We start from the raw sequence: 115,343 nt of genomic DNA on the forward strand, positions 1-115,343 counted from the left end.
GAACGATCGCCCGTTATCAGTGATCGGCGAGCGTTTCTTAGCAAAATTACGGCATCATCTTACAGCATTTCCTAGTGATATATAAGCGAAGGCCTCCTCTTCCAACTCCCCATAGATGATTGGCTGCTCCTTCGCATTATATAAAAAATCCTTGAGCCACTTCCCATGCAGGAGGCTCAAGGATTTTCTTTTACGGTTAACATTGTCGGCAATCACCGCTGATTACAGCTGCTCTGCCTGCATTTGATACATTTGCTGATAGATTCCTTGCCCTTGGACAAGACTCGAATGGGTTCCCCGTTCCACGATCTTCCCTTGATCCAAGACCAAGATTTGATCTGCTTGTTTGATCGTTGACAAACGGTGAGCGATCATAAAGGTCGTCCGTCCTTTTTGCAAGATGGTCATCGCCTTTTGAATGATGGATTCTGTTTCAGTGTCCACATGGCTCGTCGCTTCATCCAGAATCAAGATTTTCGGATCAAACACCAATGCACGGGCAAAACTGATCAGCTGGCGTTCTCCACTAGAAAACTCATTGCCTTTTTCAACGACTGGATGATGGATGCCTTTTTCGTAGCGGCTCAAAAGGTAGTCAGCGCCGACTTGTTTCAAGGCATCGATAATCATCGCTTCGGTGATCGTTGGATCGTTCATTCCGATGTTGCTGGCGATCGTTCCAGTAAATAGATAGGGATCTTGCATGACGATCGCCATTGAATCTCTTAAACTATGACGATCAAAATCAGCGATCACTTGTCCATCCACAACGATTTTTCCGTGCTGCGGATCATAAAAACGGAACAACAGGTTCAAAATACTCGATTTTCCAGAACCAGTATGACCGACTAGAGCAATGGTCTCTCCTGCGGCAACGTCAAAGTTGATATCGTGCAAGATCGCTTGCTCAGGATCGTAGCCAAAGGTCACTTGTTGGAAAGAAACATCGCCATTCGTGACAGTCAGCTGCTCACTTTGTTGTTTTTCAACCGGCTGATCAGCAAACTCAAAGACCCGCTGTCCGGCAGCCAATGATTGCTGCACATTGGTGATGGTTTGGACAAGCCCCTCGATTGGATCATACAGACGGTTGATGTAATCAATAAAAGCATACAGCAAGCCTGCTGAGATCGCCAAGCGGCCATCAAGGAAAAAGGCAGCCAAGGTCGTGATCAAAATCAAGATCGTTGAATTTCGCAACAAATTGCCTAATCCCCAAGCGATACTTGAATCGAGTAAGAGGTATTTACGTCCGGTTTTGAACCATTTCTCTACTGTCTCATTAAATTCTTTCTGCAACTGATTTTCTCGTTGGAAGGCTTGGATGATCGCCATTCCTTGGACAAATTCATTTAACTGCCCACTGATTTGTGAGATGTATTCCCGCATTGCTAAATTGTAACGAGAGGCATATTTGGTATAAAAATGCTGCCAGATTCCTAAAATCGGGATCAAAATCAGCATCGCTGCTCCTAAGGTGCGGTTCAAAAGAAACAATGCAATAAACGCACCAATGATTTGGATGATGTTGCTTAACAAATTACTGATCACGATCACGTAGAAATTCGACCGCAAGACTTCGGTGTCATTCGTGATTCGTGCAACGACTTTACCTGCTGGGATTTGGTCAAAGTAAGAAACGGGTAATTTGTGCATATGGTCAAAAAGCTGATCCCGCATTTTTTTGACGATACTGTTGGACATTTTTCGCAATTGCAGCAAGCTGATATAACGAAAGAGGGAACCAATCAAATTGACCAGCAAATACCCAGCGAGCAATTGGATCAAAAGCATCGTGTTTAGGTTTCTGCTTTCAACCGCCGGTGTCATCACTCGGTCGATCAGCTGTTTGGCAATCAGTGGTGAAGTCAGTTCGAGCGCTGCTGCCAACAACAGCAAGATTGCGCCCACGGTAAATTGTTTTTTATAATAGCTCAAAAACGTGAGCAAACGCTTAATCGTTGAGAACACTTGTATCGTCCTCCTTTAACTGTTGATGGTAATACTGTTCTTGGTACCAGCCTGGCGTTTCGATCAACTCCTGATGGGTACCACGCTGTGTGATCCGTCCGTCTTCTAAGACGATGATTTGATCCGCTTCGGTGATGGCGGACAATCGATGGGTCACGATGATGGAGGTCGGTGCCTGCTTCATCGTTTTCAAATTCGTGATGATGGCTTGTTCCGTTTTGGCATCAACTGCCGAAAGGGCATCATCCAGTAAGAGGACTTCACTGTTTCGTAAAAACGCCCGTGCTAAGGACAAGCGTTGTTTTTGTCCACCAGAAAGGGAAACGCCTTTCTCACCGACGACCGTTTCGAGCCCTTCTGGCATCCGCTTGATGTCTTCGCTAAAGCAAGCAGCTTCCAGTGCTTCCCACAATACTTCTTCGGAAGCGTCTGGCTGTCCGAATAACAAGTTCTCGCGAATCGTTCGTGAAAACAAGGTATGTTCTTGCGGTACTTCTGCAAAGTGGTTGCGCACTGCTGTTGTTTGATAGGCCGTCAACGGCTGCTCGTTGATCAAGGGGACTTGATCAGAGTATGGATAGCGGTGACCGAATTGTCTTAGCAGCGTCGTTTTTCCGCTGCCGGTCTTCCCAACGATCCCTAAGACTTCTCCACGAGTGATCGTCAAATCCAGTCCTTCTAACACATAACGAGCTGCTTGCGGGTATTGGAAATGGTATGCTTCAAAACGGATCGTATTGATGGCTTGCAGGTCGGCTTCGCCTGGCGTTTCTAATTCATCTCCCGTCTGCAGCACTTCATTGATCCGACGCCAGGATGCGGCACCTTGCTGCATCACATTCACAAGATCTCCTGCTGAGATCATCGGCCAAACGACCATTGTCAAGTACACTTGGAAAGAGACCATCGCACCGATGGTGATCGTTTGGTTGGCAACAAGAAACGCCCCCACACCAAAGCTCATCACGAAACTGATTGCTAAGATGATGGTAATCAGCGGCCCAAAACGGGAATCGATCTCAGAAACGATATTGTTTTTCGCTCGTGTTTCCAGTGTTTTCTTTTGAAACTGTTCCGTGGTGGCTCCTTCTAGTCCATAAGCTCGGACGACCCGAATGCCATCAATGATCTCCAGCACTTCACTGTTCATCTCAGAAACAGAATTCTGCGCTTCCGTAAACGCCTTATCGACTTGCGAGCCCCATTTGAAAATGTAATAGGCTAAAAGCGGCATTGGAATCAAGGCAATCAAGGTCAGTAGCCAAGAAACCGTCCCAGCCATCATCGCTACGATAAAACTTAGATACAAACTAGTATTTAAGAAAACCATCAGACCATACCCAACGGTCATCCCCATCACTTGGACATCGTCACTGGAACGAGTCATTAAATCACCTGTTCGGAAACGATGGTAAAACGGCGCCCCCATTTTGAGAAAGTGGCTCATCAATTGTTCCCGTAATTGTTTTTGCAAATCGTAAGAACCAATAAATAAATTAAACGTCCAAACAAATTCGGCCAGATATCCTAACAAGATAGCTCCGGCAAAGAGGGTCACGTATTGGACCAGTACCGAATAATCAAAATTATCTTGGATCAGCGCATCAATGAATAAGCGCAAGATATAGATTGGTGCGACATACATCGCACTAGCAATCACCATAAAGACGAATACGAAGGTATAGCGCACCTTATGTTCTTTAAAATACGTTGTTAATTGTTTTAATACATACTTCATGTTTTATCCCTCACATTCTAAAAAAGCACACAAAAAAGCTCTGTCCCTTCGGAAAAAGGACAGAGCATAAACGTCGTTATTATAGACATTATCTGTACACTAATGGTTACCGAATGAGGGATTCACTTTATTCAATTTGGTTGTTTTTTTATCAAATACTTTTTGCATCGTAATCCCTCCTTCTCTTTTTATTTTGCTGACTACACCTAACACTTTACAGATAAGTTTCTGAGAATGCAACAACTTTTATTAATTTTCTTTAAAAAAGATTGACTTTTCTAAAAACACAGATGTGAAAACAGCCCTTTTTAACAACCTTTTTTTGAAAACGAATTTCTGTTTTACCCCAAGAGTTGCAACGATTTTGGCTAAAATAAAAAAACAGATGCCCTTCTCTTCAACAAACGCTGTTTGATCAGCACACTTGGTTGAAAAAAAGTTCCTCTGTTTTCTTACTACCTGTTTATTCTGTGACAGATGCTAGGCGATAGGATACTGTTCGTCCAAAAGGAAACACTTGCACCCCTTGCAAACGATCTGTTTTCAAATACGCCACCACCCCTTGATATAACGGCAAAACGGCTGTATCTTCAACGATCAATTGTTTTTCCAGTTCTTTCAATAAGTCCCAACGGGCAGCTGGGTCGTTTGCTAAAGTCGTCCGTGCTTCTGCTAACCCTTGATCGTAACTTTCACTAGCATACCCAGACGTATTCAAGCCACCTGTTGAATCATAAAATTCTAAGAAGTTGATCGGGTCCGCGTAATCTGGTGTCCAAGTCCCAAAAACGAGATCAAATTCACCTTGGGATTGCAAGTCCAAACGGTTTTGTAAAGGAATCGACTTGGCATCGATGGTTAATCCCGGCAAATTGGTTTCTAACTGCCCTTGGACAAACTCGATGGTTTTCTTGGCTGCTGCTGTATCTGCTGACAACAGTTCCAAAGTGATTTCCTCTTGTCCCAACTCTTCTTTGGCTTGTGCCCAAAGCTCTTGTGCGGCTGTTAAATCGTACGGCAGTAAATCGCCATTTTCTTCACGAAAATCTTGGTCTGTTTCAGGATCTTTGGCAAAGTTGCTTGGCACAAAGCCGTTCAATGCAGTGGACCCATCACCTAAGATATTTTCGGCAAATGCCTCTTTGTCGATGGCTTGTAAAATTGCTTGACGTACTTTGACATTGCCTGTGACTTCTCGTTTTTGGTTGGCACTTAAATACCCCACCAGCGCCTTTGGCACATAGTTGGCTTGAGCTGAGTTTTGGTATTGCTGCGCGTAAGTATCCGTTAAGGTGGTGTAGTCCAGTTCTCCTGTTTCAAAAAGGCTGACACCAGTCGCCGTTTCCTTCACTACTTGCACGTCGATCTTGGTCAATTGGACATTCTCAGCATCCCAATAATCAGGATTTTTCGTTAACGTCCATGATTCGTTGGTCCCGTTCCACCCTTCGATCAAGAATGGGCCATTGCCGACAAAATTTTCCGCTGATAACCCATAATCGGCACCTTTTTCTTCAGCAAACGCTTGGTTTTTTGGCATAAAAGGTGTCCCGACCAAAATTTGATCCAGATACGAGATTGGACTTGCCAATGTCAGCTCTAACGTCTGCTGGTCCAATGCTTTTGCACCTAACTCACTCACCTCAGCGTCCCCTTGACGCACTTGACTGCCATTTTTCAACACATCCATTTGATTACTGCTACTAGAACCATTCTCTGGATTAGCAACATATTGAAAGGCGTAGACAAAATCATCCGCAGTAACAGGATCGCCATTGCTCCATTTTGCATCACGAATGGTGAAGGTATAAACCAGTCCGTCTTCTGATACCGTAGGCTCTTCAGCGGCCATCGCAAGCTCAGGATCCCCCTCTTGATCCAGACGGTATAACCCTTCTGCCACTTGTCCGATCATATCGGAACTATTGACATCCGTGTATTGTCCGCTATCAAGGGTTGATAAGGCGCCAGCGGTTGACACTTGAATTTCTTGCGCAACGGCTCCTTGCTCCTCTTGCTGTCCAGAATCCGTCGTGGGGCTCGTGGTACTGCAGGCACTTAAAACCAATAATGTGAAAGCAGTGATACCCATCATTTTCTTTTTCATTTTTCTCCTCCTTGCGTGATCCTCTTTCTTACAATACGTCAACGACATACTTGAAAACCGCTTGTTCTTGTATAAGCGCATCATAGGCAAAATCAGGATGCCATTGAACCGCCAACAAGCGCTGACCCACGTGTTCAATGCCTTCAATGATGCCATCAGGACTCCAAGCTGTCTTTTGCAATGGACGAGCCAATCGATCCACCGCTTGATGATGAAAGGAATTAACCTTTGTTTTTTGACCGTAAACACGAGCCAACATGCTTTTTTCAGCCGTCACGGTGGCATGGGTCGGCACTTCTTTCGGAATCGGCGCCTGCATATGAATGATCTCACTGAAGGTACTGATGTCTTGCTGCAGCGTGCCACCGAATGCCACGTTGACCAGCTGCATTCCCCGACAAACCGCAAAAATTGGTTTCTTTTGCAGCAGCGCTTCATCGATCAGCGCTAGTTCAAACTCATCCCGTGCCAACAAACCGCTTCCAGTTGCCTGATGGGCCTCCTGCCCATAAAACTTGGGTGAAACATCTTGTCCACCAGCTAATACCAGTTTATCGATCTGTGAAACATAGTCCTTGGCTGCAGCTGGCTCACTGATTGGCACGAGCAATGGCAGTCCGCCCGCTTGCTGGATCGCTCGCACATACCCTAATGGTGTGTAGGCGATCGGCAAATGATGCAGCACATCGCCAGCATCTTGCACTTCATTCGCAGCGATCCCTATAATTGATTTGCCCATCGACTTCCCTCCCTGATTAACGATTTTTTCAGAAAAAAGCGGTATCTAGCAGTTGAACAAGGCAAGCGCCGCTCTTTTTCTCAAGATATGTTTCAACTATTCTAAACCAATCCGCACTTTTTGTGAAACACTATTTTCACTTTCGCGATCATTTATTACAATCACCATTCTATTTAACCCCCTCTTTGATAAGCAATAAAGAACACCGCTAGTCAGATATAGTTGAATTTTACCAATACTTTCTCTACGTAAAAAAACATGCGAGAAGCCGTTGCTTTCCGCATGTTTCGTCATTAAAATAATCGATTGTCTTTTAAAAACTCCAGCATCTGTGTTTTTAGGGGATCTTTTTCATTACGGATCGACTTTGTTTGCGTTGTTTCATCAAGTGTCGATAGCCGCTTTTTAGGAAAAGGCGCCGCTGGTTCTTCTGCCAACTCTAAGATTTGGAAGCTATCCACCACCACTTCTGCCGCACAAAGTCTCTGACCTTCTGGTGTTTCATAAGGACAGCCTTGCAAGTGTCCATTGATTTTGATACTTGCCCCTTTTTGAGTATACCGTAAAAAGGTCTCTGCCTGTTTTCCATGAATGACGCAAGCAAACCATTCATGGTGCACTTCTTCACTGTTTTGCCATTGAGACACAATGACAAGATCAAAACGTACGCCCTGATCGTCCGCCGCATCAAACGCTTCTTTACTAGGCATCTCTGCGATTTTCCCAGTAAGAACCACTTTATTCATTGCCACGTTGCATCCTCGCTTTTCTCTCATTTCTTGAGTGATCTTAACTTATGCGACCTATTCTACCACATTCCAAAAAACAAGCAATCAAAGGTCGAATGGCTTAAGAAATGCTTTGAACAAAATGAACCAACTCAAAGAATTCGTCTAATCTTTCCAATAATGTGCGATTTTCTGACTGAAAACTTCTCTTTGCTCCAGACAGCAAAAAAACAGTTGGTTCAATCCCCCTCTGAACCAACTGCCTTTTGCGGATTTTTATTTAGCAAAGGAATCTTGACTACCATAGCGATCAAAATGGAGGGTTTCGCTTTCGAGATAATCGATGATCGCTTTGGGGATCATGACCCCTTCTTGCTGGGCTTTTTCAAAGTGTATTTGGCTGATCTCTCCAGGATAGTAGACTTGTGATTGCCCTTCTACTGGCGGGATTGCATGCAGCTCAGTCACCATCTGATCGATGCTTTGCTTGAAGGTTTCGGTGTTGGTAAAACGAGATGGATCGATCACAAGAAGGAATTGTCCTAAGCGGCGTTTTTCCGTCAAGTCCGCATACATGGAGGTGACCTGTTTACCAAAAGCCAAGCCTAGCATCGAGCCAGCTAAAATATCCACCATCATCATCAAGCCATATCCTTTAGCACCAGCGATTGGCAATAATCCTTGGACTGCATAGGGGTCGGTGGTAGGCAAGCCTTGCTCGTCTACGGCCCAAGTATCGGGGATCTGCTGCTTCTTCGAGCGAGCGTCCAAAATTTTGCCCCACGCTTGAACCGTCGTCGCCATATCAAAAACTACCGGCGGATGATTGGCTCGTGGTGCTGCAAACGCGATTGGATTGGTGCCAAAATAGTTTTCGATCCCACCAAAAGGCACCGCCATCGGATCCGATTGACACATGGCGATCGCCACTAAGTCGGCTTCAGCAGCCTGTTTGACGTAATACGCCATCGTCCCGCTATGGCTGGTCTGCTCGATTCCTACTGCAGCGATCCCGACTTCTTTCGCCAGATGAATGGCGATCGCCATCGCTTCATTGCACACATAATGCCCCATGCCGTTATCTCCGTGGAAAATTCCGGTAGCGGCGCCTGTTTTTTCAAAAGACATGTTTGGTTCCAGCGTGATGCCACCTTTTACTAAACGCTCGGCATAGTAGTCCATCCGCACGGCACCATGAGAATGGATCCCGCAAGCATCCGCAAAGGTCAAATGCGCCGCTGTTTCACTGGCAGCGGCTTCTGGCAAACCAGCAGCCAATAGTTTCTTTTTCATCAATGCTTCTAATTCCAGCAGAGAACGTCTGCTCATTTCTTCCATCTTTTCTCCTCCTTAGAAAAAGAGAAGCACGCTTGGCAACGGCTTCTCTTATTGATTAAACACGCGATAATCCAGTTCATCGGCTGACTTAGCGATCAGCAGCGCTGAATAGACGTCTGAGTTCACGTTCAAAATTGTCCGCAGCATGCCAACAAACCATTCGACACCAGCAAATAGCGCAATGCTTTCGATTGGTAAACCAAGCTGGGGAACGATGATTGCCAAGGAAACTAACCCCGCTCCGGGAACAACTGCATTGGCTAAAGAAACGAAAGTCGCAGTTACAGCTACCGTCACCATTTGGATCCCGTCAAAGTTGATTTGATACATTTGGGCGATTGTCATGACGGTAATCGCCATATGCATCGCTGACCCATTGCTGTTCAAAGACATGCCCAATGGCAATACCAAATTGGTGATGCGGCTACTGAGTCCTAATTTGTTCTGGGATTCTTCCATAGCGATCGGCAGCGTGATGGCAGAGGAGGTCGTCGCCAATGCCATGACCGACATATTCTTCATATTTTTGATCAATCGTAACGGATTGATCCGACAATAAACGGTCAATAAGACTAGCCACAGCCCAAGGAACGTGACGGTGGCTAGACCGTAGACGAGCAAATAGCTGCCTAATGGCAAAATGATCTGCAAGCCCAGGGAGCTGATCGTTGAAGCGATCAAAGCAAAAATACCGATTGGTGCCACGATCATCACGTAACGAATGATAGCGATGACAACCTCATTTAGATCCACGATCAGCCCATAAAGAGATGACTCAGGTTTCTTTTGCATAAAGCGATTGAGAGCAACACCAAAGAACAACCCAAAAACGATGATTTGAATAATTGACCCTTTACTCAACGCATCGAAAATATTCGTGGGAATAAAGTTGATCACAGTCTCTGATATAGAAATTTCTTGTGCTTGCAGAGGTTCGCCGGCAGCTTGTGAAAAGTCGATCCCTTTGCCTGGAGCAAAGAAGAGCGCCATCAGCACGCCCCATGCAGCAGCGAATAAGGAGGAAATCCCAAAGACAGCGATCGTTTTTCCACCCAAACGAGTGAGTTCTTTCGGGGCAATCCCCCCAACTGCTTGAATGATTTGTCCAACGATCAATAACGGGATCGCCATTTGCATCAGACGCAAGAAAAGATCGCCCAAGATTTTTAGGAATGAAGCGGCTTGCCCAAAGAACAAACCGCAAAGAATCCCTAGAAGAACGGCAATAACGATCTGCGTCACCATCGGTAGTTTTTTTGCTTTCACTTTGATCCCCTCTTTATTTTCGAAGTATGGTTCCTGTATGCTGATCTAGTTCAGCTAACTTTTCGATTGAGGTAATAATCGCGGTTCTGGCTGCATCTTCTTCAACAAAATCAATCGCAGCTTCTATTTTTGGCAACATACTTCCCGCTGCAAAATGGCCTTCCTCGATGTAGCCCTTGGCTTGTGCCACACTGATTTCCCCTAAGGCTTGCTGATTCGGCTGATTGTAATTGATGTAGATATTGTCGACACCGGTCAAAATGATCAGGCGATCGGCCTGCACGTCTTTTGCTAAGACACTGGCGGTAAAGTCTTTGTCGTTGACGGCTTCCACGCCAGTAAACCCATTATCGTTGCGAACGACAGGTACGCCACCGCCACCGGCACAAATCGTGATCACACCTGCATCGACCAATGTTTTGATGGCTTCTTTTTCAACAATTTCTTGCGGTTTCGGCGATGGAACCACTTTGCGGTAACCACGCCCAGCATCTTCTTGATATACCCCGCCATTGGCTGCCATCGCAGCATTGGCTTCCTCTTCACTATAAAAAGGTCCGACTGGTTTGGAAGGTCTCTCAAACGATGGATCTGCTGGATCGACACGAACTTGGGTGACTAATGAGATTACCGATGGATGTGCTTGACGTGTGGCAAACTCATTGATCAAGGCATTTTGCAGCCAATAACCGATACTTCCTTGGGTCATCGCTACGCAGCTGTCTAATTTCAATTGGGGATTTTTTTCACTTTCCCCGGCTTTTTGCTGCAACAGCAAGTTGCCGACTTGTGGTCCATTGCCGTGACAAACAATGACTTTTTCCCCTTTTTCGACAAAATCGGCAATATAACGTGCTGCTTGCGCAACGACTGCTTTTTGTCCTTCATCACTGGGGTCTTTATCTAAAATAGCATTGCCGCCTAACGCGATCACATTCAAACTCATTTTATGCTCTCCTTCTGATTTTCCTTTGCTAATACGGCAAAAACACCTAATCCGATCAGCAGTAATAGACAAGACAGGTAAAACCCGACCTGCATCGATCCTAAAGAATCGGCTAAAAAGCCAGTAACATAAGGCGCTAAGATCGACCCCGACATCCCGATAAAGTTATAGGCACTCAAGGTCGTTCCTAAGGCGCCTTTTGGTGCGTTTTTCGTCACAAAGGTTACGACGATTGGATCAAGCGCCAGCTTGCCAGTCAATCCATACAAAATCAAAACAGTGATCAGTAAGGTACGATCCGTTACAAAGGCAATGGCAAATACGGAAAGGGTCGCCAATGGGACCAATAAATAGACTAATTTTTTCGTTGCGCCTGTTTTATCATTCAATCGAGCAAAAATCAACGCACCTGGAATCGATGCCCATGGGACTAAGGAAGCAATAAAGCCGACACTCGCCCCTTCAAAGCCACGCTCGGCAATCAAGAATTGCGGCAACCAAGTAATGATTACAAAGTTTGCATAAATGCTGGTAAAGCAAAGAACAAAGGCTGCCACGAGATTGCGGTTTGAAAAAATCTGCTTCAAGGAAATCTTTTCTTTTGGCCCTTCTTCTTTTATTTCTTGTCCTTCATCTTCTGGACGAATCACTTTTTCTTTCAAAACAAAATAGAACAATACACCGACGATCAAGGTCGGAATTGCCATTAGGAAGAAGGGTTGACTCCAATGGCCCCCATTATCCAAGACCAATTTACTAGAAAGCAAGTATCCGCCAGACGTTCCAAACGCCATCCCACTGTTGATAATGGCATTTCCGACGGTCCGTTTGTTGTCGGGAATCGCTTCGGTAGACAATGCGTATTGCGGACCGTAATAGGCACCTTGACCAATCCCTGCAATGGCACGAATCACTAAGAACAAAACGAAGCTTGTGGCTAGCCCACTGAAGTACGTAGTCACCGCCAATAAAACAAAACCTAGGGCGATCACCAATTTGCGACCGATTTTGTCGCCGATGATGCCAAAAGGAATTTGCGCAACGGCATATGTCAAAAAGAAAATACTATTGGCAAGTCCTAGTTGTGTGTTGCTTAAATTGAATTCTTCTCCGATCACACCCATGATTGGATTGAAGATCGTCCGTGTGGCGTACATTAAAATCCAGCCGACAAAGAAAATAGCAACGACTTTTTTCCAGTAAGAATTGCTTACTTTGACCGCATCTTTCTGGTTACTGATTTCCATGATTTCTCCCCATTTCTATTCTTTTTCCTCAAGTGACAATGACTCCAACGCTAACAACAACCCAAAACTAAGATCTTTGCCTGACGAATGACCAACGGACATCAACTGCTGCACATCTTTTTCAATCACTTGTGGGTTTTGCTTTTTTAAGTCTTTGAATAATTGCAGCATCAGAGAATTGACATACCCTTGACTGGCACTTTGAATATAAGCAAGGCTGACATCCGTCGTAGACAGCGGTTTTGCCAATGCTTGCGCTAACGCGTCAGCTTCCGGCTGCTGCAAGGCATAGAGCATCGCTTGATAGGCAACTAAAAGATCATCGCCGCTAGGTGTCAATCCTTTGCCGCGGCCAATCAGGTGAGCAATGATTGGTTCCCAATCTGAGACAGGCTGCCGCAATGCCGCAAACACTGCTTGGGTTTTCTCATCTTCGGGCAACCCAATCTTGGTTTCTAGTTTTTGTTGAAGCAGGATTTCTTTCAAAAGCTGCAATTCCGCAGAGGTGAAGGATAGCTCCTTCACCTGCAGCGAAACCAATTCTTTTTCCTCTAATGAAAGAGAAAATGTTCCTTTTGTGCTGTAAAAGGTCAGACCATGCTCTCGGACTTGCACGCGATTGCCGACCTCGATCAAAGGCAGGACTTGCTCAAACAATGCATCTGGTAAAAAGACTCCGAAGCCAGTCAAATAGTTGCGATAGTTGTTGATATTGACCAGCTGCTGCCCGATCATCACATTGAATGAACGATCAAACACGCTATGCACCCGACCGGTACGACCGAATCGTTGCAATGGGTCTAGATAATCACTGATTTTGATTTTCTCAGTCAACATCGATCCCCAGATCCTTCGCATAAGCCGTCAAGGCATTTTCAAAACAGCCTAACGGTGCACGCACCGTCCCTGCACCGACTTGACCGACACCTGCTTCTTTATGGGCGATCCCAGTATTGATGATTGGGGTGATGCCTGTTTCAACGACTTTCCGGATGTCGATCCCCAAACAAGTCCCCTGGAAGTCCCATGTTGGGATCGAGAAGGTCGGATTATGACCGAAACAGATTTTTGCCATTTCATTGGAAGTTTCTAGCGCATCTTCAAAGCCACCAGCGCCGACAAAGCGTGTTACACCTGGTGCGGCTACCATCGCCATTGCTCCGACACCGACGGTTTCAGTAATGGCACTGTCCCCAATATCAGGATTGCCATCTGCTTCGGTAAACCCAGTAAAGTACAAACCTTTCGGCGTATTGACTGGTGCAGTATGCCATTGGTCTTCTGTTTGGGCGACACGAACCCCAAAATTGACGCCGTTTCTCGTCATGGTGGTCACGATCGTTCCTTTGGCATCGACACGGGCACCGTCAACGATGGCTTTGCCGGTTGCCATCATGATATTCAAGAAGAACTGATCGGTATCTGCTAAGAACTTGATCACTTCATATTTTTGCTTTTCATCGATTTCTGTTTGGATGATCAACGGCGCGATCTCTTTCAAGAAGTTCAATGATGCTGCAATATTTCTTTGATGGAATTCATCCCCCATTGTGATCGACCGGGCAATCAATACATTCAAATTGATGCCTTCTTCAGTTAGTTTTAATGCCTTGGCAATGGTTGGTCCTAAGACGTCTTTGATCCAATCCAAACGATCGATGACTTCTTGTGAATAAGCACCGAATCGCAAGACTTTACCGATCCCTTCGTTCAAAATACAGTAGGCTTTGTTGCCGACAAGGCGGTTTTCAACCACAAAGACAGGCATATTCCCTGAAGTGATCCCGCCCATTGGACCGACTGCCTGGACATGGTGACATGGCATAAAGCGGACTTCCCCACTTTCTAGTAGGCGGCGGGCTTCGTCTTCATCCTTCGCCCAGCGTTCAAACAAGGCAGCGCCGATACAAGATCCTTGCATCGGTCCCGTCATTTCCGACCATTGGATCGGCGGTCCTGCATGCAGCAAGGTTTTCTGACTTTCGTTTAATTCAGCGATCACTGATTTAGCCGGAACGACATCGATCAAGAATGGTTGGGCATTTTTGATTTTATCCGTCACTGCTTGGTTTTCAGCTGTGATTTTTTCGTCAAATTCTTCTAACGCGTCTAAAATACGGATCATTTTCTTGTTGCCGTTAGCACGAGGACGCCAGTTGAATTGTTCTGTTTTCCCGCCATATTGCAGGATCGATTCATTGAAGCTTTGCAAGCCAACATTGATGATCCGTGGTTTGGTGGTCAACAGCTCCATTACTTTCTCGCTGACTGTCGGCACCTCAACCTTGCTACCAGTATAGTCATTGACTGTTTTGTCTGCTTCAGAAAGAGTCGCCCCTTTTAAAGCTAGGGCTAATTGCACTGCTTGAGCATTGCTTGGTGCCACATAGACGCCAGCTGCTTTCAAACGGTTGACTGCTTCTTGGTAGTTTTGCGGATCTTTTCCAGTTCCGCAGACGGTAGCAACAAAGTATAGCGCGCGATCAGCTGCTTGGGCTGTTTGCTGTGCAGCTTCGATAGCTGGTAACAAAGCTCCTACCATATCTGTATGCGCGCCGTAACCTAGCACCACATCAAATAAAATGACCCCGGTTTGCTCATCTTGCGCATAGTCTTCGATTTTTTTGATACGCACTTCAGGATCGATCATTGGATGCGGTTTGCCTTGGGTATAGATATCATCACCAAGGTCGATCACATCGTAGCCGTGGGAATGTAAGATATAGCCTTCTTGTTTTACAAGGCCTTCTAAATTCAAGGCTTCGGAGATCAGCATTCCTGCTTCGGCAGCTAATGTTCCGCCAGAATAAAGACCTTTAACCACTTTGTCGGCAGCGAGCTTGGGCACATCTGGGGTTTCCACGCGTTCAAAATAGTTCGCCTTGACTGGTTCTTCATTGGCAAGATCAACAGCAATGCGCGCTGTTTCTTCCAGAGTATGTGCCAAATAGACTTTTCCTTCATGGGCTTCTGGTTTTTCTCCTAAGAAAATCGCTACTACAGGTTTGCTGATACTTTGTAGCAATTGAACGACTTCATCCCGCACTTCTTTTGCAGGTGGTTTCGAGATCACGCAAATCACATCTGTCGGTTCATGATTTTCTAAAGCAACGATGGCATCTTTGACAGTGATCGCCCCAACTTTGTCGCTTAAGTCACGTCCGCCGGTCCCGATGGCATGAACGACACCACCGCCTAATCGGTCAATGATCGTCGTCACTTCTTGAATCCCCGTACCAGAGGCACCAACAACACCGATGTTTCCTGGTGCCACGACATTCGTGAAGGCAATCGGAATGCTGGAAATAATACCGGTCCCACAGTCTGGCCCCATCATCAATAAGCCTTTTTCATGAGCCAGCTGTTTCAAACGCACTTCATCTTCGATAGCAACATTGTCTGTAAACGAGAATACATGCAAGTCATTTTTCAAGGCTTTTTCCATCTCGGCAGCACCATATTCCCCAGGAATACTAAATAGTGCAACATTGGCATCCGGCATTGCGCTCAAGGCTTCTTGCCATGAAGCCGCCGCTGGCGTTTCTTTGCTTTGATCTTTTGCTGAAAGATCAGCTAAAAATGAATCGATCGCTGGCATTACTTGATCCATGATCTGTTCGTTTTGGCTATCGACCACGATCATCATATCGTTGGGTGAAGCACCTTCCGCCTCTTTAGAAAGCAAGCCAGTGTTATTTAATATGTCTTTGTTTGCATCCGTCCCCATCATGATTTGACTCATTTCGACATCGCCTAGATCATTGATCGTATTCGTCAGCAGCATTAAGTTAATGGAATCTTGGTAGTTATTCTTTAAGATTACTGTGTGCAGCATTTGTTCTCCTCCTTTTCTTACACTCTCATTCTAACGATCCTTGTTTGCGTTTTCATTGGATAAAGTTCTAAAAAAATGCTATACTTTTTATCCAAAAGAGAAAAAAGGAGCATTTTATGAAATTAAAAGAATTGGTTGAACTGCCGCTTTTTGAAAAAAGTAAAGTCCTGACTGGCTCCATTGGTTTAACAAATTCCGTCGGTTCCGTCATGGTGCTGGAAGCGATGGACATCGAGAAATGGAGCAAAGCCCATCAATTGATTTTGACTTCTTTTTATGCCTTTAAAGACCAATCCCCTGAGGAACTGCGTGTTTTTTTTGAAAAAATGCAGCAAATCGGTGTCAGCGGTTTAGTGATCAAAGTGGATCGCTTGATCCCTATGATCCCAGATTGGGTGATCGAGCTTAGCTTTGCTTATAAGATCCCTTTGATCAAAGTGCAGCAAGAAGTCAGCTATGAAGCCATCATGCTAGCGGTTTACGAACCATTGCTAAATCACCAAACCCAGCTGCTGCGTACCTATTACGAAGTTCGCCAGCGCTTCATGAAAGTTGAGCGCAACCACTCTTCTTTCGATCAGATCATGCAGGAGTTCTATCAATTGATCGAAAAGCCTTGTTCGTTGCGCATCCCCCATTTAGATGTGCATGTGTCCGTCGGTCAATCCTTTAAGAATTTCGTGGTGACCAAACAAGAACCCATGAAAACCATCGAGTTTACCAAGAACCACTACGAATATTTGGAATTATTTTCTCATGAGAACAATCAATATGTGACTGCCATAAAAGTAGAGATCATCAATCCTTACAATGATCTGTGTACCTTGATCGTTTATCAGAAAGATTCGCAGATCCCTGAGGCAAAAGTCATGATCATTGAAAATGTGATCGACGTCATTTATGAACGCCTCCAAATGGCGTATTTGTTGAAGAAAGAGCGCTACAATCGCATGAACAATCTTGCCGATGCGATCTTACAAAACACTCCTAGTAATTTGGCTGAGCTGGATCTTTTGTTAGAAGAAGCGCAACTGGATCGCTACGATTTCTACCAAGGCATTGCCTTTGCTTCCAACAGCTTTAAAGATAAGGAGCGTAAGTCCGTCGTTTTGCACAAGCTACGGGCGTTGAAAACACCCCACGTCTTTTTTGAACACCACAATTATTTGGTGATCCTCTATAATTTCCAATCGATCGCCCATCAGGTGACGAAACAGATGCTGCAGACACATTTTGATGATGCCCTGTTAGCCGATGAACATGGCTGCTTGGTGGTCAGCGAAGTCTTGCGCAAGGATCAGATCAAAGAGATCCTGCCAGAGTGTTTGGATGCGATCCGCTTCAATCGGCAGTTTTATTTGGCGCCGATCATTGCCTATAGCGACTTAGGTATCTTTAGTTCCTTTATCAAGGAGAACCAACTGGAAAAGCTGCAGCAAAGCATTCCCCCGAAGCTGTATCAACTCTCGGAAGAAAATGAAGAGCTGTTCAAAACGCTGTATACCTTTTTTATCACGAATCGCAATTACAAAAATACGGCTGAAACCTTGTTTCTTCATGCCAAAACGATTCGTTATCGGCTAAGCAAAATCGAACAGCTACTAGAGATCGATCTGACAAGTCCGATCCAATTAGTCAATTACGAGATCGGCACCTATTTATTAGAGCTTCAGAAAAGGAGTCAAGCAAAATGAAAAAAGAATGGCAATTGACCACCGGTGCTTCGGTGTCCCTTTATCCTGCTTCGGAGAAATACGTGATTTACTTTCACGGCGGCGGTTTTGTTTATGGAACCCGTCAAGACATTCCCGCATCACTGATCACACTATTTCAAGAGCAGCAATACAGCGTCCTCACAGTCGATTATTTACTGGCGCCCAATTCCTCGTTAGCGGAGATTTTGGCGCTGAACTGGCAAAATTTTCAAGAATTGCAAGCAACTGTGCTTAAAGATAACCCGTTTTGTTTCTGCGGACGCTCAGCTGGCGGTTATTTGATGCTGGCGCTGACCCAGCAATTACTGAAGGAACAACAGAGATTGCCTGAAAAACTGGTCAATTTTTATGGGTATACCGATCTTTCTTTTATTGAAAACAAACGAGTCTTGCAGCAGCCGCTCTTAAGCAAAGAGCAAGTCCCTTCTTTGGATCAAACCGAGATCGTTTGGGATGATCCGCAGTTTCAGCGCTATTTGCCTTATGTTTATTGGGTTCAACAGCAAGAACTCACCACGATCTATGGTCTAACAGCTGAAGCTCTTTCTGACTATGCCATTGATCCTGAGCTGCTTGCTCAATTTCCTCCAATTTTCAGCAGTGCCAGCAGTACCGATGAGGAAGTTCCTTTTCGTTACAGCAAAGGCTTGAAGAAAGTGCCTAAAAGCAAATTTGTCCCTGTCTATGATTTGCCCCACGACTTTTTGAAAAACGTCGAGGAGCCGCAAGTCCAAATGGTGTTTCAGCAGCTCGCCCGTTGGCTCAAACAATAATTTGATACAAGTAAAGTGAAAATAATGTTTTTTTATTTCGACGAGTGCACAGAAAAACTCTGATTGCCTTCGCTTCCTCCTTATCTCAAAAAACGTGTGGTTTAATGAAACTCTTTTAATAAAAAAAGGCTTGATACAGGCTCAATTCAAGAGAGAATGCTATACTAAAGGGGAGTATGTTATAGGAAAGAAGGATGAGGTTTTATGCATTTTGTCGGGATTTTGTGTTTGATCCTAATCACGACGACCCTCTTCTCGCATCTGGCGAGACGGATGGGCGTTCCTGCTGTTATCGGGCAGTTGTTAGCGGGGGTTTTATTAGGAGGCGCAGGACTCAATTGGGTCCATCCAGATATTCTGGTTCATGATTTTTCAGAGATTGGTGTTATTTTGCTGATGTTTTTAGCGGGATTGGAAAGTGATATTTCTTTATTGAAACGCTATTTTCGTCCAGGGATGCTCGTTGCCCTTTTGGGGATCGTGTTCCCTATGCTCTTCGGGTATGCCACGGGGGTCGGTTTTCAAAGCAGTCCCACAGAAGCGTTCTTTTTCGGGATCGTATTAGCTGCCACCTCAGTCAGTATTTCTGTCGAAGTATTGAAAGAGTTGAATGTGGTGAATACGAAAGAAGGGTCGACGATTCTTGGTGCTTCCGTCGTGGATGATATTTTGGTCGTGTTGGTTTTGAGTCTCAGCCTTTCCTTTTTAGGAGGCGAAAGCAGCCAAGCAACACCACTGCCGGTCACCTTATTGGTAGAATTGATTTATTTTGTGTTGATTTTTCTATTAGTGAAATGGATTGCTCCGTTCTTATTGGCACTTGCAGAAAAGCTATTTGCAAATTCCGCGGTGATCATCATGTCACTGATCATCTGCTTAGGAATGGCGTATCTTGCTGACCTCGTTGGGTTAAGCTCGGTCATTGGTGCCTTCTTCGCAGGGATCGCTGTCAGTCAAACGAAGGTTCGTGAGGAAGTGGAACACAGTGTCGAAGCATTAGGTTACGCCGTCTTCATTCCGGTGTTCTTTGTCAGCGTTGGCTTAGAAGTTGATTTTTCCCGCTTAAATGAGCAATTATTCTTTATTCTTGCCTTTACCGTGGTCGCGATCATGACCAAATTGGTCGGCGGCTATGTCGGGGCGAAAATCGCGAAATTCTCAAACAACAGTGCTTGGATGGTGGGAGCTGGAATGATTTCCCGAGGTGAAATGGCATTGATCATTTTGCAGATTGGTCAACAAAACCAATTGATCTCATCCGCATTGTATTCCCCTTTGGTGATCGTTGTCTTGTTGAGTACCTTGATCTCTCCCCTGATCTTAAAATACTTTACGAAAAAGATTTATTAAGCGATGTAGCAACAGCGAGGCGATACCGATGATTGCAAAAAAAAACAGCGCGGGTTTTGTAGTGACCGCTCAACGGCCGATTGTTGATCGAACGTTGGGCGGTCGCTTCCTTTCCCGCGCTGTTTTTCTCTATACAGGTATAAAAGCGACAATGCTGCTAGTTACTGGAAACCAATGTTAATTTTCCATGATCGATTTGATACACATCATCCGCGACGGCATCGATAAACGCTTGATCGTGAGATGTGAACAAAACGATGCCTCGATAGCTGCGAATCAATTGTTCCAAGACGGTGATTGTCGGTAGATCAATAAAGTTCGTCGGTTCATCAAGTATCAAGACATTGGCAGATTGAGTAAAGATGCGTGCGAGCTCGACCCGTGTCGCTTCCCCGCCGCTTAGCACATTGACTGGCTTCATCACTTCAATCTGGCTAAATCCCAGATTGTGTAAAATACTGCGGACCAGTGGTTCCTGATAGTCTGTTTGAGCCATCAATTCCGTCAAAAGCGGTGTGGTGCTGTTTTTTCGATAGCCCATTTGCTCGTAGACCGCAAAGACGATTTTCGGTGATACATAGATTCCCTCTCCACCTGCGATGATTTCTTTTAGTAAAGTCGACTTCCCCGAACCGTTCGGACCCACGATAGCGATTTTCTTCCCGGCAGCAAACTGGAAACTGCTGCTGTCTAGCAAACGTTTCGCCCCTCTTTGAATGGTTACTTGCTCCCCACGAATCGGTCGTTTATTATGCAGCTCCACTGCAGGGACTACTGGAAAACGAATCACCTGCTGCCGGGCAACACCCTTCACTTCTTCCAACTGATCCAAGCGGCTTTCCATGGCTTTGACTGTTTTTTGCAATGACTTTTGCACCGTGTCTTTTTGTTTTGATGACGACAAACGGTCTGGTCGGATGTTCTGCTGCCGCTTTTTTTCAGAAATACGACTGCTCTTGATCGCTTGTTCTTTTTTCTTTTGGATTGCTTGGGTCAACTGCTGTTTTTGTTGCTGATACTGCGCAGCCTCCCAGGCAACACGCTGTGCCGCTTGCTCTTTTTGCTGTCGGTAACTGTCATAATTGCCAGAATACTCGGTGACTTTGCCTTGATCGACTTCCCAGATTTTCGTTGCCAGCTGATTCAATAGATACCGATCATGACTGACCACGATCAGGGTACCATAATAATACTGCAATTCCTCAATCAAGACTTGAATTCCTTGCTGGTCTAAATGGGTCGTTGGCTCATCGAGCAAAAGTCCTAACTGATAGGAAGATAACGTTTGTGCCAACCGGTATTTGGTCTCCTCCCCGCCGCTTAGTGTCGCCAATTCATTTGTTGGGATCGAAAAACGACCAAACAGCGCCCAGTCAAGGGCCTCCGTCTTTTCAGTCACCTCAGCGATTTGTGGGAAATAGTGAAACGAATTTTCTCTTTGGATCGTTCCTGAATCAGGATCGATCACTCCCGCAATCAATTTTAGCAAGGTAGACTTGCCTTGCCCGTTTGCGCCCACGATCCCGATACGATCCGTTTGATAGGCACTCAGTTCTTCAATGTTCAGTACTTCTTTGGCCCCATAATTTTTGATTAGATTGTTTATTTTTACACTTAATTGTTCCATCAGTCTGTCCTTCCCGTCTAGGAAAACGCAAGCACAAAAAAAGGGCATAGCCTACCGCTATACCCTGATTTTAATAAGAAATTGGAAAAAAGAGGACACTCATCCCTTGAAATCACGATTGCCTAGACTTTTGAAATAGATTTAAGTTAGCTATTCAAAAGGTCAATCCACAATTTCATCGATGCTGTCATGTTTTTTCCTCCTCTTTTTGTCGTAGTTGTCTGTTGAATGACAAGCGGAAAATCAGCCGCTACTGTTTACCGTTTACGGTATTTCAGGAAGCTTCTTTAGTCTATCAACGAATCAATCGTAGCACGTTTTCAAAAAAGAGTAAAGTTTCATCACAAGAATGATTGGTCTTATACGCCATCGGTGATTTTTTCTGCTAATTTGACCTGGGCTTTTTCACCATTGAAGACTGCACGATCCAGTTCTCCTTCATCATGAGCAACGATCAACGCCACCGTGACGTCAGGGTCAACATTCAAGAGGGTCCGAAACATCCCAGAAAACCAATCGATCCCTGCCAGTAAGGCGATGCTTTCATTAGGTAGTCCTAACATAGGTAAAACCGTAGCCAGTGTGACTAATCCGCCGCCTGGAACGACGATCGTTCCCAAGCATGCCAACGAGGACAACAAGACCACTTGCAAAAGATCCCCCCAGCTCAATTGGATCTGGTACGCCTGAGCAACGGTTACGATTGCCAGGGCTAAAAATAAGGAGAGCCCATTGCTATTTAAGGTCATGCCTAAAGGCATCACGAGCTTATTGATTCGATCACTGATCCCAAATCGTTCTTTGCCATCTTCGATTTGAAACGGCAATGAAACAGCAGAAGAGGTGGTCGTAAAGGAAACCACCGATAGACGCCACATATTCTTTATCAAACGAAACAAGGAAACTTTGCAATAGAGCGACGTCAAGAGAAACCAAAGAAACAAAAAGAGCAAAGATGCCGCTGCTAACGTCAATAAAAAACTGGCTAACATTCCCAACACACGAATGCCGGTATCTTCTACCAAGGAAGCAACAAGGCCGAAAATCCCGATCGGCGCCAACTTCATGATCATGCTGACCATTTTTAACAAAATATGATTAAAACTACCGATCATATCTAGAAACAGCTGATTCTTTTTTTCATGCTTGATTAAGCTCAAGGCAAGGCCAAAGAAGAGCGAAAAAATAATCACTTGGATCATATTCTGCTCCACCATGGCTTGAATAATGTTCAGTGGAACAAAGTTCAAGATGACTTCTTCTATGCTGCTGGTACTTAATGCAGTTTCTGTACTTTGCAGCAGCGACTGGTCAAGGCCTGCGCCGGGCTTGAGGATCAAGGCGAACAAGAGACCGAAAATAGCGGCGACGAGGGTCGAACCGGTAAACCAGAGGAAGACTTTCCCGCCGATCCCACCTAATTCTTTTGGATCAAGTCCCCCCACCGCTTCAATCACCGAGCCCATGACCAACACGACCACAGACATTTGAATCAGTCGCAAGAAGAAGTCCCCGACTAGCTGCATTTGATCACCTAAACCGGGAAAGGAAACGCCCCAAAAAATCCCCAATACCGTTGCAATCATGATTTGGTTGGTCAAACTGATTTTTAAGGATCGTTTTTTCATCTGTTGGTCCTCACTTTTCTACTTTGCTGTTTTCTTAGAGTTTACAGTCAAGAATAAGAATGTACCACCGATCAACAAAATAATTGCGATATAAAAGCCCATTACTTTTGACCCTGTTGCATCCGAGATCGATCCGGTCAATGTTGGTGCGATAACGGAAGACATCATGCCGAAAAAGTTGAAGACCCCTAATGTCGTACCGACCCCAACTTTTGGTGCATTTTCCCCTAGCCAAGAAATGATGATTGGTTCAACCGCTAGTTTTCCAAGGAACCCGTACAAGATCAACGCGATCATTAAGAAGGTCGAATTTGTTGCTTGCACCGTTACTAATAACATCAACGCCGCTAATACTTCTAAAATAACGATAAAGGTAACTTTTTTATGCATGTATTTGTCTGCCAAGCGGCTAAAGAACAAGGCCCCAGGAATCGAAGCAAATGCCACCAATGAAGAAGAGAAGCCGATCGCGACTCCTTGGAAGCCTCGTTCTGTTCCTAAGAAGTTTGGTAACCAAGTAACCGTCATATAGTAGGCATAACACGTCGCAAAATATAACACATACGTAAAGAGCATCCGCAGGGAGAACAAGGTTGAAAGGGAAACTTTTTCTTTCGGCTGATCCGTTGTTTCTTCTTCAGCTGCTGCTTGACTCTCCAAGAAAGCTACGTCTTCTTTGTTGCTGCGGATCACCAATGCGAAAGCGATCGTCATACAAACGATCAAGAAAGCGGATAAATACATCATTGTTTGCCAAGGCATGTTCATCTGAATAACGATAAAGCTTGATAAGATCATCCCAAACCCTGAACCAACGGCAGAACCACTATTGACGATCGCTGTTGAGAAGCTCTTCTTTTCTTTCGGAATGTTCTGTGAGGTCAAAGAATACGCGGAACCATAAAATGATCCACAGCCGATCCCTGCTAAAAAGCTACCGGTATAGATCATGGAGATTGAAGAGGCTTGTGAAATCAGTAAAGCTGCCAGTGCAAATACCACAAATCCCGGAAGCAGAACTGTTTTCTTCCCAATCTTATCCACTAAAAAGCCGGCAGGGATCTGCATGATCACATAGCCGAAAAAGTAAAAGCTGGCAATCGATCCTAATGCTGTATCAGAAATATTGCCGCCAAGTGACTCATTGATTTGCGGATAGACCGGTGATAACGCAGCGCGATAAATCCAGATAGTGACCCAGCCTGAACACATTAAGATAATAATTTGTTTCCAGTAGGCAAGCCCACCACGTTCTTTATTGATTTCCATTTTTTTCCCTCCATCAGTTACACAAGTAAAGTTTGTGAAGCACGCCAACGAAAGCGCTTTAAGATAGTCTTAGTGTACGTTTTTTTGCCGACGATTGCATTTGTCATTTTTCACAAAGCGCTTTCAGTCGTTGTGCATTTGTGCTAAAAATTTAAGTCGTTTTTTGGTAGTAATTTAACGCAGCGATGAGCGCTTTGCCAGCAGAAATTGGTGCTTGCTGGTACAATAGTGCCCCTTCTAACGCGGCTAGGACATGTAAAATATTTTCTTTGCGGCTGCTGTAGCCCATATTTCCAATCCGCCAGATTTTTCCTTTTAGATCACCAAATGAACTAGCAATCTCTACACCAAAGGAGTGAAGCATCTCTTCTCGGACAGCTTCGCCATCAACACCTTCTGGAATAAAGATAGGGGTAACTGTCGGCATTTTGGTTGCTTTTTCGCCATAAATCGACAGCCCCATTGCCTCCAGTCCAGCGACCAACGCGCCTTCATTCGTCAAATGACGTTGATAGGCTGCATCAAGGCCTTCGTTTAGCAGCATCCGTAATCCTTCATGAAGCGCATAGATCATACTCGTCGCTTCTGTGTGATGGTTGATTCGCTCTTTGTTCCAGTAGCGTTGCAGTTGACTCAAATCCAAGTAATTGCTCATAATGTGCCGCTTGTTTCGATCCGTTTTACTCAAGCCTAATTCTTTTTGGTAACGGGCATTAAGGACGGCTTCGACGCGATCGTTGTAGGTCACTAATGAAAGACCAGACGGCACACTTAAACACTTCTGAGTGCCGGCAATCGCTAAATCGACACACCAATCATCGACTGACAGGGCCACGCCACCATAAGTCGCCACCATGTCAACGACAAAGAAAATATCTTTTGCGCGACAATACTGCCCGATTTCTGCTAACGGCTGCATTTGCCCGTTGGCGGTTTCCCCGTGGACCATCGCCACGATCTTGGGTTGAAATGCGTCGATTTCTTTGATGACCTCTGGGGGTGCAAAAGGAGCTGTCCACTCTTTTTCTACATATTTGACTTGTGCTTGGGCACGTTCACAGATTTCTCCCAGTAAGAAAGCAAAGCGCCCATAGGCTGGGATCAAGACTTTGTCCCCTGGTTCGATCAAAGCGATCAGCGCCGCTTCTAAACCAGCTCGGGAAGTCCCGTCAATGGCAAATGCCTCTTTATTTTTGGTTCCAAACGGTTGTTTGATCATTTCTTTGACCTCATCCATGATCGCCAAAAAATTCGGATCAAACTGCCCCAAAATGCGATTGGTCATTGCTTGTAGAACAGCTGGATGGGCTTCTACAGGCCCAGGTGTCATGATCGTACGTTGTGCGATCGTTAACTCTTTATACATCTTTTTCCCTCATTTCTCTTTTTGATTTCACTGTCCAACGCCTTGTCAACGTTTCCAAGTTTGTTGTACAATAAAGCTAAAAAAGGACATGTTTTTGTTTGTTTTGTTCAATTCCAAAAGGAGTTTCTCTATGAAGTTAGTTGCTGAATTGCTTGCTATACCACGCTTTTCCAATTTGCGTTTATTGACAGATCCCCTGACTGCGGAAATTCCCGTCGACAGTATCGAAATCACCGAGACCCCCGATATCGCCCACTATATTCCTGAGCATACCTTTATCTTAAGCACGGCGATGGTTTATAAAGATAATCAAGGAGCGCTTCTAGAGCTGATCGATTCTCTCGTAGCCAAAAATGCCGCTGGATTAGGCATCAAGATTGGTCGTTTTTTGGATGTCATCGATCCTGAAGTCATCGCCTACGCCGATAGCTTGGGTTTCCCCATCGTAGAAGTACCTGCCACGATGCCGCTGGGGCGTTTGATGCACCAGCTTTTGAATTTGCTATGGAACACCAAAACCGAGCAGCTGAGTTATGCATTAGACATTCAAAAACGGTTCTCTGCTTCCTTGATGAAGGATGTCAGCATCGCTCGCTTTATCGCTGATTTTGGCCAAATGGTCAACACACCGATCATTTTGTTGAATCCTTTTAAACAAGTGATTGCCCACTCCAAGCATTTCACCCGCATGTCAAAACCCGCGGAGTATTACATCCATCAATTAGGACAAACGAAAGGGGTTTTTACTGGTGAAAAAAGCGGGGCAATCCCTATCAAAGATCTTCATGAAAAAACGTCACAAATTTCTTATTATGCCATTGAAACCTCCACTTATTTCCCCCATTATTTAGTCATTTTGAATCCTGAGGCGATTCCTTATCCTGTCTCGGATTTTGCGCTGGAACAAGCAGCATTGGTCTTGTCGTTTATGCTCTACAAAAACCAAAAAGTGCAAGAATCTTTTGAAGATTTAAAAAGTGACTTTTTAACACGAATGATCGAATACCAGCAATCGACCAAGCAAGAACAAAAGGATTGGTTAGATCTCGGAAAAACTTATGGGTTGGTCAAAGCCCGCCATTATCGTGTCATCTATGGTGCCTGCGAACCAACCAAAGAAACCAAAGGCAAAGACAAATACCTAAAAGAAGAAAGTGACTTGGTTTATCAGTGGTTTAGTGAACAACTGCCTTATCGCATCAAAGATGTTTGTCTCTTTCGCTTAAAGGGCAGCAATCACTTTGCGATTTTCGTGCAGCACAAGTGTGATGCCTTAGAAGACCATTTGATTGAGACCGCCAATGCTTTGACCAATCGGTTGCCTTTTCGAATGGCCTTTGGTGTAGGGAGTGTCTGTGAAAGCATCAATGATTTAGCCAGCTCCTACATTGAAGCAAAGACTGCTTATGAAGAACGAAGAGGCCAACATGATTCTCCCATCGTCTCTTTCTACCATCAACGGGGAATGCGGAGTCTATTTGAAAAAATGAGCCCTGAAGATATCCATTATTTCTGCCGCACGATCCTCAAAGAATTGGCGTTTCCGCAAGAAGATGCCACCATCGAATTGCGCAAAACCTTACGGGCTTACTTGGACTATCAATGTGAGATCACCCGCACCGCCAAAGCCTTGTTCGTTCATCGCAATACGATCAAATACCGCATCGAACAGTGCCAAAAGCTACTAGGAAAAAACGTGCATGATCCTAGCATTAGCCTGGATCTGCGCTTAGCCCTTGAGCTGTCCGAAGAAGGCGACTAATAGGCGAATCAAGCAGTTGGATCGCTGGTGTTACCCAGCGATCCTTGTGCCTGCTTCACCTAACAATGCTAAGTCTGCTTCTTCCAATGAGCAGATGATTGCCGTCTTTCCTTGCTTGGCAAACGCAATCGCTGCTTCCATTTTCGGCCCCATACTGCCTTCTGCAAAATGCCCCGCATCAAAATATGCTTGCGCTTCACTTACGGATAATCCCGTTAATTTTTCTTGCTCCGGTGTTCCGTAATTGATATAAACGTTGCTGACGTCGGTCAGCATCATAAATACATCGGCATCCACTTGTTCTGCCAATTTTTTCCCAGTTCGGTCTTTATCGATGACTGCTTCGATCCCTTTCAAGCCTTCCGCTTGTTTTACGACTGGAATCCCACCGCCGCCACCAGCGATCACGATGGTATTTTGATTCAATAAATGAACCATTGATTCCACGCCGTGGATCGTCACAGGTTGTGGGGATGGCACGACGCGACGGTACCCACGTCCAGCATCTTCTTCCATCACCCAATGTTTTTCCTCAGCCATTGTTTTTGCTTCTTCTTCTGAGTAGAACAAGCCGATCGGCTTCGTTGGCTTTTCAAACGCGGGATCATCCGCTGCCACTTCCACTTGAGTCAATAAGGTCACGACATTGCTGGTCAGTTCTTCTTGATCGATTTTATTTTTGATGCTTTGCTCCATCAAATAACCGATAAAGCCTTGTGACTCTGCATTGCAGACATCCAGTGGAAAAGGCGGCACGACTTCTTTGGCTTCTTCATTTTGTCGTAAAATATTGCCGACTTGCGGCCCATTGCCATGCGTCACAACGATTTGATGGTCAAGTTTCTCGATTTTAGCGATCTGTTCTGCACTTAACTGGATATTTGCAAGCTGTGTCTCTACGGTCGCTGGTTGATTCGGTTTTAAAATTGCATTGCCCCCTAGAGCGATGACCACTCGTTTTGCCATATGAATTCCTCATTTCTATTGTTTTGAAATTGATTGATACTGCGAGCAAACCCTGCCAAAAAGTCAGCCCCCGAGGTATGACCGATCGCTAGTATCTCTTTGATTACTTGGTAAAAAGCCGCTGAATCGGTACACCTGGTCAAGGATAACGCCGATTGATTGAATGCGCCTGTCAACGCATGCAGAAGATAATGTTTACTGACATCAGTCGTCAAATCATTGACTGTCAACAGCCTTCTTTGTAGATAAGCCACCAAGCGGGTATCTTCTTGCCCCATCACTCGGCGAGCCAGTAAATGACCAACTAGCATATCATCGCCTGTGGGGGTCAATCCGACACCCCGTCCGACTAAATAAGCGACTGCTTGCCGTTGTTCTTTAAATGAAGGCGTGCATAGCTGATCGATTGCGTCATAAAACGGATGATTGCTGCTGATGGTTTGTGAAACAGCTTCTTGAATCCCCGTCTTTTCCGTGACATGTTGGAGGGTTGACCAAAACAGTTCTCGATCAAATGGGACTGTGCCAGCTGGGAAGGTGGTTGTAAACATGGCTGCCTTTTGAAAAGACAGACGATGATGCGGAAAATGGATCACTCGTTGCTGAACCAAAAGAGTGGTACCAGCAAGCAAGTCGGTCGCCAACGCTGCATAATCGTCGGCAGCTAAAATCATCCCTTTGGGCACGCGAGCCGCTTGTTTGGAGACACAGATCAGCTGATCCTGACGAGGATCTTGCAGATTGAAATTATGCTGAAACACACTGTGAACGAGCCAGGTGCCATTGATAAATGCGGGTTCAAATAAAGCTTGGTCGATCCATTTTGCCTGTATCATCGCTAGGTTGCTCCTTTTCACGTTTTCAGACCCTGAGTTATTCTTCAAATCCTAATTTTTTTGCATAAGCCAAGACAGCTTTTTCAAAGCAATCCATTGGTGGTGTCACTGTCCCGGCCCCAATTTGTCCCCGTCCAGCTTGTTTGTTGGCGATCCCTGTATTGATCACCGGTAAGATCCCTGTTTCCACGACTTTCCGAGCATCGATCCCTAAACAGATCCCTTTGAAGTCCCATGTAGGAACGGGAAAATTCGGATTGGTATCAATGGAGATCTCTAACATCTCATTGCTGGTTTTCAACGCATCGTGAAATCCGCCGGAACCAACGAAGCGTGTCACAGCTGGGGCAGCAATCATCGCCATTCCCCCAACACCAAAGGTTTCCGTAATGGCACTGTCGCCCATATCTGGAGAGGCATCTTCTTCACTGAATCCTGAGAAATACAACCCTTTTGGTGTATTGACAGGACCGGTAAACCACTCGTCCCCCATACCAGAAATACGGATACCGAATTCATGCCCGTTGCGACACATTGCTGTCACAACCGTTCCTTCTTCAATCGTCCGGGCGCCATCAAGCACCGCTTTTGAAGAAGCCATCATGATATTCAAGAAAAACTGATCCGTGTCTGCTAGAAACTGAATGACTTCTGGTTTTTCTTTTTCAAATCCTTCAAGGGTAACGATCGCTGGTGCTACTTCTTTTAAGAACGCCAACGAAGCAGCGATATTCCGTTGATGGAACTCATCCCCCATGGCGATTGCTTTTGCGACTAAGACATTGATGTTCAAGCCATCGGGTTTTGTTTGTAGTGCAGCACTTAAAACTGGTGCTAACGTATTTTTCATCCAATGCAAGCGATCAATGACTTCTTGAGAATAGGCGCCAAAACGTAAAACTGCCCCAATCCCTTCGTTCATCGTACAGTACGCTCGGTTGCCGTCTGTTTTGTTTTCCACCACGAGAACCGGCATATTGGCAGAGGTGATGCCCCCCATTGGGCCAACCGCTTGCACGTGGTGACAAGGAATCAGTTGAACTTCCCCAGATGCTAATAAATGACGTACCTCTTCTTCCGTTTCGCCCCAGCCTTCAAAAAGTCCCGCTCCAACACAAGCGCCTTGAATCGGATCGATCATCTGGTCGTAGCGGATCGGTGGTCCTGCGTGCAATAGGACTTTTCCTTCACCTAATTCTGGAATGACACTGACTGCTGGAACGACATCCAACAAAAAAGGCGAACCGGCAACGATCTTGGCAATAACGGCTTGGTTTGCTTCTTCAATAGTTTCGTACACGATAACTTCCTCCTACTCTGATAGTGACACTTGTGCTAAGAAACGTAAGGCTTTTTGTAACGTTACGTTCCCACCAGCAATTGGCTGCCAGTCGTATTGAACGACTTGACCGTGATGCGTCTGGATCGCTTCTGCAAAGCTACGCAATCCTACATTGATGAACGCGTCATTCGACAACAATTCGCGGCTCTTTTCAGATGGCTCTGGCAACCCATCGGCAGTTGTCACTGCTTTTGGCAACAGCTTACGACTAATTGGGGAAAAGGGATGGCCGAGCATTGCTAAAGCTTTTTTGACTGCTTGGGCATTGCTTTGACACAAAATCACGCCAGCTGCGGTTAAAATCTCTGCTTGCTCGTTGCTATCTTGGGGGTCTAAATCAGTTCCAACGATCGTAGCGATCACCGCTAACTCCCGACCAGCTGCTTGTGCTTCTTCCTTCAATGATTTGATGGTCGGTGCCAATTCACTCGCCATATCTTGATGAGAGCCGTACCCTAAAACGATATCTAACAAAATCACTGCCGTTTCAGGATCTTCCCCCGCTTGTTTCAACAGTTCGATCCGCTTTGTTGGGTCGATCATCGGATGGGGCTTGCCTTGAGTATAAATGTCATCACCTAAATCGATGATCTCATGGCCAGCTGCTTTTAAGATGTACCCTTCCTGATGGGTATCTTCTTGTTCCAGATTTAATCCTGCTTTAACAAGCATCGCTGCTTCGTACGCCAATGTTCCGCCAGAATAGTAAGCTTTGATTTTTTGTTGTTCAGGTCCAAAAGTGGCAGCTGCTGTTTCCTCTTTCACTGGCTCTAGTCCAATCTGTTCTTGACGTAGCAGCTGCACGGCTAATTGAGCCGCTTCTTCCAGCGTGTAGGCTCGGTAAAGATTTTCTTCGTGGTCCGTTGGCTCTTCCCCAAGAAAAATCGTGACTGCAGGTTTTGTTCCTCTTCTTAAAAGTGCCAACACTTCATCTCGGACACGTGGTGCAGGTGGTTTGGAGATCACCACGATCACCTCCGTATCAGGATCGTGTTCCAAGGCAAGAATGCTATCTTTCATGGTTATCCCACCGACGGCTTCTTTGAGATCTCGTCCACCGGTTCCGATGGCTTGTGTCACACCGGCACCCAATTTATGAATAATAGTGGTGACTTCTTGGATACCAGTACCCGAAGCGCCGACAACACCGATTTTCCCTTTACGGACGGCATTGGTGAAGGCTACTGGTATCCCATTGAGAATCCCTGTGCCACAATCTGGTCCCATTAAAAGAAGTCCTTTTTCATGCGCCAGTTTCTTTAGCCGAACTTCCTCTTCCAATGAAACGTTATCACTGAAACAAAATACATGTTTGCCCGCTGCTAATGCGGTTTCAATTTCTGGTGCTGCCATAGTACCGGGAATCGATAAGACAGCGACCTTCGCATCTTTTCCAAGATCTAAGGCTTTTTCCCAAGTTTTGACGCTTTGGGTTTCCTCTCCTGCGCTATTGCTTTGGTCCGATAAGAAGGCATCGATTTCTGACAGGACTGTTTCGATGATTTCTTCCTCTTCGATGTCTAAAACGAGCACCATATCGTTGGATGTCGCATTGCTCATCTCCTCGGTATAAAGACCACCCGTCTTGAAAATGTCCTTATTGGCAGGTGTGCCCATCATGACCGAAGCGTTGTTGATCCCTTCGATCGTCAGTAGACGATTGGTCAAAAGCATTAAAACAATGGAATCTTGGTAATTGTTTTTTTGAATAATAGTGTGTAACATGGGTCTCCTCACTCTCCTGTTCCTGTCTGTGCAAAGGCATCTGACCCAGAATACTGGTCAAAATGAACCGTGTCGCTAATGAGATAGCGATAAATGTTCTTCTCGATGGGAATGCCTTCTGCCATATATTTTTCATAGGTTAGTTGATTGATCTCGCCTGGATAATAGACTTGCTGGAACTGTTCAGCAGCCGGTATGGCGTGCAGCTCTTCGATCATCGTTTCCACCGACTCTTTAAATGTGTCTAAATCTGTGAAGCGTTGCGGATCGATCAGCAAAATAAACTGCCCTAAGTCGCGACCTTTCGTCAGATCGTTGTACATAGAGGAAACATGCTTGCCAAAAGGCAGCCCTAGGAGCATTCCTGATAAGATATCCACCATCATCATCAACCCAAAGCCTTTTGGCCCTGAGATCGGCAGTAAGCCGTGGACATGATGTGGATTCGTCGTTGGCTTGCCATGAGCATCCACGGCCCATGTCGCAGGAATCTCTTTATTTTTGGAGCGAGCATCTAATATTTTGCCCCACGCTTGGACCGTCGTTGCCATGTCAAAGACCACCGGTGCCCCCTGTTTTCGTGGTGCGGCAAATGCGATTGGATTGGTACCAAAATAATTTTCTTTGCCGCCAAAAGGAACCACCATTGAATCTGATTGGCACATAGATAATGCAATCAAGTCAGCTTCTGCAGCTTTTTTGACATAGTAGGATAGCGCCCCACTATGACTCGTTTTCCGTACACCAACCGCCGCGATCCCAGAACGTTTGGCCATCTCAATGGCATGCTTTGTCGCTTCTAATACAACGACCTGCCCTGCGCCATTTTGACCGTGAACGATCCCGCTGCTAGGCCCAGTCTCTTCAAACGTGATCTGTGGAGTGCGATTCATTCCACCTTTAGCGATCCGCTCTGCGTAATAGTCTACCCGTACAGCCCCATGAGAGTGGATCCCGCTGGCATCGGCAAAGACCAAATGCTCTGCAACGATGGCTGCGTGCGCTTCAGACAAACCAGCAGCCGCTAATTTTTTTTGGATCAATTGCTGTAACTCTTGTGACTGTACAATAACCGTCTCTTCCATTTTCTAAACTCCTTTAAATTTCCGGATCGCGGTTGCAATCTTTGGAATAAATATAGGTCAATGGTTCATCACGACCGACACCATAGGCCGCTTGCTGTACATAGGCACTCATGAAAATATAGTCGCCTTTTTCCACTGGGAACCACTCATTATCTAAGTTATACATCCCTTTACCTGACAGTAAGTACGCCCCGTGTTCTTGGTAATGGGTCTCAATGTAGCCATGACTTGCCCCTGGTTCAAAGGAAAGGATATGGATATTCATGTCAAAACCCAACTCTTTCGGTAAGAAATCCCAAAGCAGGACGTCTTCCATCCCTTCGTATTGGATCGGTATCAACTCTGAAAGATTCCCCACTACTTTGTAGGCTTGGTGATTTTCTAACGGTTGGTAACGCTTCTTATATAAGAACACTTCTGTCGCTTCTTCTTGGAGATTTTTCATATACAGTTTTTCTCCAGCAGGCAGATAGATATAGCCTCCGTCCGTCAATGTATGGGTTTCTTTACCATCACTCACTTCCAGTTTGCCCGAGATGACATACAAGAAACTCTCGATCTCTGGTCCGCCGAAGCCCAATTGGTTGGCGCCCTCTTTTTTGAATGAAATGATGTAATCGACAAAAGACGCCCCTAATTTTGGTGTGCCGAGTATCGAACATTCACAGTTTTCGAATCCTGGAATGACATTATTCACTAACCCGTCATGCGGCAAGATCGCAAAATTATTTTTTCTAATGACTGCACGTGATTGCAGCAATCCATCTAAATAGCCCGTATTATTATTTTTGTATCCCATGTGTGTCCCTGCTTTCTATTCTTTGTATGCTAGCTCGTAAAGGGAAGCTGCTAAAACTTCTACCCCAGCTGTTAAATCTTCGATAGTTGTTGCTTCGGCTGGGTTGTGGCTAATCCCATCAATACTTGGTACAAACAGCATCGCCGTTGGAAAATGTGGTGCAATGATTTGGGAATCATGACCCGCCCCACTATGCATCACTTTGTAGCGTTTGCCGGTTTGCTTCACCGCTTGTTCCACCGTGGCAACGATCGTATCGTCCATCGGCACAGGGCGTTCATCCATCCATAGATCCATCTCCACTGTCAAGTCATGCTCTTGGGCGATCGCTTGAATGATCTGTTCTGCTTCAGCAGTAAAGGCATCCAATAGCTGCCCATCGGTATGGCGACAATCCATCGTAAACAACACTTCACCAGGAACCACGTTGACCGTATTCGGTTTTGGCTCAACTTTACCGAATGTCACTACTAATGGATCTCCAAGCTCTAAGCCACGATCGATCACTGCGGCACACATTTTGGCAAAACCATACACAGCATCTTGGCGATAGCCCATCGGTGTGGTGCCTGCATGATTGGCTTGTCCTTTTAAAACAAAGGTGTAGCGCTTTTGACCAGCGATACTATTGACGACACCGATCTGCAAATTTTCTTTTTCTAAAACACTGCCTTGTTCGATATGGATTTCCACGAAGGCTTTGATGTCTGATCGAACCGGTTCTTGTGGGTCGCGAAAGTCAAAGCCTTGGCGTTGCATCTCTGCCACGAAGCTGTTGCCTTCAAAATCTGCGATCGCTTCAACATCGGCTTTTTGGGCTTCTCCGACAAAGTTTTTGCTTCCCCAAAAAACGGTTGGAAAACGACTGCCTTCTTCTTCTGCCATTGAGATGACTTCCAAGGAGCGTAAAGGTTGTCCATAGGTCTCTTTTAAATACTTGATCGCTAAAGCAGCAGCAACGACCCCGTATTGTCCATCCAATGTGCCACCGTTGACGACGGTATCGATATGTGACCCTGAAAGAATCGTTTCTTCTGGATACTGGCTGCCTTCCATTCTGCCGAAGAGATTGCCGACTGCATCATAGGACGTCGTTAAGCCAGTTTCTTTTAATTGTTTTTCTACAAATGATTGCGCTTCTTTCCATGAATCGGTATAAAGCAGTCTAGTCATTCCTCCAGTTGGATCACTCCCAATCTGAGATAATGCATCGATCATTGCCGCTACTTCTTTTTTCAACTCCATTGTTCTGCCTCCTTTGATTTATACGGTTATTGTAAGCGTGTTACTGAAGGACATCATTGTTCACTTTCGACAAAACCGTTTCTATTTTTAGTCATAACGCTGTTTTCTAAACCGCTTCCTTCTCCTATACTCTTCCTTATACTATCGAAGAAGAGAAAGGAAGAAAACAATGGTTTATCCTAAAAATGCCTTTGCGCAAACAGAAAAAATCCAATTTGACACCTACGGCACTTTGCCGTTAGAAGTGACGATCCTAAAAGCAGCGCAGCCTCGGATCAGCCTTTTGTATTTTCATGGTGGTGGCTTCCTCTATGGTCAGCGAGAAGACCTTCCGCAGGATTATGTCCACCAATTGCTGGCTGCCGGTGTTAGCCTTTATCTCTTTGATTATCCACTGGCTCCCGAAGTAGCGCTGAACGACATTTACCTTCATACAAAAAAGGCAGTGGAATGGTTTTTGACAGAGGGCTGGCACTTCAGCGGCGTTGGTGCAAATGAGTACATTCTATTCGGTCGCTCCGCCGGCGGTTTTTTAGCGACCTTACTGACCGCACGCACAAAGCATCCGGAGCAAAAAGGCTTGATCCGATTTTACGGATACCAAGAGTTGTTTTATAAAGAATTTTTGCAGCCGGCACGCTTTTACACGCAATTTCCGAAAGTCCCGCCACTCGACGCCGAAGCTATGATCGAAAGCCAACCAATCACCCACGGCACGTTAGAAAAACGATTCCCTTTGTACCTTTCCGCCCGTCAATATGGCAACTGGCAGCGTTATTTAGGCAATCGGGAACAGCTGGCAGCCTTGGCGATTCCTGCTGCCGCTTACAAAGACTTTCCTCCTTGCTTTGTCGTTCATTGCAAAAAAGATCCAGACGTTCCCTTCAGCGCCTCCGAAGCTTTCGCTGCACAAGTCCCCCGTGCCAAAACACTTTGGCTCGACTTAGAACAGCATGACTTTGATCGGACACCAAATGCGATCGCTGATGACTGCTATCGAGAGATGATTTCATGGCTCCTTTTAACAATAGAGAAAAATTAAGCGCAGATTTGGCCATGCTTCTTTAGTAAACAAAAACAGGCGATCTTCAAAGGAATGTTCCCTCTAAAGATCGCCTGTTTTTTGATTATAGTGAGTTGAAGGTATTCACGACATTCTCAACACTGAAGCCGAATTCCGCTAAGACTTTGTCACCAGGTGCGGATGCACCGAAATGATCGATCGCGATCACTTTTCCATGACAGCCAGTGTAACGTTCCCAACCAAATGGGGAAGCCGCTTCGATCGCTACCCGTTTCTTCACTGCTTTCGGCAAGACGCTTTCTTTGTATTCTGAGCTTTGCGCTTCAAACAGATCAAAGCTTGGTAAGGAGACCACCGATACATCGATGCCTTCTTCTGCCAATTTAGCTTGTGCTTGAACCGCAAGATTCACTTCAGAACCTGTGGCGATCAAAATCCCCGCTGGTGTTTCACCGGCTTGTTTTGAAATCACGTAGCCGCCTTTTGCGACATTTTCATCCGCACCAGTTTGCGTGCCTTCGATCACTGGTAGGTTTTGTCGGCTTAAGACTAAGACCGTTGGTTTATCCGTTGTTGTCAGGGCCAGTTTCCAAGCAGCACGGGTTTCGTTGCCGTCTGCTGGACGAATCACTTGGACATTTGGCATGCAACGGACGCTAGCTAATTGCTCGATCGGCTCGTGGGTCGGTCCATCTTCCCCAACCGCCACGGAGTCATGTGTCAAGACATAGATCACAGGTGCATGCTGGATCGCAGACAAGCGCACCGCTGGACGCAAGTAATCAACGAAGACGAAGAAGGTCCCGCCATAGATTCGCGTACCGCCATGCAATTGGATGCCGTTCATGGCTGCCGCCATCGCAAATTCTCGGACACCAAACCAAATGTTGCGGCCTTCGTATTGGCCAGGTTCAAAGTCTTTTTCTGCTGCCACCATCGTGTTGTTGGAACCAGAAAGGTCAGCCGATCCGCCCCAGAGACTAGGGACGGCTTTGGATAAGGCTTGGATCATCTCTTTGCTGGATACCCGGCTAGCTTGTGAGCTGCCAACTTCGTAGCTTGGTAATGCTGCATCCCAATCTGCTGGCAATTCACCCGCAAAGGCTTGTTTGAATTGCGCCGCAAGTTCTGGGTAGGCTGCTTCATAGGCACGGAAGGTTTCGTTCCAAGCTGCTTCAGCTTTTTGTCCTTCATCGATCATGGTTTCTTTGAAGCGCGCGGCAACTTCGTCAGGTACGGTAAATTCTGGGTATTCCCAGCCATAAATCGCTTTGGCTGCTGAAATGCCTTCGGCACCGATCGGCGCACCATGAACTGCAGAGGTGCCTTGATTTGGCGCACCGTATCCGATCACAGTCTTGATTTCGATCAAGGTTGGTTTGTCGCTTTCAGCTTTTGCTTCGTCGATCGCTTTCGAGATCGCTTCTAAATCATTGCCGTCTTCAACGAGAATGTGTTGCCAGCCATACGCCTCAAAACGCGCACCGACATTTTCTGTAAAGGCTTTTGAGGTCGGACCATCTAGGGAAATGTCGTTTGAATCGTACAAGACGATCAGTTTATCTAATTTCATGTGACCCGCCATGGATGCAGCTTCTTGCGAAACACCTTCCATCAAATCCCCATCGCCACATAAGGCATAGGTATAGTGATCGATGACTTGATACTTGTCGCGATTGTAGGTTGCAGCCAAGTGGGCTTCGGCCATTGCCATACCGACTGCCATAGCGATCCCTTGTCCTAAAGGTCCAGTGGTTGCTTCCACGCCGTCTGTGTGATCGACTTCTGGATGTCCTGGTGTGCGGCTATCCCATTGACGGAAGTTTTTTAGATCCTCAATGGTCACATCGTAACCAGACACATGCAACAAGCTGTACAATAGCGCCGAACCGTGTCCAGCAGACAAAACAAAGCGGTCACGATCCACCCAGTTGCGAGAAGTCGTTGGATTGACTTTCAAGTGTTTGGTCCACAAGGCATAGGCCATGGGTGCTGCCCCCATCGGTAATCCCGGATGTCCTGAATTGGCTTTTTGTACGGCTTCGATACTTAATGTACGAAGGGTGTTCACTCCTAATTGATCGATTTTATCAAATAATTTTTTCAATTAAATTGCCTCCTTCACTTTCTTCAGCCAGCATGTTTCTATTCACTGCCTTTTCACAATAGAAAAGAACCAGACACCCAAAGTTTACAGGCTAGGAGGCATCTAATGCTCCTCTTTTTAACAGTCCGCAACTTGAGTCGTCCGGTTCTTTTGCTTTCGGCTTTGCTTAGCTACTCAAAACTTTTCCAGTCATTTCTTGATAATCTGCGACCATGATCGACCATGCTTTGGCAATGTCGTCATCTAAACCAAACAATCCACTGCGTCCGACAATATAGATGTCTGGATTGGCTTCATCAATCCGTTTGAAGGATTTCCGATTGGAGGAACCGTCCATTTCAATGACATAGTGATAGTCATATTCTTCCCGTAATGCCCGCAGTTCAACAATTTTATCTAACGCCCCTTCAATAAAGCGTTGGCCAGCAAACCCTGGATCAACCGTCATGATCGTGACTTTATCCAAACGATCAATATAAGGCAAAATGACCGATACTGGCGTTTCAGGATTTAAGACGATCCCGGCTTTTAATCCAGCATCATGGATTTGATCGATCAGACGAAATGCTAACCCATCCAAAACTTCAGCGTGCATACAAATCCATTCACAGTTGATATCGATCAGCTGCTGCACCCAAAAGGCAGGTTCAGTGACCATCAAATGAGCGGACAAAGGCAAAGTACTGATTTTGCGGACCTCTTGAATAAACCATGGGGATAGGGAAATATTGGGTACGTAATGACCATCCATAATATCAATATGATAGGAGTCCACTTGGTCATTCAAAAAAGTGATTTGTTCTTTAAATTTATCTAGATCCATCGTCATCAATGACGGTGAAAATTCAACTTTGTTCATAGACTTATCCTTTCTCCTCAATCAGTCTTCTACTGAGAGGAACGATTCTTCTTCCAATTGAATCGCTTTTCTTAGAAAATTTGAATATCATCTAAATCGATTTCTTCTTCTTCCACTTCTGCTTGTGCGACTACTTGTTCTTCAGTGACATTTTTCTTAATCAAAGCCAAGGTGATCCCAGTCACTACTATATTTACCAGCAAAGCTACTGCCCCAGCCCACGGACGAGTCATGGTCGGCAGCATCAGCACACCACCAAACGGTACCGTTGCATCTGCCCCTAAGACCATTGAAACAGCCCCGCCAGCAGCGCCGCCAATAGCTGTTGCGATCAGCCCTCGGACGATATCGTTCATAACGATTGGGATCACCCCTTCAACGATATTGATCACACCCATTGGTACGGCAGATTTTAACGTTTCCACTTCTACAGGCGTATAGATGTTTTTGCCGAACAGTTTTGCAATAAAGAATGCTAAACCAAAGCCGATCGGTGTTGCAGTATTGACTAATTGCAGTGCAGTGATCGGTCCATTGATCCCTTCTGCTTGCATCGTCAGAACAAAAGCAAAGACCGTTTTATTGATTGGTCCACCATAATCAACGCCGCTCAACAAGCCGATGACGGCACCAAAAACCAATAATGAAGAGGAGCCTAAGCTATTTAGTGCGTTCGTCAGTAAGTTCGTAAAGGCAGTGATCGGTGTACCGATAATATAGACCATGATCAGACCACCGATCAAAGAGGTCAAAAAGGGAATGATCAATGTCGGCATCAAGCCTTTCGCCCAATTTGGTACTTTAATAAATCGTAAAATAGCAATTACTAGATATCCAGCTAAGTAGCCGCCCAAGATTCCTCCAATAAAACCTGCACCAATGGCATTGGCTGTCAAACCAATAATAAACCCTGGCGCGATCCCCGGTTTTTCGGCAATCGCATAAGAAATTCCTGTCGCAATGACCACCGGAAGCAACCCGAGTCCTGCGCCTCCCATCGTAGCTAAAGCATCCCAAATCGTAAATTCACCTGGCACCAGTTGTCCCTGACTGGTGCCGCCGAAAGCCATGCCAATGGCAATCAAGAATCCGGCACCGCAGACGATCGGAATCAAATAGGAGATGGCTGTCAACAAATGTCCTTTTAAATTCAATGCTTTGATTTTTTCCATAGTTTCCTTCCTCCTTCGGTTTGCTTAGACCGCCTGCTGTTGAACGACCTCTTTGGCTTTTTCCAACAATTTGCTTGGGGACTTGATGGCAACTTCGGTCGGCACTTGAATGATCCGTTTCCCTTCAAATCGTTCACGTCCTGCTACTTTGACGTCAACTGCTAAAATCACGACATCTGCAGCCGCAATCGCTTCAGGTGACAATTCATTTTCACGGCCGATCGTTCCTTGTGTTTCCACATGGATCTCGTAACCTGCCTTTTTTGCCGCATTTTCTAACTTTTCTTGCGCAATATAAGTGTGAGCGATCCCTACTGTACATGCACATACTCCGACGATTTTCATAATAATTCCTCCTTAAATTTTCTGTTATCCTTGAAATGCTTCAATCACTTGCTGCGGCTCTTTTGCTTTCAACAAGGCAGCCGTCACCTCGTCATTTCCTAATTTCCGAGCGAACAAAGAAAGCAGTTTCAAATGCTTTTGCGCCCCTTCCGTGTCATCACCGACGGCAAATAAGATAATTCCTTTCACTCCCTTGCCATCCAACGTTTCCCAAGGGATCTCTTGTTTTAAAACCCCGATTGCTACGCCGATCTCCTTCACATGAGCACTTTTTCCATGGGGAATGGCAATGTAATTGCCAATCCCTGTTTGACCGACTGCTTCCCGCTCATAGACATCTTTTAAAAATGCTGCCTGATCCGTCAAGTACTCATTGGTATATAAAAGCTGACTCAATTGCTGCAGGGCTTCTTCTTTAGAAGCGGCCTCCATGTTGGTTTTGATTATTTTTGGATCAATCACTGTTGAAATATCCATTCGTTTTCCTCCTCTAGTTGAGTACCTCTTGCCTTACTGAATTGACCATTCATTCCTATCAGCCGCATTGGTTGAGAAGGAAGGCTTCGATTTCTTCTTTTGATTTTTCTGCAATGAATTGCAGATTTTCTTCATAGGCGAAACATTTCATTAAGCGGATGACTGCTTGTTTCACCGCGGTTGTTTCGTTAGTCTTCATCAGGATCGCAAAAATCGTTTTTGCTTGCAGCGTTTCCTGCCAAAGGACTTCTTCACCTCTGACGAGGACGATTCCGCTTTTTTTCACCACAGCACTTTCAATGTGCGGTAGCGCAAAATCTTCAGCAATCATCGTATTGCCGCTCGCTTCTCGGGCTTGCAGTGCTTCAAATAGCAAGGTTTTGCTCTCCGTCAGCCCGATTGTTTGGCTAACAGCTGCAATCTTCCTTAAAACATCGACTTTCGTCTCTCCAGCCTCTGTTGAAACTAAAGTAAGGGACAAAGGGAATTTAGTCATTTCTCACCCTCCCAATCATCGCTTCAAGGCGTTTTTGGTCTTCCATCGTCAGCATGGCGCTCACGATCACGACCGGAATTGGACTGTCGATCGTTAATTGAACGGTTGAGATGATCATCTCCGTATCCGGGTGCTGCTTTAAAGCCGCTACCACATCACGAGAAGGTAGGACAGCCGTGATTGCCAACTCACGAAATTTCTTATGCACTTTTACTTTTAATAATTCGGAGGTCCCGATTCCCGTAGTACAGACGATCATGACCTTGAGTTGTTGAGGATGTTCTTCGATCGCTTGAGCAAAGTAAAGGGTGACAAAGCCGATTTCATCTTCTGTGAGCGCTGGCAAATCGTACACTTGGCAGATTTCTCTTGCAGTCTCTTCGGTAGCAAAAAACAAATCTGTGTATTCTAATTTGATTTGCTCCAAAAGATTGTTTTTGACTTCGATCCCATGTCGCAACCGATTGATCATTGGTTTGATATGGCGAGCCAATTTACCGAATAACTCCTCGTCTTCAAATGACCGCTGCAGCTGAGTGCTCATTTTTTCTATAAATGCATTAGAAATTAGTTTTACTTGTTCTGACAGATCCTCTAATTCATCCGTGGCCTTTTGCATCCGTGAGGAGACGAGGTATTGATACATATAATAGCTTTCGTTTTCCGGTAATTTCGTATGCAAGTATTGTTCGCTATTGCCAATGATCTCTTTGGCGATGGTGGCTAATTCTGGGTTTTCTTGCATTTGCAGTTTCTCTTTCTCATCTAAAATATCCTCGTTAAACGAATTCCCTACTTTGCGAAACCGCCGCAATAAGATATACAGGTGAGAAAAAAGATTGATGTTGTATGGATGAGGAATTACTAAGCCTAGGTGATTTTCAATCAAATTCAGCTGTCGCAAAACAAACTCCGCATCATAACGGTTGAACGCCTCATTCGTCACATGCAGATCATCCAAGCGGATATTGCGGGTTTGCTGGATATACTCCTGCAATGCTCGACGGATATTTTTTTCTGCACCGTTCACCCCGATCATTTTATTTTTGCGGGAAACCGTCAGCTCAAAACGCTGCAAAGCTTCAGAAATTAATTTCTCATCACTGTTGATGACCGTTTCACTCACATAAAAAGGCTGATACAGGGAAAAAATATTCTTTCTTTTTGGGGAAATAAGCAATAGCTCCTCCATCACCTTGTTCCGGCGTTCCACTGGTGTCAGCGCATTCGGCATTTCCGCTTTCTGACTCTGGGACTTTTCTTGATGATGGAAACTTAAGCGGTAGCCTTTCCCTTTTTCTGAGAGAATCACATAGTCAATCGCGGCATCCTCATTGATTGCTTTTACGATGCGATAAATCGACTTTGTAGAAAGTCGAAGCGCTGCGGATAGTTCATCGGCCGTGACAAATTCTCTCGTATTGGAAAGAATATGGATGATTTTTCTCTTTCGTTGTTCCATAACAGTCATGTAACCGTTCTCCTTTCTACACACTTATCATAGCACTAGGAAATGTAAGCGTTCTATCATTCTTTGTCCCCTTCATGGGACAAAGATGATCAATAATAAGAATTACAATACAACGTTAAGGACAAAAAAAACAGCCATTTTTCAAAATGGCTGTAACAAAGTCAGTGTTATCATCAATGTTCATTATTCAACTGTTGGAATAAGAAAAGCTGCTAGTTCCCATGAAACGAGAAGGAAAACGCCGTTTATCGAAACCCTTCAACCGTCGTTAAGGAGCAATCCAGGTTTGAGCGCCTATACAGCAAGCGAAATAAGCACGCTCATTGAAAGGAACGATTTGAGCTTTTACATCAACGAACGATAAAGCTCAATAATCTCTTCTAAAGTCGTATCCCGCGGGTTGCCTGGTGTGCAGACATCATTCAAGGCATCTTTGGCGATGGCTGGGATATCTTCTTCTTTGACGCCTAATTCAGAAATGGTCGCTGGAATACCCACATCTGTGCTTAACTGATCGATTGCTTGGCAAGCAGCATCTCGGACGTCTTCAAGTGACATCGTTTCTGCCCCTTCAATGCCTAAAACGATCGCGATCTCACGGTATTTTTCACCCGTAAAGTCTTTGTTGTATTTCATGATGGTTGGCAACAAAGACGCGCACGCTACTCCGTGAGGAATGTTGTACCAAGCGGACAATGGATGTGCCATGCCGTGGACTAAGCCCAAGCCGACGTTTGAAAAGCCCATACCGGCAATGTATTGCCCTAGTGCCATCGCTTCTCGTCCTGCTTGATCGCCATTCACGGAATCTCTCAATGAGCGCCCGATGATCTCGATTGCTTTGATGTGCAGCATGTCAGTCATTTCCCAAGCGCCTTTGGTGATGAAGCCTTCGATGGCGTGGGTCATGGCATCCATTCCCGTTGCGGCTGCCAAGCTCTTCGGCATCCCCATCATCATATCGCTGTCCACAAAGGCTACTAGAGGAATATCGTGAGGATCTACACAAACGAATTTCCGATGATTTTCTTCATCTGTAATCACATAGTTGATCGTTACCTCGGCTGCAGTCCCAGAAGTTGTCGGTACCGCTAAAATCGGCAAGCATGGATGTTTCGTGTCTGCCACGCCTTCCAAACTAATCACATCGGAAAATTCAGGATTCGTAGCAATAATCGCAATCGCTTTTGCCGTATCGATCGGTGAACCACCGCCAATCGCAATGATACAATCAGCTTGGGCTTCTTTGACAAACGCTAAGCCGTCTTTGACATTTTGGATCGTTGGGTTGGGCACGATCCCATCATATAACGCATAGTCGACACCTGCTTCATCCAATAATTTCGTCACTTTGGTTGCTACTTCAAATTTCACCAAATCTTTGTCGGTGATCACTGCCGCTTTTTTGAACCCTCGTGCCTTGAATTCTGTCGGTACGTTCTCGATCGCTCCTTTTCCAAAATACGATGTTTCATTCAAAATCATTCTATTCGCCATTCTTCCTACCTCCATTTGTTTGTTTATTCACAATATAGTTTAAATAGAAAAGACTGAAAGCCTTTTCTATTCTTCTACCATTACTTATACCTCAAGATAGCCTGCTCGGGGAGTGACTTTGAAAGCGTCAGCCAATTTTTTCAGATTTTCATCTGTAATGGTTTGTAAGATTGGGCCTTGCGCTTTAACATAGGTGTACACTTCCGCAGCTTTCTCTGCCGTTTCAATCAAGCCAAAGACTTCGTCCATATCTTTGCCAGCACCGTAGATGCCATGTTGTGGCCAAAGAACCAAACGGGTTTCTTTCATTTTAGCAGCCGTTGCTTCGCCGATTTCATTCGTTCCTGGGACCATCCAAGGAATGATGGAAACGCCTTCTGGGAAGACAACCAAGCACTCCGTACACATTTGCCACAAGGTCCGCGTGAAACTGCGTTCATCCAACTCATGGGTAAAACTCATGGCCAAAAGATGCGATGCGTGGTTATGCATGATGATTCGGTTTTCTGGATCGACCGACAAGCGAGCGATATGACTCATGAAATGACTTGGCAATTCACTCGTTGGCACTGCACCATTTTCCAAGCCCCAAAGCAATTCCAATGTTTGCCCATCTTCTTTGACCCGAATCACACCAAGGTTTTCCGCTGGATGTGCCGCTACATTTTTAAAGTATTTTCCTGAACCTGTCACAATAAAGTACTTGCCGGCTAGTGCCGTAGCATCAAAAATCATGGAAATTTCCCGCAAGACGCTTTGCGGATCGATGAAAGGCAAGATCTCTTCTTCTGTTAATAAGTAAGAAATATTGCCACCGTTGCGCTCATCCCACCCTAAACGGTAAAGATTTGTTGTCGTTTCCATCATTTCTTGTACAAAATTCGCTTGTAAAATATCAATCTTTTTCATCGTTCTCCTACTTTCTGGCTTTTAAGACGGTTTCTTCATAGGCTTTCACTTCTGATAGCCAATCCAGACCTGCTGGTACCCCTTGGCTTTCACAGAAGTAATTCCAAACATCTGCATACGGATAGTCTTTTAATTCTTCCGTCATGGCTAAGCGAGTGGTGAAATCACCTGACAATTCGATTGCTTTTAGTTCTTCGATCGGTTCTAGCATCGCTTTTAGCAACGCTTTTTGAGTATTGCGCGTCCCGATCACCCACGCAGCGACCCGATTGATCGTTGCATCAAAGAAATCTAACCCAATGTTGGTTTTTGGCAATAAGTCATTGCGAACCAATTCGCGACCAATCTCTTGCAATTCATCATCCATGATCACGACATGATCACTATCCCAGCGTACAGGACGGCTGACATGCAGCAAAATGCCTTTGCTAAATAGTGCCAATGAAGACAGTTTATTGGAGATCACTTCGGTTGGATGGAAATGTCCAGCATCCAAACAAATCAATTTATCGCGTGTCAAGCCATAGCCCATATAAAATTCATGAGAGCCGACGGTGTAGGCTTCGGCACCAAGACCAAACAACTTGCTTTCCACGGCATCTACCGTGTATTCCGCTGGCAATTCTTCAGCAAAAATCTCATCTAATGCTGTCATCAAGCGTTCCCGTGGTGTAAAACGATCGATCGGGTTGTCTTTGTAGCCATCTGGCACCCAGAAATTATTGACACAGACTTGCCCAGTTTCTTTCCCCATATAAGCAGCGATTTGACGAGAACGTTTGCCGTGTTCGATCCAGAACTGACGAACTTCTTCATCTGGTGAAGCAAGGGTAAAGCCATCTTTGAACATGGGATGTGAGAAAAAGGTTGGATTGAAGTCTAAACCTAAGCCTTGTTCCTTCGCCCAAGCAACCCATTTTTCAAAATGTTTCGGCTCCAATTCATTTAGATCCACTGCTTCCTCGGTGTCTAAATAGATGGCGTGAAGGTTCAATTTGTGTTTTCCAGGAATCAAAGAGTAGGCTTTTTCTAAATCTTGTCGCAACTCCTCTGGGGTATGGGCAGCACCAGGATAATTCCCCGTTACAGAGATCCCACCAGATAATGCTTCATCACTCAAAAATCCTTGGACATCGTCCCCTTGCCAAACATGCATCGAGATTTTCACATCGGCTAATTTTTTCAAAACCGCATCCGTGTCGACGCCTAATTTGGCATATGCTGTCTTAGCTTCTTCATAACGCTGTTGAATCGTTGTCATTTTTTTCCTACTCCTTCTATAAAACGTTGATAGTTGCTTAGAATCTTGTGATCAAAAGGCTGTGGTTCATGAACAATGCAAGGAAATGAGTGTTTGACCGCGCGGCGTGCTTCAGCCAGCGACGTGAAGATGCCAGCACTCATCATCTGCATTAAAAGATTACCGATCGCCGTTGCTTCACTTGGGCCAGCTTCAATCGTCAGCTGCGCAGCATCAGCCGTCAGTTGATTTAAAAAGCGATTGTTGGAACCGCCCCCCACGATATGCAGTTTTTGCAGCTTGTTCGTCGTACCTGTCAGCTGTTCCAGCTTTTGTAATTCACTGGCATAACAAAGCGCTAAATTATCATACACACAGCGAGCCAGTTCCCCTGCGGTTTCTGGAACTTTCTGCTGGGTTTCTCGACAATACGCTTGCAGTTCAGTAATCATGTTTTCTGGATTCAAAAAACGAGGATCATTGACATCGACAAACTGTTGAAAAGCAGGCGTTGCTTGCGCTAATTCCGCCAATTCTGCATAGGAATACTGATAGTCTTGCTGCCGTGCCACTTCTTGGATCAGCCACATGCCCATAATATTTTTTAAAAAGCGAATCGTGTTGTGGGCACCCCATTCGTTCGTATAATTTTCATCGAAGGCGGCAAGGGAAACATTGGGTACTTTGGTTTCGATCCCCAGCAATGACCATGTCCCGCTGCTGATGTAGCCCCAATCTGCCCCCTCTCCAGGTGTACCGATGATCGCCGACGCCGTATCATGACTAGCGACAGTGACAAAGGTCGCTTGTGGCAAATCATAGGCTGGAAACTTCTGAGTTTGCAGTGTGCCTAAAACCGTCCCAGCATCAACCAATGGTGGGAACAGTCCTTCTGTTACGCCAATCTCAGCTAATAATTCTACATCCCATGTTTGGGTATTGGCATTTAGAAGCTGCATCGTCGAAGCATTGGTTTTTTCCGTGACCATCCTGCCAGTAAAAACGTAGCCCAAGTAGTCTGGAATCAGCAGCAGCTTGTCGGCTTTTTGCAGCAGTTGCGCTTCTTCTGCGGCTAACTGAAAAATCGTGTTGAAGGGCTGCAGCTGAATGCCTGTTTTCTCATACAGTTTTTGCAAAGAATAGCGCTGACCAAAAGCTGCGATCGCATCATTGGTGCGACTATCTCGATAAGCGACTGGGTCGCCTAAACGTTCGCCTGCTTGATCGATCAAACAGTAATCCACTGCCCAGGTGTCGATTCCGACGAAGCAGTCATTGATACCTGCTTGTTTCACTTTTTGCAGTCCTACTAAAATCTCTTGGATCAAATAATCGATCGCCCAACGGTCAAAGCCTTCATGAGGACGAAAGCCGTTTTTAAAGCGATGGATCTCTTCTAAAGTGATCTGCTCATTTTCCCAACGGCTCAGCATCAGACGACCGCTTGATGCACCGATATCGATTGCGATAAATGTGTTCACTGGTCTCCACCTTTCATTATCTTGTTTAAAAATAAATCGATTACAATTCACTGATTCATTCTTGTTGCCTCAATTTTAGCTTGACAATCAACGAGTTTCATCACACAATTTTGATAAAGACTTGCACAATCTTGGTAAAAAGGAGGATCCGATGGATTACTGGGAAAAAGCCAACCACTCATGGTCAACTGATTCACTGCGTTATATCAATACTTCAACCCAAAAGCAGCGTGAACTTTTTTATTACATTCAGGAAATCGGCTATTTCAAAGCCAGCAAACCTTACTTTACAGAACGAGAGAACCTGCCTTCTTATTTGATCAAATATACATTGTCCGGCTGCGGTGAATTGCGCTACAAAGGAAAAAGCTATCAATTGAAAGCAGGTGATGTGTTTTTTATTGACTGCCTAGACTATCAGTACTACCACACCGTTAGTCAAGAGCCCTGGGAAATGGACTGGATCCATCTATATGGCGCCAACGTCGCAGCGTTTTATGAGGAATTCCTCAAAAATGGCAGTCCAGTTTTTCACACCAATCCTGCCAGCAGTCGTCAAAATCCGATCCATTTGGTCTTACAAGATTTATTGATGTTACAGCCAGAACCAAATGCGAAAACTGCCTTCCAAAGCTCTGTTTTGATCCATCAGCTGCTCAATGAACTGCTCCTGCAAAAATATCATCTCGACTTTTCGGATAGTGAAATCCCGCCTTATATTTTGCAGATTCGTGACCAGCTAGAAGAGGATTTCCGTCAAGGGATCACCTTGGAATCTTTGGAGGAAAGGTACCATATCAATAAGTATCAAATCGTCAAGGAGTTTTCCAAATACATGGGCTTGCCCCCCATCGAGTACCAGATCAGCAAACGCATCTCTTACTCGAAAGACCTTTTGCGCTATTCTCGTCTTTCCATCAAAGAGATCTCATTGGCGATTGGCATCGAAAACACCGCCTATTTCAGCCGTTTATTCAAGAAAAAAGTCGGCATTTCACCTAGTGATTATCGACAAACGGAGAATGGACGGTAAAAAAGAAACATGAAATCATTCACTGATTTCATGTTTCTTTTCATTGAATCTAAGGTTTTAGTTGGCAACAATAAGTGACTCTTTTTCATTCATGATCTTCTCAAATGCTGACGCATTCGTTACCACAACTGGCGTAATGGTCGCATATCCCTCTGCTTGGATAGCTGCGAGATCGGCTTTTATCAGCGGCTGGCCCTTTTTGATTGCTTGATTTGCTTCAATAAGGGTCGTAAAGTGCCTTCCCTCTAGCTCTACTGTGTCAACACCGATATGGATCAAAAGTTCAACGCCTTGATCACTGGTCAAGCCGATCGCATGCTTTGTTGGAAATAAAGCAGTGACCACGCCATCAAAAGGGGCATAAAAGGTGTTTGATTGTGGTTTAATTGCTTTCCCTTGCCCCATCAAGCCTTCTGAAAAAACTTTGTCAGGAACCTCTGTTAAGGGAACGACTTCTCCTTGAACGACTTCTTGAAAATTGATTTTTGTATTCACTGGCTCTTTTGAATTGACTGCTTTCCTTTTTTCAGGTTCTACAATTCCCCAAAAATAGGTGATTAGAAATGCCGCAACAAGCCCTACTACCTGCGAAGCAATCCCACCATAAAATCCACCATCGATTCCTGCTGGATTGATAATCAAAGGAATACCCAACAATCCTGAACCACCAAAAGAATACTGCACTGTCTGCATAAAGCCTGCAATAACACCACCTAAACTTCCACCGATGACAGCAGCGATCAACGGACGTTTATAAGGAAGTAATACTCCGTACAATGCTGGTTCACTGACACCAATCAGGGTTGTCAGACCTGTTGAGTATGCGAGTGCTTTCGTTTTATCGTTTTTCGTTCGTAGACCAACCGCCACGACAGCTCCAGCCATTGCCATTTGGTTCGCTAAGAGCAGACCCATCACAGGATCGAATCCTTGCATCGCCATGTTGTTAAGAAAAATTGGAATGAATGCCCAATGCAATCCGAACATGACCATCAAGATCCATGGTCCCCCAATCACCAGCCCGCCCAAAACCGGACTGAAGTGATAAACATTATTAACAAGCGTTGCCAGTAGACTGGATAAGTTGGATATAATTGGACCAACGACCAGCAAGGCAAGGGGGACAGAAACTAGCAACACGATAAGAGGCTGTACCATGAATCGCAAATCTTTCAACGGCCAATTCTGAACGAAGCCATTGATTTTGGCTGCCACCCAGACAGCAATGATTACCGGAAAAACGGAAGAAGTATAGTCCATCATATTTACGGGAATCGACAAAAAGGTCAAACTACCTTCTGTCGCATACGGCAGCAAAGTAGGATAGATCAATGATGCCCCAATCAACATTCCGACATAGCTGTTTAATTTAAAATAATTTGCCGCCGAAGCACCTAATAAGATTGGCATGAAGTAAAACAAAGCATTAGACAATGCATACAAAACGATATAGGTTCCCGAAGTTTCTGACAAAATACCTGCTACTGATAAAATCGTCAAGACCCCTTTGATCGTTCCTGACGCAGCCATAGCGCCTAAAGCTGGTGTGAAAATCCCTGAAATCGTGGAGGTAAACTGATCAAAAAGAGATTTTTTTGTTTTTTCATGGGTAGTGTCTTCTATTAATTCGCCGACTTGTTGCAGGACCGCTTCATAGACATCGTTTACACGATTTCCTAAAACGATCTGGTACTGTCCGCCCTGTTCAACGACTGAAATCACTCCGTCAAGACTAGCAATGGTCTCCTTACTTGGGGTATCTGTATCATGCAATACAAAACGCAGACGTGTGACGCAATGGGTCACCGATTCGATATTGGCTTTTCCACCAATTTCCTTTAAAACCTCTGTTGCTAACTGCTGGTTGTTCATTTTTGCTCCTCCTCAATAAAAAGTTTGATTTCGCCAGTGATCCCCAAAGGCTCGAACAGGACAAACTGTGAAAGATAATCCCTCATACTGCGACCTAAATTATTGATCACTTCAATCTGGATGGAATTATTCGTTTCTTGAAGCAGGTCCGTCAACTCAAATGTATACGGTGTACTGATTCTTGTGCCTACACAATGACCGTTCACTGAAACAGTCACAACTTCTGAAGCATCTTCAATACTTAATAAAACCTCTCCTGCTGCTTTAGGGAAGTCCACGGTATAAGTGATTTTCCCGCTAAACCGACTGAAGTCATCACCGACTCCCAGTAAAGGCAATGACGAATATTGTTTTTGACAGGCAACTACCGCTTGCTCTTTCCCGATTCCTTCGAAAGTGACTTGCCATGGCTGATCGTTTAGATGAACTTCTTTCACTGGTTTGCTTCTATCAATACGCAATGGTTGTTCCGAGGTAGCTTCAAAAAGAATCATACTCTCTGCTGGTGCTAAATGAATCTCATAGCTGCCATTTTTATATGACACAGGTTTCAGTTTATTTTCTACTGGATCATATTGAACTAAAGGCTTCTTAGCAGGAAAAACAGCCTGAAACTGCAGCGATTCACTGTCATTTTCATTGAAAAGCATGAATATTTCATCTGTCTGCTGCTGATAATGATAGTAGCGCAAATACGGCAGAGCTTTTGATGTTTCTAAACGATCCCGTACCTTCAAGCCAACGTTATCAGTAAGTGCTGTAAGCGGTGTTAATTCCGTAAGGCGAGCGAGAAGCCGCAGTTCATGGGTAAGCAGAGTTTGTTCAAGGGCTTCTTTCACCATTTCCTCAACAAAAATAATTTGAATTCCAGATTCTGCGAGAGCTGTCAGCTTTTTGATCAATGGACCAGACATTCGCTCAGTATATGGAATGACTAATGTTTGAAAGGCATACTCATTGATGACAAACGTTTGATCCGTAAATTGCGCATCAAGCATCATCTCAACCGAAACGATTTCAAATTCGTATTGATGTTCCATCAGTTCACGAGCAACTTTTTGAATCGGCATATAAGCGCCTGCCCACTCCGCTTCAGCATGGTACAGCACAGCAATGTCCGCTTGATGTTTCCCGTCACTAAATAGATAACTCAAACGATTCATATACGTCATCAGCTGTTTGAAGCCCTCAAATTGTGGATTATGGCCTTGCGCATAAAAATGCGGCGGACAATCGGCATCAGGAAAGTCATTCATTGAAAAGGCATGAGGGACAAAATGATTGACCCCTCGCACCAGCATGTGATCGGTTAGCCATTTCATCAGTTTGGTTCCTTCTGACCAACCATATGCGCCGAATACTTCGCACATCGTTCGACCTTGTTTCACAGGGTCTAAGTTTCCTAAAGACGCCCCCATTTTCCCTAATGCGTAATGGAAAAATTCGCCATCCCAGCCAGTAGATGTCATGGCTTCAAAGTATCCGTCATTTTGTTGCGGCATCAATTGATGCAAAACGACATCGATTCCTGCCATCGATTGACCTTTCATCGATTGAAAGAAGTGACCCGCCCCATAGCCTAAACGTGCATGGGCATTGTTATCCTCAATTACATGTCCGATATAGTCGACTTTATGTTCACGACACCAACGTCCGATCCGCTGAGAAAAATGTTGACTATATAGCTCAGAAACCAACGACATATAATTGTAACGAATCTTAGCCGCCTGTTTTGATTCACCACGATAGAGAGCCGGCAACAGCCCTCGTAGCTCAGTTTCAGATATGGCTAGCTGGTTTGCTAACAAAGTCAACAAATCATACCGCCAGGGCAATGGCATATCTACTTTTCCAAGGACCGCATCAGGACCCTTGATATTCCCAAACCGCGGTTCATCTGAGAAAAATCCTTGGATCGTTGTGCCAAATTTCTCTCCAAAGTGTTGATAATGACTTTGATAAACCGTTTCCAGCAAAACATCCGTTGCTTCTGGTACCAAAGGATTCAAGTACCCTTGTGTCGAAGCTTCCCCTCCTTCTTGTGTCGTGTAAAAGACAAAGATACTCCACTCTCCTTCAGGAATAGACCAATACAATGTCTCATCAATCATTGAGTCTGTAAGGTCGATCCACTCCTCCTCACTGATCTGCTTAAATCCAGTTTTCTTGACCGCAACGGCGCTGATGATTTCAGCTGAAAAAAATGACTTGCCACTCTCCTTAACCGGTTCACCTTCTGAATTCAAAATATTCGGTCTTTCTGCATTAAAACACCAATCCAGCATAATTCCAGCATTCTTTTTGGGACCTACAAAATCAAATTGTCGGAAATTCAAAAATTCTTTCTGCAAGTGACGATGATTCTTTTCAATTTCCCCTGCGGCATAGCCTGTTGGAAAGTGTTTGTCATCCAAAATCCAAAGTGTCATCTGTCTTTTTTCACACTCTTCAATGATGATCGCCAACTCATCCCACCATTGCGCTTTCAAAAATTCTTCATGGGGGCGTGATTCGATACAGACAGATCGGATGCCTGCTTCATAAATTTTATTGATGTAAGTTTGAATCGTCTCCTTCTCTTCTCCATGCATCCATAAAAACGGAAAAATATGATTATCATATTTTTCGTTCAATAAATTTGTTATCTTTTTCATACAAATTCCTCTTTCTTTCTCATTCAACTTCATTTAAAATCATAATAAATACGCTTTCAAATGTATCATAAGCAATTCTGTAGCTTGAAACAATGTCATACGCTTTGTAGATAATTATCATATTTTTAGATTTATGAAAGGAGGAGATCGTAATGACAACCGAAGAAATGGAAGCAAAACTTTTTCAGCTATCTGAACGAGAATGCTATCACAGAGACCATCCAAACCACCTTTCTGACTATTATCAACAGCTGGAAAAAGTGACGATCAATGGCCGACAAGTTTACTTATTCGATAATCTGATAGAAGAACAAGAAAACTTTACTCTGGTAAAGCAAAGCCGCTTCAGTCCAGTTCCTTATCATAACCACAGTTTTATCGAATTAAATTATATCTACTCAGGAACATGCATCCAATTGATCGATGATCAGAAAGTTACGCTGACAAAAGGACAAATTTGTCTGATTGATACTGGAATTCCACATTCGATTGAAATGACTGGTGAAGAAGATGTCTTGATCAATCTTTTGATCAAGCGGGATTATTTCGCTCAATTGATCAGTCGGGAACAGTTTAATGAAGGGGTCGTGCTTGATTTCGTTCTGACTGCATTGTCAGACAAACACGCGCATGACCAATATATTGTCTTTAAGAACAATAAAGATGATCGGATCCATGCTGTGATTCAAGAAATGCTGAAAGAAACTTATGAAAAAGCCATTGGCAGTAAACGAATCATCAGCAATCTAATAGCCATTCTTTTCACTTTTCTCGTACGTGAGTTCGACTATCAGACCAACAAGCAAGAAGCGGCAAAAAAACAGCACATTCTAGCGATCTTGACCTATATCGAAGAGAACTTCCAAACGGTTACTTTGCCAAAACTCGCCACCCTTTTTAACTATTCTCCTTCCTATTTAAGTGCATTGATCAAACGAGAAACTAGTAAAAATTTGACCGAATTGATTATCGAAAAGAAATTGAATCTCGCCCACAACTTAATTGCTTCCTCCACCAAACCAATCACCCAATGTGCGGCTGAAGCAGGTTTCACCAATATCACTTTTTTCTATAAAAAATACAAACTGTATTATGGGCATACGCCAAAAAAGAAAAAATGATTCTATGTCGCTACTTGCTTAAATAAAAAAATGTGGCATAAGTTAAATATTCATGTTCTAAACAAAAAAAAGAGTGGTTACCCACTCTTTGATTTTTAAGATAAGTTCTTTATTGGTTAAACTGTTATCTGCTACTTTATTGATCACTAACTAAAATTGCTCAGGTGCAAAGTTATTTCAACCAACTCATCCCTAATACACCAACAATATAGAGCAAGCTACCAAGAGCTACAAATTGCTTTTCTCTGCCAACTTTTTGTTCCTTTAAGAGGACAATACTTCCATAAGTAGCAACAAGTAAGCTCATTTGAGAAAATGAATAGGTTACGCCTACACCTAAAGAAGACGATACAGCGAATAACGAAGTATTCGCGATAACCCATGTGCTACCAGTACCTAAATTGTGGATTATTTTGCGGAAACGCAACTGTTGCTTACTTTTCAAGGAAATTACGCTTCCCCCGAGAAACATCCCTACTGCCTGAGGCAAGAAAATCTGTGCGCCACTTATCTGAAACAGACCAGTGACTGTCACATATAGCATCAAAAAAGCTGAAGAACAACATAGATAAAGAAGTACTTGCTGTGTTAAGCCTGTTTGCTGATGAGTTGTCTTAGTTACAAGGAAAACACCAGTTAGAATGACTCCTAATGCCATGATTGAGAAAATTACAGTCGTTAAATCTGTCCATTCTTTGAGAAAGAAGCCAGATGCTAATGTAACAAATAATAATTGGGTCCCGACGGAGACGGGCATTACTTTAGAAACCTCCGCTTTCTCCAAAGCGAGAAATTGGAAGTATTGTCCGCAAGCCCAAAAAACCCCAGATAATAAACTGATGAAAAATGGCACCATGGCATAACTCACTTGATTCAAGAAACCAAATACACTACCGAAAATCAAGGCTGCGATTGTTGTTCCTAGCAGTTGTTCCTCTGATTTTCCTCCCATCAATTTAGCGACGATTGGCATTAAGCCCCATCCTAGTGCAGGCAGTGAGGCAAGCAATAAAAGTTGTACGGACATAAAAACTCCTTCTAAATATTGTAAAAAAGCGAGAACACAAAATCTTGTAGAGGAAAACGTTACAGAAGCAATTCCTTCTCGACAAATTTTGTGTTCTTTATTCCTAGTTTTTAGTTAATAAATAGGTTGCTACTCCATAAGCGTGGATGATATGATCCGCTTCAAGCGGTTCTTCTAAGGCATTGATTCGCTGATATTCGTACCCATTAAATAATCTTTTGGGCTCAAGAGGACGTTCTTTGTTCGTTGAATTGACGAAACGGACAACGATTCCCTCAGAGTAATACGCATTATGGAGCGCACTGACTCCCACACCTGGTTCTAAGCTGCAAGACAACAAAGAAAGAGACATGTCGGTCAGAGATAATGGATCAATGCGCTTTTGAATTTTATTGTCTATACGATAAATAAAGTAATTCAAATCTTGCAATTGATAAGAAATCGATGGCTGTTCTTTAACAGTTTTCCAAGTAGCCAACAACTCTTCAGAAATAGCTGTTGATGCGACCCTTAGGGAAAAATCGAAGACCATCTCATAGTTTTCCATTTGAGCAAGAGGTGTTTCCATCATAATATGTCCCTTTTTGGTTGTATCGCCAGAAGCACGACCTGGTCGATACAACAAATCTGGTTTTCCTAGAGAGTCGGTTGTAGCTAGTACCGTTACATATAAGGAGTCATCGATATATTCATACTCTTTGCTCTGCTCGCTATAAAAAACGAGGGCGTTCTCTTGATCATAAACAACCACTTGTTTTTCAAATGGTTCAATATTGACAGGTTTTTCTGCATATTTTTCTTGCCAATTTTCCAGTGTTTGATTTCTTTTTTCAAGATAGCCAAATTGAATGGCCGCAACCGCTCTTTCTATCGGCTTGTTTAATCGAGCTTTCACTCGAATCCGATGATTTAAAAGCGTATTTTTAAAACGTAGCTTTGCGTTTACCTCACCATTTTTTGTCAGTTGGAGGGTCAATGTATAAGCGAATGTTTTGGTGGCGATTCCTTTCATCCGTTCTTCGATCGTATACGGTAGCTGTAAACTTCCTTCCAAAGCCAATGTTTCTTGCTTCCCTTTGCAGCTGGCAAAACGAAGCGTTATCGGTTGATCATTCAAAATAGGCGAATAGTCATACGTATCACCGGCATTACTATCATCGATGATCGACAAGAAATCCACGATCTGTTGTTTTCCATCTGAATAAATCAGATGGCCGTCTTCAAAGGAAAGCATGTATTTTCCATTTCTAATCCATGTGTTTTGATCTAAAGACGAATCGGGAGTTGTCTCTTGCTCTTCAAATGTAAGGACTTGATAACCAAGGCCTGAAAAGGCACAGGTCACTTGAACGGTTAACAGATAATACCCCTCTTCTTCAATAAAACGGTTGCCAGCCGGAGTTTCTTCCATAATATTTTTCCTGCTTGGGATATACACTGCTTCAAGTACAGATGAATCAGCTCCAATAACCTTGATATTGTTGGTTCTGGATACGATCTTAACTAATTTCTCTCCTTGAAATGGCACTGGTGTTGGATGAAGAATCAGAAATTGGTTGGCTTGTAAAGCGAGTCCTTCACTGATTCTTTTTAAAATCAAATTTTCAATGCTCTCACAAATCTCACTGATTTCTTTTACCCGATGACTGATATCTTGTGCAACACTATCTGATACACAGCCTGCCAAACTATCATGGGCTTGACATTCAAATAACTTTTTCCATGCTTTCATTAGCAAGCGATTGCTTAATTCGATCCCTAAATCTTTCGCAATAACTAACATTGGTTCAATTTCTAAAACTAATTTGTTTTCTAATCGAAAAATCTCACGTTTCAGATCCATTCGTACAGAACCAATCGTTTTGTGAACCCGTGCAAAAACCGGTGCACGAAACTCTCCTTGATAAACTTCCAGTTCTTTTTGACGGACGATCTCCATAAATGCTGGATAGGTGCTCAATTGATACTTGTATTTTCCAAGCTGATTGATTTTCGTTAGTTTTTCTTCTATGGCAGAAACAATGCCTAACTGATCATTTCCAGTTGGAATCAAGATTTCAGGTTCATTCGCGTAGCTCTTAATAAAATCAACACCTCTATCGAGTCTGCCATCTACATAACTGCTCGTTGGCTCCAATTGCTGCTGTGCACCATATCCTTGAGGAAAATTCACCGCATACAGTGAACCTCGCCCACTTAAACTCGTCCATTTAAAGTAAGGGGATTTGACCTGTTCCCCTAAATCGATGCCTCGCCAAAAGATAATGTTATCAAGTCCAACTTCGTTCAATATGGTTGGCATTTGAGCATTAAAACCAAATGTATCTGGCAAATAGCCGATCGGCATATAGCTGCCATATTTTTTGCTATCAAATATACCAATCATGGCATTTCGAATGATGGACTCACCAGAAGCGAAAAAGGCATCTGTTTGGGTGTACCAAGGACCGATGAACAATTGACCATTGGCGATCAACTCTTTGACCTCAGTCAAGCGCTCAGGATAGAGTTCTAAGTAATCGTCCAGAATAGACAGTTGTCCATCTAGCACGAAAGAAGCAGTCGGTTGCCTCTTTAGTTCTTTTAGTACATCACTAAATAATTGGTCACTCAAAACGACACAGTCCATCGAAGTAAAATACCATTCACGATCCCAATGGGTGTGGTTTACTATGTGTACATTTGTCATAGCTATGCTTCCCACTGCTCTTCCCAAGCCGCTTCGTCAAACTCTTCCATCGTGGCATCTGTTTCTTTCCCCGCATCTTTTGAACGTAGGAAGCTTGTACAAATCGCAATGAATAATGAGCCAGTAGCAATCGATAAAACATACAGTGGCCATTTTTCTACGGTGAACCAACCATAAAAACCAGAGATTGGCGCTGTATTGACCGCTCCTAGACCTACAGCCATTGCAGAACCAATCGCTGAACCAATCATATTCACTGGGATCACTTTTAGTGGATTTTCCACCGCAAATGGGATCGCTCCTTCTGAAATACCTACTAGTCCCATAATGATCGACGATTTTCCTGCTTCTTTTAGTTCGTTATTGTATTTATTCTTTGCAAAAACAGTCGCTAATCCTAAACCAATTGGCGGAATGATAATCGCCACTTGTGCTGCAGTGTTTGGTGCATAAACGTTACTTGTCAATAAAGCCATCGCGGTTGTCACAGCTGCCTTATTTACTGGCCCTCCAAGATCAAATCCAACCATTGCCCCTACAACTGCCGCCATCACGACCGCATTTCCGCCACTCAATCCGTTCAACCATGACTCTAAGCCCACATTGATAGCTGCAAATGGTGTACCGATCACATAGTTCACAAGTAGGACAGTGACTAAAGTACCTAAAACAGGAACTAAGAACACTGGAACTACCGATGCCATCGATTTTGGCAGTTTGATATGGTTTTTGATCCACAAGCAGATGTACCCAGCGATCAACCCTGAAACAATTGCGCCTAAGAAGCCTGCGTTAATGTCTTTTACTAACATACCTCCAACAAGACCAGGGGCAATCCCTAGCTTATCGGAAATCGAATAAGCAATAAATGCCGATATTACGGGAAACATCAGTCCTAACGCAATGCCACCGAATCCATCTAAACTATGGAGTAATCGGATAATCGTATTCGCACTTTCTCCATGAGAGGCGTCCCAAATATCAACAATCCCAAATATTGATCCACCTACTCGAGAAATCGCCATGATAACTGCTCCGGCAATCACTAGAGGAATCATATAAGATATTCCTGTTAAAACATGATTTTTCATTTCACTTGCCAACTTTTTCATCTGATTTTCCTCCTCTTTATTGATCAATCAGCTTTAATGCATCTTCAATTACTTTTTCTGCGTTTTTTATAGGGGCTGCTACCGGGACTTTGAGAATCATTTTGCCATTGAAACGCTCCTCATTTCTCACTTTCGTATCAACGGCAAAAATCACGACTTCCCCAATTTGACAATCCCGCTCGTTCAATTCATTTTCGATACCTGTTGCTCCTTGTGTCTCAACCTTGATTAAATCGCCACGTTTCGCTGCTGCTTTTTTTAGCGCCTGTGCCGCCATAAAGGTATGAGCAACTCCTGTGGCACACGCCGTTACTGCAATAATTTTTCTCTTCATTCGTCTTTCCCCTTTTCTCCATTTTATTCGCTTAATAATTTCGCGATAATCTCTTTATCTGTTTCGCTTTTCAGCGCTTCTGTGATGTCTTCATCCATCAATTTCATGGCAATTTCTGATAAAATCCGTAAATGGGTGTCTCCTTGATGTTCTTCAGGAATAGCAAGCATAATCACAACCGTTACCGGTTCATCATCTAAAGATTGCCATTCTAATGGTGCCTTTAACCGAGCAAAAACGATTGCGGGTTCAGAAACTGCACGACTTTTTCCATGAGGGATAGCTATATTATTGCCTATTCCTGTGGTCGAGTGATCTTCTCTTTCCATGACTGATTGAACATACTCATTTTCGGATTGAACGATTCCTTCAATTACTAATATTTTTGCTAATTGACGGACCACTTCTTCTTTAGTGGTTGCCTCTAGACCAAGAACAATATGTTCAAAAGGTAGTAGTGTTTCTATATTCATTTTATGTTCCCCCTTGTAAATACTTTTTTAATTCATCTTTCGTCCCTTTAAGGAGGAAGGTTCGTTCATCTGATTCCATCACATTAAGCATCGTGTCATAGATTTCCTCAAGGTCTTGTACAGTTTCATCCTTGATACAGATGAAAAAGACATATTTCACCTTTGTTTCTCCCCAGTGGATCTCATTATTAAGACGTAAAAATACAATCGCTGATTTTTTCACGTATTCTGGCGTCCCATGAGGCGTTGCGAATCGTCCAAAAGAAGTAAAGGAAAGCTGTTCCCTTTTTAGGGAAGAATCAATCATTTCCTCGATCACATACCCACGAGTAACCAACTGCTCTCCAATAAATGTAATCACCTCTTGATAATTTTCAAAATGATGATCTAAAAAAATCAAGTCCTCGTGAATCAGTTTCGCAAACTGACTGAAAGAACCATTTTGCTTTTCTTCGACATTTTTTAAAAAGGTTTCTATTTTTCGCTGCTCATCTTTATTCAGTACAGGTGAAACATTGATTGTTGGAATCGAATCGATTTTTAAATCCACTGTCGATAAAATCAAGTCCTCATAAATATTGGTCTGAATCAACTCTTGAATAGAAAGAATTCTGGAAATATCGATTTGCTCATAATTTCTCCGAATGCGAGCAGCTAATAGTTGTGAAGTGCCTTTCCCACTGCTACAAACTAATAAGACACTCACTTTCTGCGGTTGTTTTTCTTCTCGCTGTTCTTTCATCACTTGGATGTGTACGGCCAGAAAAGCAACCTCATCTTCGGGGATCGAAATCGAAAACTGCCAATTTAAGGCATGAGCTAATCGAAGCGCTTCCTCAAAAGACAAAGGGAAATTCTTCTTCACATCATTTAGAAACGGGTTATGAATGACTAATCCTTTTTGAATGCGATAAATAGCTTCTTTGATATGTGATACCAATCCTAACAAAAGACTTTCATTGCGTAGGGAGATCGTCTCATGAATCAATTTTCGTATCGTTTCATCAAGCAAATCATCGGAGTCATTCTTCTTCATCAACGAATCCCCATAGATATGAAGCGAAATATAATGAACTTCCGAAACTGGCAACGACAGAGAAAACGTTTCTTCTATTGATGCGATAAATCGATAAAAAGCTCTATTCTCCATCAAAGGATGGCTTCTTTCTTCGAAAGTCAGATAATTCTTCTCTTTGACCCGATCAATCATGATGATTAGATGAAGCAATAGTGAGTGATAGGCAGCATCATTAAGCGTAATTTGTTCTTTTTTCAAATACTCTTGTAAGAGCGTATCAACTAAAGAAATTTTTGTCAGGTCAATAAAATCATTAACAAACTGAGGAATTCCTTGAATCGAATGCAAATAGCGTTGCTGCTCTTGTGTTATTTTCCAATTTCCACCCCAGAAATAGTAGATCAAATCAAATGCTAAACGACGTTTTTCTTGTTCTGACAAATTCAAAAAGGAACCCTTCCCCGGTAAAACTTCAATCGTAACGTTAAAATGACGAAAGATCTCGCTTACCTGCCCCATGTCATTTTCTAAAGTTGATTTACTGATGTAGAGTGCATCTTGCAGTTGTTGACGCGTAAAATACGTTTTTTGTTTCAGTATTTCAAAGCAAAGAAACTGAATACGATCTTTTTTGCTCGTCGGTAAGTTTGATTCCTCGTTCCCATCAAGATACTTTAGAATTTCAGCTGAATCGCCATCAAGAAATACACCTACTCTAGGTTTGCGAACAAGCCTTATTGCTGTTTCCTGCAAAAATTCATCAATTCTCTTTAGCGATTGCGAAACTGTCTTTTGCGAAAGCGACATATGCAACCCAATTTTAGCAACCGTTGTTGGTCCATTCTCTAAGAGATATCGAATAATTGCTTTTTCCCGTTCACTGATCATGAAACTTTCACCTCGTCTACATTTCTAATGGTAGCTTTTTCTCAAAAAAATGAAAACACTTACTTTTACTGTATTGATTACAGTAAATCATAGGCACTGAAAATATTGCGCCGTTTTTTTATTCATGTGTACCCTTTCGTTTAATCCAGATTATTTACATATCTTTTGGTATTTTCATAGTATAGAGGATATTACTCAGTGGGAACAGAAAAAAAATACCAATGAACAAACGATACGTCTGTTTCATTGGTATTTTAACTTTTGATTCTCTAATAACGAGACACGCTTGAGCAATTCCTTCATCTATTGCCCCAACACCTCCGCCACCGAATAAACACCAGGGGCAAAGGTCTTGCCTGTTAGCTTCTTCGTCATGGCATTAAAGGTATAGTGCTCTTCTAGGACGACGACTTCATCGTATTGTTTTAATAGCGTGCGAAAATCTGCATCTGATAAGAGGAAATTCTCTCGGCCATCGACATTGGGTGAAAACAAGTAATATTTGCCGACATAGCCAACTAAGTAGCTGTCTACTGCTTCTTTATTGGTACTGACGACCAAGTATTTTTTCTGGTTTAGGTCAAAGCGATCGCCAGTAACGGCTGAAACTTGTGCTGGAATCGAAGCAGCATATTCACGATTGGTATAACGCATGCCATTATTTTCTGAAAGGATCAGCAATGTCGCAAAAAATAACAGAATCAAGGTACTGTATTGATAGATTTTTTTTGTGGTCAAGCTGGCAAAACTACGGTAGTTTCGCCGATCGATCGCTTGTTCATGATACAAATGATCAATGCCCCGGACCATGAAAAAGGTCATCAAACCTAATGCCAAGATCACAATACTCGAAGCATAGCGATCGAACCCTGCCAAAGACAGTGCTTCATCAGTGGGCATCGAGAACAAGAACATGGCGTAAATACCCAAGTAATAGAGACCAATAATACCATCGATCAACAGCAGTTCTTTTAGAAATGGATTGCGTTTTTTTATAATAAATCGGACAAATAGCCAACTGCCCAACAGGATGACCTGGATCAAGAGAATCCCTTGCGTGGAAACCGTCGTAACATCCGTGATCGTTTTGACAAAAACATCCGTAATCTGCTGCAGTATCTGAGAATCCTTTTCACCAAAAATCTGTTTATAAGCGGTCACGCTGACTTCATGCTTCGATTTAGGAAAATTCGCTTTGACATGCAGGTTCCAAAGAATCGCCGGCAGGACAGATAGCCCAATGGCAGCTAATCCTACAATCATCAAGCCTAGCCGTTGCCGCCAACGAATTGATGCCTGCCATAAGCAGACTAGTAAATAGCCACCTAAAATCAGCAGAAAAAAGACGGCACTATTTTTGACCAAATCAAGAGAGGCGCCAATCAAAAGAAAGTAGCTGATTGAAGGCAGCACTTTGCCTTTTAAAGAAAATAACCCGGAGATGCCTGCCAAAGTTAAAACGGGAAGAATGAAGTCTACCAGCAAATTATTCATTCGAATCGCAATATTAAAATAATTGAATACGGCCATGCTGGTGAAGACCAAGACAAAAGCCAGCTTTCTTTTCGGATCACGAATAATCGCAAAAAAACTATACAGACTACAGAAAATCAAAATCAATTGACCAATCAGCAAGACATTCTCATGATAGCCAACGATGATTGCTGTATAAGTAACAAACAGTGAGCTGCCTAAAGGATAGGAAGTAAAACTGATGATGGCATCGGTTGCCGTTGGCAATTGTCCCTGCGTATAAAGGAATTTAACGATCGTCGCCCAATGAGAGAAGTTGTCATAGTGGGTCAAATGACTGTGAAGCAATGTTAAAACGAACAAAGCAAAATAGCCATAAAACCACAGCATGATGGGCTCTTGTAAACCCCAGCGCACCTGATGGCGCTCCTGCCAAAAACGCCAAACGCATAATAGTAAGCCAAGACCAAATAAAAACCAGGCCCCCCAGATCAACCATCCTTTGGGACCATATGCGACAAAGGAAAGAACGAGGATCGGCAAACAGCAGGCAGCGATCCAGCTAATGTATTTGGTAAAATGACAAACTCGTACAAAAAGATAGGCATAGCCAGCTAATGATAAACCAAATAGACTAAATCGCAGCAGGATCTCGATCATCGTCTGCCTCCTTTCTCAGCAAGCTGTCTACCCATTCTTGGAGGGCTACTGTGGAACGCAGCTCTGAAAGATTGCTTACTTGATATATCACTTGATTTTCTTTTGGCTGAAGCGTCGCTTTTTCAGCGTGAAGCACAAGATTACTGATCGGTAAGTTTAGATGGACCGGCATCTCGACCTCCTCTGTTTTTGCCAACGTGAACTGATCAAAACCAAATGTTGTGACCGCATAGGTTCCTTCATCAAAGTGCCATTTTTGATCAATGGTCAGTATGGGCACTCTTTGAGGCGGCAATGGCTTTTGTTTGGCTTGCAGCAGATGCTTACCGAGATTTTCAAAAAGACTGTCAAAGAAGGTCATCCACGGATCCCGCAGAACCGGCAGGCTTTGATTGAAGCCATCATAAATGATCTGCAGATAGGCTAAGTAATCTTTTTCTGTCAACTGGTTTAAAGCAACGCCATAGACCCATCGATCTTTTCCAGAAAAGACGCGGACAATATTTCCAGTCATCTCTGCTTGGTAGCCATTACGGGTGATTTTAAAAGTCAGCGGCGCATCTGGCGGAAAATAAAGAGGAACGTCAGAAACGAAGGACAAGCCATTTTCTGAGATATTTTCTGTCATCAAAGAATAGCTGGCGTCTTGGTCGGAAACTTCAACAGGATAATGGGCTCTGAACCGTTCCGTCGTTCGATAAATCGGGCGACCGAGATAAAATAAGACCGCAAAGGTTAAGTTAAAGAAATGGGTCAGCAGCCAGAAGGTCAACACACTGCCGTAGAAAATCTCTGAGCCGAATTTGCCGTAATTAAACTTCACTAAGCCGATAATCGTCAAAATCAACAGCAACAAATGCGGCACCACAAACAACAAGTCTTTTTTAGACTGAGTTGCTGCTTTATTAGTCACCTTGAAGCGGGTCTCTTTGATGCCAATGGCTTGCAAAAAGACAGGAATCACTAGGTAAGGTGCAAAAATCGTTTCCTGGATCTCGCCCCAACGCTGCGTTCGAATATCACTGCTCAAATCCTGCATCGCCAAATGCAAGAACGTATAGCTTGGCAGCCAAAACAGCAGCAAGACCCAAAAGTTTGTCTCTACGACCCTTACATTAAAGACGGTGTACAAAATCGGCGCGAAAATAAATAGTAGCCGTCGTAGAAACGACCACCAATACAAATAGCTGTTTAAGAAAACCATTTTTTGCGCCAAAGACAACGTCTTATTCTTAAAAAGATGGAGATTGTGGACACTTTGGACCACTCCTCTTCCCCAGCGAATTCGCTGCTTTAAGGCACTTGGGATATCAATTGGAGACAGACCGCTGGCCATTGGCTGCAGTGTTGATAAACTGCGATAACCTTGGCAATTGATCAAGGCGCCTAATTCAAAATCTTCCGTGATCGTGTCCGTCGGAAATCCGCCAGCGGCTTCGATCGCTTCTCGTGCAATCACCGTATTGGAACCTGTATAAATAGCGGTATCATGGGCGTTGTTCAAAACATTGACTTCTCTGGAAAAGAAGTCCTGCTCGTTAGGGATCGCCGCTTCTGAAAAAAGATTGTACTGAAAAAGATCCGCATTGTAAAAACTTTGCGGTGTTTGAACAAAGCCCAACGGTTTGATGGTCTGGTCATTGCGGCGTTCCTGCTGATTTGCCACAAAATATGGCACTGTTTCCAGCAAAAAATCTGAGTAAGGAATCATATCTGCATCAAAGGTCGCCACTAGCGGCGAATTGGTTTTTGATAATGCATGATTGAGATTGCCTGACTTGGCATGCTGATTGCCGATCAATCCGATATAGCCGATGCCAAATTTATCTGCCAGTGCTTTGACCTCTGGACGGTTGGTGTCATCTGACAAATAGATGTGAACTTTTTTGGGATCGGGGTATTTCATATGAACTGCCGCATTGACCGTTTTTAATAAAAGCGGCACTTCTTCATTATGAGTAGCAATCAACACATCGATCGCCGGATAGTCGGCTTCTGGCACGACCGGTTTTTCAAAGGGCTTTGCTTTGTTTTTGTTCCAAATCAACAGCAAGCCCGTAAAGTTCGATACGATCTCACTGCCCCAAAGCAGCAAACCAAACAGCAAGGCAAACCAAGACTCGTGCCATGGCAATGTATACAGCCCCCGCCATGATAAATAGATCAGCGAAAAGACAAACGCCAGAAAGTAAACGACTTTTTTCGCCCAAGGCAAACGTTTTTGTTCCACCTCAATCACTCCTTAAAGATGACATTTTTTTGCACATGGTAACTAAAGAAAAAGAGCAGGCAATCGACGCCTATTTTTAACAACACAGAATCTCCGATCGGTAGGATCAAATAAATCAGGTAGACGAGAAAAGAGGACAGCAAAATCTGTACGATCACCAATAAAAAATACTGCAGCATACTGTTCTTTGTCCGTTGACCAAAAACAAGCTCGCGATTGATGTAGTAATTGACGATCGCCGAAATCAATCGGGCACCCAACGAAGCGATCACGATGGAGGACAGATTGATGACAGACAAGAAATGGATCAATAACGCATAAGCGATCACATCGACAAAAAAGGAGACCACAGATGAAAACAAATACTTCAAAAAGACGCTATAGATAGCGACAGAATCTGCCAAGACCCGAAAATGGGAAGAGGCATTTTCTTCAATATAGATGGTTGCGATCGGTTGTGAAAGAATCGGCCACCCCCGCTTCTGGGCTTCGATTAGCATCCGCGTTTCATATTCAAAACGCTCACCTGAGATCGCCAACAAATCTGTCATGAATTTTCGAGGGAAAACCCTTAAGCCCGTCTGCGAATCCTCAATAGCAAGACCAGTCGCTAAACGCAGGATATTTCGGGTCAAAATGTTGCCGAACTTACTCCGCAAGGGCACTTCTTTGCCAAAGGATCGGGTCCCTAAAATAATGCTGTCCGGATGGGCTTGGGCCTTTGCTAAGCAAGCCATCATATCGGTATACTCATGCTGCCCGTCCGAATCAATGGTCACCATAAATTCAACAGCTGGCTGGTTTGTCAGCACTTCAGTGAGAGCGGTTTTGATGGCTGCGCCTTTTCCCTGATTCTTTGGATGGGTCAAAACCTGACAACCAAACTTCTGTTCCAATGCCGAAAAGACGGACTGATAAGCTGCCCCACTGCCATCATCCACGACCAAAATCGGCAGGTGCTGATTATGCAAACGAATTTTCTCCACCAGAGCCAGCAGTTTGTGGTCAGGTTCTAGCGAAGGAATCATGATTAAACTATTTTCCATATGCGCTCCTCATTTAAGGTAGTATTTTTGAAAACAAAAAAAGAAAAGAAGCCACCCCCATCAGTAAAGACAGAGTTGGTCGCGACCGCTGCGTTTGGCTCGATACAATGCTTGATCCGCACGTTCTTGCGTTTGTTGTAGCAACTCACCCCTTTGCCGTTGTGCGATCCCAATCGACAACGTGATGCTGACCGAATCACCGGCATCCAAGATGATTTCTTGGTAACGGATGCGCTTTTGAATTTTTTCAAGGAGATAAGCAGCAGCCTGTGCGTCTCCTTGGATCAAGATCGCAAACTCTTCCCCACCGATGCGATAGACCGGATTGCTCGCCGTACAGTAGGTCGAAAAAATACGAGCGATTTCTTGCAAAATCACATCCCCGGCACGGTGTCCGTAACGGTCATTGTAATTTTTGAAATGATCGATATCGATCAAAGCGATCGATAAGTCCACCTCGGTCGTATCTAGGCGTTGGCGGTCATCTTGAAATTTACGAAAGTTGTTCAACTGCGTAAGATCATCGATTTTGACCAATGCCAAAATGCGCTGCATATCATTGACTATCGAATAAAGGAAAAACGCCAACGTATAGGCGAGAATGCCATAAACTATATAAATTAGGGTCGTTTTTTGAATATCACCCGTCAAATAAAAACCAAAAAGAAAGGAGATAGCGATCAAGTAGGTTATTGATAGGAACAACTCTTGTTTGTCAGTAAATCGCCGTTTGGCCCAGGCATGCAGAAATGTCAGTGTCACCATCAAAAAAAACGTAAGATATAAGTTCAGCCAAGAAGATTTTGATACTTCAAACAAGAAACGCCCTAACGCTAGATTGACCATCGTCGGTACGGTCACCTTCCACCCCAGATATTTCATGGAAAAAGCGTAAAGCAAGAAGCGCAGGTCAAATCGCGTTTCGTATACGACATAAGAGAAATTCATCATCAGCATCCCCACCACGGTTTCACAAGCAATCGCCGCTGCGATCTGTTTCGCTTTGAACGTCCCTTGGCCAACGAATCCGTCACTGATTTTGAATAACAAATAAATATTGATGATAATTGCGCCTAAATTTGCGAGTGTATTGACAACCAGCGTATTTGCCATTTCCTGTGCTTCCTTTCTAAAAAAAAGAACCCTTACTTGCTGATTCGACGGGACAATTCCAGAAACATTTCATTGGAAAAGCGGACAAAGCATCAAGTAAGAATCACTATTAATTATTGACAGTTTTTATCACTCTTGATTTAGAATAATTTACCAGAAATTATACATAGTTTCAATCTTTTTGTTGATATGCGAAGATTCTCAAGATAAATAAAATAATCAAAATGTATATTTTGTAAATAAATAACATTATTTCTTTATTATTACTAACAATTTGTGCATAAAGATTTAATTCTTTGTGAATTTGTGCAAATCATTTTTTCATTATTTTTTTACGTCTCAGGTAAGGTGCACACCCGGTTTCGACCACTTTGTTTTGCGAGATAGAGTGCTTGATCGGCTCTTTCGACGGCTGCCAAGATATCCCCATGACAAACGGTGCTCGCTTCAACGCCGCAAGACAAAGACATCGTCCCTTTTTCAAAATTAGCGACAGGAAACATACTACTAGAAATGGTTTGACACAGTGTCGTCATCGCAGCTACGGTCTGTTCTTTGACATCCCCTTCGATCACGACACAGAACTCTTCGCCGCCATAACGATAAAAGGAAAAGGTCTCGGCAAAATGCGCCTCTAAAAAAGTGGCCGTCCGTGAGGCGAAAGTTCTCAATAGCTCATTTCCGGCGATATGACCATAACGGTCGTTGACCTTTTTGAAGTGATCGAGATCGATCATGGCGATCGTCACAGTCTTTTTCTGTGAAACGGCTTGAAGCAGATCGTGGTTATAGGTCCCATAGTTGAAGCAGCCGGTCAACGCATCGATCTTACTATTCGCTAACTCTGCCAGTACTTGGTATTCTTGCCCCTCAATCAATCGATGCAACCACATAAAACTTCCTAGCAGCACGAAAGAACCAACAAATACTGCCAACATCGCTTCCCAGTCATAGGTCGTCGTATGATGGACTAGCATCGAAAAACGCGGTGAGAGCAGGCAGGTCAAAAAATACATCATATAAAATTGCTGTTGCGGACGCAGCGACTTGATTTTTGATAAGAGAAAATCAAGGACAAAGACACCGACACCTAATAGCGGTAAATAAAAGGCTTTGCCAATGTCAGAAAAACCGACAAACAGTAAATAGAAAACGACCATACACGGCGTTATCAAAATCAAGATCTTGCCACGATCACCATAGAAAAAATGACTCGCAATAAAAGCAGTTGTGTATTGATAACAGATAAACCCAACTGAATTCATTGAGAAAGAAAGAATAAAATACAAATGCGTAAACGTCAGAATACCAATAATAAAATACTTAAATGGACGAGAAACCGATATTTTTTGCACACTTCGTACAAAAACATCTGCGGTCACCAGTAAACTGGCAATCATCAGCGGCAAACCAAACGCCAAAAGCACGCCTCGTTCTAACATTCCATCACAATCGCTCTCCTTTAGACCATAAATATCCTTGTTGCAAATGCACCCCCATCTCAAGCAACTGGACCATTTTTTCGCGGTTCTCGATCCCTTCAACGATCAGCTCAAGCTGATATTTTTGGGCAACCTTCAACCAACAAGCCAAAAAGCTGAAGCCAATCTCCTCATCAAGCTGAATAAACGGTAACAACGAAAATTTCAAACAATCAACGCTGGCAAGATTGGCAAAGACCAACGAGAGGGTATTTTGTCCGCAACCGATATCATCGACCGCGATCACATAACCATAAGCTTTAATTTTTGCAATGGCTACAGACAAATCAAATGACTCTTGCTGTATGCGTACGGGGTGTTCCGTCAATTCAATCTGCAACTGCGCCTTATAAACAGCCATCGTTTCAAAAAAGGACCACGTAGACTGCCACAGCAGCTGTTGTGGATGTATATTGACACTAAAGCGGGTTTCCGGCTTTTTTTTGCATAGACGCCGCAATTCCTTGGCATACCATCTCATCAATTGCTGATTGCCACTTTCAGTTTGAATCATTGTGCTGAATTCTTGCTGTGGAAATCGGTTGTTCTTCTCGCTACGTAGCAAGACTTCATAGCCATTCACCTCTTGCTGACTTAGCGATTTTACCTGCATGATTGGTTGACACAACAGATAAAGGCGGTCTGTGTTCTCCCAAGTCGTTTCATTTCCCATCTTCGTTAAGCCCCCATCTAGTAAAGTTATCACTTCCGAAAATCGGCAATATTCCTGTCATCGCTCGTTTCTCATGCTATAAAATGGTTCTCTCAAAGGAACTGATTTGCCTAAGTATACCAAACAGAACCAAAAATGCCCAAATATTTTAAATTCTCTGAAAGAAATTTCTGTGAAAGAATCGACTGTGATTTTCCGTTCCACTCCATGCCTGTTTCATAGAAATGCCCCAAAGCAACCATTGCTTTTTTCAATTTCGTAGAAACTAGCTTGTTGAAAGTGGCTTCTTCCATATCAGTCTCCTGTTTCTTTAAGTACTTATAAAAAAACCCGATTCTTTTTAAATAACAAAAAAACAGCAAGAGTGCTTGCTGTTTTTTTCTACGTATCTCTTTGACTGGGGTAGCTGGATTCGAACCAACGCATGACGGAGTCAAAGTCCGTTGCCTTACCGCTTGGCTATACCCCAATAATGGTGGAGGAGAGTGGATTCGAACCACTGAACCCTAAGGAACGGATTTACAGTCCGTCGCGTTTAGCCACTTCGCTACTCCTCCAAAAGGTTTTTCTCAAACCTGACAATAGTTATAATACCGAAAAAGATAACAAATTGCAAGAGCAAAAAGTAAATTTTTCTAGAAATTATTCATGTAAATTCCATTGACGAATAATCATCTCGATGGCAGCTTCTAAGCTTCTGCTCGAACCTAGATCTTCATCCCCTAAAAAGCTTTGAAATTCTTTTGGTCCAGTTGTTAAAATCTCACCAATGCGTTTTTTTCCGATGAATAATTCATTGACGGTATAGTCTTTGCCATGAATGGCTTTTGTTGTTTCTTCAATACGTACTTCGATATCTTTATTTTTCTTAGACATGGTTGCACCTCTTTCTTTACAGCACCTTCCTATTTTAACAGAAAAGCAACAAAAGAAAAAGAAAATCTCTTCTGGAAATAAAAAAAGTAGCCAATCTTTACGATCAGCTACTTTTTCTTAGATCACTTCTGGTTCGTCAAGACAGCACTCGTCACGGTATAGCCTGCATCGCTTAAAATTTTCTCGATTGCTGCGACTTGCCGTGATTCTACTTGGATCTCAACAACTGTTTTTAGTGCCATCCGATTTACCACAATCGTCAAAATACTCATCTGATGATCCGCAAGGAGTTTCGTCACGTCTGCTAAAACACCCACATGGTCATCCGTGATCTCAATGGACACTCGTGTTCCACCATCGTGGTACCCAGTGATTTTCAAAAAGGCATCGAAAATATCATTGTTGGTAATGATTCCCACTAAGGCATCATCATCCATGACTGGTAAAACCCCAACGTTTTCACTTCGCATCACCGAAATCGCATCCTCTAATAAAGCTTCCGGTTCAATCGTGGTCACTTTTTTCAACATGATATCAGCGACCGTCGTTTTATTTAAGAGATAGTTCATTTCATAAACGCTTAAGCTGGTCGCTTTTGAGGGAGTTGCTTCAGCGATCGTTCCTTCTGTGATCAACCCTACTAATTTGCCATCATCAACGACAGGTAGACGATGGATATCGTGCTGCTTCATCACATCTATTGCATCAAAGATCGGTGTTTGTGAATCGACGGTGATGACCGTCTTCGTCATAAAATCACTTACGCTCATTGTTTAACCTCCTAGATACGCTTTTCTAACTTCATCGCTTGCTAGTAATTCTTCTCCGGTACCTTCTAAAACGATTTTCCCGGTTTCTAATACATAGCCGCGATCGGCAATCGATAAAGCCATTTTCGCATTTTGTTCGATCAGCAGCACAGTCGTTCCTTGCTGCTTGATTTCTTGAATGATGGAAAAAATTTCTTTGATAAAAATTGGCGCCAAGCCCATCGATGGCTCATCCAGCAAAAGCAAGCGCGGTTTTGACATCAATGCCCGCCCCATTGCCAACATCTGCTGCTCACCGCCAGATAATGTCGACGCATCTTGCGAGAGGCGTTCTTTCAATACAGGAAACTTGCGATAAACTTGTTCATAGTCTTCTTTGACACCACTGTCTTTACGCAAGAAGGCGCCCATCTCTAAGTTTTCTTGAACCGTCAAACCGGAAAAGACGTGCCGCCCTTCTGGCACCTGCGACAAGCCGTTTGCGACGATTTTTTGCGGTGCTTCTTTCTCAATTTGCTTTCCTTCAAAAGTGACGGAGCCTTTTGAAGGACGGATCAATCCAGAAATCGTCCGTAAAATCGTGGTTTTTCCGGCACCATTGGCACCAATCAGCGAAACGATCTCTCCTTGATTGACGTGGAAGGAAACATCATGAACTGCTTGGATCATGCCGTAGTGAACACTTAAATTTTGAATTTCCAGCATCAGATTTCCCCTCCTAGATAGGCTTCGATTACCCGTGGATTGTTTTTGATCTCTTCTGGTTCACCGTGGGCGATGACTTGCCCGTATTCCAGTACATAGATCCGTTCGCACACTTCCATGACCAAACTCATATCATGCTCGATCAAGAGGATCGTCAATTGAAAATCTTTTTGGATCTTATAGATCAGCTTTGTCAGTTCTGTTGTTTCCTGAGGATTCATCCCCGCTGCCGGCTCGTCAAGAAACAAAATTTTTGGCTCTGTAGCCAATGCGCGTACGATCTCTAAACGGCGTTGCTCGCCATAAGGCAAATTTTTCGCTAACGTTTGGCTTTTGCCATCCATATCAAAGATCCGTAACAGCTCTAAGGCTTTTTTCTTCATGGATTCTTCGTTTTTGTAATACTTTGGCAAACGCAAGATGCTCGTCAGTAGTCCTTCTTTATGCTTACTGTTCATAGCGATCAAGACGTTATCCATTACGGTCAAGTTTTTAAACAAGCGAATATTTTGGAAGGTTCTTGAAAGGCCTAAATCCGCGATTTTATAAGGCTTCACGCCATTTAAACGTTTTGGCTTACCTTGGGTCTCAAAAAGCACTTCGCCTTCACTAGGCTCATAAACACCTGTCAGGAGGTTAAAGAGCGTTGTCTTGCCGGCACCGTTTGGTCCAATCAACCCGACCAGCTCATTGGTATCTAGATGGAGGTCTACATGAGAAACAGCAGCTAAACCACCGAAGTTTTTCGTTAAGCTTTTAACTTCTAATAGAGGCATCGTTGTCATCCCCCTTTTTTCTAAATTTGTCCAACAGTCCTTTTACGGAGAATTCCCAGGTCCCTAAAAGTCCGCTTGGTTTAAAGATCATGATGATGATCAAAGCCAATGCATAAATGATCATGCGCAAATCAGAGAAGCCTTGCAAGTACATGTTTAAGATTCCTAGCACTACTGCCGAAACAACCGCTCCTGTGGTACTCCCAAGCCCTCCAAAAACGACGATGATCAACACATCGATCGATTTCATAAAACCGTAATCTCGTGGGAAAACCGACTGCTGATAGCTGGCATAAAGGGTACCAGCAATGCTTGCCATCACTGCCCCCATCACAAACGCAATTACCTTGTATTTCGTTGTGTTGACCCCCATCGATTCTGCAGCGATCTCATCTTCCCGAATCGCTAAAGTCGCTCTGCCTGGTCCGCTATGGATAAAGTTTGAAACGACAAGAATCGATAGAACGGCAAAGAGAAAGACGATCTGCCAATTACTGAATTGGGGCAATCCGAAAATTCCAGCAGGACCATTGGTCAAGCCTCGTAGGTTCACCAACAAGATCCGAATGATCTCTGCCACACCTAGGGTAGCGATCGCTAGATAGTCGCCTTTTAAACGGAGGGTCGGAATCCCAACCACTAATGCGACTGCACCTGAAACCAGCATCCCCACCAGTAAACCAGTTAAAAAGCCGCCAAAGGTTGGATTGCTTGCCGACAGGATCGCGCCAGCATAAGCACCGATTGCCATAAACCCAGCATGTCCTAAGGAGAATTGCCCTGAAAAGCCGATGATTAGATTCAAACTGACTGCCAAGATGATATTGATTCCGATATTGACGATGATCGCATCAGAGAACAAATTAATCATTCCGCCATTGTAGGCTGCAAATAATCCAAAATAAAGAATAGCTGCCAGAGCGAGCCAGATTAAGTTGTAACGTAAATTCTTTTTCATTTCTGCCACCTACACTTTCTCTTTGATATTTTTGCCGAGGATCCCAGCTGGACGAACCAACAATATAATTATTAAAATGACATACACTAAAGCATCCTTGTAATCAGAAAAACCAAGCGCTGTCGCTGCTGTCTCCACTAAACCGATCACAAAGCCGCCTAAAGCTGCACCAGGAATGATCCCGATCCCGCCGAGAACCGCCGCAACAAAAGACTTCAGACCAGGAACGACCCCCATTGATGGATCAATGGAATTATAATACAAACCGATCAGCATCCCGCCAGCTGCAGCTAAAGCCGAGCCTAAGGCAAAGGTAAAGGAAATCGTTCGATTAACATTGATCCCCATCAAACGCGCTGCATCTGCATCAACACTTACTGCACGCATCGCTTTTCCCATACGGGTCTTTTTCACGATCAATTGCAAGAGAATCATTAAGGTAACCGAAACAGCCAAAATCAATAACTGGACATTACTTACTTGAACAAACCCGATGGAATAGGTTTTTCGTTCGATTGCTTGCGGAAACGGGCGCACATTGGCAGAAAAGAAAAAAATCATGACATTTTGCAAAAAATAAGAAACCCCGATTGCCGTAATCAATGCCGAAATTCGCGTGGAATTTCTCAAAGGACGATAGGCTAAAAATTCAATCGTTACCCCAAGTGCTGCACTGGCGATCATCGAAATGAATAACGCTGGGAAAAAGCCCAATTGCCATTGATTGATCAAAAAGTAACCGATAAAACTACCAATCATATAAACTTCTCCGTGGGCGAAGTTGATCAGCTTGATGATGCCATACACCATCGTATAACCCAACGCTAACAAGGCGTAGATACTGCCTAGAAACAAGCCGTTGATCAATTGTTGGATCATCATTTCCATATACTCACTTCCAATATCATTTATTATGGTTCTTCTCATTAGAGAAAAGAAACTGAGACAAACACATCAGGTCTGTCCCAGTTTTCACTGCCAAACAACTACAGGTTTTTAAGGTTCCACAGTGTCTGCTGAGGTTTCCTTCCCGTCAGTCAATCCTAAAACAACTGCTGATTTCTCAGGGTTATGATTTTCATCCATTGTGATTTCACCTGTCACGCCGACAAAGTCTTTCAGTTCAGACAAACCAGCTGCAATTGCCAATGAATCTGCTGAGTTTTGATCTTCGATTGCTTGTTTGATCATGTAAACTGCATCATAGGCTAACGCATTAAAAGCAGAAGGTTCTTTGCCATACTTTTCATTGAACGCTGCCACAAAGGGCTCAACTTTGTCGTTTGCTGGTGCTTTGGTAGAGAAGTGACCGGTATAGTAAACATTGCTGACATTTTCTGCACCAGCTGTTTGAACCATTTTTTCATCACCGAATCCATCGGCACCAATGATTGCTTGATCAATTCCTAATTCTCGCGCTTGCTTGATGATCAAACCAGCTTCTGTGTAGTAGCCTGGAATGAACAAGACATCGAAGTCGACATCTTTGATTCTTGTAAGAACTGCTTGGAAATCTTTGTCGCCTTCAGTAAAGTTATCTTCTAAGACAATTTCGCCTGGGTAACTTTCTTTAAATGCTTCCGTCAATCCAATTGCGTAATCACTTGAGTTGTCTCCCAAGATCACGGCTTTTGATGCATCCAAATTTTCAGCCGCATATTTCGCTAAGATCGTTCCTTGGAAGCTATCTTGGAAACAAGAACGGAAGGCAAATTCTTGCACTTTCCCACTAGTATAAGTAATCGCATCGTCAGTACCTGAAGGTGTAACCATTGGTACTTGTGCTCTGGTCACGTTAGGCAAAGCCGCTTTCGTAGCACCAGAAGTTGCTGGACCAATGATGGCTACAACTTTATCATTTGTAGCTAAGTTGGCTGCTACCGTTGCAGCTTCATTGTTATCTGATTTGTTATCTTTCGAAATAATTTCAATTTGTTTTCCAAGAATACCGCCGGCAGCATTGATTTCTTCTACTGCTAAGTCGATTCCTTCTTTTTCAGCCGTCCCATAAGCAGCTACGGCTCCTGACAACTCTAAGTTGGTTCCGATCTTGATGGTATCTCCCTCTTGTTTATTGCCACCTTCAGCAGCCCCGCTGCCATCCGTTGATCCACCTGTTGGTCCAGCGCTACATGCTGTCAACAAAAACAAACTCGCAAACAAAAACGCAAATTTCTTTTTCATAATTTTCCTCTCCTTCACTTCCCCTGAATATGTTATCCAATATACTGAAAAATCTGGAAAATGTCAACGAATTATCAGAATATTTCACCTATTCAGAATTTATTTTTTTTACTAGGAAAAAATAGTGTTTTTAAAACACTGTTCCATCAATAATGGAATCGCTTTTCATTTTTTTGAACAAAAAGAAAAGCAAGCAAAGTTTTTTTTCCTTTGCTTACTTTTTGATCGTTTCGAATTGCTTCATTTTTTGTCAAAAGGACGTTTGAAAACATTACATCAAGATGTTAGCGGCTATTTCGTGGATACAATGCTTGAAAATTGGCTGCCGCCCCAACTAGATTGGCATCGTTGCGATAGTCACATAGCTTGATCAGTGGGACAAAATCATTTAAAGCTTGATCTGCCAACATTTTTTTCAACCGTTGATTCACTTCTTCTAACAAGCCATTTTTGGCACTGACACCGCCACCGATAATGATCACTTCAGGATCAAAAGCAAATTGAATACTGAATAGTCCTTGCGCTAAATAGCGGTAAAATTTATTGACTTCCTCGATCGCAATGGCATCCCCATCTTCTGCACGTTGAAAGACCTCTTCGCCGGTAATTGTGGTTCGATCTACACCAATTCGATCACAATAACGCCAAGCCATCTGAACCGCTGTCCCTAGTTGCGAAAATGTTTTGCCTTGATCCAAAATCATCAACCCAAATTCACCGCCGTATAAATGTGCCCCACGGACTAGCTCACCATTTTGAAACAGGGTACCGCCAACGCCTGTTCCGATCACAACGAAAGCTGCTTGCTGATACTCTTTGCCCGCTCCTTGATAGAATTCAGCCATCCCAGCGCAATTGGCATCATTTTCGATGGTTACTGGTACCCCAAACACTCCTTCGAGTTCAGAGTAGATGTCAAACCCATGGATATAAGGAATCGCACTGATACCGTCGATTCGACGTTCTTGGGCATTGACTGCACCTGGAGCACTGATCCCGACCCCTTCGATCTCTTCGTTTACGCTTGCTCTTACTTGCTGCAACTGGGCTTTCATTTCTTGCCACGTGCTTGGTGTAGTAAATTTGCCTTTACTCACCAAAGAATCCTGTGCCCAGACGCCATATTTTACTGCTGAACCACCCATATCAAAGACTAAAATCGCCATTTTTTTCCCTCAATCCTTTATTATTCTGATACTATCTATTTTACCGTAAGTCCCTGCTTGAAGAAAGCGATTTCCGAGAACAATAAAAAAAACAGCCTAAAATTGCCATAGACTGTCTCTATGGGATTAGAGCTGCTTTTCCAAAATAACTTGATCGATCAACTGCTGCCCATTTTCGAAAATCGGTTCAGCATAGTGAGTGGTGAAATAATTATCCATCCGGTCTTTTTCAACATAGCCTTGCGTTTGGTACAAAGTCAGGGCTGCAGAGGGCAGACTACCAGTTTTGATCACTACAATCGGCCGTTTTGCCCCAAGGTGTTGACTGAGGATTGCTTCTTCGGCAGCTTGCAGCAATTGACGACCAATGCCCATTCCTTGCTTTTCTGGAGAAACGGCCACATTCATAATCTCCCAATTGTTGCCTTGATTTTGATAAACTAGCACACCAATCATTTCTCCAGCTTCTTCATAAACAAGTGTTTGGCTATTATATAGATAGCTTTCTACGACTGCTTTTTCAGGATCTGCATCCAGCAGCAACGCCCAAGGATACGCTTCATTAGAGTCGATTGGACGAATCATGGCTTTTTGGCTCCTTTTTTACATTTTTGTTGATTCCTTTTAACTTTTCCGATAACGGTACGTTGGTTTGACTTTGTCTTGCGTATTTCGTTTTAAAGTAAACGTCTGGGGTACGTAATCTATACCGCCTTTTACAAAGGGATGGCAGCGTAAGATACGAGCTACCCCCATCAAACCTCCTTTGGCTGCGCCATGGACTTGGATCGCTTGGATCATGTATCCTGAGCAAGTCGGATAATAACGACAGCTAGGAGGAAATAATGGGGAAATAAAACGTTGATAGAAACGAACAAAGCCAATCAAAAGTTTACTCATTTCTTGCCAACCTTTCTTTTTATGATCACGATTCAGTGAAGATAGATAGAAAAAACTAGGACTCAGCACGAGGCATAAGTCCTAGTTTGGGGTTACTTCATAAACTCAAAGATATGATTCCAAAGACTTGGAGAGAAGACTTTAAAAGGACTACCGTCGCCAATCACCCCATAGCCAATCATCGTTCCGGCTAAGAACAATAAAATAGCTAATAATATGACGATTAGAATTTTTATCAAGCTAGTTAGAATGTAACGGTTCAACTTCACTTTATTCTCTCCTACTCCTACTATGCGTTTACTGGTACGGTTTCTTCAACTGCTTCAGAAACTCGTTCCACAGAAGCACCTAATTGCTGCAATTTTTCATGGAATTTGTAATAGCCACGATCCAAATATTTTAGATTGCGGACACGTGTCCGACCAGTTGAACGTAGCCCTAATAAAATTAACGCTGCTGCTGCACGTAAATCCGTTGCATAGACCAGCGCACCTTGCAATTCATGGCCGCCTTCGATCACTGCTACGTTGCCGTCGATTTTGACATGAGCATTCATCCGACGCATTTCTTCTAAATGCTGGAAACGGTTCTCAAATACCGTTTCATTCACAACACTTGTTCCAGCTGCTAAAAGTTGAATAGCAGACATTTGCGCTTGCATGTCCGTAGGAAAACCTGGATGAGGCATTGTTTTCACATCTGTTGCCTTCAATTGTTCAGGTCCAACGACACGAATCCCTTCAGCTACTTCAGTCACTTCTGCGCCCATTTCGATCAATTTTGAGATCAATGGACGATTGTGTTCTGAGATCGCATCTTTAATAATGACGTCTCCTTGGGTCATCGCTGCTGCAACCATAAAGGTTCCTGCTTCGATACGGTCTTGGACGATCGAATGTTCCACCGCATGAAGGTGATCGACCCCTTCGATACGCATCGTTTCGGTTCCTGCACCAAAGACTTTGGCACCCATTTTGTTTAAAATGTTTGCTAAATCGACGATTTCAGGTTCACGAGCGACGTTTTCAATGATGGTGATACCTTTAGCTTTTACCGCAGCCATCATGATATTTTGCGTTGCGCCGACACTTGGGAAATCCAAGTAAATGCTATTGCCTTTTAACTCATCGGCGATCGCTTCTATGTATCCATCTTTTTGGATGATTTGCGCGCCTAGTGCTTGAAATCCCTTCAAATGCAAATCAATTGGTCGTTTGCCGATTGCACAGCCGCCAGGCATTGCCACTTTGGCATGACCATTACGGGCTAACAAAGGCCCCATGACTACGATTGAAGCGCGCATTTGGCTTACATACTCATAAGGTGCTTCGATCGCTAACTCTTGTGATGCATCGATCGTCATCGTATTGTTTTCTTCTTCAAAATCGATTGCGACATTTAAATGCCGAATCACTTCTTTCATTGTTAATACATCGGAAAGGATCGGTACATTTGTTAATGTCGTTGTTCCTTCTTCCGCTAATAAGCTTGCCGCTAAGATAGGTAGAACAGCATTTTTTGCCCCTTCGATCTTCACTGTTCCAGTTAATCGATTACCACCTTGAACGATCATCTCTTCCATTTATGTTCCCTCCAAATAATGCAGTGACTCACACAAATCTTGCCAATTATAGCATAATATTCGGTGTTTTTGCATATATTAATGAAATTCTTAAAAACCTGTTAAAAATAAATTACGACATAACGCAATCAACTCAAGGAAAAAAGTACTGGCGGTGTAGCCTAATGCAATCGCAAGAAACACCATGACCATTCGTATCTGAGTCGTTCGTAAGGCTTTAAAAAAAGCATCGATCCGCACAGATTGCAATGCCCAAAATGCTAAATAGATGAACGCTAAATGACTCACGATTCGAATGATTGCATCAATTCCATACACTTGCATACTTCCTGCTCCTTTTTCATAATTGAACATTCCTATCATACCACAAAGATGTCAAGATAAAAAATAATCTTTCTTGAAACCTTCATGAAAAGACTTTAAAAAGTTTTTAAAACGTTTTCTCGAATAAAAAAAACAAAGGCAAGATGCCCTTGTTTTTTTAGGAATGTTTTGACACGTTGATTCGATTAATGGCGCGGTGCAAAGCAACCGTTGCGCGACGAAGCTGGTCGATATCTTCGACTTGTTTGGCCTCTTCGATTTGACGTTCTGCACGTTGTTTTGCTCTTTCTGCCCGTGAAACGTCGATATCACGATCACGTTCCGCACTATCGGCTACGATGGAGACAACATTGTCCCGCACTTCAAGGATACCGCCATTAACGGCGACCCAGTCGACGTGAGTATCTGAATCGATCCGTTTGACCCGGACTTCATCAATCGTCAAAGGAACGATGATTGGGGCATGATGCGGCAAAATACCGATCTCACCATCTGTCGTACGTGCAACCACGATTTTCGCGTGATGATCGTAAACCAAACCAGCAGGTGTCACCACATTGACTGTTAAAAATTGATCCATGAGGTTCCCCTCTTTCTTCAAGGCTGGTTAATTAATAGCCAATTTTTTTCGCTTTTTCAATGACGTCTTCAATTCGTCCTACACTACGGAAGGCTTCTTCTGGAAGATCATCATATTTTCCTTCAAGAATCTCAGCAAAGCCTTTGATCGTTTCTTCAACTGGTACATAAGAACCAGGTTGTCCAGTAAACTGTTCCGCTACGTGGAAGTTTTGCGACAAGAAGAATTGGATCCGACGCGCACGAGCCACTAACGTTTTTTCTTCATCAGACAACTCATCCATCCCTAAGATAGCGATGATGTCTTGTAGTTCGCGATAACGTTGCAACGCATGCTGTACTTCAGTCGCTACTTCATAGTGTTTTTCACCAACGATTTCAGGTGCTAACGCACTAGAAGAAGAAGCTAGCGGATCAACAGCTGGATAGATCCCTTGTTCAGTCAATTTACGTTCCAAGTTGGTTGTTGCATCCAAATGGGCAAAAGCAGTCGCTGGTGCCGGGTCCGTGTAGTCATCGGCAGGAACATAGATTGCTTGAATAGAAGTAACCGATCCTTTTTTTGTTGAAGTGATCCGTTCTTGCAATTGTCCCATTTCGGTTGCTAGTGTCGGTTGATATCCAACGGCAGAAGGCATCCGACCTAGTAAGGCAGATACTTCAGAACCAGCTTGAGTAAATCGGAAGATATTATCGATAAACAAGAGCACGTCTTGTCCTTCTACATCGCGGAAGTACTCCGCTAAGGTCAACCCAGTCAAGGCAACCCGCATCCGGGCACCTGGTGGTTCGTTCATTTGTCCAAACACCATGGCTGTTTTTTCGATAACGCCAGATTCTTTCATTTCATTATAAAGGTCGTTTCCTTCACGTGTCCGTTCACCAACACCTGTGAAGACAGAGATCCCCCCATGCTCTTGGGCAATGTTGTGGATCAGTTCTTGGATCAAGACAGTTTTACCAACACCGGCACCACCGAAAAGACCAACTTTCCCCCCTTTTAAATAAGGGGCTAATAAGTCGATAACTTTGATCCCAGTCTCAAGGATCTCAGTACTTGTTGACAATTCATCAAAGTCAGGAGCTTTTTTGTGGATCCCACTGCGGGGTGCTTCTTCAGGAAACGGTGCTTCTAAATCGATGGTGTCCCCTAAGACATTAAACACCCGTCCTAAGGTTTCTGTCCCAACTGGAACAGAAATGGAGGCGCCTGTATCGATTACTTCCATTCCTCGTTGTAAGCCATCTGTTGATTCCATGGCAATCGTACGGATAACGCCGTCGCCAAGTTCTAAGGCAGCTTCTAACACAACTTTTGTTTTCTGCTCATCTTTTTTGTAAACAATCAACGCATTGTTGATATCTGGTAATGATTGGTCTAGAGAGAATTCCACGTCAACAACGGGACCAATGACTTGAACAATCTTGCCTGAACTCATTCGTATTCCTCCATTCGTTCTTGAAACTATTCTAACGCGGATGCCCCCGCCACAATTTCAGTAATTTCTTGGGTGATCGCTCCTTGGCGCGCTCGGTTATAAGAGATCGTCAAGTCCCCAATAATATTTTTGGCATTATCTGTTGCTGTTTTCATCGCTGTCATTCCGGCAGCATGCTCGGCTGTTTTTGCGTCAACAATCGCACCATAAATCAAGCTTTCAGCGTATTGAGGCAGTAATTGATTCAAAATTGCTTCTCTGGAAGGTTCAAACAAGTATTCTTGTTCATAACTTTCGGCTTCTTCAGGATCTAGATCGGAAATCGGCAACATTTTCTCCACACGAAATTGGCTAGTCAATGAGTTGATGTGATGGTTATAACACACATATAATTCATCGAAGACTTCGTTTTGGTACATCGTTGTCGCCAATGTTACGATTTTACGCACCTCGTCAAAGCTTGGTTGATCCGAAAGGTTTCTTAGCTCGTACGCCAAATTGATGCCCCGTGCTTTGAAAAAGTCAGCGCCAGTTGCACCAATGGCAATCATGACATACTCTTCTTCTTTTGCATGGTCTTCATCCAGCATGGTCATCATTTGCTTCAAGATGGAACTATTGTAGCCGCCTACTAGACCGCCATCAGAAGTGATGACGATGTAGCCTGTGCGTTTGACCGGACGACTAACCAACATACTGTTATAGTTCACACCATCTTTAGGACCAGAACCTGCAAGATCGGAAAGCTGCTGCGCAGTTAAATGCGTAACGATTTCACGTACTTTGTTGGCATACACTTGAAACTGTTTCGAATGAGCTTCAGATTTTGTTAATTTTGCAGCTGAAACCATTTGCATGGCCTTTGTGATTTGGCTGGTTTTTTTTGTTGAGGCAATTCGTTGCTTAATTTCATTTAATGAAGCAGCCATTTTCTCTCACCTCTTTTTATGCGTTTTGCATTGTCGATATTTTATCTTGGGGTGTCACCCGAGAACCGTTGGATGCCATGAAAATATCTTTGAATGCTTTAATGGTGTCATCTAACAAGCTTTCTTCTGGCAAGTCTTTCGTTGTCCGAATGGTTTCAAAAATCGTCGCTGCATTTGCTTCGATATATTCAAATAATTCTGCTTCAAAGTCCAATAGTTTATTGACTGGTACACTATCAATGAATCCATGCGTCAAGGCATAAAGAATCACGACTTGTTTTTCTACTGCCAGTGGTTCATGCAGTTTTTGCTTCAAGATTTCAACGGTTCGACGACCGCGGTTTAATTTGGCTTGTGTTGCAGCATCTAGATCAGACCCAAACTGCGTAAAGGCCTCTAGTTCGCGATAGCTAGCCAAGTCCAAACGCAAGGTACCGGCAACTTTTTTCATTGCTTTGATCTGCGCAGACCCCCCAACCCGTGAAACGGATAATCCAGCCGCTACGGCAGGACGAACACCAGAATAGAAAAGGTCGTTTTCTAAGAAAATTTGTCCATCTGTGATAGAAATCACGTTGGTTGGGATATAGGCTGAAATATCCCCTGCTTGTGTTTCAACAAACGGCAATGCCGTCATCGATCCACCACCTAGTTCATCACTTAATTTCGCTGCACGTTCCAATAAACGAGAATGCAAGTAGAAGACATCCCCTGGGTATGCTTCACGACCTGGCGGACGACGTAGAAGTAGAGAAAGTTCACGATAAGCGACCGCTTGTTTTGATAAGTCATCGAAGACGATCAAAACATGTTTGCCGTTATACATGAATTCTTCCCCCATCGCAGCCCCCGCATAAGGTGCGATATAAAGCAGTGGTGCTGGTTGTGAAGCACCTGCTGAGACCACGATCGTGTAATCAAGCGCACCGTAACGACGCAATGTTTCCACTTGTGCACGAACAGTTGAATCTTTTTGGCCAATTGCGACATAAATACAGATCATGTCTTGCCCTTTTTGGTTGATGATCGCATCAATAGCGATCGTTGTTTTTCCGGTTTTCCGGTCACCGATGACTAATTCCCGTTGGCCACGACCGATTGGTACTAAAGCATCAATAGCTTTCAACCCTGTTTGCATTGGTTCCGAAACGGATTTCCGTTGCATAACACCTGGTGCAGCTGCTTCGACTGGGCGTGATTTATCTGTTTCGATCGGACCTAAACCATCGATTGGTTGCCCTAATGGATTTACTACCCGGCCAATTAATGCATCGCCGACAGGAACTTCCATGATTTTACCAGTTCGTTTTACTTTGTCCCCTTCACGAATGGTTTCAAAATCACCTAGGATGATGATTCCGACATCGTTTGACTCTAAGTTTTGTGCCATCCCATAAGAACCGTTTGAAAACTCAAGCAGTTCTCCACTCATGGCATTTTCTAAACCGTGGGCGCGGGCGATCCCGTCCCCAACATATGTGACAGTACCGATTTCTTCTACAGAAAGTTCGTTCTGATAATTTTTAATTTGCTCTTTGATCAAGGCACTAATTTCTTCTGCTTTGATGGCCATCCGATTCACCTCTTATCTCTTGTTTATCTGCCGATTTTTTGTCGCAGATAATCCAGTTGGCTCTTAATACTACCGTCGATCACTTGATGATTTGCTTCAACGATGACACCGCCTAAAATCGTTGGATCGATCGTTTCTTTCAATTGTGCCTGCTTGTACCCAAGCTTATCGGCGATTTGCTTTTCGATTTTGCTTTTTTGTTCTGCTGACAAAGCAACAGCCGTTGTGATCGTTCCGAGAACAAGACCTTGATATTCATCGTAACGACGTTCGTATTCATCAATGATCAGCAATAAATCATCCATGCGATCATATTCGTAAACGATCTCCAAGAAATTTCTGACTAAACCTTCAAAGCCCTTCAGCAATTGATCGACTAATTGTCTTTTCTCATGAAGATCCAAACGGTTATCGGTCACGATTTGGCCGAATGTTGGAATTTCCTGATAAATCTGACGCAAGGTCAATAATTCTTGGTAAACTTCTGTCAAGCGCTGTTCTTCCATCGCCAATTCGAACAACGCTTTTCCATAACGTTTTCCCACTGTGAATTTATCGAGTTTCATTAACTGAACCCAATCCTTCGATATATTGATTGATTAGGGATTCATGATTTTCGGGAGTCAATTCGCGGCCTAAGATTTTTTCTGCGATTTGAAGCGAAAGTTCTGCAACATCATCTTTCACTTCTTTTAACGCAGTTTCTTTTTCAAGGGTGATATCTGAGTTTGCTTTTTCTTTCAAACGAGCCACTTCTTCTTTGGTCTCGCTCAAAATATTTTGTCGACTCAATTCCCCGCTATCTTTGGCGCTCTTGATGATCTCCGCAGCTTCAGAATGAGAACGTGCCAATTTTTCTTGGCGTTCTTTTTCTAATTTTGCTGCATTCAAGCGTGATTGTTCCGCTGAATCCAAATCATTGGCGATTTTATCTTCCCGTTTTTGCATCATGCTGCTGATGGCATCCCATGCAAAATGTTTCAATAAGAATAGCAAAAGAAGAATTGATCCGCTGACAACGATAATATTGCCAAGCATTGGATTTTGAACTTCCGCTATAACCAACTGATTTAGCATAACGATTCTTCCTTTCTGAAAGTCATTGTTTCATTAGAAAAAAGCAAAAACGAGTGCAATTGTTCGTTTCTGCCTTTTCGTGCTTGTCTTATCGGAAGACTAATAACAGCGCGATAACTACCCCTAGAATCGGTACAGCTTCGACTAACGCTACCCCGATAAACATTGTTGAACGTAGTTGACCTGACATTTCAGGTTGGCGTGCCATTGATTCGATCGTTTTTGCGATTACTTGTCCGTTACCATACCCTGCACCAATTGCTGCTCCGATAATTGCTAATCCTGCTCCAATAAAGTTCATTCTTTTTTCCTCCTAATTGTATGTCGATTCGATTAATGTTCTGCCACGATTTTGTGGCTCATAAATACCATGGTCAATGTAACAAATACATAAGCTTGGATCGCTCCAATAAAGAGCGAGAAGCCAATCCAGATCATTTCTAGCGGCATCACGATCGGCAATGACCACCAACCAAGACTAATAAACATGTTGGCAATCAATCCTAATAACACTTCACCAGCGAATATATTTCCATATAAACGCAAGCCTAACGTGATGACATTCGTAAATTCTTCGATGATTTTTAGCGGCAATAAAAAGCCCACCGGTTTCAGATACGAATTGATCAAGTAATTTTTGAAGCCCAACGACTTGATCCCAAAGAAATGTGTCAAGGAAATAACCATAAGTGCAAGTGTCAATGTAACAAACGGGTCTGCTGTCGGACTTTTCCATAAGGTAATGTCATCTGTCGTCACGATTTTTGTGACTAAGCCGATCTCATTTGCCACAAACACAAAAAGAAACATTGTTACACCGAGCAAATGAAAGTTGTTCACTTGAGATCCTGGTAGATTGTCCGCCACGATGCCACGAACAAAGTCAATGACCCATTCAATGAAGTTCTGCTTCCCTTTCGGTTTCATTTGCAGGTTACGTGTACAAATAAAGACCACCAAAAAAACAATAATACAAGAAATGATTGTCATCATAGCTACAGTTCCATCAAACCATATAGGACCGATATGAAACATAAGCGATTTATCTTCCAATCTTTCTCACCTCTTTTCCTGTCATCTCCAGAAAAAATCTGGTGTTACAATGCGTTTCCTCTCATAACAATCGGTATCATACCACCACGAATGGAAAATTTCAAAGCATTTTCAAGAAAATTAGACAAAAAACTCACAATGCCAAAAATCCTAAATTAATTGAAAAATCCTCGTGTCGCTATGTGGAAGAAAAAGCCTGTTATATCAACAGCTTTCCCTTAAATGCTACCAAATTTAGCGTGATTTTCAAAGCAATAACCTCTATCGGATTCTAAAAGAAGTTCTTAGAAAATTAGAAATTTCTAAGAACTCGGTCAATTTGTCTTTCTTGATCTTTGCGTTTCAAGGATTCCCGCTTGTCATATTCGCGTTTTCCTTTCGCTAAACCAATCAAAACTTTGGCATAACCATCCTTGATATACACCTTTAATGGCACAATCGTCATACCGGTATTTTTTGTTTCGCCAATCAGACGAGCGATCTGCTTTTTGTGTAGCAACAGTTTTCTCGTCCGCAATGGATCGTGATTAAAAATGTTTCCTTGCTCGTAAGGACTGATATGCACATTGACTAAGAATGCCTCACCGTTACGAATGCGTACAAAGCCGTCTTTCAAATTGATCCGGCTGTTACGGATCGCTTTGATCTCTGTTCCCTGTAAGACGATCCCCGCTTCGATCGTATCGAGGATCGTGTAATCATGGCGGGCCTTTTTGTTTTGGGCGATTAATTTCCCTTCTCCTTTAGGCACGGGCCATCCCTCCAATTATTTTTTCTTGATTCCTTTGTAAAAAGGTTTTTTCTTTTTCACTTTGCCAGCTTTTTTCGGCTTGCCTTTACCTGATTGCTCAAAGCGTTTCCCTTGGTTTTTCTCAGGGTTTCGTTGTTTTTTTCCACGGCGGCTAGCTTCATTTTTTTGATTGTTGTTACGTTTGTTGGCTTTTGGTGCTTGCAGTTTTTCAACTTCTTCTGCTGCTACCAGTTCGAAATCGATCTCTCTTGTTTCTGGATCAGCCTTTACGACTTTGATGCGAACTTTCTGACCAATTTTAAAGGTCAGGCCTGTCCGTTCACCCACAAGTGCCAGATGGTTTTCCAAATAATGGAAGTAATCTTGCTTCAGATTATTGATATGGATCAACCCTTCAATCGTGTTAGGCAATTCAATAAACAAGCCAAACTTAACGACGGAACTGATGATACCGTCAAACTCTTCTCCTACTTTATCGGCCATATACTCAGCTTTTTTAAGCGCATCGACTTCTCTTTCTGCATCGACTGCTCGTCGTTCCATTTGGGAGCTGTGCAGCGCGATGTCCGGCAAGATTTCAGCCCATTTGTTTTGGTTGGCTTCTGAGACATCTTCACTGTAAGATCGAATCAAACGATGCACGATCAAGTCGGGATAACGACGGATCGGTGACGTGAAGTGGGTATAATCTTCCGCTGCCAAACCATAGTGACCGACGTTTTCTTCAGAATACTTCGCTTGTTGCATACTTCTTAGTAGCATCGTATTGACAACCATTGCCTCTGGCTTATCTGCGACATCTTCAACAACTTTTTGCAATTGTTTTGGTGAGATCGAGCCATTGGTCTGCTTGACTACGATCCCTAAAGCAGATGCAAAATCAAAGAAGCGGCGCATTTTCTCTTCTTTTGGTTCCTCATGGATCCGGTAAATAAATGGTAAATGCTTCTGATTGAAATGACGCGCCACGGTTTCATTGGCTGCCAACATGAAGGATTCGATCAATCGTTCGCCGACGCCCCGTGCTCGTAGAACGATTTCTTGCGGGTGTCCTTCTCCATCGACCAAGACTTTTGCTTCTCGGTCTTCAAAAGAAACTGCCCCACGTTTGATGCGCATCGCTTCTAACACGTGATGCAAGGCGGCCATATCATGGAACATCGGTACTAATTCCGCATATTCTTTGGTGGTTTCTGGATCATTGTCTTCAATGATTTGATTGACTGCTTGATACGTCATACGGGCACTTGTTTGAATAATACTTTGGAAAATATTGTAATCTGTGACGATCCCCTCTTGGTTGATCCACATTTCACAGCTCATAGTCAACCTTGGGACATTCGGATTCAACGAACAGATCCCGTTTGATAAACGCTGTGGGATCATCGGAATCACACGATCCGTAAGATAGACACTCGTTCCCCGATCAAACGCTTCTTTATCCAATGCGCTGTTTTCGGTCACATAATAAGAAACATCGGCGATATGCACGCCCAAATAGAAGCTACCGTCAGGCAATGCTTTTACGGTCACCGCATCATCCAAATCTTTGGCATCCGCTCCATCGATTGTTACAATCTGTTGATCTCGCAAATCCCGCCGTTCCGGAAAGTCGGCAGGATCGATCGTATCTGGTACTGCGTCTGCCGCTGCTAAGGTTTCTTCCTCAAATTTTGTTGGAATCCCGTTCGCCACGACGATCGATAATATATCCATTCCAGGATCGTTTTTATGTCCTACAACTTTCGTGATCAACCCCTCTAAGCTTTTCGAATAACCTTTTTCTGGGTAATGGCTGATTTCAACGATCACAATGCTCCCATCTACAGGTCGAATCCCTTGAGCACCAATAAACACCTTTAATTCACTTAGTTTTTTATCTTTAGGCTGAACAACGCCATATAGATCCGACTCTTCGATCTCTTTTTCATCAAATAATGTAAACTCGCCGACCAACTGACTGATGGCCCGTTGTTTGATCTCAACGACTTTCCCCTCTGCACCACGATCTGAGAAAGGATCCGCAACGTGCACGATGTCCACAGCAACGGTATCGCCGTCCATGGCATAGCCTGTTGCTTCTTTAGGGATATAAATATCGTCTTCTTCTTCATCCAAAGTGACAAAGCCGAAGCCCCGCTCGTTGGCACGGAAGGTTCCTTCCACAAACACTCGTTTCATGGGTAATTTCACTTTGCCTTTTTTGTTAAAAATCACGCTGCCTTCTCGTTCCATCGCCGCTACTGTCTGAACAAGATTCTTAAAGTCTGTACTTTTTTGAAGTCCTAGACCTTCAGCAATTTCTTCCATTGAAAAACTTTTTTTGCGGCTTTCTTCGAGAAACTGAATGATTTTTGTTTTAATCGTTTCTGTCATAACTCACTCTTTCCAAGCAAGTGTTTCTAAGAAAGCAAACACATCCTGCTCTAATTTTTTCCGTTCTGGTCCAACGGTCACCACATGACCGCTTTCGGGATACCATTGAAGCGTATAGGGAACATGGGACAGTGCCCCTGCTGTTTTGAAAACCGTCTGTGGATCGATCATTTGATCCTTTCCTGCTTGTGATAGAAAGACTGGGCGCTCGATTTTCCCTAAATGCCCAGCTGTGGTTTGTCCGACTGTTTCGATTCCTTGCAGTTGCTCTCTGACCTTACAAGGGACTTCTGCCAATATTTCTTTTTGGGTCGCCTCGTCTAAATCAGCATAGGGTATGACCATTTCAGCATACTTTTCAAAATTGACTGGCACTTCATTCTTGGTTTCAAATAATGGCGAACAAAACAGTCCGCCCCCCATCAATGTTGGATCTTGTGTCAAACGATCCATCGCTAAAATCCCGCCCATCGAAAGTCCAAGAACGGCAACTTCTTCATAGCCTTTTTCTCTTACATAAGTAACTGCATCTGCAGCATCCTGCTGCCAAACAGCCATCCCTTGATTTAAGATATCATCTGGATTGGGCGTACCATGTCCAGTAAACATCGGAGTATAAACCGTGTAGTCTTTTTGTTCTAACGAACGACAAAGCATACGCACATCGTTAGGACTACCTGAATAGGCATGGAACAAAATGACTGCTCGCTTGCCGTGTTCAGCAAAAACCGGTTTTGGTTGATTAAATGTTTTCATGTTTCCTTTCACCTCACGTCCAATTCTACCATAGTTAAGAAGAATACTTCGACAAATGCGATCAAAATCTTCCCCTTAAAAAGAAAAAAACCTCTCTTTACGAGAGGTTCGCTAGCAAAATGATTAGTTTGATGAAAGAAAAGCCAAAATAAAGAGCAAGACCATCCAAACAAACCCTAAAATGGCCGTTGAGCGCTGCATCACTGCTTCAAATCCACGGGCTTTTTGCTTACCAAACAATTGATCCGCACCGCCAGTAAAGGCACTAGCTGCACTATTTTGCTTGCTAGGCTGCATCATGATCGTAATGACCATTAAAATCGAAATAACAATTACAGCAGTTAATAAGATATTATACACGTTAGCTCCTCCTTGCTTGCTAAAGTCGTCCTTTCTATTTTAGCATTTTCCGCTAGAAATTACTACTCCCTTTTTGTCATTGCTCGTTGCGTGACGGTTTAAAAAAAAGACTGTCCTTTCTGACAGCCTTTTTCTCATAGATCGCTTTCGTTCAAATCAGCGAACGAGTACGTCATCATATTCTGGTTTTTCTTTGAACTCTTTGACCGCAAAGGAGCAGACAGGCATAATTTTTTTCTCTTCCCGTCGTGCTTTTTCAACAACTGCTTTTAGCAATTTTTGCGCCAATTGCTGTCCGCGATAATCAGGGTTGACGAAGGTGTGATCAACTTCAAGTACATCATCTGGTGTTTCTTGCCATGTAATCTCACCAATTTCTGTTTCTCCATCATATAAAGCAAAACGCTTGTTTTCTTCTTTTATTTCCATTGTTTTCGCCCTTTCTATCAGACAATGTCTGTTTTTTGTTTGATATTCTCAATAAATTGCAAAACGGTTGGCCAATATTCTGGGGCATCTTTAACTGCCTGTAAATGTCCCATATTGGGAAAAAGGACTTTTTGTTTCGGACCAGCCGTTGCTTCCATTAAAGTATTGATTTCTTTTTCAGAAAGAAACGTATCCTTTTCTCCTTGTAAAAACAGCACAGGTAAATGGTTGCTGCCGACTTGTCGGGTCACTGAGATTTGTAGGAAGGGGTAGCCGACTAAGTGTTTACTGTAACGATTGGCTAATCGCAAAAAGCGCTTGACGGGTAACCGAGAAAATTGTGGTAGACTTGCCCGAATGGCACTATAAACGGACGTATAACTGCTGTCTGAGATCAAACCCGCAACTTGCACCGGCATGACTTCTCCACTGGCCAGCAGCAAAGTCGCCGCTCCCATCCCTAAACCATAGAGGAAGATTTGGGTTTGTGGGTCTTTTTCCAAAATCTTATCGATCCACAAAAGCAGATCCATCCGATCTAGCCACCCTAAGCCGATCTCTTTGCCTTCACTACGGCCATGTCCACGCAAATCAGGAACTAAAACATTGTGACCCGCAGCCCAGAATTTCTCGGCCGCATCTTGACAGTCTGCTTGCCCATCACTGCGATACCCATGCAAGCAGATCACCCACGTTTTAGCACACTGATCAAAGACTTCTGCTCTCAGGATCAGATCATCGGTGGTCGTTACCGTACATTCCGAACCTTGTGACCAAAAAGCCGAACTGCTTTTCGCGATCCGCTCTTTGTATGGAATCCCCAGTTTCTTTCTGCCTTCTTTTTCATACCATTCATTGTTACGCATAATAATTGCCGAAACAAAATAGCGTACGCCCTTTTTCATCACAGACGTGCGATATACATAGTACACCAAAAAAATAAAAATTAGCAGTAGTAGCAATAGCCAAACCATAGGATCCCCCCTTCATTTTAGTTTACCATTTACACCGGTTTTCAGCCAAAGTTTTGTCGCAAGTCTTAAATAAGTCCTATACTTTTTTAAGAAAAAATCTTTGTACTGACTTCTAGCGAAGGAGCAGTACAAAGATTTGTTTGGTTAAATATGTTTCTGTTTATAGAATAGGAAAGCAATCATGGTGAGTAAGATACCTCCAAGAACACTTAGTTCATAAGAGGATTCCTCGTTTGTCTTTGGCAAGCGTTTTTCATTATTTGTCTGGTTCTTTTTGTCATCCAGCTTTTGCTCGGCGTTTCCGGCTATTTTTTTCGGTTTATCAGACTTGTCAGAAGGTATTGGTACTTTGGGATCGCTAGGATCATTCGGTGTCTCAGGCGTTCTCGGCGTTTTTGGTTCGACATAAGTATTGATCAAATCATAGCCATGGACATCTGACTTGTATCCTTTGACAGCCACTTCTTGAATGCTATAGGTGTACGCTTGACCTTTCTCATCATATTTTGGCAGATCTTCAAAACGATAGGTCCAGTTGCCTTCTTTATCTGCTTTTACGGTTTGCTTGTCGATTTCTTTACCGTTTTGCATTAATTCGACAGTGATGCTTTCAGGACGGGTATTGAACTTGTTATCATAGTCTTTCCATGTCTTTGTTCCGGCTACTTCTGTCGTTTCGGTATTATGGTACGTGTTGACTAAATCATAGCCGTTGACTTTAGTGGTGTAACCTGGCACTTTTTCTTCTTGGATCGTGTACGTGTACACTTTTCCTTCGGCATCATACTTAGGCAGATTATCAAAGCGATAGGTCCAGTTCCCTTGGTTATCTGCTTTTACGGTTTGTTTGTCAATTTTTTTATCATTTTGCATCAGCTTCACAGTGATACTCTCTGGACGGGTGTGGAACTTGTTGCCATAGTCATTCCACGTCTTCGTTCCCGATACTACCGTTGTTTCGGTGTTGCGATAGGTGTTGACTAGGTCATAACCATTGATTTCAGTGGTGTAACCTGAAACTTTTTCTTCTTGGATCGTGTAGGTGTAAGCTTGACCTTTTTCATCATACTTTGGCAGATTCTCGAAGTGATAAGTCCAGTCGCCTTGGTTATCTGCTTTTACGACTTGCTTGTCGATTTCTTTATCATTTTGCATCAGCTTGACAGTGATGCTTTCTGGTCTTGTTTCGAATTTGTTATCGTAGTCATTCCATGTCTTTGTTCCGGCTACGTCTGTCGTTTCAGTATTGCGGTAGGTGTTGACTAGATCATAACCATTGATTTCAGTGGTGTAACCTGGCACTTTTTCTTCTTGGATCGTGTAGGTGTAAGCTTGACCTTTTTCATCATACTTAGGCAGATTCTCGAAGTGATAGGTCCAGTTGTTTTCTTTATCAGCTTTTACGGTTTGTTTGTCAATCTCTTTACCGTTTTGCATTAAGTCGACAGTGATGCTTTCAGGGCGGGTATTGAACTTGTTGCCATAGTCATCCCATGTCTTTGTTCCAGCTACGTCTGTCGTTTCAGTATTGCGATAGGTGTTGACTAGGTCATAGCCGTTGATTTCAGTTTTGTAACCTGAAACTTTTTCTTCTTGGATCGTGTAGGTGTATGCTTGACCTTTTTCATCATACTTAGGCAGATTCTCGAAGTGATAAGTCCAGTCGCCTTGGTTATCTGCTTTTACGACTTGCTTGTCGATTTCTTTATCATTTTGCATTAAGTCGACAGTGATGCTTTCAGGGCGGGTATTGAACTTGTTGCCATAGTCTTTCCATGTCTTTGTTCCGGCTACTTCTGTCGTTTCAGTATCGCGGTACGTGTTGACCAGGTCATAGCCGTTTACTTTAGTAGAATACCCTTCAACAGGTGTTTCTTGGATTGTGTATTCATAAGTCTGACCAGATTCGTCAGTTTTCGGTAGATCAGTAAATTCATAATGCCAGTCCCCCTCTTTACTTTGGGTAACCGTTTTTGTTTGGAATACTTCACCGTTTTGCAATAATTGAACCATAATGCTTGTCGGACGGGTATTGAATTTGTTGTCATAATCATCCCACGTTTTGGTCCCGCTGATTGTCGTTGTTTCAAAAGAAAGCAATTGATTCATGGCAGCTAGTTTAATAGTCGGCACGATTGTTTCATTTGCTTGCAGATCCCAGCGATGGGTTTCTGCGTTGACCAGCACTGTATCAGCAATGATACTGCCGTCAACATTTTGATGGACATCGACTGTATCACCAACAGCCAAGATGGTTCCTTGGAATGGACTATTAATCGAAATCGTTTGGCCCTCTGATTGGTCAACAAAATTCCATAAGATAACAGCATCATCAAACTCTTCTGTTTCATGGCTATTACGAGACGTACCATCCGTATATTCTAGTTTGATTTGGGACTTAACATTAACGGTGCTGGCTCCCTCAGTGTCCACATTGATGATCACAGGCGTATTTCCTCTTGTTAGCCCTTTAATGGTGATTGGCGTATCTTTTTCTAATTCCGTTTTTGAAAGAGAAACAACAACCTTTTGATCTTCTTTCGCAATTGTATCTTCTGAAAAAGAAATGGGTTTTTTATCAATCAGATAGCCGTCTGGCGCTTCCGTTTCCACAAAGGAATATTCTCCCTCTGGAAGACCAGCTTCGATCACCTGCCCATCATCATTTGTGACTTCTTCATCGACTTCCTTATGCGTCTTGTTGTTTTGAAGTTCGTAAACACCATCATCAAGTGGATTTCCTTGTTCGTCTGTCAAGGTCAAAACAACCGCTTGTGTCTCATCTTCGGCATCGGCTGTATTGATGACCCGCTGATTATTATCAGTGAAATCCTTGGTTACACCGGGTGTCTGCGGATAAGCTCCCAGTCTTTCTGACGTCGCCTGTAACGTTGAAAATGCCTGTTCAAAGTCTATATAAGGCTCACTCACGGATTGATCTTGAAAAACTTCGGAAGTCTTCAAGTGATCCATTCTCTGACCATTTACAAAAACGGCAGGTTGCTGATTTTGATCTGCTAAATCTACTGTGACTGATGGGCCAAAAACAACTTTGTTTTTTCTACTATCACTTCCTGATACAAAAGAAGAGTTTGCGATGGAATTGACCTTTTGAATATAATTGATTTCTGTTGGCAAAGAACCATCCTGAATACTGGTCCCAAAATTGACATTTCCGTTTAATTCACCAACGGCCAAATTTCCGTTCGTGTGTGTATTTAGCGTCGCATGGTTAGCAAAAATATGAAAATATTGCGCTTCTCCTAGAAGTGCGTCATCAACTTCAGGAACATCATTTTTAAAAATGCCCCCACTTGAAAGTTGTGAAGCTGCTGGCGCACTTGCTTGGGTATCAGGCGTTGATTCTATGGTTTTTGATGCAGTATTTGACGCCGTTTGTTGTTGTGACTCGCTGCTTGTTGATACAACCTTTTTTTCAGAAGCCTCTGTTTGATCCTGAGTATCAGAAAGTACGGCTTCTGTACTCGTTGCTTCTGTGGATTCATTTTCAGGTAGAACAACTGCTACATCTGTTGTGTTGATGATGTCTTCTTTCACTTGTCCATTTTTTTCATCTGTTTGAAGAAAGGCGGATTTGATTGTCAATGTTTGAAGACTTTTTGTTTGAAACGTTAGCGTCATTTGGCTAAAAGAACTGCTAGCGGTTTCTTCCATCAGCTGCTGTCTTTGCGGATCATATGTAAATGGCGTGCCGCTGCTTTGAATCGAGTTCGGCAGAACCGTTTGTTCCCCTTCACTCAAGCTGAATGCCAGTTGATTTGCTGCTTGTTGATTCTTTTCTACTTGGATCGTCCAAGTGATCTCCCCTGTGGTAGGATCTGGTAATGATGTCACTTGCGCTATGCCCTTTTCGTTTTGAAATAGGATTGTTTTGGGATTCTCCTCGGTGTCCGCATTGGCTGTGATGACTGATAATAAAGGCGCCAAATAGGATAAAATAAGTAAGGACAGCATGAACATTGGGTAAGCTATTTTTTTCACATAAGTACGCATTTCTCTTCCTCCAAACAACAAATTTTACTCAGGTGATTATCCTAATCGGAAAAAAGAGAAAATGCAAAATGACCCAAATTTTGATTCTGTGAGAAAAATGAGAGCAAAAGCCAAAAAATGGGTCCTGCTCTCAAGGGAATTTGTGAAAATGAAATAGGATTTCTTTTGTTTGAAAAACAATAGAATATTTTTTTCATGATAAATACTCAAAATCCAGAAAGAATCTTTTGTTTGTGATAAAAGTTCTTTCCTTCAAAACGCTTAAACACCAGGAGTGATTGGCTACTCGCTAAAATTTCACTTGTCAAAAAAAAATAATTGTAAACTGAAAATGAAAATTTTCATAAATAATCACATTATTTTCATTTTCGGTTACAAAAATTTTAGCAGATTCTTTAAAATCTTACTGTTATTTTCCCTTTATTTATAAGTTCTCTTAACTTTTACTGTACAAAGAAACGTCTTTATCATTTTTGGGACTGATGACTCATAATTGATTCTTCAGTCCCAAGTGTGTTTTTTGTACAACATATCAATCCTTATTGACGACAAGACTTTATTGCAAAGTCCGATGTTCTGATCTAGTACAAAAGACTAACCATGGAAAAAAAGGGAATGGTTATTGCAATCCGCTCGAAATTCACGTTTCCTTCTCCAAATTGACTATTCTTTGTCGTTGCTGATCAAGAAATCAAGCAATTCCGACTGTTCCGCAAAGATTGCTTCTACAGATAAGCTTCTATGATGACTCTTTTGCTTGGTAGCTTCTGGTAGCTCAGAATCAATTTGGTTAGTTGAAGATTCGAGGGACTTCTCAACTGGTAAAGGTTCTGCATTCACTTTCGACTCTAAACCGTCTGGCTTCATTGGAAATGGACTATTATCCTCAAAGTGATCTATCGAAGCATTCAGTTGACTTTTCCAAAACAACTCTCCGAAGAGATACACGCCAAGAGCATTTTTATTGTTAAACACTTTACAAGATAACCCCATCTTGTTGAGTGCCTGATTTACTGTATTTTCGTTGATCGTTTCTGAAGGAATATCTCTGATTAGAATTGTATCAGCATATTGAATATCTTGATCACTGTTTACATAATCAATCAATTGATCTGTCAAAGCAGTCGTCTCTTTTTTAACGATCTCAGTTAAATCTATTGTCTGACCTCCATTGATCGTCACGACAAATGGATTGTTTTTCTTAGCTGTGACAAGCATATCGTAAACGACGCCATGATCTAGCGCAAAGATAGGTGCGGGAGGATCCCCCTCATTTTCTTGATAAGCTTGTACCACGTTGCCTGCCAATTCAAACAAGCCGTCTGTGACTTTTGAACTTTTGATCAGTTCCCCATTTTCGTAGCTATCACAAGTGAGAGAATGATCATTGATTTCAATCACATAGGTCAACCCAGCAAGAATTTCTTCCACGCCTAACATCAAATGAATATCATTTCGTTTGCTTTCAAAAATTGCGCCCAGAGATTTCGGGATCAGCTTTACTCGCTCGATGCGGATCTGATAGTGCGTGCCATCAACAACTGTCTCGAATTCATCTGCCAGTTGTCTCTCAATGTCAGCAAGCCGGTCAAAACTTTCTGTTGCTACGCCAAGGCATAATGAACAGCTAAAGTAATCCTCTGCAATTTCAGTAAAAAGTGAGGGTCTTTTCGCTACTAAATAAGAGAGTATCGTTTTGATATATGTCTTAAATTTTTGGTCTCCCAGGATTGCCAACGGATTGCCAAATGTTTGATAGGCTTCTGATCGTCGACTATACAACTTGTCGAGTCCCCAAGTGATTTCTTTCTCGCTGCCCCCGAGAAGTATTCGTTTCCCTACTTTGTTTTTTAGGTAGATCGGTTCATTATTCTTTCCTAAAAGATATTGTAGATTATTTTTTTTGACTTCTGAATAAACAGAACTTCTGACATCTTGATAACCGTAGCCAACAACGCCTACTCGAAATTCATCAATGTCTAATGCAATGATTTTGTTCACACTAATCCCCCTAACTTCCCTATTTATCATGACTTACAGCTTCCCTAATAACACTATTGCTATTTCATCCTCTATTTTCCTGCCTCTTCTTGGATAAAGAATGCATTGGACAGTTCCTGAATTTTACTCATTTGTTCGTTGACTTCTGCTTCTAAAAGCAACAAGTCGCTGAAAATTACTTTTGTATTACGTATATGCCGTAAAAGTTCATTGGCTTTGACCAGCTGCAAGTCAATTTTTTTGCATAACTCTCTCAATTCTTCTTGGCTATTCTTTAAGACAATAAAATCGCGATAACCAATGGCTGACTGTCGTTTTTCTAAAATCATTTGTTGTAATCGCGCAATTTTACTATCCCGTTGTTCGATCGCTTGTTTCAAATCAGTCAACATCTGATCTAGTTCGCTGATTTGAATGATTGCGGATAACTTCTTTGTACTCATCGATTGTTTCATGCTTGACTTGCTCCTTTGCCTAGGAGTATTTTCACTTCTGAATCCATCAGTGCCGTTCTAGTAAATATTCCTGATTGCAGTAAACAACTAAATGAAAGAACATTATTTTTTATCCGCAGCAGCTCTTCATCTGTTAACTCACTTAATTGATGATCAATGTCTTCAATTGCGTTGATAGTAATGCCAAGTTCCAGTTTCTGTACCATCTCTGCTATAGCTGCTTCTTTCCATACAATGACAGGGATTCCTAACGAGAGATACAACGAGATTTTGTGCGGTGCATTATACTTCGTATATTGTTGGTAGTCACCACCATCAGGCAACTTATCATCCCACGCAAGTCCGAAACCATTTTTCTCCATCCTACGAACCAATTCTTCTTGCTCAAAAACACCACAATAATGAACATTCGGACCAAAATGACTGTCGTTTTTATCGCCGTATACAAGAATTTCCGTGCGATTGGGCCACTGCTGTAGAAAACGGGTTTTTGCCAAATTTCCTGCAAAGACAACTCGTTTTTCTGGTCTTTCATGACTGACACTAACATCTTGATGCTGATAGTCGAAAAATGGTTTTTGGATCATTCTCCGTGTCACGCCTCTTTCGACTAAGGCTGTCTGCATAGCTTGGCTATGAACGATCAATACTGTTGCTTCATTGAAAAGAGCAGATTCATCAAAATCGACTTTCCCACGTAACATCTCAGCGTCATGGATGAATAAACTCGTGTAAATCCCTCTTTGTTTCATTCTTTGTAAGAACATTCGGTCAAAATGGGCTCCGTTATAACTTGGATATTGATAGACCACGATATCTTCATAAGCGACACCAGCTGTAATGCCATCAATCCTTGACATAAGTGCATAATCATCTTCATTCTCATCGATATAACGATAAATATATAAAGGTTGATAATCCATCCCATTGGCAATGTGAAAAACATCTACTTTCGCTTTTTTGACTGAATCTGCTGCATTCGATTCAATGATCGTCGTCACCCACCGATTCACGCTTGTCCCATCTCCTTTTCCATCATTGCCCGCACAAACATCACTTCATCTTTTGGTAAGCACCATTCTGCACCCTTCAAATTTTTAGAAAACAGTTGTACAGCAGGATCTTCTTGTGCAGTATTCCTTGTAAGCAGCAAATATTTGACTAGTTTTAGAACTGTCTGATTATAGACATCAATATGCCAATGTTCCTCCATTAAACGACTTGCATGTTGAAGTAATTGAACCGCATCATCACAGCGTTGGATGTCTACCAAACATTCTGATAAATCTAATACGGCGCCTACTAAGACTGGCCGCAGTTCCGTAAAATCAGTCGAATTTATTTTCTTTAAAAGGCAGCTCTCTAACAAAAAAATTTGTTTTTCTAAAGATGAAGCGTGCAAGCCATAGCGCTGTTTGATGCGTAATGTAGCTAAATATAAAAGGCTGTCAAATAATGTATAAAAATCAGTTCCCAGAAAAAATGTTTCAAGCATTTCTAAACTTGCATCCGGGACTTTCTGGTTCATACAACCAAATACGAGGTCAGAATAGGCCAACATGAGTTTAAATATCGTATTATCCTCAGTTGAGGGGCGAAACTTTTCTAACTCTTTTCTAACTTTCATAAAGGTAACAAACATGTCCTCTTTCGTTGATAAAGAGCTATAAATCAATACACTCAATAGATGAAGTTGTTCATCTGTTGACATTGCAAACATGTCTAGCAATTCGGTATCTGAAATGCTCAACATTTTCTTGATGCCAACAACCAATTCGAAGGGCAAATCGATCTCATATTGTACCCATCTATAGTACCGTGAGCGAGATAACCCAATCTTTCTTTCAAAAGATTTCACAGATAGTCCTTTACATTTGCGTATCTCTTCTAATTTCTCGCGATCAATATTGACAGCAACGACTGATGTATCAGGTATCTTTAAGTCTGGGTTGATCGTACTAATTAATCGACAAACGCTTAGTAATCTAGTTTCCATATTTTTCAAATCCTTTTTTCTAAAATGCAGGACCTATTTTTATTCTTACTTCTGTAATGCTTCCAATAAAGAATAAACCAACGATCCAAGGATCACGATCGACATAACTAAGGAAAGCACGATGGTGATCGCTTTGCCCTTTTTCTTTTCTTCTGAGTGATTTCTTACGTTTTCTCGTTCTTCTTGAAATCCCGCTTGAATCGTTTTTTCTAGCTGATTATTCGCCAACGAAATCACCTCTTCCCAGTTTATTTTCGGCAAACAACTATGAAGAAAACTGGTTTATCTACTGGTTCTGATCGTCTGCCAGTTGTAGTGATTCACTCAGTTCTGAAACATTTTCTACTGGTTCATTTTCGTTTGTAGCTATCTCATTCACTACCTCTGCTACTTCCACTGCCCGAAGCTCATCAATCAGCTCTTGACTCAATTGATTCACATCGTTATCTTGTCTTTCGACGGTTGAGGTTAACCGTTCAATGATCTGCTCGGTTTCATTCAAAAAATAGGTTCGAAGCATTTGCTTTTCAACCTCATAAGCAGAAAAGAGCTTCTCATAAATCATTTGTAATTTATTTTGCTCCTCCTGTTGCTGCTCAAAAGATGCATTGAATTGTTTTTTTAATGTTTGGATCACATTTAGATCGATATCGTTTTCTGACTTGTTCATCATTGCTTTCATTTCTTGATTGATTTGAATCAGCTGATCAATCAATGCGTTTTGATGAGCAAAAAGTTTCTTTGCTTCCTCTTGTTCCTTCTCAAAAGTGAGCATGGACCCGCTGTTCTCTTTTATTAACAACATAATTTGCTCATACAATTCAGTGGTTTTCATTTTTTTCATTTTGTCTTCATCCTTTCAACACAACTTTGTCCATGCATACATTTTTGTTTGCCAACAACTGATAATTCTTTTGATCGACTTCTACCTTATGAATATAAGGAACGCGGTCATCTAAAATACTCATTAAGTTCCCTTTGATATTCCCTTTGCCATCAAGCGGCGATTCTTCCAGATAAAGTGTATTTGTCGAGTTGGATTTTGCTAGAGAAAATAATTCTAACCCCATATATGAAATGCCCACTGTATCATTTTCTGTTAACCGAAAAGCTAACTGATCACGAATGAAATCAAGTGTTGTGTTAAATTTTTGAGTTACCTTGAATGTTTCTGTATCACGAATCGTGACTAAATTGATGGTGCCTTGATAAAAATAGTAATTCAGAATACTTTGTTGCTGATCATTGAAAAAAGCAATCTCTTGAACCTGGTCATTGCAGTAATAAATAGTTGAGAATAATTTCCCATCTGCGGCATATTCTTCAATGAAATCTGTCGTGCCATCAGGATAAAAGTAGCGAACTTCTTTGACATGTCTTCTAGTCATAGGATACAAGCTCACTTTACCTACTTCATCTCCATCAGTGATCAAGGAAATGGTCCGGTCCTCGTTCATATAAACTTCTGTAGAGTAAGCTGTTGGTACTTGGTTAAAAAACAGAAAGGCTTCTGGATCGTGACTGCGCTGTGTCACTCGATCTAAAATATTTATTCCCTGCAATGCTTCTTTTTGGAGCATCGCTTGAAAATTTGGACTCGGTGAGATGGACAACACTTGACTTCCTTCTTTGATTCGTGATTTTTGTGCCATCCAAATTCGGTCATTTGGTCGGATCACGGTGACTAATTCATAATGCATCGATCAACTCACTCCATTTCTCTGCAATTATCGCGTCTTGAAACATTCGTACAGACTTGCGGGTATTGGCTTTAAGTTGGTTCAGATCAGAAGCAGTCAACTGACGAATGCCATCTGTTAGTTGCTGAATAGTATAAGCTTCATCAGTTCTAGAAAAATCTTTCAAATAACCATTGACTCCTTCTTTGATCAACTCCATGGCCCCAAAACGAGCCTTGAAGGTTACAATTGGCAATCCTGCATTTAAAGCTTCAATATAAGTCAATCCGAAACCTTCTGAAAAAGAACCAGAGATAAATGCATCATAATCAGGATATACTTCATTGATTGCATGAGAATGCCCTTTTAACCGAATGTACTCTTCTGCATTCAACTCCTTGATCACTGCTTTTAACTTACCTTCTTCTCCCCCTTGACCATAGATGTCTAAAGAGATCGTTGGATGTTCTTTTTTTGCTGCAGCAATTGCCCGCATCACAAGATCAATGTGCTTTTCGGATGCCAAACGAGAGACTGTCACAAACTTTTCTGCCTGTTGTTTGCCTAATTCAAATGAATCTTCTGTCACATCGCGAATCCCTCCCACCGGGATCGTCACAATTTTTTTGGACTCGTTTGGGAAATCGATCAACAAATCTTGCCTTTGCAATTCTGTCGCAACAACGATATGAGCGACTTGTTCCAAATGCGTCAAAGCAAATTCATAGTAATTGTTCCAAAGAGGTGCGCTAGCTACGTCACGATCAGATAAATGATCGGCATGAACGATCTCAATCAATTTGATTTCCGGAGGACAATGATCATATAAAGCAGCCTCGCTTTCCTCCCCCCGATCAATGATGATACTTTTGGTTTCTGGGAATTCTTCTATCAGTTGTTTAAAGAAAAATCGCTGCAATAAGACTTCATTTCTAAAGAAACGATGTTTGCCTTTGAAAGCAAACAAATGAATATTCGTCATTACTCTTCCTCGATGCGAATCATTTCGATAACTGTACATGATTTTTCTTTGATTCGTTCGATAGTCAAAAATCTCTACCCGATAATCCGAAACTAGCAGTAAGCCTTCCTTTTTTGGACTAGGAGATTTTTCCATATGCTCAACGATTTTTAATCCTGATGACGTGATGGTTTCTTTGATTCTATGTGTGTTCGTAGCATCTACTAAGAGATCTTGTTGTGCAGTAAAAACTGCTTTAGCCCCTTGCCTTAAATAATCACCTTCTAGTGCAAAATATTCCCACATGGAGATGACTTTATCATCTGGTATTTTCCAAGCCGCCATGGCTTCATGGAGATTCTTCACTAGCTCCATAAAAATATACTTATAGGGAATATTTTTTCTATCAAAACAAGCAGCACGATAGAACTGTGCATGTTCCACACCAGAATTACCAATCCCCATTGCTTTATTTACAAAAAAATTCATGATGTCTCCCTCTTTATTAGGTTGATTTTTTCCTGTTTTCTTTTACATTCTCTAAAACTTTTAGTGCCCTTTGATTAAGTGCGATCTTTTTTTGCAGACGATCCATAAGCTCGGGTGCTTCGGCTTCTTTATTTGGCTTTGCAAATAATAAAGCTAATACAGAAAAATCTTCGTGGTAACAAGACTCCAGCAAAGAAAAATTTTGTCCCATTTTAAGGTTGATTTTTTCGGGACTGTCGCTTCGCTGATAGATTTGTTCAAGCAATACTTCCAAATACGATGATGCAGCCTTAGTATCCGGTTCAACAAACAATCCTGCTTCAAAATCTGAAAGTGAATATTCTTTGACATAGCTGTTCTGTTTTTCAAATACGACCGATAATGCAGCATGTTTCTCAACCAACGGTGTAACCGCAACAACGCTGGTTGCTATGTTTGAGCCTTGGTTTGCTCCAGTGGTTGCATTTATAGGAACCACTTCAAATGCTTGATTCTCCTTAGTGGATAAAACCAATTCCTTAAAATGAATCTCTTGATGCTTTTTGTTTACCATATGAATCTGATAATCAGTGGCACCTTGCGGAAAGAGAAAACATTCTTGGTTTGTTTCGAAGACTAGTTTTTCAAGGAGAAAACCATCCTTATCAAAAAATTCCACCAATAGCTGTACTGCTTCCTTACGATCGAATGCAGCATGAAGTGTTAACTCGTACTTGTATCCAGGCAGTAACATTGGTAGCATTGGTGATTTCCGACTAATATGAAATTCTGTTTTCGAATACCAAGATTTAATACTGACGCCTGGAGGCATCAAAGGAGAAGAGTACAAGACATCCCCAGAGGGCATATAAGCTATTTTTGCGCCATAATTATAATTGTCATTAAAGTCGATCCCCCACTTGATACGATATAAACTATTCATCGACTCCCTCATTCCCTATAATATTTTCTTGATATCGCGGTGAAATGTATGCACGAGAATATTTTTGTATTGTTTCAAAAACCAATTATTGATGGCAGGACTATTATCGTTATGTCGGCCGATCATGCCTTTATATAGAACACGAGTCATGGGGAAATTATTTTTTAAAAATTCAAACAACATTGGAAATGCCTCCATGTCGTAATCGTCTTGTTTCATATAGGCGATCGCAAAGGTTGTCTCCCGATAATCGCCACTTTTGAATTTGCTCCAGAACCGTTCATTCAATTGACTGCTCGCTTCTTTTGAAACAACCCCAATATTGTAAAGCAGCATATCCAATGAGGTTGGAAATCCAGTTGGTCGATTGATGCGTTCATTTAGAGCAATGGAACCAAGATTCGTCAACGGTTTTCCCACGATGACACTGTTTGGGCTTAAATCGCTAGCAAAATACAGCGCCCCAAACGTGCCCATCGATAATCCGGATAAAATGAGGTCTGACTTATCAAATCCTAGCAGTGCTAGTTTCCCTAAGATGATCGCTACGATTTCTTGTTCGAATTTCTGGCTGCCTAGATAGAAATTCCCACCTTCTAAACGAGGGTCACCAATCAGCAGAAACGGACAGCCCATACTTCCCATCATCCCACGGCCTTCAAATCCTTCCGCTGAACGATAGCCAGAAAAATAAACCGCTAATGGAGGTTTTAAATCTCCCGGATTAAAGTAATAGATCACTTCTCCCCCCAGATTCTCTTCATCCCGAATCCGTCCGCCTCCTGGAATCATGACACTTTCATCTGCCATTGCTCTTCGCAGGTGCATCTGCCCGATCGTAAATTGCCCTCGATTTCCTTTGGCATACAATGAAACATTGATGTATGAATTTTGATCTAATTTGAAGTAAACCGGCTCCCCATTTATGATTTGATCGTGAAGGACCTCAATCACTTGGATGACTTGATTCGTGTTTTCTTTAATGAAAAAGAGTTTGATTTTTAATGTCACTTCTCCTTGAACATCTGCGATCTCCGGATAAAAACAGGTGCGTTCGTTTTTAGGAATCAGGTTAGTCATTTTCCAAGTAGTTATTTGCTGATCGTCTGATGTCAGTTGTGCCTTTACCTGACAGGCTGCATGTCCTTCTTTAACGATCTGCAACGGGACAGTTTTATTAAATTTCATGTGATCCATAGATAGCTTATATCCTTGTTGCTTTGCTGAGAATTGCTCATTGATCGTACGAAAAACATTTTCTAGCTGCTTTTTATCAAAAGGATTCGCTGCTTTTAATGTGAATAGCGCTTGAACTTCTGAAGATAGCCGCCCATTTTCTTCGTAAAATATTTGGTAGGCTGGCAATTGTTTTAAATATTCCAAATTTTCAAGAATCGCGGCATTTTCCTCTAGAAGAAAAATTGCCCGATGGTATTTGGTATTATATTTGTCTTTCTTAAACAGCTGTAGCTCCTGCTCATCTTTTCTGAAATCATAGGCCAACGGAAGCCACTGATAGGCAAACAAAGGAGAAAGCTGCTTTTGCCCCTCAGAAGAAACAGCTGCAACATGAAATACCTGAATCTGTTTAGACGACACCCTCTAGCAACTCCCTCCATTGTTTAATAATATTTTCCTCACTAAAACGCTCAATATAACTAATATTTTCCACTAATGCTTGGTTCCAATTATTTAAATCGTCCATGTAAAAAGCGATTGCTGCATCTAATTCTCTAATTTGACCAATGATCTGCCCATTCTTTTGGTCATCCACATAATCGGTTTTCTTCCTAACAAGCTGAGGAATCCCTGCACTAACAGCTAGTGCTTGTTTCTGGACATCAACTTCAGCAGACAAATCAATATACAACCGTGTTTCATTGAAATCCTGACGAATCGTGGTGAGATGAGAATCCAAACGAAAGTGAATCCTAAAATTGACATCAACTGCCTCTACTAGATTTCGCCAATTTTTGCTTTCTCGGATCTCTTCAATCGCCTCTTCATCCGTTTTAAATAACTTTTTCGCCTTTTTTGCTTCAAAATATTTTAATACCTTTTGATACTCCTCAGATTCACTATCGACACCGAAGTGAGTATCAACCAGTTCTTTTTGTGCTTCTCGTAAAACGACTTCGCTTTGGAATGTCGTCGTTTCGATAATTAAGTCATAACGATCATTCTGAATAACTTTTTGCAGTAATAGATGATGGATTCTCCGAACGTCTTCGTTAAGCTCACCGGCGTTCCAATAAAGAACCAGCTGGGGAATGGAGTTGCTATTGCCCAGCTGAAAAGAAGTTGTGTAAATAGGTATGCGCTGTATCCGAGATAGGTCATTGACACCGGACTGTTTCATTAAAGAGAAAAGCGCTGTTTGATTACTAGTCGAATCCGTAATGATTTTATTTTCGCCAGCCCATAATGCTGCTTTTTCATCTGATGCACAAGTTGAAAGTCTGTGGGCATCAGAAACGATCTGGATCACTCTTTTTCGTTCCTCGTTCGTTTTGACCAATCGTAGACTCCGCTCATTTGTCAAACAAATTGTTTGATCTTCTGGCTCAAGATTCAGTTGAAATTGATTCATCATCTCTAAAAGAAGTTCATCCATGCTTTGATACTGACTTTTCTTTAGTCCACTTTTCCGAGGATTTACCAGCTCAACGTGTGGATTTTCTCCAAAGTATTCCACACATTTTTCCATTCCCGATTCGTTATAATAAATCTTCTTTACTTGTTCTCCTTTGTCATTCTGGAACGATTTTGCAGAAATAAATCCCCGATCATCGAAGAAGAGAATTTGTCGATAAGGTTCCGTCATTATAGACATCTGTTCTGCAAAACCAAATGAATTGAACCGAATTTCACCAAATGGTTGATTTTCCTTAATCAGCGTGATCCCAAACGGTGTATAGACCTTCTCCACATTCTGAGCAAGAGGTAAGTCATCGACATCTAAGGGAAATCCATTGGTTTTTTGAATGTCTTGCAAGCGATCATAAAGCGAAGTCATTTGCGCTACTTCTAATTCATATGCATGCATCTGATAACGTAAAAACGGTATATGCTCCAATAACAATAAGTGATACGGTTCTCGATTGTTCTTGAAAAGCTGAATGATATTCATCATATAATCACTTTCTAAATTGCCACTACTGGTCGTCCAATCAGGGATAAAATAATTCAAAAAATTGCCTCCTAACATCCTCTAAAAAATCCGGTAAGTATGTCTGGAAAAGAGGAACCGTATTTCATTTGTGATAGTTTCTAAAATGATGATCAACATAAAAATACTTCCGAAATAAAAAGCTAAGTTGGAAATGATTTGATTTTGCAATCCTATCAATAAGGGAATCATTGAAACGATCACAAGATAACTGTTGCCAAGTAATGCAACGGTTGATAAACGCTTCAATATATATCGCTCTGTCTGTTTACCAGGAGCAACATTTAAAATGTAATCTCCCGTCTCTTTTAGATTTTTGGCTATATCGTATGGTCGAACATTTATAAAACTAAATCCGTAACCTAAAACATAGAGAATCAGACCATAAGTGAAAACACCCCGCACATTATTAAAGGAAAAGTAAGTCGTAATAAAATTTGAAAAGCCTGTGTCTCCCCACTTTTCGTTCAATAGTAAAAGCTGCGGCATTGAAAAGACAGTTACTGCAAACATGAAAGGCATTGCCCCGGCAGGTAAAAGTCGAATAGGAATATACGAATTGTTAAAGCGACTGTCGATACCTGTCCGTTCAATATTGATACGGTATTCTGCATTGTAAAGGAAGAGTGTGAGATAAATAAAAACTAAGGTCACCATAACTAACCCGATAAGAAAGTTTTGACTTAAATGAACGGATTCTGTTTGTCCCGAAATTAACATAGCTGGGATATTCATCAGTAAACCTGGAACAATAAACAGACTTTGACCTCCAATTCCTTTATCAATGTTGATATCAGCTAGCCATGCAACGAACAATCCCCCAGCCGTCAAAAGAAGAACTGCTCCTAAAAACAACAGGACAATAGAGCCTCCAATTGCTTTTTGATCAATCATTGAGGAACGAAATTTTAAAACCAGTGCGCAACTTTGAAGGATAGCAAATAAAAGAGTCAAACTGCGTTGAATATACCCAATTCGTTTGGTGGAAAGATTTCCGATACTTTCTGTATCAATCATGCTGATCGTTGTCCAGATGATCAGGGCAGTCATATACGGGCCCATCCCTAAAGAAAAAAGCGTTGGAACAGTAAAATTCCCACCGGTTGATGTCGCTAAAAATTTCAGAATCAAACTAGTTGATTCCTCTGGTATCTTTTCTGAAATAAAAAAAGGAACCTGGATATGCTTACCTATCTCAACAATGAACAAAAGGAAAAAGCTCGCGATTATTCTTCGAATGAGTTCTTTTTGATTCTTCATTTTCATCTCCAATTTTCTTACTTTTTTTTAATCTGCAAGGTTTAACAAAATAGTAACAGGTTTAAAATTGCCTTTTGTACTTGTTTTTTGTTGAAATAAAAAAAAAAAAGGAAAAGGTGAGGTTGGTCATTGTGGTATCATCGTTTTAAATTCAAATAAGTAAAAACTACTCACTTTAAATAGTCATCAGAGAAATACAAGGATTGGAAAAGAAAAAAAGGGAGAATTTCCTGAGAAATAGCCCCCAAAAGAAGGTCTTTACTATGAAAAAACTAATTGAAGTCATCATACCTCTCGTTTTGCTCTTAGGAGGTATCTTTTTTTTGAAAGAAAATTTAACAGTCAACGAAACACCGACTACAGAATCTAGGGTCCCTGACAATGAACCGACGCCTAAGTTAAACCTAAAAGCTGTCGTTTTGCGGACTGATGACTCTTTGGAAGCAGTTGATCAAGAGTCCATCTATCACGGTGAATTTCCCTACTATAATATGGATAGCACCAAAACCTATACGTTTTCACTTCACTTCGTAACAAGTTCTGGTGAAGCGCTGCTGGATCAAAACGAAGAACCACTTATTGCATCAAGAAAGATGAAACTAGTTACTCAGAAGGGAAAGATCGTCTTTTTTTTAGAAGCCAATGATTTGATGAGGGAATATCTTTTTGACCTAGACGACGTCATGATTCGTGCTAAATTAGAAAGCATTGCTGATTAAGCTTAAGCCACAAGCAATATCAGTTTTTGAAAGGAGGAACAAAAAAATGAAAGATAAAAAGTTTCGCAAGTATATTCGGTTGGCGAGAAAAGTTCAAAGTCTTGCAGAAAACTATCGGCAATTATCAGATCAAGAATTGCAAATGCAAACCATTCATTTTCGACAACAACTCGAACAGGGCAAAAAACTGGAGAGTTTACTCCCGCAAGCCTATGCTGTCGTTGTCGAAGCAGACCGTCGTGTCTTGGGAATGGAGCCTTATTTTGTTCAAATTCTTGGCGCAATTGCTCTTTTTTACGGCAATGTTGCTGAAATGAAAACCGGAGAAGGAAAAACATTGACCGCAACCATGCCGATGTATTTACATGGTCTGGGAGGCAAAGGCAATTTCTTGATTACTTCTAATACGTATTTAGCCTTGCGAGATATTGAAGAAACGGGAAAAGTCTATCGTTTTCTAGGACTATCCGTGGCTGCAGGTGTTCCTGAACATGAAGATGAAGGAGAAGAAATCGATAAAGAGGTGGTCTATGCAGCAGACATCGTCTATACGACGCATAGCGCACTGGGCTTTGACTATTTATTTGACAACTTGGCTGTTTCTCCAGACGAACAATATGTCACCCACTTCAATTATGTACTGATAGATGAAATCGATGCAATATTACTTGATATGGCGCAAACGCCATTGATCATTTCAGGAGCACCCAAAGTTCAGTCAAATTTTTTTACGCTATCTGATTGGTTTGTGAAAAGCTTGATTGAAGGTAAAGACTTTATGAGAAGTGAAAACAAACGTCACGCTTGGTTTACAGAAGCAGGCATAAAAAAAGCCGAAGACTACTTAGGTATTGAAACTATTCTTTCAGAAAAATGGAAAAGTCTTTACCGTCATTTAGTCATTGCCTTACGGGCCAATTATCTCTTACACTTAAACAAAGACTATGTTGTGGAGGACAACGAGATTCTTTTGCTTGATGAAGCAAATGGACGTAAGCTGATTGGAACAAAACTACAAGCTGGCCTTCATCAAGCAATCGAAGCAAAAGAAGGCGTAGAGATTACTACAGAGAGCCGCTCCATGGGCTCCATTACCTACCAAAACCTATTCCGAAAATTTAAAATTTTGTCCGGAATGACTGGTACTGCCAAAACAGACGCCGACGAATTTCGAGAAACGTATGATATTGACGTAATCGAAATTCCGACAAATAAACCCATTCGCCGAAAAGATCATCAGGATCTGGTCTATGTGACCAATCAGTCGAAAATCATGGCTTCTTTAGAAGCAGTAAGAAATGCTTTGACGCAAGAACGCCCCGTATTGATTGAGACAGGATCAGTCTCAATGTCGACGTTATACTCCCTGATTCTCTTAAAGCATCGAATCCCTCATAATCTTTTAAACGCTACAACAGCGACCAAGGAATCCTGGATCATCTCAGAAGCTGGTAAAAAAGGTGCCGTAACTGTGGCTACTTCAATGGCTGGGCGTGGTACAGATATTAAACTGGAAGAAGACGCACGGGAAAATGGTGGTCTATTAGTAGTAGGAACTGAGCGGATGACCAGTGACCGAATTGACAATCAGCTTCGGGGCCGCTCTGGACGTCAAGGAGATCCGGGTGACAGTATTTTCTATGTATCTATGGAAGACAAAATCGTGGTTGAAAGTGCACCCAAATGGGCCGCCGACGAACGAGAATTATTAACTGAACAAGAAGAATTATCCAGTGATCTCACGCCCTTAAAAAAGAAAAAATACAATAAACTAATCAATCAGTCACAAAGCAATCGCAAAAATCAAGAAATTGCCGGACGTCAAACGACGCTAGAATTTGACTCAATTATTACCATTCAAAGAGACAAAATGTACAGCATGAGAAACAGCATTATGAAAGGTACCCCTGTCGAGTTAGAAAACATCATTAATCAATGCATAGAAGAAACAATCAATCAATTCACCACTAAAAAAGAGAACCTAAATCAACAAGCGATCCTTGATTTTATCTTTAATAATTTGGACTATAATTTTGATGTTTTTGAAATCGAGAAACTAGATAAATTTAATAAGCGAACGGTCAAAAAATTTTTATTGGATCTGATTTCAGAGCGTTTGATTCACATTCAACAATTTATGCCAGATAGTTTCCAACAACTGTTTTTCAAGCGAATCATTCTTTTAAAAGCCTTAGATACTCTTTGGATCGAACAATCAGACAACCTGCAACAATTGAAAACAGTCATCAATGGGCGAAACTGGGGACAACATCGCCCCATCTATGAATTTCAAGTAGAAGCACATCGTTCTTTTACTGAAATGCGTGAAGCCATTTATCTAGAAGCAGTCAGAAATTTATTATTATCCGAGTTGGTAAAAACAGAAGATGGTTCATTCGATGTTGAATTTCCATAGCCAACCATAGCCAATAAAAAAGCATCACAGTTAGTTTGCCTAACTGTGATGCTTTTTTATTTAATAGAAGTATTTTTATCATTTTAGAAGAGCTAGGAAATTTATCCTAGCTCTTCACAAAACAAAACTAACGAGTTACTCTGTTTCACGCTTTGCTTCATCTTTTTTCTTTTTCATTAAAGCAATAGCAGCTAACAGCGTGGCAATTCCAGCAAGAGACATTTGAATACCACTTGCATCAGATTCGCCAGTCTTAGGAAGAGTAGAACCAGTTGCACCGGTCGTATGACTCCCTACTTCTGTGTTGCCAATTGGCGTTATTGTATTTCCATTTACTCCATTGTTCTGATCAGAACTTGATGGTGTTGAAGTAGAGCCGCTGTTAGACTCACTTGCCGAAAGTGAATGATCTTGGCTAGTTGATTGTGATTGCAGCTCTGATAGACTCTCAGACAAGCTATTACTGTGATATTCACTGACGATATCAGAGTTGATATCACTTGTACTTGTGCTTAGCGAAGCAGAGTCACTCACGCTGGTACTATCGCTGATTGATTCACTAGCGCTCATGGAGACTGAATCTCGATCAGAGGCACTAAAGCTTTCACTCTGACTAGCCGAGTTGCTAGCACTCAGACTGTCGCTTGTTGACCCTGAATCACTTGATTCGGCGCTAAGTGATACTGAATCACGTTCACTATCACTGATGCTGGTGCTTTCGCTTGCAGATTCACTTACGCTTGTACTGTCACTGATAGAAGTCGAATCACTTACACTTGCACTATTTGACATTGAATCACGTTCACTATCGCTGATGCTGGTGCTTTCGCTTGCTGATTCACTCACACTTAGGCTTTCGCTTGCTGAAGTCGAATCACTTACACTTGCACTATCAGACATTGAACCACGTTCACTGTCGCTGATGCTGGTGCTTTCGCTTGCTGATTCACTCACACTTAGGCTTTCGCTTGCTGAAGTCGAATCACTTACACTTGCACTATCAGACATTGAACCACGTTCACTGTCACTAATGCTGGTACTTTCGCTAACAGATTCACTCACACTTGTACTGTCACTGGTTGAAGTCGAATCACTTACACTTGCACTATCAGACATTGAACCACGTTCACTGTCACTAATGCTGGTACTTTCACTAGCTGATTCGCTCATACTTGTACTGTCACTTTGACTGATTGATGTGCTCTCACTTGCAAAAATCGACTCACTTGTACTGAAGCTGCGGCTTTCTTCCGTAGAAATACTTGCGCTTTCAGACTCAGAATCGCGAATGCTAGAACTGTTGCTTGTACTTTCAGAAGCGGAGGCTTGATCGCTCGTACTCATAGA

General features: G+C 42.8%; 99 protein-coding genes and 2 tRNA genes (2 of these 101 only partly in view). 10 read left to right on the forward strand and 91 right to left on the reverse strand.

Annotation, left to right across the window (positions count from 1 at the left end):
* A protein-coding gene (locus tag IGJ74_RS13195; protein ID WP_005234515.1) for a LysR family transcriptional regulator crosses the window boundary here: on the forward strand, window positions 1-85 show its final stretch. It extends 827 nt beyond the left edge of the window; 85 of the gene's 912 nt are visible here — the last part of the coding sequence; its start codon lies off the left edge, out of view; the stop codon is at window positions 83-85.
* 137 nt (window positions 86-222) lie between these two features.
* Here IGJ74_RS13195 and IGJ74_RS13200 read toward each other — a convergent pair whose 3' ends face one another.
* The 11 genes from IGJ74_RS13200 to fdrA (IGJ74_RS13250) all read right to left on the reverse strand — a co-directional run bounded on the left by IGJ74_RS13200 (window position 223) and on the right by fdrA (IGJ74_RS13250) (window position 15,915).
* Complete coding sequence (locus IGJ74_RS13200; protein ID WP_016613681.1) at window positions 223-1,971, reverse strand: ABC transporter ATP-binding protein; 1,749 nt, start codon at window positions 1,969-1,971, stop codon at window positions 223-225.
* The gene (locus IGJ74_RS13205; RefSeq protein ID WP_218193366.1) at window positions 1,955-3,709 is read right to left on the reverse strand and encodes an ABC transporter ATP-binding protein; all 1,755 of its coding nucleotides are present in this window, start codon (window positions 3,707-3,709) and stop codon (window positions 1,955-1,957) included. Before IGJ74_RS13205 ends, IGJ74_RS13200 begins: the two co-directional genes overlap by 17 nt.
* 463 nt (window positions 3,710-4,172) lie before the next feature.
* Entirely contained in the window at window positions 4,173-5,816 is a 1,644-nt protein-coding gene (locus IGJ74_RS13210) for a peptide ABC transporter substrate-binding protein (RefSeq protein ID WP_218193367.1), read from the reverse strand.
* 28 nt (window positions 5,817-5,844) lie between these two features.
* The gene (locus tag IGJ74_RS13215; RefSeq protein ID WP_430608498.1) at window positions 5,845-6,555 is read right to left on the reverse strand and encodes a gamma-glutamyl-gamma-aminobutyrate hydrolase family protein; all 711 of its coding nucleotides are present in this window, start codon (window positions 6,553-6,555) and stop codon (window positions 5,845-5,847) included.
* A 293-nt stretch (window positions 6,556-6,848) separates the two neighbouring features.
* A complete protein-coding gene (gene ssb / locus IGJ74_RS13220) occupies window positions 6,849-7,331 on the reverse strand; it encodes a single-stranded DNA-binding protein (RefSeq protein WP_035006702.1) in 483 nt (160 codons plus the stop codon).
* A 228-nt stretch (window positions 7,332-7,559) separates the two neighbouring features.
* The gene (allD, locus tag IGJ74_RS13225) at window positions 7,560-8,621 is read right to left on the reverse strand and encodes an ureidoglycolate dehydrogenase (RefSeq protein ID WP_218193368.1); all 1,062 of its coding nucleotides are present in this window, start codon (window positions 8,619-8,621) and stop codon (window positions 7,560-7,562) included.
* Window positions 8,622-8,669: 48 nt separating this feature from the next.
* Entirely contained in the window at window positions 8,670-9,887 is a 1,218-nt protein-coding gene (locus tag IGJ74_RS13230) for a dicarboxylate/amino acid:cation symporter (protein ID WP_081343838.1), read from the reverse strand.
* A gap of 13 nt (window positions 9,888-9,900) precedes the next feature.
* The gene (gene arcC, locus IGJ74_RS13235; RefSeq protein ID WP_005234499.1) at window positions 9,901-10,833 is read right to left on the reverse strand and encodes a carbamate kinase; all 933 of its coding nucleotides are present in this window, start codon (window positions 10,831-10,833) and stop codon (window positions 9,901-9,903) included.
* The gene (locus IGJ74_RS13240) at window positions 10,830-12,080 is read right to left on the reverse strand and encodes an MFS transporter (protein ID WP_005225376.1); all 1,251 of its coding nucleotides are present in this window, start codon (window positions 12,078-12,080) and stop codon (window positions 10,830-10,832) included. The genes arcC (IGJ74_RS13235) and IGJ74_RS13240 overlap by 4 nt, the downstream gene beginning before the upstream one ends.
* Window positions 12,081-12,095: 15 nt before the next feature.
* Window positions 12,096-12,917, reverse strand: coding sequence for a DUF2877 domain-containing protein (locus IGJ74_RS13245; protein ID WP_061054456.1), 822 nt, complete (start codon window positions 12,915-12,917; stop codon window positions 12,096-12,098).
* Entirely contained in the window at window positions 12,907-15,915 is a 3,009-nt protein-coding gene (gene fdrA, locus IGJ74_RS13250) for a DUF1116 domain-containing protein (protein ID WP_218193370.1), read from the reverse strand. The genes IGJ74_RS13245 and fdrA (IGJ74_RS13250) overlap by 11 nt, the downstream gene beginning before the upstream one ends.
* Before the next feature lie 116 nt (window positions 15,916-16,031).
* On the opposite strand from fdrA (IGJ74_RS13250), the gene IGJ74_RS13255 reads away from it, so the two are divergent.
* The 3 genes from IGJ74_RS13255 (at window position 16,032) to IGJ74_RS13265 (ending at window position 19,753) form a co-directional block, all read left to right on the forward strand.
* On the forward strand, window positions 16,032-17,609 hold the full coding sequence (locus tag IGJ74_RS13255; protein ID WP_218193371.1) for a PucR family transcriptional regulator: 1,578 nt from the start codon (window positions 16,032-16,034) through the stop codon (window positions 17,607-17,609).
* Window positions 17,606-18,403 carry an alpha/beta hydrolase gene (locus IGJ74_RS13260; protein ID WP_218193372.1) on the forward strand — a complete coding sequence of 266 codons (798 nt, stop codon included), beginning with the start codon at window positions 17,606-17,608 and terminating at the stop codon, window positions 18,401-18,403. Before IGJ74_RS13255 ends, IGJ74_RS13260 begins: the two co-directional genes overlap by 4 nt.
* A gap of 204 nt (window positions 18,404-18,607) precedes the next feature.
* A complete protein-coding gene (locus tag IGJ74_RS13265) occupies window positions 18,608-19,753 on the forward strand; it encodes a cation:proton antiporter (protein ID WP_005234488.1) in 1,146 nt (381 codons plus the stop codon).
* Window positions 19,754-19,910: 157 nt separating this feature from the next.
* On the opposite strand, the gene abc-f is transcribed toward IGJ74_RS13265, so the two are convergent.
* From abc-f to IGJ74_RS13285, 4 genes are all read right to left on the reverse strand, one after another.
* Window positions 19,911-21,380 carry a ribosomal protection-like ABC-F family protein gene (gene abc-f / locus IGJ74_RS13270; RefSeq protein WP_218193373.1) on the reverse strand — a complete coding sequence of 490 codons (1,470 nt, stop codon included), beginning with the start codon at window positions 21,378-21,380 and terminating at the stop codon, window positions 19,911-19,913.
* A gap of 359 nt (window positions 21,381-21,739) precedes the next feature.
* Window positions 21,740-23,008 (reverse strand): dicarboxylate/amino acid:cation symporter, encoded by a 1,269-nt coding sequence (locus IGJ74_RS13275; RefSeq protein ID WP_005234475.1) that lies wholly within the window; start codon window positions 23,006-23,008, stop codon window positions 21,740-21,742.
* A gap of 18 nt (window positions 23,009-23,026) precedes the next feature.
* Complete coding sequence (locus IGJ74_RS13280) at window positions 23,027-24,277, reverse strand: MFS transporter (protein ID WP_005225368.1); 1,251 nt, start codon at window positions 24,275-24,277, stop codon at window positions 23,027-23,029.
* A gap of 151 nt (window positions 24,278-24,428) precedes the next feature.
* Window positions 24,429-25,643, reverse strand: a complete 1,215-nt coding sequence (locus IGJ74_RS13285) for a pyridoxal-phosphate-dependent aminotransferase family protein (protein WP_218193374.1) — start codon at window positions 25,641-25,643, stop codon at window positions 24,429-24,431.
* 130 nt (window positions 25,644-25,773) lie between these two features.
* Here IGJ74_RS13285 and IGJ74_RS13290 point away from each other — a divergent pair, with 130 nt between their 5' ends.
* Window positions 25,774-27,405, forward strand: coding sequence for a PucR family transcriptional regulator (locus IGJ74_RS13290; RefSeq protein WP_087665007.1), 1,632 nt, complete (start codon window positions 25,774-25,776; stop codon window positions 27,403-27,405).
* Between the two features lie 30 nt (window positions 27,406-27,435).
* Here IGJ74_RS13290 and arcC (IGJ74_RS13295) read toward each other — a convergent pair whose 3' ends face one another.
* Genes arcC (IGJ74_RS13295) through allC form a run of 7 tightly spaced genes read right to left on the reverse strand, consistent with a single transcriptional unit; the run spans window position 27,436 to window position 35,403 of the window.
* Entirely contained in the window at window positions 27,436-28,371 is a 936-nt protein-coding gene (gene arcC / locus IGJ74_RS13295) for a carbamate kinase (protein ID WP_008379225.1), read from the reverse strand.
* The gene (locus IGJ74_RS13300; protein WP_218193375.1) at window positions 28,344-29,207 is read right to left on the reverse strand and encodes a DUF2877 domain-containing protein; all 864 of its coding nucleotides are present in this window, start codon (window positions 29,205-29,207) and stop codon (window positions 28,344-28,346) included. Before IGJ74_RS13300 ends, arcC (IGJ74_RS13295) begins: the two co-directional genes overlap by 28 nt.
* Before the next feature lie 37 nt (window positions 29,208-29,244).
* Complete coding sequence (locus IGJ74_RS13305) at window positions 29,245-30,507, reverse strand: DUF1116 domain-containing protein (RefSeq protein WP_005234461.1); 1,263 nt, start codon at window positions 30,505-30,507, stop codon at window positions 29,245-29,247.
* Between the two features lie 12 nt (window positions 30,508-30,519).
* Entirely contained in the window at window positions 30,520-32,274 is a 1,755-nt protein-coding gene (fdrA, locus tag IGJ74_RS13310) for an acyl-CoA synthetase FdrA (protein ID WP_008379230.1), read from the reverse strand.
* Window positions 32,275-32,282: 8 nt separating this feature from the next.
* Window positions 32,283-33,359: an ureidoglycolate dehydrogenase gene (allD, locus tag IGJ74_RS13315; protein ID WP_086297686.1), complete on the reverse strand. Its 1,077-nt coding sequence runs from the start codon at window positions 33,357-33,359 to the stop codon at window positions 32,283-32,285.
* Between the two features lie 13 nt (window positions 33,360-33,372).
* Window positions 33,373-34,158 carry a (S)-ureidoglycine aminohydrolase gene (gene allE, locus IGJ74_RS13320; protein WP_142437533.1) on the reverse strand — a complete coding sequence of 262 codons (786 nt, stop codon included), beginning with the start codon at window positions 34,156-34,158 and terminating at the stop codon, window positions 33,373-33,375.
* 15 nt (window positions 34,159-34,173) lie between these two features.
* Complete coding sequence (gene allC / locus IGJ74_RS13325) at window positions 34,174-35,403, reverse strand: allantoate deiminase (protein ID WP_218193376.1); 1,230 nt, start codon at window positions 35,401-35,403, stop codon at window positions 34,174-34,176.
* Window positions 35,404-35,572: 169 nt separating this feature from the next.
* On the opposite strand from allC, the gene IGJ74_RS13330 reads away from it, so the two are divergent.
* Window positions 35,573-36,445, forward strand: coding sequence for an alpha/beta hydrolase (locus tag IGJ74_RS13330; protein WP_016613703.1), 873 nt, complete (start codon window positions 35,573-35,575; stop codon window positions 36,443-36,445).
* Window positions 36,446-36,530: 85 nt separating this feature from the next.
* Here IGJ74_RS13330 and tkt read toward each other — a convergent pair whose 3' ends face one another.
* The 11 genes from tkt to rhaB form a co-directional block, all read right to left on the reverse strand.
* Entirely contained in the window at window positions 36,531-38,534 is a 2,004-nt protein-coding gene (gene tkt / locus IGJ74_RS13335) for a transketolase (protein WP_430608507.1), read from the reverse strand.
* A gap of 166 nt (window positions 38,535-38,700) precedes the next feature.
* Window positions 38,701-39,393, reverse strand: coding sequence for a D-allulose 6-phosphate 3-epimerase (gene alsE, locus IGJ74_RS13340; RefSeq protein WP_087665009.1), 693 nt, complete (start codon window positions 39,391-39,393; stop codon window positions 38,701-38,703).
* 71 nt (window positions 39,394-39,464) lie between these two features.
* Window positions 39,465-40,565, reverse strand: coding sequence for a PTS fructose transporter subunit IIC (locus IGJ74_RS13345; protein ID WP_087665010.1), 1,101 nt, complete (start codon window positions 40,563-40,565; stop codon window positions 39,465-39,467).
* A 24-nt stretch (window positions 40,566-40,589) separates the two neighbouring features.
* Complete coding sequence (locus IGJ74_RS13350; protein ID WP_008380953.1) at window positions 40,590-40,910, reverse strand: PTS fructose transporter subunit IIB; 321 nt, start codon at window positions 40,908-40,910, stop codon at window positions 40,590-40,592.
* A gap of 24 nt (window positions 40,911-40,934) precedes the next feature.
* A complete protein-coding gene (locus tag IGJ74_RS13355) occupies window positions 40,935-41,387 on the reverse strand; it encodes a PTS sugar transporter subunit IIA (protein WP_016612612.1) in 453 nt (150 codons plus the stop codon).
* A 58-nt stretch (window positions 41,388-41,445) separates the two neighbouring features.
* On the reverse strand, window positions 41,446-41,883 hold the full coding sequence (locus tag IGJ74_RS13360; RefSeq protein WP_087665011.1) for a PTS sugar transporter subunit IIA: 438 nt from the start codon (window positions 41,881-41,883) through the stop codon (window positions 41,446-41,448).
* Window positions 41,876-43,354, reverse strand: a complete 1,479-nt coding sequence (locus tag IGJ74_RS13365) for a BglG family transcription antiterminator (RefSeq protein ID WP_087665012.1) — start codon at window positions 43,352-43,354, stop codon at window positions 41,876-41,878. Before IGJ74_RS13365 ends, IGJ74_RS13360 begins: the two co-directional genes overlap by 8 nt.
* A 345-nt stretch (window positions 43,355-43,699) precedes the next feature.
* The gene (gene fucO, locus IGJ74_RS13370) at window positions 43,700-44,851 is read right to left on the reverse strand and encodes a lactaldehyde reductase (protein WP_034872046.1); all 1,152 of its coding nucleotides are present in this window, start codon (window positions 44,849-44,851) and stop codon (window positions 43,700-43,702) included.
* Window positions 44,852-44,935: 84 nt separating this feature from the next.
* The gene (gene rhaD / locus IGJ74_RS13375; protein WP_087665013.1) at window positions 44,936-45,760 is read right to left on the reverse strand and encodes a rhamnulose-1-phosphate aldolase; all 825 of its coding nucleotides are present in this window, start codon (window positions 45,758-45,760) and stop codon (window positions 44,936-44,938) included.
* Between the two features lie 7 nt (window positions 45,761-45,767).
* Complete coding sequence (gene rhaA, locus IGJ74_RS13380; RefSeq protein WP_016612607.1) at window positions 45,768-47,021, reverse strand: L-rhamnose isomerase; 1,254 nt, start codon at window positions 47,019-47,021, stop codon at window positions 45,768-45,770.
* The gene (gene rhaB, locus IGJ74_RS13385) at window positions 47,018-48,433 is read right to left on the reverse strand and encodes a rhamnulokinase (protein ID WP_255324177.1); all 1,416 of its coding nucleotides are present in this window, start codon (window positions 48,431-48,433) and stop codon (window positions 47,018-47,020) included. The genes rhaA and rhaB overlap by 4 nt, the downstream gene beginning before the upstream one ends.
* A gap of 199 nt (window positions 48,434-48,632) precedes the next feature.
* On the opposite strand from rhaB, the gene IGJ74_RS13390 reads away from it, so the two are divergent.
* Complete coding sequence (locus IGJ74_RS13390) at window positions 48,633-49,514, forward strand: helix-turn-helix transcriptional regulator (RefSeq protein ID WP_139960531.1); 882 nt, start codon at window positions 48,633-48,635, stop codon at window positions 49,512-49,514.
* 57 nt (window positions 49,515-49,571) lie between these two features.
* On the opposite strand, the gene IGJ74_RS13395 is transcribed toward IGJ74_RS13390, so the two are convergent.
* Together IGJ74_RS13395 and IGJ74_RS13400 are read right to left on the reverse strand one after the other, a co-directional pair.
* The gene (locus IGJ74_RS13395; RefSeq protein WP_218193528.1) at window positions 49,572-51,386 is read right to left on the reverse strand and encodes a beta-glucoside-specific PTS transporter subunit IIABC; all 1,815 of its coding nucleotides are present in this window, start codon (window positions 51,384-51,386) and stop codon (window positions 49,572-49,574) included.
* Window positions 51,383-54,040, reverse strand: coding sequence for a glycosyl hydrolase (locus IGJ74_RS13400; protein WP_255324176.1), 2,658 nt, complete (start codon window positions 54,038-54,040; stop codon window positions 51,383-51,385). Before IGJ74_RS13400 ends, IGJ74_RS13395 begins: the two co-directional genes overlap by 4 nt.
* 152 nt (window positions 54,041-54,192) lie before the next feature.
* Between IGJ74_RS13400 and IGJ74_RS13405 the strand changes: the two genes are divergently transcribed.
* Window positions 54,193-55,161, forward strand: a complete 969-nt coding sequence (locus IGJ74_RS13405) for an AraC family transcriptional regulator (protein ID WP_218193530.1) — start codon at window positions 54,193-54,195, stop codon at window positions 55,159-55,161.
* A gap of 172 nt (window positions 55,162-55,333) precedes the next feature.
* Here the strand turns inward: IGJ74_RS13405 and IGJ74_RS13410 are convergent, their stop codons facing one another.
* From IGJ74_RS13410 to IGJ74_RS13680, 55 genes are all read right to left on the reverse strand, one after another.
* Window positions 55,334-56,188 carry a GRP family sugar transporter gene (locus tag IGJ74_RS13410; protein ID WP_005234411.1) on the reverse strand — a complete coding sequence of 285 codons (855 nt, stop codon included), beginning with the start codon at window positions 56,186-56,188 and terminating at the stop codon, window positions 55,334-55,336.
* A 103-nt stretch (window positions 56,189-56,291) separates the two neighbouring features.
* Entirely contained in the window at window positions 56,292-58,877 is a 2,586-nt protein-coding gene (locus tag IGJ74_RS13415; protein ID WP_139960534.1) for a glycoside hydrolase family 38 C-terminal domain-containing protein, read from the reverse strand.
* 2 nt (window positions 58,878-58,879) lie between these two features.
* Window positions 58,880-60,016 (reverse strand): PTS fructose transporter subunit IIC, encoded by a 1,137-nt coding sequence (locus IGJ74_RS13420; protein WP_082741519.1) that lies wholly within the window; start codon window positions 60,014-60,016, stop codon window positions 58,880-58,882.
* A complete protein-coding gene (locus IGJ74_RS13425; RefSeq protein WP_005234408.1) occupies window positions 60,006-60,323 on the reverse strand; it encodes a PTS fructose transporter subunit IIB in 318 nt (105 codons plus the stop codon). The genes IGJ74_RS13420 and IGJ74_RS13425 overlap by 11 nt, the downstream gene beginning before the upstream one ends.
* A gap of 23 nt (window positions 60,324-60,346) precedes the next feature.
* Complete coding sequence (locus IGJ74_RS13430) at window positions 60,347-60,796, reverse strand: PTS sugar transporter subunit IIA (protein ID WP_005234407.1); 450 nt, start codon at window positions 60,794-60,796, stop codon at window positions 60,347-60,349.
* A 1-nt stretch (window position 60,797) separates the two neighbouring features.
* Complete coding sequence (locus IGJ74_RS13435; protein WP_061053126.1) at window positions 60,798-62,702, reverse strand: BglG family transcription antiterminator; 1,905 nt, start codon at window positions 62,700-62,702, stop codon at window positions 60,798-60,800.
* 303 nt (window positions 62,703-63,005) lie between these two features.
* The gene (locus IGJ74_RS13440) at window positions 63,006-64,835 is read right to left on the reverse strand and encodes a lantibiotic ABC transporter permease (RefSeq protein ID WP_086316460.1); all 1,830 of its coding nucleotides are present in this window, start codon (window positions 64,833-64,835) and stop codon (window positions 63,006-63,008) included.
* Complete coding sequence (locus IGJ74_RS13445) at window positions 64,810-67,074, reverse strand: glycosyltransferase family 2 protein (RefSeq protein ID WP_086297732.1); 2,265 nt, start codon at window positions 67,072-67,074, stop codon at window positions 64,810-64,812. The genes IGJ74_RS13440 and IGJ74_RS13445 overlap by 26 nt, the downstream gene beginning before the upstream one ends.
* The gene (locus IGJ74_RS13450) at window positions 67,071-68,111 is read right to left on the reverse strand and encodes a bifunctional glycosyltransferase family 2/GtrA family protein (protein ID WP_008380912.1); all 1,041 of its coding nucleotides are present in this window, start codon (window positions 68,109-68,111) and stop codon (window positions 67,071-67,073) included. Before IGJ74_RS13450 ends, IGJ74_RS13445 begins: the two co-directional genes overlap by 4 nt.
* Before the next feature lie 60 nt (window positions 68,112-68,171).
* On the reverse strand, window positions 68,172-69,224 hold the full coding sequence (locus IGJ74_RS13455) for a GGDEF domain-containing protein (RefSeq protein WP_005234402.1): 1,053 nt from the start codon (window positions 69,222-69,224) through the stop codon (window positions 68,172-68,174).
* 332 nt (window positions 69,225-69,556) lie between these two features.
* On the reverse strand, window positions 69,557-70,666 hold the full coding sequence (locus IGJ74_RS13460; RefSeq protein WP_086297741.1) for a GGDEF domain-containing protein: 1,110 nt from the start codon (window positions 70,664-70,666) through the stop codon (window positions 69,557-69,559).
* A gap of 4 nt (window positions 70,667-70,670) precedes the next feature.
* Window positions 70,671-71,378 carry an EAL domain-containing protein gene (locus IGJ74_RS13465; RefSeq protein ID WP_005234399.1) on the reverse strand — a complete coding sequence of 236 codons (708 nt, stop codon included), beginning with the start codon at window positions 71,376-71,378 and terminating at the stop codon, window positions 70,671-70,673.
* Window positions 71,379-71,488: 110 nt separating this feature from the next.
* Entirely contained in the window at window positions 71,489-71,671 is a 183-nt protein-coding gene (locus IGJ74_RS13470; RefSeq protein WP_086297747.1) for a hypothetical protein, read from the reverse strand.
* 104 nt (window positions 71,672-71,775) lie between these two features.
* Window positions 71,776-71,847, reverse strand: a tRNA-Gln gene (locus IGJ74_RS13475).
* Window positions 71,848-71,851: 4 nt separating this feature from the next.
* Window positions 71,852-71,935, reverse strand: a tRNA-Tyr gene (locus tag IGJ74_RS13480).
* 85 nt (window positions 71,936-72,020) lie between these two features.
* On the reverse strand, window positions 72,021-72,254 hold the full coding sequence (locus IGJ74_RS13485; RefSeq protein ID WP_005228752.1) for a DUF2969 domain-containing protein: 234 nt from the start codon (window positions 72,252-72,254) through the stop codon (window positions 72,021-72,023).
* Between the two features lie 122 nt (window positions 72,255-72,376).
* Window positions 72,377-73,024, reverse strand: coding sequence for a CBS and ACT domain-containing protein (locus IGJ74_RS13490; protein WP_005234394.1), 648 nt, complete (start codon window positions 73,022-73,024; stop codon window positions 72,377-72,379).
* A gap of 3 nt (window positions 73,025-73,027) precedes the next feature.
* Window positions 73,028-73,729: an ABC transporter ATP-binding protein gene (locus IGJ74_RS13495; protein ID WP_005234392.1), complete on the reverse strand. Its 702-nt coding sequence runs from the start codon at window positions 73,727-73,729 to the stop codon at window positions 73,028-73,030.
* A complete protein-coding gene (locus IGJ74_RS13500) occupies window positions 73,729-74,505 on the reverse strand; it encodes an ABC transporter ATP-binding protein (protein WP_008380898.1) in 777 nt (258 codons plus the stop codon). Before IGJ74_RS13500 ends, IGJ74_RS13495 begins: the two co-directional genes overlap by 1 nt.
* The gene (locus IGJ74_RS13505) at window positions 74,486-75,463 is read right to left on the reverse strand and encodes a branched-chain amino acid ABC transporter permease (RefSeq protein WP_005228744.1); all 978 of its coding nucleotides are present in this window, start codon (window positions 75,461-75,463) and stop codon (window positions 74,486-74,488) included. Before IGJ74_RS13505 ends, IGJ74_RS13500 begins: the two co-directional genes overlap by 20 nt.
* A gap of 9 nt (window positions 75,464-75,472) precedes the next feature.
* Window positions 75,473-76,351, reverse strand: coding sequence for a branched-chain amino acid ABC transporter permease (locus IGJ74_RS13510; RefSeq protein ID WP_008380893.1), 879 nt, complete (start codon window positions 76,349-76,351; stop codon window positions 75,473-75,475).
* Window positions 76,352-76,459: 108 nt separating this feature from the next.
* Window positions 76,460-77,647, reverse strand: coding sequence for an ABC transporter substrate-binding protein (locus tag IGJ74_RS13515; RefSeq protein WP_008380891.1), 1,188 nt, complete (start codon window positions 77,645-77,647; stop codon window positions 76,460-76,462).
* Window positions 77,648-77,931: 284 nt separating this feature from the next.
* Entirely contained in the window at window positions 77,932-78,813 is an 882-nt protein-coding gene (locus IGJ74_RS13520) for an ROK family protein (RefSeq protein WP_005234383.1), read from the reverse strand.
* Between the two features lie 126 nt (window positions 78,814-78,939).
* The gene (locus tag IGJ74_RS13525) at window positions 78,940-79,398 is read right to left on the reverse strand and encodes a GNAT family N-acetyltransferase (protein WP_016612593.1); all 459 of its coding nucleotides are present in this window, start codon (window positions 79,396-79,398) and stop codon (window positions 78,940-78,942) included.
* 39 nt (window positions 79,399-79,437) lie between these two features.
* Window positions 79,438-79,713 carry a membrane protein insertion efficiency factor YidD gene (gene yidD / locus IGJ74_RS13530; RefSeq protein ID WP_008380886.1) on the reverse strand — a complete coding sequence of 92 codons (276 nt, stop codon included), beginning with the start codon at window positions 79,711-79,713 and terminating at the stop codon, window positions 79,438-79,440.
* 92 nt (window positions 79,714-79,805) lie between these two features.
* Window positions 79,806-79,982 (reverse strand): DNA-directed RNA polymerase subunit beta, encoded by a 177-nt coding sequence (locus IGJ74_RS13535; RefSeq protein WP_005228723.1) that lies wholly within the window; start codon window positions 79,980-79,982, stop codon window positions 79,806-79,808.
* 20 nt (window positions 79,983-80,002) lie between these two features.
* Window positions 80,003-81,295, reverse strand: coding sequence for a UDP-N-acetylglucosamine 1-carboxyvinyltransferase (murA, locus tag IGJ74_RS13540; protein WP_008380882.1), 1,293 nt, complete (start codon window positions 81,293-81,295; stop codon window positions 80,003-80,005).
* A 90-nt stretch (window positions 81,296-81,385) separates the two neighbouring features.
* Window positions 81,386-81,619 (reverse strand): DUF1146 family protein, encoded by a 234-nt coding sequence (locus IGJ74_RS13545; protein WP_008380880.1) that lies wholly within the window; start codon window positions 81,617-81,619, stop codon window positions 81,386-81,388.
* 157 nt (window positions 81,620-81,776) lie between these two features.
* Window positions 81,777-82,199: a F0F1 ATP synthase subunit epsilon gene (locus IGJ74_RS13550; RefSeq protein WP_005228716.1), complete on the reverse strand. Its 423-nt coding sequence runs from the start codon at window positions 82,197-82,199 to the stop codon at window positions 81,777-81,779.
* A gap of 31 nt (window positions 82,200-82,230) precedes the next feature.
* Entirely contained in the window at window positions 82,231-83,637 is a 1,407-nt protein-coding gene (gene atpD, locus IGJ74_RS13555) for a F0F1 ATP synthase subunit beta (protein ID WP_005234377.1), read from the reverse strand.
* Window positions 83,638-83,663: 26 nt separating this feature from the next.
* On the reverse strand, window positions 83,664-84,566 hold the full coding sequence (locus tag IGJ74_RS13560; protein ID WP_005228710.1) for a F0F1 ATP synthase subunit gamma: 903 nt from the start codon (window positions 84,564-84,566) through the stop codon (window positions 83,664-83,666).
* A gap of 16 nt (window positions 84,567-84,582) precedes the next feature.
* Window positions 84,583-86,139, reverse strand: coding sequence for a F0F1 ATP synthase subunit alpha (gene atpA / locus IGJ74_RS13565; RefSeq protein WP_008380876.1), 1,557 nt, complete (start codon window positions 86,137-86,139; stop codon window positions 84,583-84,585).
* Window positions 86,140-86,162: 23 nt separating this feature from the next.
* Entirely contained in the window at window positions 86,163-86,705 is a 543-nt protein-coding gene (locus tag IGJ74_RS13570; RefSeq protein ID WP_005234375.1) for a F0F1 ATP synthase subunit delta, read from the reverse strand.
* Window positions 86,692-87,216: a F0F1 ATP synthase subunit B gene (gene atpF, locus IGJ74_RS13575; RefSeq protein WP_005228706.1), complete on the reverse strand. Its 525-nt coding sequence runs from the start codon at window positions 87,214-87,216 to the stop codon at window positions 86,692-86,694. The genes IGJ74_RS13570 and atpF overlap by 14 nt, the downstream gene beginning before the upstream one ends.
* Before the next feature lie 88 nt (window positions 87,217-87,304).
* Window positions 87,305-87,517 carry an ATP synthase F0 subunit C gene (gene atpE / locus IGJ74_RS13580; protein WP_005228705.1) on the reverse strand — a complete coding sequence of 71 codons (213 nt, stop codon included), beginning with the start codon at window positions 87,515-87,517 and terminating at the stop codon, window positions 87,305-87,307.
* 32 nt (window positions 87,518-87,549) lie between these two features.
* A complete protein-coding gene (gene atpB, locus IGJ74_RS13585) occupies window positions 87,550-88,269 on the reverse strand; it encodes a F0F1 ATP synthase subunit A (RefSeq protein WP_008380872.1) in 720 nt (239 codons plus the stop codon).
* 292 nt (window positions 88,270-88,561) lie between these two features.
* On the reverse strand, window positions 88,562-89,020 hold the full coding sequence (gene smpB / locus IGJ74_RS13590) for an SsrA-binding protein SmpB (RefSeq protein ID WP_008380870.1): 459 nt from the start codon (window positions 89,018-89,020) through the stop codon (window positions 88,562-88,564).
* A gap of 15 nt (window positions 89,021-89,035) precedes the next feature.
* A complete protein-coding gene (gene rnr / locus IGJ74_RS13595; protein ID WP_005234372.1) occupies window positions 89,036-91,396 on the reverse strand; it encodes a ribonuclease R in 2,361 nt (786 codons plus the stop codon).
* 3 nt (window positions 91,397-91,399) lie between these two features.
* Window positions 91,400-92,152: an alpha/beta hydrolase gene (locus IGJ74_RS13600; protein WP_087665018.1), complete on the reverse strand. Its 753-nt coding sequence runs from the start codon at window positions 92,150-92,152 to the stop codon at window positions 91,400-91,402.
* 123 nt (window positions 92,153-92,275) lie between these two features.
* Window positions 92,276-92,512 (reverse strand): preprotein translocase subunit SecG, encoded by a 237-nt coding sequence (gene secG / locus IGJ74_RS13605; protein ID WP_005228700.1) that lies wholly within the window; start codon window positions 92,510-92,512, stop codon window positions 92,276-92,278.
* A gap of 156 nt (window positions 92,513-92,668) precedes the next feature.
* Entirely contained in the window at window positions 92,669-92,941 is a 273-nt protein-coding gene (locus IGJ74_RS13610) for a GNAT family N-acetyltransferase (RefSeq protein WP_005234370.1), read from the reverse strand.
* Window positions 92,942-92,958: 17 nt separating this feature from the next.
* Window positions 92,959-93,915, reverse strand: coding sequence for an alpha/beta hydrolase (locus IGJ74_RS13615; protein ID WP_087665019.1), 957 nt, complete (start codon window positions 93,913-93,915; stop codon window positions 92,959-92,961).
* A 144-nt stretch (window positions 93,916-94,059) separates the two neighbouring features.
* Window positions 94,060-97,929, reverse strand: coding sequence for a Cna B-type domain-containing protein (locus IGJ74_RS13620; RefSeq protein ID WP_218193524.1), 3,870 nt, complete (start codon window positions 97,927-97,929; stop codon window positions 94,060-94,062).
* A gap of 663 nt (window positions 97,930-98,592) precedes the next feature.
* A complete protein-coding gene (locus tag IGJ74_RS13625; RefSeq protein ID WP_254910631.1) occupies window positions 98,593-99,930 on the reverse strand; it encodes a hypothetical protein in 1,338 nt (445 codons plus the stop codon).
* A 71-nt stretch (window positions 99,931-100,001) separates the two neighbouring features.
* On the reverse strand, window positions 100,002-100,385 hold the full coding sequence (locus IGJ74_RS13630; protein ID WP_087665022.1) for a hypothetical protein: 384 nt from the start codon (window positions 100,383-100,385) through the stop codon (window positions 100,002-100,004).
* Window positions 100,382-101,398 carry a sugar transferase gene (locus IGJ74_RS13635; RefSeq protein ID WP_016612581.1) on the reverse strand — a complete coding sequence of 339 codons (1,017 nt, stop codon included), beginning with the start codon at window positions 101,396-101,398 and terminating at the stop codon, window positions 100,382-100,384. The genes IGJ74_RS13630 and IGJ74_RS13635 overlap by 4 nt, the downstream gene beginning before the upstream one ends.
* Complete coding sequence (locus IGJ74_RS13640; protein WP_016612580.1) at window positions 101,395-102,381, reverse strand: helix-turn-helix domain-containing protein; 987 nt, start codon at window positions 102,379-102,381, stop codon at window positions 101,395-101,397. Before IGJ74_RS13640 ends, IGJ74_RS13635 begins: the two co-directional genes overlap by 4 nt.
* 45 nt (window positions 102,382-102,426) lie before the next feature.
* Window positions 102,427-102,609, reverse strand: coding sequence for a hypothetical protein (locus IGJ74_RS13645; protein ID WP_034872028.1), 183 nt, complete (start codon window positions 102,607-102,609; stop codon window positions 102,427-102,429).
* 58 nt (window positions 102,610-102,667) lie between these two features.
* Window positions 102,668-103,225 carry a hypothetical protein gene (locus IGJ74_RS13650; protein ID WP_016612578.1) on the reverse strand — a complete coding sequence of 186 codons (558 nt, stop codon included), beginning with the start codon at window positions 103,223-103,225 and terminating at the stop codon, window positions 102,668-102,670.
* A 7-nt stretch (window positions 103,226-103,232) separates the two neighbouring features.
* Window positions 103,233-104,081, reverse strand: coding sequence for a hypothetical protein (locus tag IGJ74_RS13655; RefSeq protein WP_087665023.1), 849 nt, complete (start codon window positions 104,079-104,081; stop codon window positions 103,233-103,235).
* Window positions 104,071-105,510 carry a glycosyltransferase gene (locus IGJ74_RS13660; RefSeq protein WP_016612576.1) on the reverse strand — a complete coding sequence of 480 codons (1,440 nt, stop codon included), beginning with the start codon at window positions 105,508-105,510 and terminating at the stop codon, window positions 104,071-104,073. The genes IGJ74_RS13655 and IGJ74_RS13660 overlap by 11 nt, the downstream gene beginning before the upstream one ends.
* A 16-nt stretch (window positions 105,511-105,526) precedes the next feature.
* Window positions 105,527-106,432 carry an accessory Sec system protein Asp3 gene (gene asp3 / locus IGJ74_RS13665; protein WP_225869308.1) on the reverse strand — a complete coding sequence of 302 codons (906 nt, stop codon included), beginning with the start codon at window positions 106,430-106,432 and terminating at the stop codon, window positions 105,527-105,529.
* Between the two features lie 15 nt (window positions 106,433-106,447).
* Window positions 106,448-108,031 carry an accessory Sec system protein Asp2 gene (asp2, locus tag IGJ74_RS13670; RefSeq protein WP_218193523.1) on the reverse strand — a complete coding sequence of 528 codons (1,584 nt, stop codon included), beginning with the start codon at window positions 108,029-108,031 and terminating at the stop codon, window positions 106,448-106,450.
* Complete coding sequence (gene asp1, locus IGJ74_RS13675; protein WP_255324174.1) at window positions 108,021-109,622, reverse strand: accessory Sec system protein Asp1; 1,602 nt, start codon at window positions 109,620-109,622, stop codon at window positions 108,021-108,023. Before asp1 ends, asp2 begins: the two co-directional genes overlap by 11 nt.
* Before the next feature lie 21 nt (window positions 109,623-109,643).
* A complete protein-coding gene (locus IGJ74_RS13680) occupies window positions 109,644-110,861 on the reverse strand; it encodes an accessory Sec system protein translocase subunit SecY2 (RefSeq protein ID WP_086316472.1) in 1,218 nt (405 codons plus the stop codon).
* A 323-nt stretch (window positions 110,862-111,184) separates the two neighbouring features.
* On the opposite strand from IGJ74_RS13680, the gene IGJ74_RS13685 reads away from it, so the two are divergent.
* Both IGJ74_RS13685 and secA2 read left to right on the forward strand, forming a co-directional pair.
* Entirely contained in the window at window positions 111,185-111,580 is a 396-nt protein-coding gene (locus IGJ74_RS13685; protein ID WP_223347115.1) for a hypothetical protein, read from the forward strand.
* A gap of 46 nt (window positions 111,581-111,626) precedes the next feature.
* Window positions 111,627-113,996, forward strand: coding sequence for an accessory Sec system translocase SecA2 (gene secA2, locus IGJ74_RS13690; RefSeq protein WP_034872020.1), 2,370 nt, complete (start codon window positions 111,627-111,629; stop codon window positions 113,994-113,996).
* 135 nt (window positions 113,997-114,131) lie between these two features.
* On the opposite strand, the gene IGJ74_RS13695 is transcribed toward secA2, so the two are convergent.
* Window positions 114,132-115,343, reverse strand: partial view of an LPXTG cell wall anchor domain-containing protein gene (locus tag IGJ74_RS13695; protein WP_430608761.1) — the 3' portion only. Its footprint extends 1,776 nt past the window's final position; 1,212 of the gene's 2,988 nt are visible here — the last part of the coding sequence; its start codon lies off the right edge, out of view; its stop codon occupies window positions 114,132-114,134.

This window comes from Enterococcus sp. AZ009 (genome assembly GCF_050548785.1).
In the GTDB taxonomy this organism is placed as follows: domain Bacteria; phylum Bacillota; class Bacilli; order Lactobacillales; family Enterococcaceae; genus Enterococcus_D; species Enterococcus_D entomosocium.

Coding starts and splice junctions, on each gene's coding strand:
- IGJ74_RS13655 (WP_087665023.1), bottom strand. CDS start 104,081: ATGCATTATGAATTAGTCACCGTGATCCGACCAAATGACCGAATTTGG.
- allD (WP_218193368.1), bottom strand. CDS start 8,621: ATGGAAGAAATGAGCAGACGTTCTCTGCTGGAATTAGAAGCATTGATG.
- asp3 (WP_225869308.1), bottom strand. CDS start 106,432: ATGAATAGTTTATATCGTATCAAGTGGGGGATCGACTTTAATGACAAT.
- yidD (WP_008380886.1), bottom strand. CDS start 79,713: ATGAGTAAACTTTTGATTGGCTTTGTTCGTTTCTATCAACGTTTTATT.
- IGJ74_RS13485 (WP_005228752.1), bottom strand. CDS start 72,254: ATGTCTAAGAAAAATAAAGATATCGAAGTACGTATTGAAGAAACAACA.
- IGJ74_RS13205 (WP_218193366.1), bottom strand. CDS start 3,709: ATGAAGTATGTATTAAAACAATTAACAACGTATTTTAAAGAACATAAG.
- IGJ74_RS13435 (WP_061053126.1), bottom strand. CDS start 62,702: ATGATCAGTGAACGGGAAAAAGCAATTATTCGATATCTCTTAGAGAAT.
- IGJ74_RS13465 (WP_005234399.1), bottom strand. CDS start 71,378: ATGGGAAATGAAACGACTTGGGAGAACACAGACCGCCTTTATCTGTTG.
- IGJ74_RS13650 (WP_016612578.1), bottom strand. CDS start 103,225: ATGAAAAAAATGAAAACCACTGAATTGTATGAGCAAATTATGTTGTTA.
- atpD (WP_005234377.1), bottom strand. CDS start 83,637: ATGAGTTCAGGCAAGATTGTTCAAGTCATTGGTCCCGTTGTTGACGTG.
- IGJ74_RS13455 (WP_005234402.1), bottom strand. CDS start 69,224: ATGGCAAATACGCTGGTTGTCAATACACTCGCAAATTTAGGCGCAATT.
- IGJ74_RS13330 (WP_016613703.1), top strand. CDS start 35,573: ATGGTTTATCCTAAAAATGCCTTTGCGCAAACAGAAAAAATCCAATTT.
- IGJ74_RS13620 (WP_218193524.1), bottom strand. CDS start 97,929: ATGCGTACTTATGTGAAAAAAATAGCTTACCCAATGTTCATGCTGTCC.
- atpF (WP_005228706.1), bottom strand. CDS start 87,216: ATGCTAAATCAGTTGGTTATAGCGGAAGTTCAAAATCCAATGCTTGGC.
- IGJ74_RS13525 (WP_016612593.1), bottom strand. CDS start 79,398: ATGATTCGTCCAATCGACTCTAATGAAGCGTATCCTTGGGCGTTGCTG.
- IGJ74_RS13290 (WP_087665007.1), top strand. CDS start 25,774: ATGAAGTTAGTTGCTGAATTGCTTGCTATACCACGCTTTTCCAATTTG.
- IGJ74_RS13560 (WP_005228710.1), bottom strand. CDS start 84,566: ATGGCTGCTTCATTAAATGAAATTAAGCAACGAATTGCCTCAACAAAA.
- allE (WP_142437533.1), bottom strand. CDS start 34,158: ATGGGATACAAAAATAATAATACGGGCTATTTAGATGGATTGCTGCAA.
- IGJ74_RS13285 (WP_218193374.1), bottom strand. CDS start 25,643: ATGTATAAAGAGTTAACGATCGCACAACGTACGATCATGACACCTGGG.
- IGJ74_RS13300 (WP_218193375.1), bottom strand. CDS start 29,207: ATGATACAGGCAAAATGGATCGACCAAGCTTTATTTGAACCCGCATTT.
- murA (WP_008380882.1), bottom strand. CDS start 81,295: ATGGAAGAGATGATCGTTCAAGGTGGTAATCGATTAACTGGAACAGTG.
- IGJ74_RS13450 (WP_008380912.1), bottom strand. CDS start 68,111: ATGGAAAATAGTTTAATCATGATTCCTTCGCTAGAACCTGACCACAAA.
- ssb (WP_035006702.1), bottom strand. CDS start 7,331: ATGAGAGAAAAGCGAGGATGCAACGTGGCAATGAATAAAGTGGTTCTT.
- fucO (WP_034872046.1), bottom strand. CDS start 44,851: ATGGCGAATAGAATGATTTTGAATGAAACATCGTATTTTGGAAAAGGA.
- IGJ74_RS13630 (WP_087665022.1), bottom strand. CDS start 100,385: ATGAAACAATCGATGAGTACAAAGAAGTTATCCGCAATCATTCAAATC.
- IGJ74_RS13360 (WP_087665011.1), bottom strand. CDS start 41,883: ATGACTAAATTCCCTTTGTCCCTTACTTTAGTTTCAACAGAGGCTGGA.
- IGJ74_RS13410 (WP_005234411.1), bottom strand. CDS start 56,188: ATGTCCGTACAACTTTTATTGCTTGCCTCACTGCCTGCACTAGGATGG.
- alsE (WP_087665009.1), bottom strand. CDS start 39,393: ATGAACAAAGTTGAATTTTCACCGTCATTGATGACGATGGATCTAGAT.
- IGJ74_RS13390 (WP_139960531.1), top strand. CDS start 48,633: ATGGATTACTGGGAAAAAGCCAACCACTCATGGTCAACTGATTCACTG.
- IGJ74_RS13280 (WP_005225368.1), bottom strand. CDS start 24,277: ATGGAAATCAATAAAGAACGTGGTGGGCTTGCCTACTGGAAACAAATT.
- IGJ74_RS13520 (WP_005234383.1), bottom strand. CDS start 78,813: ATGGCGATTTTAGTCTTTGATATGGGTGGTTCAGCAGTAAAATATGGC.
- IGJ74_RS13600 (WP_087665018.1), bottom strand. CDS start 92,152: ATGAAAACATTTAATCAACCAAAACCGGTTTTTGCTGAACACGGCAAG.
- IGJ74_RS13545 (WP_008380880.1), bottom strand. CDS start 81,619: ATGCAAGTGTATGGAATTGATGCAATCATTCGAATCGTGAGTCATTTA.
- abc-f (WP_218193373.1), bottom strand. CDS start 21,380: ATGGAACAATTAAGTGTAAAAATAAACAATCTAATCAAAAATTATGGG.
- atpE (WP_005228705.1), bottom strand. CDS start 87,517: ATGAACTTTATTGGAGCAGGATTAGCAATTATCGGAGCAGCAATTGGT.
- IGJ74_RS13640 (WP_016612580.1), bottom strand. CDS start 102,381: ATGGAAACTAGATTACTAAGCGTTTGTCGATTAATTAGTACGATCAAC.
- fdrA (WP_008379230.1), bottom strand. CDS start 32,274: ATGTTACACACTATTATTCAAAAAAACAATTACCAAGATTCCATTGTT.
- IGJ74_RS13260 (WP_218193372.1), top strand. CDS start 17,606: ATGAAAAAAGAATGGCAATTGACCACCGGTGCTTCGGTGTCCCTTTAT.
- IGJ74_RS13470 (WP_086297747.1), bottom strand. CDS start 71,671: ATGGAAGAAGCCACTTTCAACAAGCTAGTTTCTACGAAATTGAAAAAA.
- IGJ74_RS13365 (WP_087665012.1), bottom strand. CDS start 43,354: ATGACTGTTATGGAACAACGAAAGAGAAAAATCATCCATATTCTTTCC.
- rnr (WP_005234372.1), bottom strand. CDS start 91,396: ATGACAGAAACGATTAAAACAAAAATCATTCAGTTTCTCGAAGAAAGC.
- IGJ74_RS13510 (WP_008380893.1), bottom strand. CDS start 76,351: ATGGAAATGATGATCCAACAATTGATCAACGGCTTGTTTCTAGGCAGT.
- IGJ74_RS13490 (WP_005234394.1), bottom strand. CDS start 73,024: ATGAGCGTAAGTGATTTTATGACGAAGACGGTCATCACCGTCGATTCA.
- arcC (WP_008379225.1), bottom strand. CDS start 28,371: ATGGCAAAACGAGTGGTCATCGCTCTAGGGGGCAATGCAATTTTAAAA.
- IGJ74_RS13515 (WP_008380891.1), bottom strand. CDS start 77,647: ATGAAAAAGAAATTTGCGTTTTTGTTTGCGAGTTTGTTTTTGTTGACA.
- IGJ74_RS13355 (WP_016612612.1), bottom strand. CDS start 41,387: ATGGATATTTCAACAGTGATTGATCCAAAAATAATCAAAACCAACATG.
- IGJ74_RS13415 (WP_139960534.1), bottom strand. CDS start 58,877: ATGACAAATGTACACATAGTAAACCACACCCATTGGGATCGTGAATGG.
- IGJ74_RS13255 (WP_218193371.1), top strand. CDS start 16,032: ATGAAATTAAAAGAATTGGTTGAACTGCCGCTTTTTGAAAAAAGTAAA.
- allC (WP_218193376.1), bottom strand. CDS start 35,403: ATGGAGTTGAAAAAAGAAGTAGCGGCAATGATCGATGCATTATCTCAG.
- atpA (WP_008380876.1), bottom strand. CDS start 86,139: ATGGCCATCAAAGCAGAAGAAATTAGTGCCTTGATCAAAGAGCAAATT.
- allD (WP_086297686.1), bottom strand. CDS start 33,359: ATGGAAGAGACGGTTATTGTACAGTCACAAGAGTTACAGCAATTGATC.
- IGJ74_RS13265 (WP_005234488.1), top strand. CDS start 18,608: ATGCATTTTGTCGGGATTTTGTGTTTGATCCTAATCACGACGACCCTC.
- IGJ74_RS13610 (WP_005234370.1), bottom strand. CDS start 92,941: ATGGAAATAAAAGAAGAAAACAAGCGTTTTGCTTTATATGATGGAGAA.
- arcC (WP_005234499.1), bottom strand. CDS start 10,833: ATGAGTTTGAATGTGATCGCGTTAGGCGGCAATGCTATTTTAGATAAA.
- IGJ74_RS13500 (WP_008380898.1), bottom strand. CDS start 74,505: ATGCCTCTATTAGAAGTTAAAAGCTTAACGAAAAACTTCGGTGGTTTA.
- IGJ74_RS13505 (WP_005228744.1), bottom strand. CDS start 75,463: ATGAAAAAGAATTTACGTTACAACTTAATCTGGCTCGCTCTGGCAGCT.
- IGJ74_RS13275 (WP_005234475.1), bottom strand. CDS start 23,008: ATGAAAAAACGATCCTTAAAAATCAGTTTGACCAACCAAATCATGATT.
- IGJ74_RS13345 (WP_087665010.1), bottom strand. CDS start 40,565: ATGGAAAAAATCAAAGCATTGAATTTAAAAGGACATTTGTTGACAGCC.
- IGJ74_RS13425 (WP_005234408.1), bottom strand. CDS start 60,323: ATGAAGAGAAAAATTATTGCAGTAACGGCGTGTGCCACAGGAGTTGCT.
- IGJ74_RS13570 (WP_005234375.1), bottom strand. CDS start 86,705: ATGAAACTCGATAAATTCACAGTGGGAAAACGTTATGGAAAAGCGTTG.
- secA2 (WP_034872020.1), top strand. CDS start 111,627: ATGAAAGATAAAAAGTTTCGCAAGTATATTCGGTTGGCGAGAAAAGTT.
- IGJ74_RS13215 (WP_430608498.1), bottom strand. CDS start 6,555: ATGGGCAAATCAATTATAGGGATCGCTGCGAATGAAGTGCAAGATGCT.
- IGJ74_RS13430 (WP_005234407.1), bottom strand. CDS start 60,796: ATGAATATAGAAACACTACTACCTTTTGAACATATTGTTCTTGGTCTA.
- rhaA (WP_016612607.1), bottom strand. CDS start 47,021: ATGACAACGATTCAACAGCGTTATGAAGAAGCTAAGACAGCATATGCC.
- IGJ74_RS13395 (WP_218193528.1), bottom strand. CDS start 51,386: ATGAACAACCAGCAGTTAGCAACAGAGGTTTTAAAGGAAATTGGTGGA.
- IGJ74_RS13680 (WP_086316472.1), bottom strand. CDS start 110,861: ATGAAGAATCAAAAAGAACTCATTCGAAGAATAATCGCGAGCTTTTTC.
- rhaD (WP_087665013.1), bottom strand. CDS start 45,760: ATGAAAAAGATTGATATTTTACAAGCGAATTTTGTACAAGAAATGATG.
- IGJ74_RS13405 (WP_218193530.1), top strand. CDS start 54,193: ATGACAACCGAAGAAATGGAAGCAAAACTTTTTCAGCTATCTGAACGA.
- IGJ74_RS13660 (WP_016612576.1), bottom strand. CDS start 105,510: ATGAATTTTTTTGTAAATAAAGCAATGGGGATTGGTAATTCTGGTGTG.
- IGJ74_RS13240 (WP_005225376.1), bottom strand. CDS start 12,080: ATGGAAATCAGTAACCAGAAAGATGCGGTCAAAGTAAGCAATTCTTAC.
- fdrA (WP_218193370.1), bottom strand. CDS start 15,915: ATGCTGCACACAGTAATCTTAAAGAATAACTACCAAGATTCCATTAAC.
- IGJ74_RS13400 (WP_255324176.1), bottom strand. CDS start 54,040: ATGAAAAAGATAACAAATTTATTGAACGAAAAATATGATAATCATATT.
- IGJ74_RS13440 (WP_086316460.1), bottom strand. CDS start 64,835: ATGATCGAGATCCTGCTGCGATTTAGTCTATTTGGTTTATCATTAGCT.
- rhaB (WP_255324177.1), bottom strand. CDS start 48,433: ATGCTGAGCCGTTGGGAAAATGAGCAGATCACTTTAGAAGAGATCCAT.
- IGJ74_RS13495 (WP_005234392.1), bottom strand. CDS start 73,729: ATGCTGGAAATTCAAAATTTAAGTGTTCACTACGGCATGATCCAAGCA.
- IGJ74_RS13210 (WP_218193367.1), bottom strand. CDS start 5,816: ATGAAAAAGAAAATGATGGGTATCACTGCTTTCACATTATTGGTTTTA.
- IGJ74_RS13615 (WP_087665019.1), bottom strand. CDS start 93,915: ATGGTTTGGCTATTGCTACTACTGCTAATTTTTATTTTTTTGGTGTAC.
- IGJ74_RS13350 (WP_008380953.1), bottom strand. CDS start 40,910: ATGAAAATCGTCGGAGTATGTGCATGTACAGTAGGGATCGCTCACACT.
- IGJ74_RS13460 (WP_086297741.1), bottom strand. CDS start 70,666: ATGTTAGAACGAGGCGTGCTTTTGGCGTTTGGTTTGCCGCTGATGATT.
- IGJ74_RS13550 (WP_005228716.1), bottom strand. CDS start 82,199: ATGGATCAATTTTTAACAGTCAATGTGGTGACACCTGCTGGTTTGGTT.
- IGJ74_RS13245 (WP_061054456.1), bottom strand. CDS start 12,917: ATGTTGACTGAGAAAATCAAAATCAGTGATTATCTAGACCCATTGCAA.